This is a genomic window from Micromonospora sp. NPDC049301, from assembly GCF_040678715.1.
Taxonomy (GTDB): domain Bacteria; phylum Actinomycetota; class Actinomycetes; order Mycobacteriales; family Micromonosporaceae; genus Micromonospora.
Genome location: NZ_JBFAQO010000003.1, coordinates 543,551 through 658,893, shown reverse-complemented (window position 1 = coordinate 658,893; position 115,343 = coordinate 543,551). Strand labels below are relative to the sequence as shown.

General features: G+C 70.6%; 89 protein-coding genes and 4 pseudogenes (2 of these 93 running past the window's edge). 38 read left to right on the top strand and 55 right to left on the bottom strand.

The genetic code is table 11. The features are described from left to right. A protein-coding gene (locus AB0K07_RS12890; protein WP_363754149.1) for a serine hydrolase crosses the window boundary here: on the top strand, positions 1-1,084 show its 3' portion. 80 nt of this gene lie to the left of the window's left edge; 1,084 of the gene's 1,164 nt are visible here — the last part of the coding sequence; the start codon falls outside the window, past its left edge; its stop codon occupies positions 1,082-1,084. Positions 1,085-1,094: 10 nt separating this feature from the next. On the opposite strand, the gene AB0K07_RS12885 is transcribed toward AB0K07_RS12890, so the two are convergent. The 14 genes from AB0K07_RS12885 to AB0K07_RS12820 form a co-directional block, all read right to left on the bottom strand. Further along, entirely contained in the window at positions 1,095-1,934 is an 840-nt protein-coding gene (locus tag AB0K07_RS12885) for an amino acid ABC transporter ATP-binding protein (RefSeq protein ID WP_363754147.1), read from the bottom strand. A 5-nt stretch (positions 1,935-1,939) separates the two neighbouring features. After that, positions 1,940-2,734 (bottom strand): amino acid ABC transporter permease, encoded by a 795-nt coding sequence (locus tag AB0K07_RS12880; protein WP_363754145.1) that lies wholly within the window; start codon positions 2,732-2,734, stop codon positions 1,940-1,942. Between the two features lie 76 nt (positions 2,735-2,810). After that, on the bottom strand, positions 2,811-3,629 hold the full coding sequence (locus AB0K07_RS12875; protein WP_363754142.1) for a basic amino acid ABC transporter substrate-binding protein: 819 nt from the start codon (positions 3,627-3,629) through the stop codon (positions 2,811-2,813). Positions 3,630-3,841: 212 nt separating this feature from the next. Further along, the gene (locus tag AB0K07_RS12870; protein WP_363754140.1) at positions 3,842-4,459 is read right to left on the bottom strand and encodes an LUD domain-containing protein; all 618 of its coding nucleotides are present in this window, start codon (positions 4,457-4,459) and stop codon (positions 3,842-3,844) included. Further along, positions 4,441-5,895: a lactate utilization protein B gene (locus AB0K07_RS12865; protein ID WP_363754138.1), complete on the bottom strand. Its 1,455-nt coding sequence runs from the start codon at positions 5,893-5,895 to the stop codon at positions 4,441-4,443. The genes AB0K07_RS12870 and AB0K07_RS12865 overlap by 19 nt, the downstream gene beginning before the upstream one ends. Continuing rightward, positions 5,892-6,668, bottom strand: a complete 777-nt coding sequence (locus tag AB0K07_RS12860; RefSeq protein WP_363754136.1) for a (Fe-S)-binding protein — start codon at positions 6,666-6,668, stop codon at positions 5,892-5,894. The genes AB0K07_RS12865 and AB0K07_RS12860 overlap by 4 nt, the downstream gene beginning before the upstream one ends. 2 nt (positions 6,669-6,670) lie before the next feature. Next, positions 6,671-8,110: an FGGY-family carbohydrate kinase gene (locus tag AB0K07_RS12855; protein WP_363754134.1), complete on the bottom strand. Its 1,440-nt coding sequence runs from the start codon at positions 8,108-8,110 to the stop codon at positions 6,671-6,673. A gap of 30 nt (positions 8,111-8,140) precedes the next feature. Continuing rightward, positions 8,141-10,174 carry a bifunctional aldolase/short-chain dehydrogenase gene (locus AB0K07_RS12850; protein ID WP_363754339.1) on the bottom strand — a complete coding sequence of 678 codons (2,034 nt, stop codon included), beginning with the start codon at positions 10,172-10,174 and terminating at the stop codon, positions 8,141-8,143. A gap of 38 nt (positions 10,175-10,212) precedes the next feature. Then, positions 10,213-11,394, bottom strand: coding sequence for an L-rhamnose isomerase (rhaI, locus tag AB0K07_RS12845; RefSeq protein ID WP_363754132.1), 1,182 nt, complete (start codon positions 11,392-11,394; stop codon positions 10,213-10,215). Further along, positions 11,391-11,768 (bottom strand): L-rhamnose mutarotase, encoded by a 378-nt coding sequence (locus tag AB0K07_RS12840; RefSeq protein WP_363754130.1) that lies wholly within the window; start codon positions 11,766-11,768, stop codon positions 11,391-11,393. The genes rhaI and AB0K07_RS12840 overlap by 4 nt, the downstream gene beginning before the upstream one ends. A 65-nt stretch (positions 11,769-11,833) precedes the next feature. Next, complete coding sequence (gene rhaS, locus AB0K07_RS12835) at positions 11,834-12,919, bottom strand: rhamnose ABC transporter substrate-binding protein (protein WP_363754127.1); 1,086 nt, start codon at positions 12,917-12,919, stop codon at positions 11,834-11,836. Between the two features lie 37 nt (positions 12,920-12,956). Further along, positions 12,957-14,012, bottom strand: a complete 1,056-nt coding sequence (locus tag AB0K07_RS12830) for an ABC transporter permease (RefSeq protein WP_363754125.1) — start codon at positions 14,010-14,012, stop codon at positions 12,957-12,959. Beyond that, positions 14,002-15,063, bottom strand: coding sequence for an ABC transporter permease (locus AB0K07_RS12825; RefSeq protein WP_363754123.1), 1,062 nt, complete (start codon positions 15,061-15,063; stop codon positions 14,002-14,004). Before AB0K07_RS12825 ends, AB0K07_RS12830 begins: the two co-directional genes overlap by 11 nt. Next, positions 15,060-16,583 carry a sugar ABC transporter ATP-binding protein gene (locus AB0K07_RS12820; RefSeq protein WP_363754121.1) on the bottom strand — a complete coding sequence of 508 codons (1,524 nt, stop codon included), beginning with the start codon at positions 16,581-16,583 and terminating at the stop codon, positions 15,060-15,062. Before AB0K07_RS12820 ends, AB0K07_RS12825 begins: the two co-directional genes overlap by 4 nt. 313 nt (positions 16,584-16,896) lie before the next feature. Here AB0K07_RS12820 and AB0K07_RS12815 point away from each other — a divergent pair, with 313 nt between their 5' ends. Further along, positions 16,897-17,928: a LacI family DNA-binding transcriptional regulator gene (locus AB0K07_RS12815; protein WP_363754119.1), complete on the top strand. Its 1,032-nt coding sequence runs from the start codon at positions 16,897-16,899 to the stop codon at positions 17,926-17,928. A gap of 209 nt (positions 17,929-18,137) precedes the next feature. On the opposite strand, the gene AB0K07_RS12810 is transcribed toward AB0K07_RS12815, so the two are convergent. Beyond that, complete coding sequence (locus tag AB0K07_RS12810) at positions 18,138-22,787, bottom strand: family 78 glycoside hydrolase catalytic domain (RefSeq protein WP_363754118.1); 4,650 nt, start codon at positions 22,785-22,787, stop codon at positions 18,138-18,140. Positions 22,788-22,847: 60 nt separating this feature from the next. Beyond that, positions 22,848-25,598 (bottom strand): family 78 glycoside hydrolase catalytic domain, encoded by a 2,751-nt coding sequence (locus tag AB0K07_RS12805; protein WP_363754115.1) that lies wholly within the window; start codon positions 25,596-25,598, stop codon positions 22,848-22,850. A gap of 286 nt (positions 25,599-25,884) precedes the next feature. On the opposite strand from AB0K07_RS12805, the gene AB0K07_RS12800 reads away from it, so the two are divergent. After that, positions 25,885-27,759, top strand: a complete 1,875-nt coding sequence (locus AB0K07_RS12800) for a sigma-70 family RNA polymerase sigma factor (protein WP_363754113.1) — start codon at positions 25,885-25,887, stop codon at positions 27,757-27,759. A 6-nt stretch (positions 27,760-27,765) separates the two neighbouring features. Here the strand turns inward: AB0K07_RS12800 and AB0K07_RS12795 are convergent, their stop codons facing one another. The 3 genes from AB0K07_RS12795 to AB0K07_RS12785 all read right to left on the bottom strand — a co-directional run bounded on the left by AB0K07_RS12795 (position 27,766) and on the right by AB0K07_RS12785 (position 31,240). Then, positions 27,766-28,659, bottom strand: a complete 894-nt coding sequence (locus tag AB0K07_RS12795) for an NAD(P)-dependent oxidoreductase (protein WP_363754111.1) — start codon at positions 28,657-28,659, stop codon at positions 27,766-27,768. A 159-nt stretch (positions 28,660-28,818) separates the two neighbouring features. Further along, entirely contained in the window at positions 28,819-29,169 is a 351-nt protein-coding gene (locus AB0K07_RS12790) for a hypothetical protein (RefSeq protein ID WP_363754109.1), read from the bottom strand. 106 nt (positions 29,170-29,275) lie between these two features. Then, entirely contained in the window at positions 29,276-31,240 is a 1,965-nt protein-coding gene (locus AB0K07_RS12785) for a beta-propeller domain-containing protein (RefSeq protein WP_363754107.1), read from the bottom strand. 185 nt (positions 31,241-31,425) lie between these two features. Between AB0K07_RS12785 and AB0K07_RS12780 the strand changes: the two genes are divergently transcribed. Beyond that, positions 31,426-32,025 carry a TetR/AcrR family transcriptional regulator gene (locus tag AB0K07_RS12780; RefSeq protein ID WP_363754104.1) on the top strand — a complete coding sequence of 200 codons (600 nt, stop codon included), beginning with the start codon at positions 31,426-31,428 and terminating at the stop codon, positions 32,023-32,025. After that, complete coding sequence (locus AB0K07_RS12775; RefSeq protein WP_363754101.1) at positions 32,022-33,650, top strand: isovaleryl-CoA dehydrogenase; 1,629 nt, start codon at positions 32,022-32,024, stop codon at positions 33,648-33,650. The genes AB0K07_RS12780 and AB0K07_RS12775 overlap by 4 nt, the downstream gene beginning before the upstream one ends. Before the next feature lie 41 nt (positions 33,651-33,691). Here the strand turns inward: AB0K07_RS12775 and AB0K07_RS12770 are convergent, their stop codons facing one another. Together AB0K07_RS12770 and AB0K07_RS12765 are read right to left on the bottom strand one after the other, a co-directional pair. After that, positions 33,692-35,182, bottom strand: a complete 1,491-nt coding sequence (locus AB0K07_RS12770) for a CoA-acylating methylmalonate-semialdehyde dehydrogenase (protein ID WP_363754098.1) — start codon at positions 35,180-35,182, stop codon at positions 33,692-33,694. Then, positions 35,179-36,468 (bottom strand): aspartate aminotransferase family protein, encoded by a 1,290-nt coding sequence (locus AB0K07_RS12765; RefSeq protein WP_363754096.1) that lies wholly within the window; start codon positions 36,466-36,468, stop codon positions 35,179-35,181. The genes AB0K07_RS12770 and AB0K07_RS12765 overlap by 4 nt, the downstream gene beginning before the upstream one ends. Before the next feature lie 124 nt (positions 36,469-36,592). Between AB0K07_RS12765 and AB0K07_RS12760 the strand changes: the two genes are divergently transcribed. The 5 genes from AB0K07_RS12760 to AB0K07_RS12740 all read left to right on the top strand — a co-directional run bounded on the left by AB0K07_RS12760 (position 36,593) and on the right by AB0K07_RS12740 (position 43,236). After that, positions 36,593-38,197 carry a PucR family transcriptional regulator gene (locus AB0K07_RS12760; protein ID WP_363754094.1) on the top strand — a complete coding sequence of 535 codons (1,605 nt, stop codon included), beginning with the start codon at positions 36,593-36,595 and terminating at the stop codon, positions 38,195-38,197. A gap of 239 nt (positions 38,198-38,436) precedes the next feature. Further along, positions 38,437-39,993 (top strand): NCS1 family nucleobase:cation symporter-1, encoded by a 1,557-nt coding sequence (locus AB0K07_RS12755; RefSeq protein WP_363754092.1) that lies wholly within the window; start codon positions 38,437-38,439, stop codon positions 39,991-39,993. Beyond that, complete coding sequence (locus AB0K07_RS12750; RefSeq protein ID WP_363754090.1) at positions 39,990-40,832, top strand: nitrilase-related carbon-nitrogen hydrolase; 843 nt, start codon at positions 39,990-39,992, stop codon at positions 40,830-40,832. Before AB0K07_RS12755 ends, AB0K07_RS12750 begins: the two co-directional genes overlap by 4 nt. Beyond that, positions 40,829-42,232, top strand: coding sequence for a dihydropyrimidinase (gene hydA, locus AB0K07_RS12745; protein WP_363754088.1), 1,404 nt, complete (start codon positions 40,829-40,831; stop codon positions 42,230-42,232). Before AB0K07_RS12750 ends, hydA begins: the two co-directional genes overlap by 4 nt. 11 nt (positions 42,233-42,243) lie before the next feature. After that, positions 42,244-43,236: a TIGR03842 family LLM class F420-dependent oxidoreductase gene (locus AB0K07_RS12740; RefSeq protein WP_363754086.1), complete on the top strand. Its 993-nt coding sequence runs from the start codon at positions 42,244-42,246 to the stop codon at positions 43,234-43,236. Between the two features lie 71 nt (positions 43,237-43,307). On the opposite strand, the gene AB0K07_RS12735 is transcribed toward AB0K07_RS12740, so the two are convergent. Genes AB0K07_RS12735 through coxB form a run of 9 tightly spaced genes read right to left on the bottom strand, consistent with a single transcriptional unit; the run spans position 43,308 to position 52,032 of the window. Then, positions 43,308-45,071 (bottom strand): cytochrome bc complex cytochrome b subunit, encoded by a 1,764-nt coding sequence (locus AB0K07_RS12735; protein WP_363754084.1) that lies wholly within the window; start codon positions 45,069-45,071, stop codon positions 43,308-43,310. Further along, a complete protein-coding gene (locus AB0K07_RS12730) occupies positions 45,068-45,931 on the bottom strand; it encodes a Rieske (2Fe-2S) protein (protein ID WP_363754081.1) in 864 nt (287 codons plus the stop codon). Before AB0K07_RS12730 ends, AB0K07_RS12735 begins: the two co-directional genes overlap by 4 nt. Further along, positions 45,928-46,728, bottom strand: a complete 801-nt coding sequence (locus tag AB0K07_RS12725; protein WP_363754079.1) for a c-type cytochrome — start codon at positions 46,726-46,728, stop codon at positions 45,928-45,930. Before AB0K07_RS12725 ends, AB0K07_RS12730 begins: the two co-directional genes overlap by 4 nt. A 3-nt stretch (positions 46,729-46,731) precedes the next feature. Next, complete coding sequence (locus tag AB0K07_RS12720; protein WP_363754077.1) at positions 46,732-47,124, bottom strand: c-type cytochrome; 393 nt, start codon at positions 47,122-47,124, stop codon at positions 46,732-46,734. Further along, entirely contained in the window at positions 47,121-48,035 is a 915-nt protein-coding gene (locus tag AB0K07_RS12715) for a cytochrome c oxidase assembly protein (protein WP_363754074.1), read from the bottom strand. Before AB0K07_RS12715 ends, AB0K07_RS12720 begins: the two co-directional genes overlap by 4 nt. Next, the gene (locus AB0K07_RS12710; RefSeq protein ID WP_354967398.1) at positions 48,023-48,427 is read right to left on the bottom strand and encodes a hypothetical protein; all 405 of its coding nucleotides are present in this window, start codon (positions 48,425-48,427) and stop codon (positions 48,023-48,025) included. The genes AB0K07_RS12715 and AB0K07_RS12710 overlap by 13 nt, the downstream gene beginning before the upstream one ends. Further along, the gene (locus AB0K07_RS12705; RefSeq protein ID WP_363754070.1) at positions 48,424-49,050 is read right to left on the bottom strand and encodes a heme-copper oxidase subunit III; all 627 of its coding nucleotides are present in this window, start codon (positions 49,048-49,050) and stop codon (positions 48,424-48,426) included. Before AB0K07_RS12705 ends, AB0K07_RS12710 begins: the two co-directional genes overlap by 4 nt. Then, on the bottom strand, positions 49,047-50,972 hold the full coding sequence (gene ctaD / locus AB0K07_RS12700) for a cytochrome c oxidase subunit I (protein WP_363754067.1): 1,926 nt from the start codon (positions 50,970-50,972) through the stop codon (positions 49,047-49,049). The genes AB0K07_RS12705 and ctaD overlap by 4 nt, the downstream gene beginning before the upstream one ends. Positions 50,973-50,988: 16 nt before the next feature. Then, positions 50,989-52,032 carry a cytochrome c oxidase subunit II gene (gene coxB / locus AB0K07_RS12695; RefSeq protein WP_363754064.1) on the bottom strand — a complete coding sequence of 348 codons (1,044 nt, stop codon included), beginning with the start codon at positions 52,030-52,032 and terminating at the stop codon, positions 50,989-50,991. 136 nt (positions 52,033-52,168) lie between these two features. Here coxB and ccsA point away from each other — a divergent pair, with 136 nt between their 5' ends. From ccsA to AB0K07_RS12670, 5 genes are read left to right on the top strand one after another with little or no spacing between them, the layout of a single operon-like run. Next, positions 52,169-52,921 (top strand): cytochrome c biogenesis protein CcsA, encoded by a 753-nt coding sequence (gene ccsA, locus AB0K07_RS12690; protein ID WP_363754061.1) that lies wholly within the window; start codon positions 52,169-52,171, stop codon positions 52,919-52,921. After that, positions 52,918-53,328, top strand: coding sequence for a cytochrome c maturation protein CcmE (locus AB0K07_RS12685; RefSeq protein WP_363754058.1), 411 nt, complete (start codon positions 52,918-52,920; stop codon positions 53,326-53,328). The genes ccsA and AB0K07_RS12685 overlap by 4 nt, the downstream gene beginning before the upstream one ends. After that, the gene (locus tag AB0K07_RS12680) at positions 53,318-55,249 is read left to right on the top strand and encodes a cytochrome c-type biogenesis CcmF C-terminal domain-containing protein (protein WP_363754055.1); all 1,932 of its coding nucleotides are present in this window, start codon (positions 53,318-53,320) and stop codon (positions 55,247-55,249) included. Before AB0K07_RS12685 ends, AB0K07_RS12680 begins: the two co-directional genes overlap by 11 nt. Continuing rightward, positions 55,249-55,800 carry a redoxin family protein gene (locus tag AB0K07_RS12675; RefSeq protein WP_074311246.1) on the top strand — a complete coding sequence of 184 codons (552 nt, stop codon included), beginning with the start codon at positions 55,249-55,251 and terminating at the stop codon, positions 55,798-55,800. Before AB0K07_RS12680 ends, AB0K07_RS12675 begins: the two co-directional genes overlap by 1 nt. Continuing rightward, on the top strand, positions 55,797-56,693 hold the full coding sequence (locus AB0K07_RS12670; protein ID WP_363754051.1) for a cytochrome c-type biogenesis protein CcmH: 897 nt from the start codon (positions 55,797-55,799) through the stop codon (positions 56,691-56,693). Before AB0K07_RS12675 ends, AB0K07_RS12670 begins: the two co-directional genes overlap by 4 nt. Before the next feature lie 92 nt (positions 56,694-56,785). On the opposite strand, the gene AB0K07_RS12665 is transcribed toward AB0K07_RS12670, so the two are convergent. Further along, the gene (locus tag AB0K07_RS12665; protein WP_363754048.1) at positions 56,786-57,304 is read right to left on the bottom strand and encodes a nitroreductase/quinone reductase family protein; all 519 of its coding nucleotides are present in this window, start codon (positions 57,302-57,304) and stop codon (positions 56,786-56,788) included. A gap of 197 nt (positions 57,305-57,501) precedes the next feature. On the opposite strand from AB0K07_RS12665, the gene AB0K07_RS12660 reads away from it, so the two are divergent. Continuing rightward, positions 57,502-58,656, top strand: coding sequence for a hypothetical protein (locus tag AB0K07_RS12660; protein ID WP_363754045.1), 1,155 nt, complete (start codon positions 57,502-57,504; stop codon positions 58,654-58,656). Positions 58,657-58,823: 167 nt separating this feature from the next. Here the strand turns inward: AB0K07_RS12660 and AB0K07_RS12655 are convergent. Further along, a pseudogene (locus AB0K07_RS12655) lies at positions 58,824-59,084 on the bottom strand (transposase family protein); the annotation flags it as partial. Positions 59,085-59,197: 113 nt separating this feature from the next. Between AB0K07_RS12655 and AB0K07_RS12650 the strand changes: the two are divergent. Next, a complete protein-coding gene (locus tag AB0K07_RS12650) occupies positions 59,198-60,064 on the top strand; it encodes an aldo/keto reductase (RefSeq protein ID WP_363754043.1) in 867 nt (288 codons plus the stop codon). Between the two features lie 189 nt (positions 60,065-60,253). Then, a pseudogene (locus AB0K07_RS12645) lies at positions 60,254-60,421 on the top strand (IS5/IS1182 family transposase); the annotation flags it as partial. Between the two features lie 450 nt (positions 60,422-60,871). Here AB0K07_RS12645 and AB0K07_RS12640 read toward each other — a convergent pair. After that, entirely contained in the window at positions 60,872-61,321 is a 450-nt protein-coding gene (locus tag AB0K07_RS12640; protein ID WP_363754040.1) for a VOC family protein, read from the bottom strand. Between the two features lie 123 nt (positions 61,322-61,444). Here AB0K07_RS12640 and AB0K07_RS12635 point away from each other — a divergent pair, with 123 nt between their 5' ends. Next, on the top strand, positions 61,445-61,879 hold the full coding sequence (locus AB0K07_RS12635; RefSeq protein WP_363754038.1) for a TIGR03668 family PPOX class F420-dependent oxidoreductase: 435 nt from the start codon (positions 61,445-61,447) through the stop codon (positions 61,877-61,879). 17 nt (positions 61,880-61,896) lie between these two features. Here AB0K07_RS12635 and AB0K07_RS12630 read toward each other — a convergent pair whose 3' ends face one another. Genes AB0K07_RS12630 through AB0K07_RS12620 form a run of 3 tightly spaced genes read right to left on the bottom strand, consistent with a single transcriptional unit; the run spans position 61,897 to position 63,702 of the window. Then, on the bottom strand, positions 61,897-62,808 hold the full coding sequence (locus AB0K07_RS12630; RefSeq protein WP_363754035.1) for a TIGR03619 family F420-dependent LLM class oxidoreductase: 912 nt from the start codon (positions 62,806-62,808) through the stop codon (positions 61,897-61,899). Between the two features lie 40 nt (positions 62,809-62,848). After that, entirely contained in the window at positions 62,849-63,241 is a 393-nt protein-coding gene (locus tag AB0K07_RS12625; RefSeq protein ID WP_363754032.1) for a DUF2267 domain-containing protein, read from the bottom strand. A gap of 44 nt (positions 63,242-63,285) precedes the next feature. After that, a complete protein-coding gene (locus AB0K07_RS12620; protein ID WP_363754029.1) occupies positions 63,286-63,702 on the bottom strand; it encodes a DUF2267 domain-containing protein in 417 nt (138 codons plus the stop codon). 199 nt (positions 63,703-63,901) lie between these two features. Here AB0K07_RS12620 and AB0K07_RS12615 point away from each other — a divergent pair, with 199 nt between their 5' ends. Continuing rightward, positions 63,902-64,081, top strand: coding sequence for a hypothetical protein (locus AB0K07_RS12615; protein ID WP_363754026.1), 180 nt, complete (start codon positions 63,902-63,904; stop codon positions 64,079-64,081). Between the two features lie 6 nt (positions 64,082-64,087). On the opposite strand, the gene AB0K07_RS12610 is transcribed toward AB0K07_RS12615, so the two are convergent. Continuing rightward, positions 64,088-70,090, bottom strand: a complete 6,003-nt coding sequence (locus AB0K07_RS12610; protein ID WP_363754023.1) for a DUF4011 domain-containing protein — start codon at positions 70,088-70,090, stop codon at positions 64,088-64,090. 119 nt (positions 70,091-70,209) lie between these two features. On the opposite strand from AB0K07_RS12610, the gene AB0K07_RS12605 reads away from it, so the two are divergent. Next, positions 70,210-70,698 (top strand): hypothetical protein, encoded by a 489-nt coding sequence (locus AB0K07_RS12605; protein WP_363754020.1) that lies wholly within the window; start codon positions 70,210-70,212, stop codon positions 70,696-70,698. A gap of 110 nt (positions 70,699-70,808) precedes the next feature. Here AB0K07_RS12605 and AB0K07_RS12600 read toward each other — a convergent pair whose 3' ends face one another. From AB0K07_RS12600 to AB0K07_RS12585, 4 genes are all read right to left on the bottom strand, one after another. Next, entirely contained in the window at positions 70,809-71,534 is a 726-nt protein-coding gene (locus AB0K07_RS12600; protein ID WP_363754017.1) for a CBS domain-containing protein, read from the bottom strand. An 81-nt stretch (positions 71,535-71,615) separates the two neighbouring features. Beyond that, positions 71,616-72,518: a phospholipase D-like domain-containing protein gene (locus tag AB0K07_RS12595; RefSeq protein WP_363754336.1), complete on the bottom strand. Its 903-nt coding sequence runs from the start codon at positions 72,516-72,518 to the stop codon at positions 71,616-71,618. Positions 72,519-72,602: 84 nt separating this feature from the next. After that, the gene (locus tag AB0K07_RS12590; RefSeq protein ID WP_282303959.1) at positions 72,603-72,854 is read right to left on the bottom strand and encodes a hypothetical protein; all 252 of its coding nucleotides are present in this window, start codon (positions 72,852-72,854) and stop codon (positions 72,603-72,605) included. Continuing rightward, on the bottom strand, positions 72,851-73,150 hold the full coding sequence (locus AB0K07_RS12585; protein ID WP_363754014.1) for a DivIVA domain-containing protein: 300 nt from the start codon (positions 73,148-73,150) through the stop codon (positions 72,851-72,853). Before AB0K07_RS12585 ends, AB0K07_RS12590 begins: the two co-directional genes overlap by 4 nt. Positions 73,151-73,394: 244 nt before the next feature. Here AB0K07_RS12585 and AB0K07_RS12580 point away from each other — a divergent pair, with 244 nt between their 5' ends. After that, positions 73,395-73,847: a GntR family transcriptional regulator gene (locus AB0K07_RS12580; protein WP_363754011.1), complete on the top strand. Its 453-nt coding sequence runs from the start codon at positions 73,395-73,397 to the stop codon at positions 73,845-73,847. A gap of 74 nt (positions 73,848-73,921) precedes the next feature. Here AB0K07_RS12580 and AB0K07_RS12575 read toward each other — a convergent pair whose 3' ends face one another. The 6 genes from AB0K07_RS12575 to AB0K07_RS12550 all read right to left on the bottom strand — a co-directional run bounded on the left by AB0K07_RS12575 (position 73,922) and on the right by AB0K07_RS12550 (position 83,941). Further along, positions 73,922-74,545: a DUF6308 family protein gene (locus AB0K07_RS12575; RefSeq protein ID WP_363754009.1), complete on the bottom strand. Its 624-nt coding sequence runs from the start codon at positions 74,543-74,545 to the stop codon at positions 73,922-73,924. Positions 74,546-74,664: 119 nt separating this feature from the next. Continuing rightward, the gene (locus AB0K07_RS12570; protein ID WP_363754007.1) at positions 74,665-75,825 is read right to left on the bottom strand and encodes a hypothetical protein; all 1,161 of its coding nucleotides are present in this window, start codon (positions 75,823-75,825) and stop codon (positions 74,665-74,667) included. A gap of 231 nt (positions 75,826-76,056) precedes the next feature. After that, positions 76,057-79,227 (bottom strand): type I restriction endonuclease subunit R, encoded by a 3,171-nt coding sequence (locus AB0K07_RS12565; protein WP_363754005.1) that lies wholly within the window; start codon positions 79,225-79,227, stop codon positions 76,057-76,059. Positions 79,228-79,284: 57 nt separating this feature from the next. Next, the gene (locus AB0K07_RS12560) at positions 79,285-80,394 is read right to left on the bottom strand and encodes a restriction endonuclease subunit S (RefSeq protein WP_363754333.1); all 1,110 of its coding nucleotides are present in this window, start codon (positions 80,392-80,394) and stop codon (positions 79,285-79,287) included. Positions 80,395-80,455: 61 nt separating this feature from the next. Continuing rightward, positions 80,456-82,078, bottom strand: a complete 1,623-nt coding sequence (locus AB0K07_RS12555; protein WP_363754002.1) for a class I SAM-dependent DNA methyltransferase — start codon at positions 82,076-82,078, stop codon at positions 80,456-80,458. A 12-nt stretch (positions 82,079-82,090) separates the two neighbouring features. Continuing rightward, a complete protein-coding gene (locus tag AB0K07_RS12550) occupies positions 82,091-83,941 on the bottom strand; it encodes a hypothetical protein (RefSeq protein WP_363754000.1) in 1,851 nt (616 codons plus the stop codon). Between the two features lie 481 nt (positions 83,942-84,422). Between AB0K07_RS12550 and AB0K07_RS12545 the strand changes: the two genes are divergently transcribed. From AB0K07_RS12545 to AB0K07_RS12515, 7 genes are all read left to right on the top strand, one after another. Further along, positions 84,423-84,953: a DUF4352 domain-containing protein gene (locus tag AB0K07_RS12545; RefSeq protein ID WP_363753997.1), complete on the top strand. Its 531-nt coding sequence runs from the start codon at positions 84,423-84,425 to the stop codon at positions 84,951-84,953. 95 nt (positions 84,954-85,048) lie between these two features. After that, complete coding sequence (locus tag AB0K07_RS12540; RefSeq protein WP_363753994.1) at positions 85,049-86,809, top strand: DUF6119 family protein; 1,761 nt, start codon at positions 85,049-85,051, stop codon at positions 86,807-86,809. Between the two features lie 51 nt (positions 86,810-86,860). Beyond that, complete coding sequence (locus AB0K07_RS12535) at positions 86,861-87,496, top strand: hypothetical protein (protein ID WP_363753991.1); 636 nt, start codon at positions 86,861-86,863, stop codon at positions 87,494-87,496. A 44-nt stretch (positions 87,497-87,540) separates the two neighbouring features. After that, on the top strand, positions 87,541-88,359 hold the full coding sequence (locus AB0K07_RS12530; RefSeq protein WP_363753989.1) for an RNase H family protein: 819 nt from the start codon (positions 87,541-87,543) through the stop codon (positions 88,357-88,359). A 204-nt stretch (positions 88,360-88,563) separates the two neighbouring features. Further along, a complete protein-coding gene (locus tag AB0K07_RS12525; RefSeq protein ID WP_363753987.1) occupies positions 88,564-91,020 on the top strand; it encodes an AAA family ATPase in 2,457 nt (818 codons plus the stop codon). After that, positions 91,017-91,406 carry a hypothetical protein gene (locus AB0K07_RS12520; protein WP_363753984.1) on the top strand — a complete coding sequence of 130 codons (390 nt, stop codon included), beginning with the start codon at positions 91,017-91,019 and terminating at the stop codon, positions 91,404-91,406. The genes AB0K07_RS12525 and AB0K07_RS12520 overlap by 4 nt, the downstream gene beginning before the upstream one ends. A 113-nt stretch (positions 91,407-91,519) precedes the next feature. Continuing rightward, positions 91,520-91,939: a PPOX class F420-dependent oxidoreductase gene (locus tag AB0K07_RS12515; RefSeq protein ID WP_363753982.1), complete on the top strand. Its 420-nt coding sequence runs from the start codon at positions 91,520-91,522 to the stop codon at positions 91,937-91,939. A 50-nt stretch (positions 91,940-91,989) separates the two neighbouring features. Here the strand turns inward: AB0K07_RS12515 and AB0K07_RS12510 are convergent, their stop codons facing one another. Continuing rightward, the gene (locus AB0K07_RS12510) at positions 91,990-92,874 is read right to left on the bottom strand and encodes a bile acid:sodium symporter family protein (protein WP_363753979.1); all 885 of its coding nucleotides are present in this window, start codon (positions 92,872-92,874) and stop codon (positions 91,990-91,992) included. Between the two features lie 144 nt (positions 92,875-93,018). Between AB0K07_RS12510 and AB0K07_RS12505 the strand changes: the two genes are divergently transcribed. Next, positions 93,019-94,362, top strand: a complete 1,344-nt coding sequence (locus AB0K07_RS12505) for a glycoside hydrolase family 18 protein (RefSeq protein WP_363753977.1) — start codon at positions 93,019-93,021, stop codon at positions 94,360-94,362. 101 nt (positions 94,363-94,463) lie between these two features. Here AB0K07_RS12505 and AB0K07_RS12500 read toward each other — a convergent pair whose 3' ends face one another. Further along, positions 94,464-94,859: a hypothetical protein gene (locus tag AB0K07_RS12500; protein WP_363753974.1), complete on the bottom strand. Its 396-nt coding sequence runs from the start codon at positions 94,857-94,859 to the stop codon at positions 94,464-94,466. 193 nt (positions 94,860-95,052) lie between these two features. Between AB0K07_RS12500 and AB0K07_RS12495 the strand changes: the two genes are divergently transcribed. Further along, positions 95,053-97,827 carry a M14 family zinc carboxypeptidase gene (locus AB0K07_RS12495; protein WP_363753971.1) on the top strand — a complete coding sequence of 925 codons (2,775 nt, stop codon included), beginning with the start codon at positions 95,053-95,055 and terminating at the stop codon, positions 97,825-97,827. Positions 97,828-97,911: 84 nt separating this feature from the next. On the opposite strand, the pseudogene AB0K07_RS12490 reads toward AB0K07_RS12495, so the two are convergent. Beyond that, a pseudogene (locus tag AB0K07_RS12490) lies at positions 97,912-98,087 on the bottom strand (DUF397 domain-containing protein); the annotation flags it as partial. A 188-nt stretch (positions 98,088-98,275) separates the two neighbouring features. On the opposite strand from AB0K07_RS12490, the gene AB0K07_RS12485 reads away from it, so the two are divergent. Both AB0K07_RS12485 and AB0K07_RS12480 read left to right on the top strand, forming a co-directional pair. Beyond that, positions 98,276-98,434: a hypothetical protein gene (locus AB0K07_RS12485; RefSeq protein ID WP_363753968.1), complete on the top strand. Its 159-nt coding sequence runs from the start codon at positions 98,276-98,278 to the stop codon at positions 98,432-98,434. Next, positions 98,431-99,264: a DUF559 domain-containing protein gene (locus AB0K07_RS12480; protein WP_363753965.1), complete on the top strand. Its 834-nt coding sequence runs from the start codon at positions 98,431-98,433 to the stop codon at positions 99,262-99,264. Before AB0K07_RS12485 ends, AB0K07_RS12480 begins: the two co-directional genes overlap by 4 nt. Positions 99,265-99,292: 28 nt before the next feature. Here the strand turns inward: AB0K07_RS12480 and AB0K07_RS12475 are convergent, their stop codons facing one another. Together AB0K07_RS12475 and AB0K07_RS12470 are read right to left on the bottom strand one after the other, a co-directional pair. Then, positions 99,293-103,546, bottom strand: a complete 4,254-nt coding sequence (locus AB0K07_RS12475) for an FtsK/SpoIIIE domain-containing protein (RefSeq protein WP_363753962.1) — start codon at positions 103,544-103,546, stop codon at positions 99,293-99,295. Positions 103,547-103,568: 22 nt separating this feature from the next. After that, positions 103,569-106,112: a serine/threonine-protein kinase gene (locus AB0K07_RS12470; RefSeq protein WP_363753959.1), complete on the bottom strand. Its 2,544-nt coding sequence runs from the start codon at positions 106,110-106,112 to the stop codon at positions 103,569-103,571. 474 nt (positions 106,113-106,586) lie between these two features. Here AB0K07_RS12470 and AB0K07_RS12465 point away from each other — a divergent pair, with 474 nt between their 5' ends. The 3 genes from AB0K07_RS12465 to AB0K07_RS12455 are packed head-to-tail and all read left to right on the top strand — an operon-like array spanning position 106,587 to position 108,826. Next, positions 106,587-106,883: a WXG100 family type VII secretion target gene (locus tag AB0K07_RS12465; RefSeq protein ID WP_363753956.1), complete on the top strand. Its 297-nt coding sequence runs from the start codon at positions 106,587-106,589 to the stop codon at positions 106,881-106,883. A gap of 12 nt (positions 106,884-106,895) precedes the next feature. Continuing rightward, complete coding sequence (locus AB0K07_RS12460; RefSeq protein ID WP_363753953.1) at positions 106,896-108,227, top strand: hypothetical protein; 1,332 nt, start codon at positions 106,896-106,898, stop codon at positions 108,225-108,227. A gap of 5 nt (positions 108,228-108,232) precedes the next feature. Next, on the top strand, positions 108,233-108,826 hold the full coding sequence (locus tag AB0K07_RS12455; protein ID WP_363753951.1) for a hypothetical protein: 594 nt from the start codon (positions 108,233-108,235) through the stop codon (positions 108,824-108,826). Positions 108,827-109,043: 217 nt separating this feature from the next. Here AB0K07_RS12455 and AB0K07_RS12450 read toward each other — a convergent pair whose 3' ends face one another. After that, on the bottom strand, positions 109,044-111,140 hold the full coding sequence (locus AB0K07_RS12450) for a cellulose binding domain-containing protein (RefSeq protein ID WP_363753948.1): 2,097 nt from the start codon (positions 111,138-111,140) through the stop codon (positions 109,044-109,046). 262 nt (positions 111,141-111,402) lie between these two features. Between AB0K07_RS12450 and AB0K07_RS12445 the strand changes: the two genes are divergently transcribed. Continuing rightward, positions 111,403-112,785: a serine hydrolase domain-containing protein gene (locus tag AB0K07_RS12445; protein ID WP_363753945.1), complete on the top strand. Its 1,383-nt coding sequence runs from the start codon at positions 111,403-111,405 to the stop codon at positions 112,783-112,785. A 35-nt stretch (positions 112,786-112,820) separates the two neighbouring features. Here the strand turns inward: AB0K07_RS12445 and AB0K07_RS12440 are convergent, their stop codons facing one another. Together AB0K07_RS12440 and AB0K07_RS12435 are read right to left on the bottom strand one after the other, a co-directional pair. Next, positions 112,821-113,843, bottom strand: coding sequence for a LacI family DNA-binding transcriptional regulator (locus tag AB0K07_RS12440; RefSeq protein WP_363753942.1), 1,023 nt, complete (start codon positions 113,841-113,843; stop codon positions 112,821-112,823). 160 nt (positions 113,844-114,003) lie between these two features. Next, a pseudogene (locus AB0K07_RS12435) lies at positions 114,004-114,153 on the bottom strand (carbohydrate ABC transporter permease); the annotation flags it as partial. A gap of 497 nt (positions 114,154-114,650) precedes the next feature. On the opposite strand from AB0K07_RS12435, the gene AB0K07_RS12430 reads away from it, so the two are divergent. Further along, on the top strand, positions 114,651-115,343 hold the start of the coding sequence (locus AB0K07_RS12430) for a glycoside hydrolase family 43 protein (protein WP_363753939.1). 933 nt of this gene lie beyond the right edge of the window; the window shows 693 of its 1,626 coding nt (coding positions 1-693); the start codon lies at positions 114,651-114,653; its stop codon lies off the right edge, out of view.

Here is a 115,343-nt window from a genome sequence, read left to right as displayed (position 1 = left end):
GCCGCCGACTCCACCGCCGGCCATACCGTCCCCGCCACCGGTCGACGCCGCCGACCGGGCGGTCGGGGGGCAGGAGCTGGCGACGGCCGGCCTGGCGATTCCGGTGGGTGCGCCGATGGCGCCGGCAGTGACCGCGACCTCTTGGCTCGTGGCGGACCTCAACAGTGGCGAGGTGCTGGGCGGATGCGGCCCCCACGAGCGCCGGACGCCGGCAAGCGTCCAGAAGCTGCTGCTGGCGGCGTCCCTGATGCCCCGCCTGGATCCGACCCGGATGGTCGAGGTGACCAGTGCGGATCTGCGTGACCTGGACCCGGCCAGCTCGCTGATGGGAGTGGTCGCGGGTGGCCGTTACTCCGTCGAGAGCCTGTGGCTGGGGTTGCTGCTCCGGTCGGGGAACGATGCGGCGAACGTGCTCGCTCGGGTGGGCGGCGGCAGCGCGGGCAGACCGGGCGGGGTCGAGGCGATGAACGACGAGGCACGTCGGCTGGGCGCGAACCAGACCCACGCGGCGACGCCCTCGGGCCTGGACGGTCCGGGCCAGTACACCAGCGCGTACGACCTCGCGCTGATCGCACGGGCCACCTTCGCCAGGGAGGACTTCCGGCGGTACGTGGCCACGACGGTGGCGCAGATACCGGCGGGGCCGGGAAACCCGGCATTCGCCATCACTCACGACAACACGCTGCTCGGCCACTATCCCGGGACGCTCGGGGGGAAGACGGGCTTCACCGACCTGGCTCGGCAGACGTACGTCGGTGTGGCCGAACGCGACGGTCGACGGCTCGCGGTGACCCTGCTCGGGGCGGAGACCGCGCCGCTGGGGAGCCTGGGAGAGGCGGCAGCGCTGCTCAACTGGGGCTTCGCCCTGCCTCGCGACGCGTCCGTCGGCCGCCTCGTGGAACCCGACGAGAAGAAGCACGACAGCCCGGTCGTCCCCGTCAAGGGCGCGCGTCCGGCCCCGGCTGCGGAATCCTCGATCTCGGTGTCCACCGGGCTGGGGCTCAGCGCCGTCGTCGTGCTGGCCGTCCTGCTCATGGCGACGCCGTGGCGGCGCAGAGCCGCACGGGAAGCCGGCCGACAGTAGCCGGTCGCGCTCACACGTTGTGGCGGTCGTCCGTCGGCAGGTGTGGCGGCTCCGGGGGCTCCGGGGCCTGGGCGGGCTGACCGAGCTGCGCGACACGGGTCGGGTCGAGGACCCGGGAGAGGAACGAGCGCGTGCGCTCGTGCTGCGGCGCACCGAGCACCTCCTGCGGAGGCCCCTGCTCGACCACCACGCCGCCGTCCATGAACACGACCCGGTCGGCGACGTCCCGCGCGAACGCCATCTCGTGGGTGACCACCATCATCGTCATGCCGTCCTCGGCCAGCTTGCGCATCACGGTGAGCACGTCGCCGACCAGTTCCGGGTCGAGGGCGGAGGTCGGCTCGTCGAAGAGCATCAGCTTGGGCTCCATCGACAGCGATCGGGCGATCGCCGCCCGCTGCTGCTGCCCGCCGGAGAGCTGCGCCGGGAAGGCCTCGGCCTTGTCGGTCAGGCCGACCCGCTCGAGGTTGTCCCGCGCGATCCGCTCGGCCTCGCCTCGGCCGCGGCGCAGCACCCGACGTTGGGCGATGGTGAGGTTGTCCAGCACGGTCAGGTGCGGGAAGAGGTTGAACGACTGGAAGACCATGCCGATGCCACGGCGTACGGAGTCGATCTCGACGTCCGGGTCGGTCATCTCGACACCGTTCACCCAGATCTTGCCGGCGGTCGGCTCCTCCAGCAGGTTGACGCAGCGCAGCAGCGTCGACTTGCCGGACCCGGACGGCCCGATGACGCAGACCACCTCGCCGTGGCCGACCTCGAAGTCGATGCCCTTGAGCACTTCGAGCGGCCCGAACGACTTGTGCAGGTCACGGATCTCGACGGCGGGCCGGGGTTGGGTGGTCGTCATGTGGGTCACCGGGCCTTGGCGTAGCGGAGTTCGAGGCGTCGTACCACCTGGGACAGCGGCAGGGTGATGACCAGGTAGGCGAGGCCGGCCACCAGCAGCGGCGTGGCGTTGACCCGGTCGTTCAGCGTGTCCCGGCCGAACTTGGTGACCTCGATGGTCTGCGCCGTCACGCCGAGCACGTAGGCCAGCGACGAGTCCTTGGTGAGCAGGATGAGTTCGTTCGTCAGCGGCGGGATCACGATCCGGAACGCCTGCGGGATGACGATGGTGCGCATCGCCGTGAAGTGCGACATGCCGAGGGTGCGTGCCGCCTCCATCTGCCCCTTCGGCACGGCCTGGATGCCGGCCCGGATGGTCTCGGCCATGTACGCCGCGGCGGTCAGGCCGAGACCGATCGCGATCGACCCGAACACGCCCCCGGGGATCTCCCGCTCGGGGAAGGCGATCGGAATGCCGTACCCGACGAGGAAGAGCACCAGCAGCGCGGGCAGACCCCGGAACAGCTCGATGTACGCCGTCGCCACCCAGCGGTACGGAGCCACCCGGGACAGCCGCATCAGCGCGAGGATCGTGCCGAACACGAGCCCGAAGGCGAAGGCCCCCAGCGTGTAGAGGATCGTGTTGCGCAGCGCGACGGTGATGATCGTCGGGAACATCGACTCGATGATGTCGACGCGGAAGAACGCCGCTCGCAGCCGGCCCCAGTCCGCGGCGTAGACCGCCACGGCGATGACGGCGATGAAGGCCAGGTACTGGAGCCAGAGGGACAGCCGCTCTCGCTGGCGGCGCCGCAGCTTCACGTTCGCTCCTCGCGTTCCCAGGGGGTGCCTACGCGGAGGGCGCGCGAGTCGCGCGCCCTCCTGCCATGAGCTTCGATCACGCGCTCGGCCGCTTGCCGATCCACTTCTCGTAGATCGTGTCGTACGTGCCGTCCTGCTTGGCCTTGCTCAGCGCCTCGTTGACCTTCTTGAGCAGTTCCGGGTTGCCGTCCTTCTTCACCGAGAACCCGTACTGCTCGCCGGTGTCGAACTCGGCCGCGACCGCGAAGCCGCCCGGGTTCTCCTTGAGGTACTCGGTCCAGACCGGCAGGTCGTTGATGGCCGCCTCGACCTGCCCGTTGGCGAGAGCCTGCTGAAGGGCGGCGAGGTCCTCGAACTCGACGAGCTGGAGGCCCTTCTCCTTCTCGAACTTGCGGGCGTAGTCACGGCCGGTGGTCGCCGCCTGGACGCCGAGCTTCTTGCCCTTGAGGTCGTCCAGCGACTTGTAGGGCTTGCCGGTCTTGACCAGCATCGCCTGAGTGGCGTCGAAGTAGGGATCGGAGAAGTTCATGACCTTCTGCCGTTCCTCGGTGATCGTCATGCCGGCGGCGGCAGCGTCGCACTTGCCCGTGTTCAGGTCCTGGCCGGACTTGATGCCCTCGAACGGGGTGTCGACGATCGTCTGCTCGACGCCCAGGTCCTTGGCGACCAGGTCCATGAGGTCGACGTCGAACCCGACGACCTTGCCGCTGGCGTCCTTCGACTGGAAGGGCGGGTACGGCAGGTGGGTGCAGACGGTCAGCTTGCCCGCCTGGACCAGCTTGACCCCGCTCGCCTGGGTCTCGCCCTCGTCCTTCTTGGCACATCCCGCGCTGAGCGACAGGGCGGCGATCGCCGCGACGAGGCCGGCCCTGCGGGCTGCGCTGTGAAACCTCACGGCTGTGTCCCTCCAGTTCGGCTCCCGTGCGGGGCGGGCAGCCGGGGTTGGTGCGAAGACGGTGTGAGAGGCGACGCTACCTGATCGGAAAAGCCGCACCTAGGTCACGTCGAGTCGTTGTGATCAGTGCGGCACGCGTCACGGTCGGTACACCCGACAACCGGTCCCTAAACGGGACGGCGGGTACGGAATCTGCCACCGACCGTGGCCGTTCAGCTCGGGACGATGACCACGTGCAGGTGCCGGGGGCCGTGGACGCCCTCGACCCGGTTGAGTTCGATGTCGCTGGTGGCGGACGGGCCGCTGATCCAGGTGAGCGGGCGCTCCGGGCCCAGGCGGGCCAGGGCGTCCGGCACGCCGGCGACGACCTGGTCGGTACGCAGCACGCAGACGTGCACGTCGGGCAGGAGCGTGACGACCCGTCGCCCCTGGGCCGGGCCCGCGTCGAGGACGACCGTCCCGGTCTCGGCCACGGCGACCGCCGCCGCGGTGACCACCCCGTCGGCGGCGGCGATCTGGTCCCTCGGCAGGTCGTCGTCGGTCAGCACCTCGACGGAGTCGGGCAGCCAGTGCCGGGGCAGCCCCGGCGGGACCACGACACGTCGGCCGCCGAGAACGGCGTCGACCACCTGGGCCACCTCGCCGTCGGAGCACCGGTGCACGGTGGCCCGGTAGTCGGTGAGCCGGTCCACCAGGACGTCGAGGTCCACGGCGCCGCCGGCCGGCCGGTAGTGCCGCCCGACCTCGGCGGGGGTGGTCGGGGACGGGCCGAGAGCGGCACGCAGACGGCCGAGGATCAACTCGCGGGAGGTCATCGTTGCGCCCACCATTCGCGGAAGGTCTGCTGCGGCGGCTGCGGCAGGTCGCGGCCGATGGTCCAGCCGGACAGCGGCGGAGGAAGGCCGCCACCTCGCCGGCCGGCGAAGCGGCTCACCCGCGAGGCCCGCTGCGCGGCCTCGTACAACGGCAGATGGTCCATGGTGTACGCGGCGGCGGCCATGGTGACCGCCTCTACGCTCGGGAGGCGATGCTCGCTGCGGTACGCCGCCACGTGCTGGCCGCGCAGGTGCACCAGGATCGACGGGATGTCGATCATCACCGGGCAGGCGTCGAAGCACGCGCCGCAGAGCGAGGAGGCGTAGGGCAGGGACGCGTTGTCCTCCACGCCGGTCAGCTGCGGGGAGAGCACGGCGCCGATCGGCCCGGGGTAGACGGAGCCGTACGCGTGCCCGCCGGTCCGCTCGTAGACGGGGCAGACGTTGAGACAGGCGGAGCAGCGGATGCAGTGCAGCGCCTGACGGCCGACCTCGTCGGCGAGCACCGCGCTGCGGCCGTTGTCCAGCAGCACGAGGTGGAAGGCCTGCGGCCCGTCGCCGGGCGTCACACCGGTCCACATCGAGGTGTACGGGTTCATCCGCTCCCCGGTGGAGGCCCGGGGCAGCAGTTGCAGGAACACCTCCAGGTCGGTCCAGGTGGGGACGACCTTCTCGATGCCCATCACCGTGATCAGGGTGTCCGGCAGGGTGAGGCACATCCGGCCGTTGCCCTCCGACTCGACCACCGCGAGGGTGCCGGTCTCGGCCACCGCGAAGTTCGCCCCGGAGACGGCCACCCGGGTGCTGAGGAACGTGCGGCGCAGGTGGCGGCGGGCCGCCGCCGCCAGGATCGCCGGCTCGTCGGTCAGCGCCGGGTCGACGCCGGGCATCTCGCGCAGGAAGATCTCCCGGATCTCCGCCCGGTTGCGGTGGATCGCGGGTACCAGGATGTGGCTGGGCTTGTCCCGCCCGAGCTGGACGATCAGCTCGGCGAGGTCGGTCTCCACCGGTTCGATGCCGGCCGCCTCCAGCGCCTCGTTGAGGCCGATCTCCTGGGTGGCCATCGACTTGACCTTCATGACCCGGTCACTGCCGGTGGCCCGGACCAGGTCGGTGACGATCCGGTTGGCCTCGACGGCGTCGGCGGCCCAGTGCACGGTGCCGCCGGCGGCGGTGACCGCCGCCTCCAGTTGTCGCAGCAGCTCGGGCAGGCGGGCCATCACGTCGGTCTTGATGGCCCGGCCGGCCTCGCGCAGCTTCTGCCAGTCGGGGACCTCGCCGATCACCGCCGCCGACTTCGCGCGGATGGTGGACGTGGCGTGGCCGAGGTTGCGGCGCAGTTGGGCGTCGGCGAGGCTGCGCCGGGCCGCGACCGGGAAGGGCTCGTCGCCGCGCAGGTGCCCGACACCGCGCGGCGCGGTCGCCGGCATGCCGAGGAACGTCTCCGTCATGCCGTCACCCCGCCCCGCAGCGCCCGCTCCGTCGCGTTGCCTGCGGCCTCGGTGCTGGCCAGGATCTCCGCGAGGTGCACGGTCCGAACGCCGACCCGGAGCCGGGACAGGCCACCGCCGATGTGCATCAGGCAGGAGGCGTCCCCGGCGGTGCAGACATCGGCACGGGTGGACAGCACGTGGCGCATCTTGTCGGCCAGCATCGCCGTCGACGTGTCCGCGTTCTTCACCGCGAACGTGCCGCCGAAGCCGCAGCACTGCTCGGCCTGCGGCAGCTCCACCAGGTCCAGGCCGCGGACCTCGCGCAGCAGCCGCAGCGGCTTGTCCCCCACCCGGATCATCCGCAGCGAGTGGCAGGTCGGGTGGTACGTCACGCGGTGCGGATAGAACGCGCCCACGTCGGTCACGCCGAGCACGTCGACGAGCAGTTCCGACAGCTCGTACGTGCGCCCGGCGACCTCCTCGGCCCGACTGGCCAGCCGCTCGTCGCCAGCGGCCCGCGCCACCGTGGCGTGCTGGTGGCGTACCGAACCGACGCACGAGCCGGACGGGGCCACCACCACGTCGTACGGCGCGAAGGTGCGCACGTGCCGGCGCACCAGCCGCAGCGCGTCGTCCGGATAGCCGGTGTTGATGTGCATCTGCCCGCAGCAGGTCTGGTCCCGCGGAAAGACGACCTCGTGACCGAGCCGTTCCAGCAACCGCACCGTCGCCTTGGCCGCCTCGGGGAACAGGGTGTCGGCCAGACAGGTGACGAACAGGGCTATTCGCATACTCAGTCCTCCCATCCGAGGCGCCGGGCGGCGGCCCGCCAGGCCGTCCCGGTGACGCGTGGCTCGTACCGCACGATCTGTTGCGTCTCGCGCAGCACGGTCCGCAGCGCCGCCAGGTCGCCGCCGACGACGCCGAGGGCGCGGGCCTGTACCAGAACATTACCCAGCGCCGTGGCCTCGACCGGCCCCGCGAGCACGGGCAGGCCGCACGCATCGGCGGTGAGCTGGCACAACAGGTCGTTGCGCGCGCCCCCGCCGACGACGTGCACGGCGTCGATGTGCCGGTCGGCGAGCAGTTGCGCCTGGTGGACGGCGCGCCGGTGCGCCAGCGCGAGGCTGTCGAGGACGCACCGGACCGTGGCCGCCGGGGTGGCCGGCACCGGCTCTCCGCTGCGGCGGCAGGCGTCGGCGATGCGCGTGGGCATGTCGCCGGGTGGCAGGAACGTGGGATCGTCCAGGTCCACGACGGACCGGTAGGCCGGTTCCCCGGCCGCCTCTCCCAGCAGGGCGGGCAGGTCGGCGCGGTTCCAGGCGCGCAGCGACTCCTGCAGCGGCCACAAGCCCATCACGTTGCGCAGGTAGCGGATCGTGCCGTCGACACCGGACTCGTTGGTGAAGTTGGCGCGCCGGCTCGCCTCGCTGAGCACCGGGGCGTCCAGCTCGACCCCGACCAGGGACCAGGTGCCGCAGGAGATGTAGGCGAAGTGCCGTCCCTCCGCCGGCACACCCACCACCGCGGACGCGGTGTCGTGTGACCCCACCGCCACGACGGCGGGTTCGCCGGGCAGGCCCAGCGCGGGCAGGACCGGGCCGATCCGCGTGCCCGGCTCCCGCAGTGGCGGGAACAGCTCGCCGCGGATCCCCGCGTCGACCATCAGGTCGGTCGCCCAGGCGCGGCGACGAAGGTCGTACAGCTGGGTGGTGGAGGCGTTGGTGACCTCCGCGCCGATCTCTCCGGTCAGCCAGTACGCGATGAGGTCCGGAATCAGCAGCAGGCGGTGCGCCATGTCGAGCTGTGGCGTACCGGCGGCGGCGACGAGCTGGTAGAGGGTGTTGAACGGCAGGTGCTGCAACCCGGTCGTGGCGTACAGCCGGTCCTGGCCCAGCCGCTTCGCCACCCGGTCACCGACACCATCGGTGCGCCCGTCCCGGTAGTGCACCGGGTTGCCGAGCAGCGCGCCGGTCGCGTCGAGCAGCCCGTAGTCGACGGCCCAGGTGTCGATTCCGATGCTGGCGACGGGGCCGGCGGCGCGCAGGCCGTCGAGGACGCCCCGGTACAGCGCCAGGACGTCCCAGTGCAACGTGCCGGCCACCGGCACCGGGTCGTTGCGGAACCGGTGCGCCTCCGCCAGCTCCAGCCGCCCCGGCCCGACGCGGGCGACCATCACCCGGCCGCTGGAGGCGCCCAGGTCCACGGCGGCGAGGTGCACCGGCCCGCTCACCACATCGTCCTCATTCCCGTCCGAGGGTGGTCAGCGGAGGAAGGCCGCGGCGACGCCGGCGTCCACCGGGACGTGCAGGCCCGTCGTGTGCGACAGCTCCCCGTCGGTGAGCACGAAGACCGCGTTGGCGACGTGCTCCGGCAACACCTCGCGCTTGAGCAGCGTGCGCTGGGCGTAGAACTCACCGAGCTTCTCCTCCGGCACGCCGTAGACGGCGGCCCGCTGGGCGCCCCAACCGCCGGCGAAGATGCCCGAGCCGCGGACCACCCCGTCCGGGTTGACGCCGTTGACCCGGATGCCGTGGCCGCCCAGTTCGGCGGCGAGCAGCCGGACCTGGTGCGCCTGGTCGGCCTTGGCCGCGCCGTAGGCCACGTTGTTCGGGCCGGCGAACAGCGAGTTCTTGCTGGAGATGTAGACGATGTCCCCGCCCATCCCCTGGGCCAGCAGCACCCGGGCGGCCTCCCGGGAGACGAGGAAGGAGCCCTTGGCCATCACGTCGTGCTGGATGTCCCAGTCGGCCTCGGTCGTGTCCAGCAGCGACTTGGACAGCGACAGCCCGGCGTTGTTCACCACCAGGTCCACCCCGCCGAAGGCGAGCACCGCGTCACGCAGGGCCCCCGCGACGGCTTGCTCGTCACTGACGTCGGCGGCGACGGGGACCGCCACGTCGGTGGTACCGAGTTCCGCGGCGACGGCGGCGGCCGCCTCCGCGTCACGGTCGGCGACCACGACGCAGGCCCCCTCCGCGGCGAGCCGGTGGGCGATCGCCCGACCGATGCCGGAGCCACCACCGGTGACGAACGCGATCCGGGTGGCGAGGGGTTTCGGCTTCGGCATGCGCTGGAGCTTCGCCTCCTCCAGGGCCCAGTACTCGATCCGGAACTTCTCGGCCTCGTCGATCGGCGCGTACCGTGACACGGATTCCGCGCCGCGCATGACGTTGATGGCGTTGACGTAGAACTCGCCCGCCACCCGGGCGGTCTGCTTGTTGGCCCCGAAGCTGAACATGCCCACGCCGGGCACCAGGACCACGGCCGGATCGGCGCCGCGCATGGCCGGGCTGTCCGGGCCGGCGTGCCGCTCGTAGTAGGCGCGGTAGTCGTCGCGGTACGAGGTGTGCAGCTCCTTGAGCCGGGCGATCACGTCCTCGATCGGGGCGGTGGGCGGGAGGTCGAGCACCATCGGGCGGACCTTGGTGCGCAGGAAGTGGTCCGGGCAGGAGGTGCCGAGGGCCGCCAGCGCGGGGTGCTTCTCCCGCGCGACGAAGTCGAGCACCACGTCGCTGTCGGTGAAGTGGCCGACCTGCGGCCGGTCGGTGGACGCGAGGCCCCGCAGCACCGGGAACAGCTCCGCCGCCCGACGCCGTCGCTCGTCGGTTGGCAGCGGCTCGTAGCCGTCGACGACCGGGCCGAGCGGCTCGGCCCGACCCCGCTCGTCGAGGAACGTCTGCGCCGTGCGGATGATCTCCAGGGAGTTGCGTTCGCACTCGTCGCTGGTCGCGCCCCAGGCGGTGATACCGTGCCCGCCGAGGATCACGCCGATCGCCTGCGGGTTGGCCCGCGCAACCGCGGCGATGTCCAGGCCGAGCTGGAAGCCCGGCCGCCGCCACGGGACCCACCGCACCCGGTCGCCGAAGATCTCCTTGGTCAGCTCCGGCCCGTCGGCGGCGGCGGCGATGGCGATGCCGGCGTCGGGGTGCAGGTGGTCGACGTGCGCCGCGTCGACCAGGCCGTGCATCGCGGTGTCGATGGACGGCGCGGCACCGCCACGGCCGTGCAGGCAGTAGTCGAACGCGCCGACCATCTCGTCCTCGCGCTCGATGCCGGGGTAGACGTCGACGAGGGCGCGGAGCCGGTCCAGCCGCAGCGCGGCCAGACCGGTCGCGGTGAGGGTGCCCAGGTCACCACCGGAGCCCTTGACCCACAACAGGTCGACGGGCCCGCCGGTGACCGGATCGGTGTCCTCGCCCTTGGCGGAGGTGTTGCCCCCGGCGTAGTTCGTGGTCGTCGGGTCGGCACCGAGCCGGTTGCTGCGCGCGATCAGCGCCTGAACCTCGGGTTGCATCGTCCTCACGTCCCCAGTCTGCGTTTCCGTGGTGATGGTCAGGCGCCCCAGCCGGCCTGCTGGCCGTCGGCGCGTTCGGCGCGGATCTTGTCGAAGTAGCCGGAGCGGGCGTACGCGGCCATCGGGTCCGGGTCCAGGCCCAGGTCCGCGCGCAGCTCGGCGAGCAGCGGCCGGACGTCGGTGTTGTACGCGTCCATCAGCACGGCGTTCGCGCCCAGCACGTCACCGGCCCGCTGCGCGGCGGCCAGCGCGTCCGGATCGACGAGCAGCGCCTTCGCCGTGGCCTCCTGCACGTTGAGCACCGAACGGATGATGGCCGGGATCTTCGGCTCGATGTTGTGGCACTGGTCGAGCATGAAGGCGATGCCGGCCTCCGGCGCCAACGCGTCGGCCCGGACGATCTCGTGCATGATCCGGAACAGCTGGAACGGGTCCGCGGAGCCGACCATCAGGTCATCGTCGGCGTAGAAGCGGGAGTTGAAGTCGAACGCGCCGAGCTTCCCGACGCGCAGCAGGAACGCCACGATGAACTCGATGTTCGTACCCGGCGCGTGGTGCCCGGTGTCGATGACCACCTGCGCCTTCGGGCCCAACTCCAGGCAGTGCGCGTACGCGGTGCCCCAGTCCGGCACGTCGGTCGCGTAGAAGGCCGGCTCGAACAGCTTGTACTCCAGCAGCAGCCGTTGGCCGTCGCCGAGCCGGTCGTAGGTCTCCCGCAGCGCCGTCGCGAGCCGGTCCTGCCGGGCGCGAAGGTCGTCCTGGCCCGGGTAGTTGATCCCGTCGGAGAACCAGAGCTTCAGATCCCGGGAGCCGGTGCGGTCCATGATGTCCACACACTCGAGCAGGTGGTCGATCGCCTTGCGCCGCACACCCGGATCCGGGTTGGTGACACTGCCCAGCTTGTAGTCGTTGTCCTGGAAGACATTGGCGTTGATCGCCCCCAGGCCGACCCCGTGGTCGGTCGCGTACGCGGCCAGATCGGCGTAGTCGTCGACGCGGTCCCACGGGATGTGCAGGGCCACCGTCGGCGCGACGCCGGTGAGCCGGTGCACGACCGCCGCATCGGCGACCTTCTCGTACGGATTGCGCGGCACGCCCTCCTGCGGGAACACCTTGAACCGGGTTCCGGAATTGGCGTACGCCCAGGACGGGGTCTCGATGCGCTGGGCGCGCAGGGCGTGCGTGACCCGCTCGAGGGTCTGCGCGTCGGGCTGCGTCATGGTGTTTCTCCCGTCTGTGCGGCGAGCCGCGTCTCAGGCTCTGCGGTGAGCTGCGCCTCAAGGTTGAAGACCTCGTCCAGCGGCCGGATGGCCAGATCGGCGGCGCCCTGGTCGAGGCCGACGAAGTAGGGCGCCATCTCCGCCTGCCAGCGGGCGTTGACGTCGCGGGACTGCATGGCGGCCTGGGCCGCCGCGAGGTCGTCGGTGACCAGGTAACCCACGAGCAGGCCGTCCTCGCGCAGGAAGAGCGAGTAGTCGCGCCAGCCGCTCTCGGCCAGGGCGGTGAGCATCTCCGGCCAGACCCGCGTGTGGCGGGCACGGTACTCGTCGAGTCGGTCGGGGTGGACCTGGAGGGTGAAGCAGACGCGGGGCATGGTTCTCCTGTCGGCTCCCCCGCCCGGGGCGGCGCGCCGGTGCGCCGCCCCGGACGGAAGGGCGGTCAGAACTGGAACTGGTCGATGTTGTTCTTGTCGAAGACGGTGGGCGGTCCGAGGACGACCACCCCGTCCTTGCCGACGGTGAACTCGCCGAGCTTGCCGGCCTTGAACTTGTCGCCCTCGGCGCCGGTGATCTGGCCGGAGGCCAGTGCCGCGCCGGCGTACGCCGCGAGGTAGCCCAGGTCGGCCGGGCTCCACAGGGCGAACGCGTCGACGGTGCCGTCCTTGACGTACTGGCGCATCTGGTTCGGGGTGCCCAGACCGGTCAGCTTGACCTTGCCCTTGTACTGCGACCCGCTCAGGTACCGCCCGGCGGCGGCGACGCCGACCGTGGTCGGGGAGATGATGCCCTTGAGGTTCGGGTACGACTGGAGCAGACCCTGGGTCTCCTGGAAGGACTTCTGGTCGTCGTCGTTGCCGTACGCCACGGTGACCAGCTTGATCTTGCTGTACTCGGGCTTCTTCAGCTCGTCCTTCATGAGGGCGATCCAGGCGTTCTGGTTGGTCGCGTTGGCGGTCGCGGAGAGGATCGCGATCTCGCCCTCGCCACCGATCTGCTGGGAGATCAGCTTGACCTGGTTCTCCGCGATGCCCTCGGCGGTCACCTGGTTGACGAAGATCTGGCGGCACTCCGGCTTGGTGTCGGAGTCGAAGGTGACGATCTTCGCGCCGGCCGCCTTCGCCTGGTTCAGCGCCCCGCAGATGGCGTTGGGGTCGTTGGCCGACGTGACGATCACGTCCATGCCCTGCTGGGACAGGGTGTTGATGTAGCTGACCTGGGACGAGGCGCTGGCCTCGGAGGGGCCGACCTCCTTGAACTCACCCTTGATCTCGGTGACCGCGTCCTTGCCGCCGTTGTCCGAGACGGTGAAGTACGGGTTGTTCAGCTGCTTCGGCAGGAAGGCGATCTTGAGTCCTTCCTTGATGGCGGCGTCGGGGTTGGCGCCGCCACTGGCCTGGGTGCCGCCCCCGGCGTCGTTGCCGGAGTTGTCCCGGGTGGTGCCGCCGCACGCGGCGGCGCTGAGCAGCAGTGCGGCGAGCGTGAGGCTGGTGGCCCCGACGCGGAGGCCTCTGCGGTATGCGGACATCGTCATCCTTCCGGGGGTGGTTGGTGAGTGGGGGACGTCACGAAGCGACGGGGCGCCGCTGTCGTCGACGGTGCAGCCGGGCGCGGATGTCCGCGACGGCGTTGGGCAGTACCACGGATGCGATGAGCAGGGTGCCGGTGACGATCGTCAGCGCGTTGGCGTCGACGTCGGCGAGTTGCAGCGCGTTGCGCAGGACACCGAGGAGCAGGACGCCGGCCAGCACACCGAGCAGGGCACCCCGACCGCCGAAGATCGAGACACCACCGAGCAGCACGGCGGTGACGACGGTCAGCTCCAGGCCGGTGGCGTTGTCGCCGCGGGCGCTGGCGTAGCGCAGGGTCCAGAAGATGCCGACCAGTCCGCAGACGGCGCCGGAGACCACGAAGAGCCAGAACTTCGTCCGGGCCACCGAGACGCCGGTGAACGTGGCGGCCTGGTCGTTGTTGCCCATGGCGTAGAGCGCCCGACCGGCCGGGGTGGCGTGCAGCACGACTCCGAAGACCAGTGCGAGCAGCAGGAGCGGGACCACCACGACCGGGATGGACGTGCCGGGGATGTTCCGCACCACGGCGGCGGTCCAGTCGGCCGGGAAGTCCGCGACCGCCTGGTCGCCGAGCACGACGAAGGACAGCCCGCGGTAGAGGGCGAGCGTCCCGATGGTGACGGCCAGCGACGGCAGGCCGAAGCCGGTGACGAACAGGCCGTTCACCGCCCCGAGTACGGCGCCGAGCAGCACCACGAGGACGCAGATCAGCTCCAGGGACAGTCCGCTGGAGAGCCAGAGCTGCCCCATCAGGGTGCTGCACAGGCCGACCATGCTGGCCACCGAGAGGTCGATCTCGCCGGTGATGACGATCAGGGTCATCGGCAGCGCGATGAGCGCCAGCGGCACCAGGTCGAGCAGCAGGAACTGGGCGTTGCGGCCGGTGGCGAAGTTCTCCACGGTCAGCCCGGCGACCAGCACGGCCACCACGAGGGCGCCGACGATCACCGCGTCCCAGGAGCCGAGCAGCCCGCGCAGGGTGGCGAGGCGGCCCGCACCGGGCTCGGCCTCGACGGCGGGCGGTGCGGCGTACAGGCTGTCATGCGCCATGCGCGCTTCTCCCTCGGAGCCGGGCCGCCACCCGCAGGGCCAGGAGCCGGTCCAGCCCGATGGCGGCGAGGATGAGTGCGCCGACCACGGCCTGCTGCCAGAACGGGTCGATGCGCAGGACAGCGAGCGAGCTGCCGATCGTGGTCAGCAGCACCGCGCCGAGCGCCGCGCCGTAGGCGCTGCCGCTGCCGCCGAAGATCGCCACCCCGCCGACCACGGCGGCGGCGACGACCTGGAGTTCCAGGCCGGTGCCGGCGGCCGCGTCGAGAGTGCCGAACCGGGCCGCGTACAGCACGCCGGCGAGACCGGCGAGCGCGCCGTTGGCAACGAACACGGCGAACACCCGCCGGCCCACCGGGATGCCGGAGAGCCGGGCGGCGGCCGGCTCCGAGCCGATCGCGTAGAGCTCCCGGCCGCTGCGGTAGGAGCGCAGGTAGAAGCCGACGACGGCGACGACGACCAGCGCGACGAGGAACAGCACGGGTACGCCGAGCACCGTCTGGTTGCCCAGCCGCAGGAACGAGGAGGGCATGTCGGCGGCGTTGATCTGCCGTCCGGACGCCCAGTAGTAGTCGACGCCGCGGAAGGCGTAGAGGGTGCCGAGGGTGATGACCAGGGCGGGCACCCGGGCCACGGCGATCAGGCCACCGTTGACCACGCCGCAGAGCGCGCCCAGCGCGACACCCAGGACGAGGGCCACGGGCCACGGGGTGCCGGGCGCGGAGAGGAACAGCGAGCCGGTGGCGAACGCGACCAGGCCCAGGATCGAGCCGACGGAGAGGTCGACGTTGCGGGTGACGATGACCAGGGTCTGGCCGACCGCGAGGATCACCAGGATCGCGCAGCCCAGCAGCAGGTCCTTGACGCTCTGGCCGCTCAGGAACCGGTCGTTGCGCACGGTGGTCACCAGGACCAGCAGTCCGAGCGCGATCAGCAGACTCAGTTCGCGTACGGCGAGCAGCCGCTCGGTGAGGCCGTGGCGCCGCCGGTCGGGCTCGGTCGGTGCGTTCCCGGTGGCCCGCTCGGGCGCGCCGGTGTCGGTGCGGCTCATGCGGTCACTCCTTGACCGGTGGCGGCGTACATGATGGAGGTTTCGTCCGCCTCGGCCCGGGGCAGCTCGCGGACCAGTCGCCCCTCGTGCATGACCAGCACCCGGTCGGCCATGCCGAGCACCTCGGGCAGTTCGCTGCTGATCATGAGGATGGCCAGGCCCTCGCCGGCCAGCTCCGAGAGCAGCCGGTGCACCTCGGCCTTGGTGCCGACGTCGATGCCCCGGGTCGGTTCGTCGATGATCAGGATCCGTGGGTCGGTGGCCAGCCACTTGGCGAGCACGACCTTCTGCTGGTTGCCGCCGGAGAGGGTCGCCACCGGGGCGCCGAGCCGGGACGCCTTCACCTGCAACCTGCGCGTCCAGTTGCGGGCCTCGGCGCGCTCGGCGCCGCCGAGCAGGAGACCCAGCCGGCTCAGCGCCCGACGGCGGGCCAGCGTCGCGTTGCGTTCCACCGACAGCTCCATGACCAGGCCCTGCTGCCGCCGGTCCTCGGGGACCAGCGCCATGCCGGCGGCGATCGCCCGACCCGGCTTTCCCGCCGGGACAGCTCGCCCGGCCACCAGCACCTCCCCCGTGTCGTAGCGGTCGACGCCGAAGACGGCGCGGGCGACCTCGCTGCGGCCGGCGCCGACCAGCCCGGCGAGCGCGACGATCTCCCCGCCCCGGACGGAGAACGACACGTCGGTGAAGACGCCGGCCCGGGTGAGCCCACGGACCTCGAGCAGGGTGTCCCGCAGCTCGGCGGTCTGCTTGGGGTAGAGCGAGGAGACGTCCCGGCCGACCATGCGCCGCACCACCTCGTCGACGGTGAGGTCGGCGGCGCGGTCGCTGGAGACCCAGCCGCCGTCGCGCAGTACGGTGACGCGGTGGCACAGGTCGAACACCTCGTTGAACCGGTGCGAGATGAACAGCACGGCGGCTCCGCGTTCGCACAGCGACCGGGCGACCGCGAAGAGCCGTTCGACCTCCACACCGGAGAGTGCGGCGGTGGGCTCGTCCATGACCAGGACGCGGGCGTCGAAGGAGATGGCCTTGGCGATCTCGACGAGCTGCTGGTCGGCGATGGAGAGCCCCCGGGCGGGGCGGGTCGGGTCGATGCGGACCCCGAGCCGTTCGAACAGCCGCTCGGCGTCGCGGTGCATCGCCGCGCTGTCGATGCGGCGCAGGCCGCGAAGCGGTTGCCGGCCCATGAAGATGTTCTCCGCCACGGACAGATCCGGGAAGAGCGTCGGCTCCTGGTAGATGACGGCGATGCCGGCGGCCCGGGCGTCGGCGGGGCCGCGCAGCCGCAGCGGCTGCCCGTCCAGGGCCATCTCGCCGGAGTCCGGCGGGTGCGCGCCGGCCAGGATCTTCACCAGGGTGGACTTGCCCGCCCCGTTCTCACCGACCAGGGCGTGGGCCTCACCGGCGTGCAGCGCCAGGTGCACCCCACGCAGCGCGGCGACGGCCCCGAAGGACTTCGTCACGCCGTCGAGTACCAGCAGCGGAGCGCCGTCCGTGCCTGGTGCGTCGGCGGTCATCCGATCCCCTCCTGAATCGTTTCATGAGTCGTGCATGGACCGTAGGGGGAGGCGTTCGAGAGCGTCAAGAGTTTCACCGCGATTTCTTCCCTGTTGCTGATGCGGGCTCCGCGCCGGCTCCGACCCCCGCCGCCGGTCGACGACCCGACGCGCGAGGCCGCCGGCCGGCTGGATGAAACGTTTTACCCGCTATACACTGCGTGGCGACCCGGTCCCAGCCGTCCGCCGCGAGAGGCTCTCCCCGGGGGATCAGTGACCGCGACGCCCGGGCCGGGCTCGGGGCCGTACCACCGCACGGAGCGTCGAGGGAGTCATGGCAACGGCGAACATCAAGGAGGTCGCCCGGCACGCCGGCGTCTCCCTCGGCACGGTGAGCAACGTGCTCAACCGGCCCGACACGGTCGCCCCCGCCACCCGCCAGCGGGTGCTCGACGCCATCAGCACGCTCGGCTACGTCCGTAACGACTCCGCGCGCCAACTGCGTGCCGGGCACAGCCGCACCGTCGCCATCGTCGTCCTGGACGTGGCGAACCCGTTCTTCACCGACGTCGTCCGCGGCGCCGAGCAGGTGGTCGAGGAAGCCGGCGCCATGCTGGTCGTCTGCAACAGCGGCGAGGACAGCGCGAGAGAGCGCCGCCACCTGGAGCTGCTGGAGGAGCAGCGGGTCCGCGGCGTGCTCATCACACCGGTCGGCCACGGCCCCCAGCCCAACCTGGACAAGCTCATCGACCGGGGCATCCCGGTGGTGCTGGTGGACCGGGGCACGGGCCGGGCGAACCGGTGCTCGGTGGCGGTCGACGACGTCCTCGGCGGCCGGCTGGCCATGGACCACCTGCTGGACCAGGGCCACCACCGCATCGCCTACCTCGGTGGCCCGCTCTCCATCGCCCAGGTCGCCGACCGGCACGCCGGCGCCGCCGCCGCGATCGAGGAGCGCGGCAACGGCGCCGAACTCCGGGTGGCGGTGACCACCAACCTGACCGTCGCCGCCGGCCGGCGCGCCGCCGGGGAGTTGCTCGCGCTGCCGGCCCGGCAGCGCCCCACCGCCGTCTTCTGCGCCAACGACCTCATCGCGCTCGGTGTGCTCCAGGAGTTGACCGCGCGCGGCCTGCGGGTGCCGGCCGACGTGGCGATCGTCGGCTACGACGACATCGAGTTCGCCGACGCGGCGGCGGTGCCGTTGTCGTCGGTGCGCCAGCCCCGCGACCAGCTCGGCCGCACCGCGGCGCAGCTGCTGCTGGAGGAGGCCGAGCCCGGCGACGCGCACCGGCACCGGCACGTGGTCTTCCAGCCGGAGCTCGTCGTGCGCCGCTCCAGCGACCACCCCCGGCGCACCCGGCGCTGACCGCCCGCACCGCACCGGTGAGCTGGCGCGGCTGTCGCCCGGTGGCCAGACCGGCAGGGCTGGCCGTCCTTTGCTCTGCTTCAACGGACGCGACGACGCGGCACCGCCGGTGTTGCGCCGATTGAAGCAGAGCAAAGGACGTTTGATGGCAGCCCGGGCATGCGACGCCGAGGCCATTCGGTCTGGCGCCGGCGGAGCGGCGAACCTGGTCAGGCCGCCGGGACGGGCGTCGCCCAGACATCGGCGATCGACGGGTCGTAGCCGTCACCGGTGTCCCGGAACCGCACCCGCACCAGCCCGTCGCGGGTCGCGTCCGGCAGGTCGACCACGAACTGGTAGCTGACCGTGCCGGCCCCGCCCGCCGTGCGCCGCCACGAGCGGGTGTGCGCCACCACCCCGTCCACGACCACCTCGTAGTCCTTCAGCTGCGGCCCGTCGTACGTCTCGATCGCGCGCAGCACGAACGGCTCGCCGGGCGCGACCGCGAGGTCGAACTCGAACCAGCCCCCGGGGCGGGTCGTGTCGGTGTACCGGCGGGTCAGCCCGGCCTCGCTGCTGGTGGCCGAATAGGTCGAGGCCGCCAGGCGGTGCGCCTGCTCGGACGCCGCGGCACCGAGGTCGACGTGGTCGTACGCGCCCGACGGTGGGTTGTCGAACCGGACCGGGACGGCGAGCGTGCGCCGTTCGGCCGCCGTGTCGCCGGTGGCCACCGTGATCTCCACCGGCCCCTGCGTCACCGAAACCGGCGCGGTGAGGACGCTCGACACCGTGGCCTCCGCACCGGGGTCGAGGCCGTACGCGGTGGTGGCCGGCGCCACCCGCCACCCGTCCGGCGCGGTGACGGTCAGCCGCCCCGTCACCCGTACGCCGGCCCGGTTGCGCAGCACCGTCCCGACGGTCGTCGTGGCGCCCGGGGCGACGTCGGCCGGCGCCGGGACCGCCGACACGATCTGCACCGCCGGCGCGACGGCGACCGTTCCCGCGACGGGCAGTGTCGCGCTGCCACCCCGGTGACGGTAGCTGGCGGAGCCGTCGACGGCCCCGCTCACCGGCGCCTGGCCGGCGGGAATCCGTAGGTCGTAGCGGTGGCTGACGGTACGCCCCGGCGCGACCGTACCGGCCCGCTGCCCGACCGGGGTCACCGTCCAGCCGTCGGGTGCCCGCAGGTCCGAGGTCACGCCGGTCAGTGGGTCCGGCCCACCGTTGGTCACCGTGACGGTGGCGCGTACGACCTCGCCGGGCAGCCGCTCCCCCACCGGCAGGTCGAGTTTCACCACGGCGCCGACCAGGATCGACGAGGCCGCGGAGAGCCGCTGGTCGACCGTGGTGAGCAGCGCGGTGAACCGGTCCGCGTGGGCCTGGTCGAGACGACCGGCGGCCACCTGGGTCCGCAGCCACCGGGTCGTGTCGGCCGCGTCCGCCAGGGCCCGGTGCACGTCACCGGCGGCGGAACGGGAGTTGCCCGCCAGGTACGCCGTCCGCGCGGCCGTCGTCTCCGTGCCCAGTCGGCCGAACCGGCCGCGCAGGTACTCGGCCACCGGCCGGCCCACCGCACCGGCGAGCTCGTCGGTCAGCGTCACCAGCTCGCGTACGGTGTCGCTCGCGTCGCCCAGGTCGCCGAGCACCCGGTCGATGGCGAACGAGTAGGAACCGGACCCGATCTCGTAGACGGCGACCGCGCCGTCCATCCGGACGAACCGCACGCCGTCGGCCTGCTCCGCCGGTCGGCCGCCCTCGGTGACCGCGTTCCGCCCCGGTGCCGGCAGGCGTACGGTCGCCGTGGTGTTCGCCGGCAGGGTGAGCCGCAGCCGCATGTCGCCGCGCGCGTCCAGGGCCCAGTCGCTGCCGATCGACCCGTAGGCCGAACGGTACGACGCCCTGGCCGAGGTGAGGCCGCCACCCGGCTGGGGGGCGAACGTGAGGTGCGCGTACCCCGGGTTGCCGTTGTCGGGTTGGATGCCGGCCACGGTCCGGTACATCCAGTCGCCGACCGCGCCGTAGGCGTAGTGGTTGAAGGAGTTCATCGACACGTCGCCGAAGCTGCCGTCCGGCATGATCGAGTTCCAGCGCTCCCAGATCGTGGTCGCGCCCTTGGCGATCTCGTAACCCCAGGACGGGTAGGTGTCGTTGAGCAGCAGCCGGTAGGCGACGTCCAGGTGCCCGGTGTCACTGAGCGCGGGCAGCAGGTCCGGGGTGCCGAGGAAACCGGTGGAGAGGTGCCAGTCGTGCCGCCGTACGTTGTCGACCAGCCGGTCTGCGGCCTTGGCCCGCAACGCCTCCGGCAGCAGGTCCATGCCGATGGCCAGCACGTACCCGGTCTGGCTGTCGCCCTGCACGGTGCCGTCGGCGGAGACGTACGCGTCGACGAACGCCTGCGCGATGTCCCGGGACAGCGCCCCGTAGCGGGCCGCGTCCGCGTCCCGCCCGATGGCAGCGGCCAGCTCCCCGAGCAGGCGGACGCTGTACCCGTAGTACGCCGTGCCGACGACACCGGCGGGTGTCGGGTCGTCGAGGTTGAGCCAGTCGAGGTACGGGCCGGCGTTGGCACGCAGGTGGCCCGAGCTGGTGCTCTCCAGCCAGGACGCGTACCGCACCATCGACGCGTAGTGCTCCTCGATCACCCGGGTGTCGCCGTAGCGTTGCCAGAGCGCGTACGGCACGGTGATCCCGGCGTCGGCCCATCCGGTCGCGCCGTCCCCGCAGCAGGCGCGCGGCGCGACGTCGGGGTAGGCGCCGTTGGCCGACTGCGCGTCCCGCAGGTCCTGCAACCACTTGGTGAGGAACGTCAGGCTGTCCATGTTGAACGTCGCGGTGTTGGCGAAGACGTTGATGTCGCCGGTCCAGCCAAGCCGCTCGTCCCGGGCCGGGGTGTCGGTCGGGATGGACAGGAAGTTGCCGCGCTGCCCCCAGGTGATGTTGCTGTGCAGTTGGTTGACCATCGCGTTGGAGGTCTCGAACTCGCTGGTCAGGTCCCCGTCGGTGTGCATGACCAGGCCGGTGACCGTGGACAGGTCGGGGGTGCCCGGATAACCGGTCAGCTCAACGTAGCGGAAGCCGTGGAAGGTGAACGTGGGCTGATAGACCTCGGCCCCGCCGCCGCGCAGCGTGTAGTGGTCGGTGGCCCGGGCCGTACGCAGGTTGGCGGTGTAGGCCGTGCCGTCCGGGTTGAGCACCTCGGCGTGCCGGATGCGGACCGTGGTACCGGCCGGCCCGTTGACCTTCAGCCGTAGCTTGCCCACCATGTTCTGGCCGAGGTCGACGATCCAGGTGCCGGGGGTGGGTTGGGTCAGCGCCTTGGCCCGCAGCTCCTGGGTGACCCGCACCGGCGGGTCGACCTGGGCGACGATCCGGTCGGTGGCGTCGACGTCGTCGACGGTGGCCGGCGACCAGCCGGAGTCGTCGAACCCGGGCCGGTCCCAGTCGGCCGGGAGCCGGCGCGCGTCGTAGGTCTCGCCGTGGATCAGGTCGCTCTGCCGGAACGGCCCGGCCGTGGCGCGCCACGAGCCGTCGGTGCCGATCGTCTCGCTGCGCCCATCGGTGTAGTCGATCATCAGCTGGGCGCTGAGGTGCGGCCGGGAGCCGTAGTTGTCGGTGCCGAACCAGGCGATGCTGCCCGCGTACCAGCCGTCGCCGAGCAGGGCGCCGAGGGCGTTGTCGCCCGCGCGGAGCTGGGCGGTCACGTCGTACGCCTGGTACTGCACCCGCTTGTCGTAGTCCGTCCAGCCGGGCGCCAGCTCGTGGTCGCCGACCCGCTGGCCGTTGAGGGACAGCTGGTAGACGCCGAGGGCGGTGGCGTAGATCCGGGCTCGCGCGACCGTACCGTCGACGCGGAAGCCCCGGCGCAGCAGCGGGTTCGCGTCCAGCGCGGTGAGCATGGCCTCGGTGTCGCCGGTGACCCGCAGGCCGCCCGCGGTGGCCGTGCCCGCCCCGAACGGATTCTCACCGTCGGTGAGCGGGGCCGCGAAGAGGGTGTCGCTGCCGCTGGTCACCGAGAAGTCGGAGAAGACACCGGTCTCCACCCCGTTGGTGCGCAGGCCGACCGAGCCGGCCCGGTGCGCGGTGCTGCGGGTGACGTCGACCTGGGTGCCGTCGACCCAGGTCGTGATGGTGTCGCCGGCCGCCGTGATCCGCAGCGTGTGCGGCGTGGTCAGCTTGTCGGCCGGTACGACCCCGCCGAGCGGCACCTCCTTGAGCAGCGTCCAGGCGCCGTCGACGCGGACGTGTGGGCGCAGTTTGGCGCTGCCGCCGGTGATGGAGAACTGCCACATGTACGAGTTCGCCGCGCCACGGGCACGCAGGAAGATCCCGGCCGCGTCGCGTTCCAGCCGTACCGTCGTCTGGACGGTGTAGTCGGTCCAGGTCTCGGTGGGCGACGGCATGCCGATCCAGTCGGCCCCCCAGCCGTCGCCGCCGCGTACGCCGGTCTCCCAGGATGCCGGCGCGCTCCACCCGGAGTCACGGCCGGTGGTGTCCCAGACCCGGACCTGCCAGGCGTACCGGGTGCGGGGGCGCAGTTGCGGGCCGGCGTACGGGACGAGGGTGCTCTGTCGCGACCGGACCCGGCCGCTGTCCCAGACGTCCGCGTCGTGCAGCCGGTCCGCGCTGGTGGCCACGCGCACCTGGTACGACTCCTGGAGCACGCCCCGGGTGGTGGCCTCGATGCGCCAGCCGAGGCGGGGCTTCGCCACGTCCAGCCCGATCGGCTCGGTGGCCCGTTCGGTGGTCAGTCCGGTCACCGTCAGCGCGGGGGCGGCCGGCGCGGCGGCCGCGGCCGGGCCCGGCACCACCGTCGGCGTCAGGCCGAGCAGCAGCACGAGAAGCGCGGAGGGTGCGGCGCGGCGCCGCGTCATGCGCATCATTTCCTGATCCTCATCCTTCCGGTGGTGGTGACGGGCCGATGGACGGCCCCGAGCGGATCGTCAGCGGGGCTGGGCGGCCGCACCGGCGACCGGGTGGAAGCTGGACCGTCCGGAGCCGACCTGGAAGATGGCGCGGCCGTCCTCGATCCCGATGAAGGTGGCCCTGCTCGGGCCGGCGGCCCGGTAGGACTTCCCGGGGATGACCGGCAGGGCGACCCGGGCGGTGACGTTGACCGGCACGTCGAGGTCGACGCGGAGGCCGGCCCCGGTACGGCGCCAGTCGAGGCGGACCGGTCCGCGCTGGGTGGGCACCGTGCCGCTCGCCCGGTCGAGCCCGGCGGCGGGCGGGACGACGTCGACCACGGCGGCCCCCGGGCTGGCGGTGCGGACGCCGAGCAGGGTCTCCTGCACGTCGACCACGGCCTGCGCGCCCCAACCGTGCGACTGGCTGAAGTTGCTGCCGGGGTCGAGGGTCCAGGCCTCCCAGGTGAAGGTGCCGCCCTGGGCGAGGATGTTCGCCCAGCCCAGGTCGTCGGGGTTGGTGAGCAGTCGCAGCACCGCCTCGGGCCGGCCGGCGTCGGCGAGCGCCCGCAGCAGCCAGTGGGCGGTCATCGGCCCCTGCTTCATGCCCATCGACGCGACGTGGTCGGCCAGCGCGGGCAGGTCGGCCCGCGGGGGCAGCCCGTGCGCGATGGCGTACGACGTGGCGTGCTGCCCGGCGTGACCGCTGCGCTCGCCGGTGGCCGACAGCCCGTCGACGTAGCTGCCGTCGGCGGCGCGCAGTGTGGCGTTGACCGCGTCGGTGAGGTCGGCGGCCCGTCCGTCGTACGCGGTGACCTCGGCGGCGGGCCGGCCGAGCGCCTCGGCCATCCGGGCGGTGGTCCGCAGCACGTCGACGCTCTGGGCGTTGATGGTGGTCCGGGCCGCGGTGGTCATGTCGTAGCCGAAGCGGCCGGGCTCGGGCCAGTCGATGATGCCGTAGCGGTAGGCGCCGCTGCCGCCGGTCAGGTCGGTGACCAGGCCGGCGGTGGGGCCGGTGGCCGGGATGTGGCGCAGCACGTACTCGGCGGTGTCCCGGATGGCCGGGTATGCCTCGGCCAGCAGCTCCCGGTCGCCGGTCTCGGTCCAGTAGCGCCACACCCAGTCGACGAACATCAGCGAGTAGTCGGGGATGTCCCGCTTGCCGTCGCCGTTGGGGTAGACGGCGTTGTAGCGGCCACGGTCGCCCTCGGCGGTCCAGTAGCGGGCGGCCGAGCGGAGGAACTCGCGGATGGCCTGCTGGGTGGCGTCGCGCTCGCCGAAGGCGGACATCGTGGCGTACGAGATGTTCGCGGCGTCGCCGAGGAACTGGCCCTTCTCCCGGGTGGGGGTGTCGACGAACGCCTCCTGGACGGAGTAGATCGCGGACCGCTTCATCATCGTCCACACCGCGTCGAGGGTGGCGTTCGAGCTGGTGAAGCTCGCCTCCCGGCCGGACGGGACGTCGGTGTGCACCACGACGGCGTAGATGTCGCGCGCCGAGATCTGCTCGCCGGCGCCGGGGATCTCCAGGTAGCGGAACCCGAGGTGGGTGAAGGCGTGGAACTCCTGCGGCCCGTCCTTCTGCAGGTACGGGAAGCTCATGGTGGTGCCCTGCGACTGGAGGGTGGACGTGTCGACCCGGCCGGTGTCGGTGAGGGTGTAGCCGGCCCGCAGGTCGACCGCGCGCCCGGCGACGCCGGCGTCGAACCGGACGACCGGGCGGGCGGGGATGACCACGCCGAAGTCGGCGACGACCGTGCCGTCGGCGGCGGTGCGCACCGCGACCGGTTCGACGGAGGTCTCGACCAGCCGGGTCTCCTGCCCGATCAGGTGCGGGGACGACGCGGTCGGGTGCGCGCCGAGCACCTCGGCGGCGGTGAATCCGGCCGCGCTGTCGTCGTAGCCGGGACGCGTCCAGCCGGCGACCTCGGCGCGGGCGTCCTGCCGCTCGACCCGGTCGCCCTCGCCGTTGCGGCGCTCGGCGTTCGCGACGAACCGGGTGTCCCGGGCGACGCGCCAGGAACCGTCCGTGCCGTACACCTCCCGGGTGCCGTCGGCGTGCTCGACGACCAGCTTCACCAGCAGGCCACGGGCACCGGCGGGGCGGCCCTGACCGCTGCCGTACCAGTGGTAGCGCACGCCGATGACCAGCGGCGCACCGGCTTTCACCAGCCGGGTGACGTCGGCGGCCTGGTAGTAGTCCTCCCCCGGGTAGCCGAAGGAGGTGCCCCGGTCTGCGCGGGCGCCGTTGAGGTAGAGCTCGTAGGTGTGGTCGGCGGCGGTGTAGGCGCGGGCCCGGACCACGCGGCTGGCGTTGGGGCGTACCTCGGTGCGGGCCAGCGTGTAGTCGTCGGCCTCGGTGGTGGCGCGCCGGATCCAGCTGGCGCCCTCCCACTGGGTGTCGGCGATGCCGGTCTCGAAGGCGCCGGTGGCGGGCGGGGACTGCCGGCCGGTGCCGTCCCAGGTGCGGACCGTCCACTCGTACGCCGTGCCCGCGCGCAGGGCCGGCCCGCCGTACGGCACGTAGGACTGCTGGTCGGAGGCGACCTTGCCGGAGTCCCAGACCTGCTCGCCGCCGGTCGCGGTGACGGTGATCCGGTAGGCGGTCTGCGTCTCGCCGGGGTCGGCGTCGCGGGGCAGCCAGCCGAACCGTGGGACGCCCTCGACGTTGAGTGGGCGACTCCGGTCGCCGACGGTCAGTGCGGCCGGCGCTTCCGGCGCGTGCCCCCGCGCGGCCAGCGCCGGCGGCGCCCCGCTGAGGACCACCGCGACGACGGTCGTCGCTGCCACGAGCACCGCTGCCCGGCGCCGTCGGGCAGCCGGCCGGATTCCGAGAGTACGACCAGTCACGCGGGCCTCCGCTCTATGAATCGTTTCAGGCAGGCTACGCGTTCATTGTGGCCAAGTGAAGACGTTCACCGTGGTGGATCCGACCGCGCGCCTGGTTCCGTCCGACCCGGCCGTGGAAACTGTTATCCCGGTGCGGCCCGCCCGTCTCCTGATGGGAGGCGTTGGTGGTGGGACCCAGCACGGTCTTCCACGGGGTAGCGGTACGACCACACAAGGGAGTGAAACGATGCGCGGAACCGGTCGAGGTGGAGTCGACACCGACCTGGTGGTCGCCGCCCGCAACGGCGATCCGCGGGCGCTCGACGCCCTGGTGGCCGCGTCGCTCCCCCTCGTCTACAACGTGGTCGGCCGGGCGCTGCGGGGGCACGCCGACGTCGACGACGTGGTCCAGGAGACGCTGCTCCGCGTCGTCCGGCACCTGCCCGACCTGCGCGATCCGGCGGCGTACCGGTCCTGGCTGATCGCCATCACCGTGCGGCAGGTACGCGACCGCGAACAGCAGCGCCGGGCCGCGCTGACCCACACCGCCGACCTCGACAGCGCCTACGGGGTGCCCGACCCGGCCGCGGACTTCGCCGGGATCACGATCCTCCGGCTCGGCCTGACCGACCAGCGTCGTGAGGTGGCCGAGGCGACCCGCTGGCTCGACGACGACGACCAGACGTTGCTCTCCCTCTGGTGGCTGGAGGCCACCGGGAACCTCGACCGGGCCGACCTCGCCTCGGCGCTCGGGCTGAGCGAGGGCCACGCGGCGGTACGGATCCAGCGCATGAAGGAACAGCTGGAGGTGTCCCGGAGCGTGGTCCGCGCGCTGCACGCCACCGCCGCCTGCCCCGCCCTGCGCGACGTGACCCGGACGTGGGACGGCCGCCCGAGCCCGCTGTGGCGCAAGCGCCTGGCCCGCCACGTACGCGAATGCGGCGCCTGCGGCTCCTGGGCCCGCGACCTGCTCCCGGTCGACCGCCTGCTCGCCGGGCTTCCGCTGCTGCCGATCCCACCCGGAACGGCCGAGACCCTCGCGGCCGGCAGTACCGCCCTGCCCACACCGGTTGAACCCCTGGCCGGCACGGCACCGCGGGGCACCGACGCGCCGCGCAACCTCCTCTCGTTCGGCTCGAAGGGCGTGCTGGGGCCGGTCTCCGCGGCCGCCGCGGTCGCCGCACTGGTGATCGGGGCGATCGTCGTGGCCCAACCGACCGGATCGACCCCCGCCCCCGCGGCGGCCCCGGCGGTCGCGGCGCTGCCGTCCATCACCCCACCGGCCAGCACGCCCGCCGCGACCACACCAGCGGCCACCAATTCCCCGGCGGTGACCCCGAAGCCGAAGCCGACGACGGCTCGCCCGGCCGCCCCGGCGGCCGCGGTGACCTCGAAGAAGAAGGGCGTCGGTGTCTGGACCTTCGACGGCGTCAGCGAGGCACTGGCCAACTCCACGGCGAGTTGGTACTACACCTGGAACGTGGGCCACCCAGGTGTCACCAGCCCGAAGGGCGGCGAGTTCGTCCCGATGATCTGGGGGACGAAGAGCGTCACCGCCAGCAACCTGCAACAGGCGAAGAAGAACGGCCGCTACCTGCTCGGCTTCAACGAGCCGGACATGGGCGGTCAGGCGAACATGAGCGTGGAGCAGGCGCTGGACCTGTGGCCGCAGCTGGAGTCGACCGGCCTCCCGCTGGGCAGCCCCGCCGTGGCCTGGGGCGGGGACCGACCGGGCGAGTGGCTCGACCGCTTCATGACCGGCGCGAAGGAGCGCGGCTACCGGGTCGACTTCATCGCCCTGCACTGGTACGGCGGCGACTTCACGACCGCCAACGCGGTCAACCAGCTCAAGTCGTACCTCCAGGCGGTCCACGACCGCTACAGGCTGCCGATCTGGCTCACCGAGTTCGCTCTGATCGACTTCTCCGACGGCGTCCGCTTCCCGAGCCAGGCCCAGCAGGCCGCGTTTCTCACCGCGGCGACCCGGATGCTCGGCGGGCTGAGCTGGCTGCACCGGTACGCCTGGTTCGGCCTGCCCGCCTCGGACAAGGACCAGACCGGGCTCTTCCGTACCGGCAGCACGGCGACCGCCGTCGGCCGCGCCTACCAGGCCGCGCGCTGACCTGGACTACAGCAGATCCACGTGGTCCCGCCATGAGTGCTGGGGCTCGTAACCCAGCACCCGTCGCGCCTTGTCGATGCTGAGCAGCGTCTCGTGCTCACCGAGCTCCTTGCGGATCTCGACACCCGGGTAGACCTCGGCCATCAGGCTGGCGCTGGACCTGCTCATGACCGTGTCGGCGTTGGCGATGATGAAGACCTCGGCGCCCGGCTGGTCGTGGGCAAGAGCACGCTCGACCGCCTGGGCGCCGTCGCGGGCGTCGATGTAGCCCCACAGGTTCCACCGGCGCAGCGCCGGGTCCGCGTCGAAGGAGGGGAACGGCGCGTAGTCCTCGACGTCCATCACGTTGGAGAACCGCAGACCCACCATCACCAGCTCCGGGTCCCACCGGCAGAAGTGCCGGGCCATCTCCTCCTCGAGCGCCTTGTTCAGCGAGTACGTCGACTCCGGTCGCGGCGCGTACTCCTCGTCGACCGGCGCGTACGGCGGCGGGGTGTCGAACGGCAACCCCAGCACCGTCTCACTCGACGCCCACACCACCCGCTTGATCCCGGCCGCCCGGGCCGCCGCGAAGACGTTGTACGTCGCCGCCGAGTTGTTCGCGAACGTGGTCGCGTTCGACATCAGCCCGGGGGCCGGGACCGCCGCCAGATGCACGATCGCCTCGACGCCACCGGCGTGCTCGTCGGCGCCACCGGTGACCGCCTCCACCACCTGCCCGTAGTCGGTGAGGTCGACGAGGAGGAACTCGCCGTCGACGTCGCGGGGATCGCGTCCGCCAGCGCGGTCCACGGCCAGGACGTCGACGCCGATGGCACGCAGGTGCGCGACCACGGCGCGACCGAGCTTGCCGGTGGCACCGGTGACGACGACGCGCTTGGGCAGTGCGGGATCGGTCATGCCGACATCTTCTCCGGCGAGCCACGATGCCCCGCACGCGGGTGCGGCCCGATTCCCTCCGGCAGCGACACAACACGGAGACCTCGGCCGTGTGACAGGCCCGTCAGGTGACTGTCGAACTCGCAGGGCAGCAGGCAATGCCCAGTCCGCCCGCCAGGTTCAGCGTGGTCGACTCAGCCACTCCCACGCGCGGCGAAGGCCCACCTGCGCCGGGTCGTCACCCGCGCCCTCGACCTCTCTGGCCGGCGTGTCCTCGCCCGGCTCGTGCATCTCGGCACCGGGCACCGACAGCACGACCCCCCGCTCGTACAGGTCGGCGATCTGCTCCCGGTAGGCGAAGCGGTGGGAACCGTACGGCTTCGGCGGGGCCACGATCACGCCGTGGAAGATGTCGGAGCGTTCGTCGGCGAGCACGTGCTCGACCACGCCGACGGGCGCCGACTCGACGTCGTAGACCCGGGTGCCGACGGCGAGCGCAAGGTACGAGACCTTCGCGCCGAGATCCTCCACGGCGTTCACGGTACCCGCCGCCTGATCACCATGGGCCCGATCACTCGTAGTCGACGCGGACGCCAGGACGGTGCGCGGCCGGTCACCCCGGACACCACCATGCCGGTCACGCCGTACGCAGCCAGCCGAGGGTCTTCATCGTGGAGAGGCTGGTCGCCTTGAGACCAGCGTCGGAAACGGTCCAGAGCACTCCGTCGACCACCAGTGACCGGCGGATCGGTGTCAGACCCTCGGAACGCCCCGTGCCCAGCGTGTGGTCGACCGTGCCGACCTCGGTGAACCCGCCGTCGTCGGCCCGCAGAGCCACAGCCACGTTGCTCGGCCGGCCCGTGCCGTAGACGGCCAGTGGCACCACGACCAGACGTTCGGCGGGCCAGTAGAGGAACGCATGCGGGTCGAACTCCGCCTCGGAGTGCCCCTGCTTGACGTGATACTGGGCGATCCGGGTCGGCTTGGCCGGAGAGGAGACATCGAAGAGCGAGAGTTGGCTGCCCTGGACCCGGCCCTGGTCGGACGCCTCCTGCCCGACACCGAGCAGCCGTCCTTCGCCGGCCGGGTGCAGGTACGCCGAATAGCCGTTGATCTTCAGTTCGCCGCTCACCTTCGGCGCCCCCGGATCACGCAGATCGACGGTGTAGAGCGGGTCGGTCTGCCGGAAGGTGACCACGTACCCGGTGCCGCCGACGAACCGTACCGCGTAGATCCGCTCCCCCTTGCCCAGGCCGGTGACCCTGCCGACCTGGGTCAGCGCCGTGCCGTCGGCGCGCAGGACGTACACGCTGGACGTCGAGTTCGGCCTGTCGCCCCAGGTACGGCCACTGGTGGTGGCCACTCTCAGGTGACCGTCCCACTCGGACATGGCGTACTGGTTGATGAGCCAGCCCGGTACGGACGCGGCGGCGACGTACCGCGGAGCGCCGGCGCCCGAGATGTCGAACTGGTAGATCTCGGTGGTCTCGTCCCTGGGATCGGGTGCGATGTTCCGCGCGGTCAGCATCGGCAGCACCCGCCAGCGCTGATCGTTGGCGACGTACAGCCGGGGTCCGTTGCTGTAGACGGTGTCGCCGTCGGCGATCACGGTGACCGGCTCGCCGGCACCGAGCGTGGCCGCACCGAGGTCGAAGCTGAGCACGGTGACCAGCGACGTGCCGGAGTAGACGGCCGGCCGGCTCACCCGTTCGCAGCCGACCCGTCCGGCGCTGGTTCGCCCACCGGAGGTGACCTCGTACCGGGGCAGCCAGTCGTCGACGGTGGCGTTGTCGATGATCTCGCGGTTGGCGGTGGTGCGCTGCTCGTCGGTGGCCCGTTCCCGATGCGGGAAGTTCAGCCGGGGCGCGGAGCGGACCACGACCCGGACCGTCGTGCCGACCTGGCGGGCGTCCACCAGATCGCCGTCGATCCGGTACTCGCCAATGATCTTCGGCGCGCCGGACAGGTCGACCATGATCAGCCGGGGGCCGACGATGCCGTCCGGCATCGGGGCGTCCGCGACGCGCCCGCCTCCCTCGGGGAAGGCCGGTTTCCCCCTCCCGGCCCACCCGTCGCGGCGCAGCACCAGCGCCCGGTCACCGTGCAGCAGCAGGTCGTCTTCGCCTCCGCCGACCTGATCGGCACCCGGTGCCAGCTCCAGCTCTCCGGTCATCCGGCGGGTGGCCGGGTCGATGACGTACAGCTTGCCGTGCTGCACGGTGACGATCCGCTTGCCGTCGGTCTTGACCAGGTCCGGTTCATCGGCCCCGGCCTCGTGCGTGTTGGTGCCCGAGTAGCCGGGGGCGGCAGCTGTGGACGCCGCGTCCGCCGCCCCCGCTGCGGCGGGAACCCCAGCCCGTTCGGCGCGGCCGAAGGTACGGATGTCCCCGTTCGGCCCGAACCCCCACGGCCCGACGTACGCCCTGGCAGCCGTCTTCAACTGCCGCAGCGCCTCCGGGCAGGAGTCGAACGCGACGAGCCGGAACCCGCCGGCCGGCACGTGCCGGTCACGTGGCGGCACGGGGGCCGGCGCCGCCGTACAGCCCGTGAGCAGCGCCAGGCCGGCGACCAGGGCCAGTGCCAACACGCGGGCTGGAGTCATGACTCGGGGGACGCCGATGGCGGCGGTTGGATGGGGTACGTGGGCGCTGCTACCCGTCATGCCCCCTACGACGTGGCTGCCCCGGGCTGGGTTCCCAGCATGCAGACCCCGCGCCGAGTAGTCGACCGGGGGTGCGGGTGACGACACCTTGTCGCCAAGGACTGAATGATGGTTCAATCCTTGGCATGGCGTACCGAAGCACCGAGCGGGTGAAGGCTCGGCTGAGCGCCTCCCGGGAACGGATCATCGCCGCGGCACTGGGAATCATGGCCGAGCACGGGTACGCCGGCTGCTCGGTCGCCGCCGTGGCCGAGCGGGCCGGCGTGGCGACCGGCAGCTTCTACCGGCACTTCCCGACCAAGGCCGACCTGTTCGCCGAGGTGTTCCGCACGGCCTCCCAGCGCGAGGTGGACGCGGTCGCGCGCGCCGCAGCGCTGGAGACCTCCACCGCCGAGCAGATGGCCGCCGTCGTCGAGACCTTCTCCGGCCGCGCCCTGCAGTCCCCACGGTTGGCGTATGCCCTGCTCGCCGAGCCGGTCGACCCGGCGGTCGACGCCGAGCGGCTCGTCTTCCGCCGTGCGTACGCCGAACTGATCGCCGGGTACGTCGCGGCCGGTGTGGCGAGCGGTGAACTACCCCCGCAAGATCCGGAGCTGACCGCGACCGCGCTGGTCGGCGCCCTGGCCGAGGCCATGGTCGGTCCGCTGGCCGCCGGGGTCGCCGGCCCGGAGACCATCCCCGCCCTGATCACCTTCATCCACCGCGCGCTGGGAGTATCGCCGTGACGACACACGAGGTCTTCAACCAGGTTCCCCCGCTCGCTGGCTACGACGCGGCGGACGACCCGGCACTGCTCGACGGGCTCGAGCGGGAGGGCGCCGGCTGGGCCGCCGCCGAGCTGCACGAGCTCGGCCGCCTGGGCGGCAGCGAGCAGGCCATCGAGTACGGGCGGCTGGCCAACGAGCATCCGCCGGTCCTCCGCACCCACGACCGCTACGGCCATCGGATCGACGAGGTGGAGTTCCACCCCGCCTGGCACGAGCTGATGCGCACCGCGGTCACGCACGGCCTGCACGCCGCACCGTGGGCGGACGCCCGATCGGGCGCACACGTGGCCCGGGCCGCCAAGTTCTACACGTGGCGGCCCGACGCCGGCCACGGCTGCCCGATCTCGATGACCTACGCAGCAGTCCCGGCGCTGCGGCACAACCCGGAGCTGGCCGCGCGGTACGAGCCGCTGCTCACCGCCACGACGTACGACTTCGGGCTGCGTCCGCCGCTGGCCAAGCAGGGGCTGCTGGCGGGCATGTCGATGACGGAGAAGCAGGGAGGCTCGGACGTGCGCGCCAACACCACCACCGCCCGCCCTGAGCCGGACGGAACCTACCGGCTCGTCGGGCACAAGTGGTTCACGTCGGCGCCGATGTGCGACATCTTCCTCACCCTCGCCCAGGCACCGGGCGGAATCACCTGCTTCCTCGTCCCGCGTGTCCTTCCCGACGGCACCCGCAACCCGATGCGGCTGATGCGCCTGAAGGACAAGCTCGGCAACCGGTCCAACGCCTCGGCGGAGGTGGAATACGAGCAGGCGGTCGCCTGGCGCCTCGGAGACGAGGGCCGTGGCGTGCGCACGATCATCGACATGGTCAACCTGACCCGCCTCGACTGCGTCATCGGCGCGGCGGCCGGGATGCGCCAAGGCGTGATCACCGCCGCCCACCACGCCACCCACCGGCAGACCTTTGGCCGGTACCTCATCGACCAGCCACTGATGCGCAACGTGCTCGCCGACCTCGCGGTGGAGTCCGAGGCCGCCACCGTCCTCATGATGCGCCTCGCCGGAGCGACCGACCGATCCGCGCGCGGCGACGCCAGCGAGACCGCGTTCAAACGGCTCGCCCTCGCCGTCGGCAAGTACTGGGTCTGCAAGCGCTGGCCGGCACACGCCGCCGAGGCCCTCGAATGCCTGGGCGGCAACGGCTACGTCGAGGAGTCGGGCATGCCGCGGCTGTTCCGCGAGTCGCCGCTGAACTCGATCTGGGAGGGCTCCGGCAACGTCGCCGCCCTGGACGTCCTGCGTGTTCTCGTCAAGGAACCCCAGGTCATGGAGGCGTTCCAGGCCGAGGTGAGCGCCGCTGCCGGCGCCGATGCACGGCTCGACGCCGCGGTCCGCCAGGTGCGGGCCGACCTGTCCGACCTCGACGACCTCGAACTGCGGGCGCGGCGCGTCGTCGAACGGCTCGCCCTGGTGCTGCAGGGCTCGCTGCTGGTGCGGCACGGCCACCCCGCCGTCGCCGACGCCTTCTGCGCGTCCCGGCTCGGCGGCGATCACGGCCAGGCGTACGGCACCCTACCGACCGGCGTCGACTTCGCCGCAATCATCTCCCGCGCCACCCCGAAGGTGAGCTGACCTGACGGCCTGCTGCGGAGGAAGGCGCCGTCGTCAATTCGTCAGCTGTTCTGTGGGAAGCCGAGGTTCACGCCGCCGTGGGACGGATCGAGCCACCTGCTGGTGACCACCTTGGCCCTGGTGAAAAAGTGCACGCCGTGCGGCCCGTACGCGTGCGAGTCACCGAACAGTGAGTCCTTCCAACCCCCGAACGAGTAGTACGAGACCGGAACCGGGATCGGCACGTTGACGCCGACCATGCCGATCTCGATTTCATTCTGGTACCGCCGCGCGGCGCCGCCGTCGTTGGTGAAGATGGCGGTGCCGTTCCCGTACGGGTTGGCGTTCACCACGTCGACCGCTTCGTCGTAGCTGGGGACCCGGACCACCGAAAGCACCGGACCGAAGATCTCGTCCGTGTAGATGGACATGTCCACGTCGACGTGGTCGAAGAGGGTCGGCCCCAGCCAGAAGCCGGCGTCGTCACCGTCGATCGAATGACCGCGCCCGTCGACCACCAGCTTCGCGCCAGCGGACCGGCCGGCGTCCAGATATGACCGCACCCTGTCGCGGTGCGCCCCGGTGACCAACGGTCCCATCTCGCAGCCCGGGCGGCGACCGTCGCCGACATGCAGTCCGGCGATCCGCTCGCTGATCTTGCCGACCAGCTCATCGCCGACCGGATCCACCGCCACGACGACGGAGATCGCCATGCAGCGCTCACCGGCCGAGCCGAAACCGGCCGAGACGGCGGCGTCCGCGGCGAGGTCGAGGTCGGCGTCAGGCAGCACGACCATGTGGTTCTTCGCGCCGCCGAGCGCCTGCACCCGCTTGCCGTTACGCGTTCCGGTTTCGTAGACGTACCGGGCGATCGGCGTCGACCCGACGAACGAGACCGCCTTGACCTCCGGATGCTCGAGGATCCGGTCGACCGCCTCCTTGTCGCCGTGCACGACGTTGAACACGCCATCCGGCAGCCCGGCCTCGGCGAAGAGCTCCGCCAGGAAGTTCGCCGCGGAGGGGTCCTTCTCGCTCGGCTTCAGCACCACGGTGTTGCCGCAGGCGATGGCGTTGGGCACGAACCACAGCGGCACCATCGCCGGGAAGTTGAACGGGGAGATCACCCCGACCACGCCGAGCGGCTGCTGGATCGAGTACACGTCCACCTTGCTCGAGGCGTTCTCGCTGAACCCGCCCTTGAGTAACTGCGGGATGCCGCAGGCGAACTCCACCGCCTCCAGCGCACGCTGTATCTCGCCCGCCGCGTCGGAGAGCACCTTCCCGTGTTCGGCGGTAATGATCTCGGCGAGGTCGGACTTGCGGGCGTTGAGCAGTTCGCGGAACGCGAACATCACGTTCGCGCGTTGGGCGAGGGAGGCGTTGCGCCACCGGGAGAAGGCTTCGCGGGCGGCGGTGACCGCCTCGTCGACGTCCGAGGCGCTTGCGAAGTCGACGTGCCCGCCGACCTGCCCCGTCGCGGGGTCGTACACGTCACCCGTGCGCTGGGCGATGCCGGTCCATGCCTTGCCGCCGATCCAGTGCGTGATCCTCATGCCGACACCGCCTCGATCGCCTCGGCGAGGATGCCCAGCGCCTCGTCGGCCTCGTCCTCGGTGAGCGTCATCGGCGGCGCCAGCCGGATCACGTTGCCGTGCAGGCCGCCCTTGCCGACCAGCAGTCCGCGACTGCGCGCTTCCTCCAGCAGGGCGGTTGCGGCCGCGGGGTTGGGTTCGCCGGCCGGGCCGACGAGCTCGAGGGCGAGCATCAGACCCTTTCCGCGTACGTCGCCGACCACCGGATGCGTCGCGGCGACCGAGCGAAGGCCATGGATCAGGCGGTTTCCCAGCTTCGCGGCGTTCGCCTGCAGGTCGTGGTCGAGGAGGTAGTTGAGGGTGGCGAGGGCCCCCGCGGTGGAGATCGGGTTGCCGCCGAAGGTGGAGATCGAGTTGGCCTGCAGGCAGTCCATGAGTTCCGCGCGCGCGACGACACCGCCGATCGCCAGACCATTGCCGAGTCCTTTGGCGAAGGTCATCGCGTCCGGCACGACGTCGTGCGCCTGGATGCCCCAGAAGTGCTCGCCGGTACGGCCCCAACCGGTCTGGACCTCGTCGGAGACGAGCAGGATGCCGTACTCGTCGAGCACCTTCTTGAACTCGCGGAACAGACCGTCGGGCGGGGAGGCGAAACCGCCCACGCCCTGGATCGGCTCGACGATCATGCACGCCACGTCGCCGGCGGTCGCGGTCTCGATCACCTCGCGCAGGTCGGCGACGCACGCCTTGACGTAATCGGCGTCCGACAGGTCCTTGAAGGGGCTGCGGTACCGGTAGCCACCGTGCACCCAGCTCACCCTGATCGGGCTGAGCTCACTGGCCGACCAGCCGCGGATGCCGGTGATCGCGACGGTGGCGAACGCGCGCCCGTGGTACGAGTTGCGCAGGGCGAGCACCTGCCCGCTGCGCCGGTACTGCGTGGCGAGCATCAACGCGGTCTCGTTGGCCTCCGTACCCGAGTTCGTGAAGAACACCTTCGCGTCCGGGATCCCGGACAGGTGCGCGATCTTCTCGGCGAGCGCGACCTGCGACTCGATCAGGTACAGCGTCGAGGAGTGCAGCACGCCGGTGTCGAGCTGCGAGCGGACCGCGTCGCTGATCTCGGCCACGTCGTAGCCGACCGAGTTGGTGAGAATGCCGCCGAAGAAGTCGAGGTACGTGCGGCCCTCACGATCGGTCACCCGGCGACCGTGCGCGCTGGCGATCTCGATCGGCTCCTCGTAGTAGAGGGCCAGCCACTTCGGCAGCACGGACCGGTGTCGATGCAGCAACTCCCGATGCGCCATCGCGTCCTCCGTATCTCGTACCTCAGCCGAGTGTCCCGAGACTTCGGTGGTCGCCGCCACCGACAACCTGTACGGGTCGGCATCGATGGCGCTACGTTGTGTGCAACCGCGCAGGGGAGGCGGCATGTACCCGACGGTCGCAGAAGCGGTGGCACTGCCTGTGATCCGGCGCGGTCGGCCACGCGTCGTCGCGGGGTCCGCCGGCATGCAGCGGCCCGTCCGCTGGGTTCATGCGGCGGAGGTCGCCGACATCGCTCATCTGCTGCGCGGCGGCGAGCTCGTGCTGACCACCGGCATCGCGCTGCCGGACGAGGCAACGGCACTGACGGCGTACGTGGACGACCTGGCCGCGGTCGGCGCGGCGGGGCTCGTGGTGGAGTTGGTCCGGCGCTGGAGCGACCACGTGCCCGACGCGCTGGTGGCGGCTGCGGAACGACACAGGCTTCCATTGATCACGCTGGCGCGGGAGACCCAGTTCGTGTCCGTCACGGAGGCGGTCGTGGCGTTGATCGTGGACGCGCAGCTCGCCGAGCTGCGGGCGGCTGAGCAGGTGCACGAGACGTTCACCGCGCTCACGGTCGCCGGGGCGGAGCCGGCCGAGGTGTTGCGCGAGGTCGCGAGGATCTCCGGGCTGCCGGTCGTCCTGGAGACGCTGGGGCACGACGTGCTCGCGTACGACGCGGCCGGGCAGGACCCGATCGAGCTGCTGACCGACTGGGGGCAGCGATCCCGGGCCGTGGCGGCGTCCCAACGGACCGCCTACGACGAGGAGGCCGGCTGGCTGATCACCGCAGTCGGCGCGCAGGGCGCCGACTGGGGACGGCTCGTTCTGCTCTCGCCAGCCCCTCCCCCGCACCGTCACGTGGTGGTCGCGGAGCGGGCCGCGTCGGCCCTGGCGGTGCACCGGCTCGTGGCGCGGGATCGGGAGAGCCTGGAGCGGCAGACGCACCGGATGTTGCTCGCGCAACTGCTCGGCCAGGCCCTGCCTCCTCCTGATCTGACCACCCGGGCGGCCGCGTTGGGCGTTGCGCTGGACCGCCGGAAACTGGTCGGGGTGGCGATCCGACCGGGAAGCATCACCCCGCGCGCCCCCGCACTGGCCACGCAGGAGGTGTTGCGGGACCTCGCGGAGGCCACCGCGTTGGCCGCGCGACGGGTGAGTGTGCCGGCGTTGGTGGGCGTCGTGGACGACACCAGCGTGCGCGCGTTGTTGTCGTTGCCAGCGCAGGCGGAGGTCGATGCGATCCTGCGGCGGTTGGCCAGAGAAGTTCACCGCTCGGCGGCCGGTGCCGTGGTGGTGGCCGTCGGCACGACGGTGTCGCAGGTGTCCGACGTGCGGCGCAGTCTCGGCGAGGCCGCACACGTCGCCGGTGCCGCGCTACGCTCCCCCGGCGCCCAGGTCTACCACCGGCTGGACGACGTGCGACTGCGGGGCCTGCTGCACCTGCTGCGCGAGGACGAGCGTGTCCGGGCCTTCGCTCACCGGGAGCTCGGGCCCCTGTTGGCGCGCGATGACAGCCAGGGCAGCCGGCTCATGGAGCTGCTGCGCTGCTTCTGCGAGCAGGGCGGGAACAAGTCGGCGGCGGCCGGCGCCGCGCACCTGTCACGTACGGCCTACTACCAGCAGCTGTCGCGGATCGCCCAGGTGCTCGGGGTGTCGCTGGAGGACCCGGAGTCGATGTTGTCGTTGTACGTGGCGCTGCTGGTGCACGAACTCGACGACGCGTGACGGGTCACCGGTCCGGCGGACGGCCCGAATCCATCCACCGTGGCGGTTGACAGCTCCGTACGGGCACGCCTGTGGACAGAGTGTGCCCCGATCATGGCAAGCGTGGACACTTTGCCGCTGCCCGTGGCGGGTCCGGGACACCCACCATTCCGAGATAAAGATCGTGCTGATCCGCCCCCACCCGCAGCAAGCGCCGGTTGGACGGCCGCTGTTGCGGCAGCGTGACAGGGAGGTGACCGATGGCCGTTGAACCCCTGCCCCCCGCCGAGACCACCGCGGTCGAGCCGGGCACACAGATCACCCATCCGGATGGCCGAGTCGAGCTGCGTGATTTCTCCACGATCGCCGACAGCCCGTACTTCAACGAAGAACTCGCCCCGGTGCCCATCGAGAAGCGCACCTGGACGACGTACAACTTCGCGGCGCTGTGGATCGGCATGGCGCACAACATCCCCACCTACCTGCTCGCCGCCGGGCTCATCCAGCTCGGCATGAACTGGGTGCAGGCGTTCCTCACGATCACACTGGGCAATCTGCTCGTCCTGATCCCGATGCTGTTGAACAGCCACGCGGGCACGAAGTACGGGATCCCGTTCCCGGTCTTCGCCCGCGCGTTCTACGGAGTCCGCGGCGCGAACCTCCCGGCCCTGCTCCGCGCCTTCATCGCCTGCGGCTGGTTCGGCATCCAGACCTGGATCGGCGGCGAGGCGATCTACGCGATCGCCGGCAAGCTGCTCGGCTCCTGGTGGGTCGACGCGGCGACGGTCATGGACTACCCGTGGACGCTGTGGGCCTCGTTCTTCCTGTTCTGGGCGATCGAGATGGCGATCATCTGGCGGGGCATGGACACCCTGCGGCGCTTCGAGAACTGGGCCGCACCGTTCGTCATCGTGGTCGCCGTCGCCCTGCTGATCTGGGTGCTGGTCGAGGCCGGCGGGCTCGGCCCGATCCTGTCCGAGCCGTCGAAGCTGGGCTGGGGCGCCGACTTCTGGAAGCTGTTCGCGCCGTCACTGATGGGGATGATCGCCTTCTGGGCGACGCTGTCGCTGAACATCCCCGACTTCACCCGGTTCGGCGGCAGTCAGCGGCAGCAGGCGTACGGCCAGATCCTCGGCCTGCCGACCACGATGTCGTTCTTCGCCATCCTGTCGATCATGATCACCTCGGGCACGGCCGTGATCTACGGTGAGGCGATCTGGGACCCCATCCAGCTCGCGGCCAAGTTCGAGAACCCGCTTGTCGTCGCGCTCGGCCTGTTCACCGTCGTGGTCGCCACGCTGTCGGTGAACGTCGCGGCGAACACGGTCAGCCCGGCGTACGACTTCTCCAACGCCGCGCCCCGACTGGTGAGCTTCCGGACCGGGGGCCTGATCACCGGCGTGCTCGGCATCCTGATCCAGCCGTGGCGCCTGGTGCAGGACCCCAACATCTACATCTTCGTCTGGCTCGGGTTCTACGGCGGCCTGCTCGGCGCGGTCGCCGGCGTCCTCATCGCCGGGTACTGGATCCGCCACCGCACCAGCCTTCAACTGCCGGCCCTGTACCGCCCCGAGGGCAGGTACTGGTTCTCCGGCGGGTGGAACTGGGCCGCCATCGTCGCCACCGTCGTCGGTGCGGTCCTCGCGGTGGGTGGCGCCTACTCCGCACCCGGCAAGGGGCCGTTCCCGTCCGACGGGCTCATCCCGTTCCTCAAGCCGCTCTACGACTACAGCTGGGTGGTCGGTCTGATCGCCGGGTTCCTCGTCTACCTGGCGCTTTCGATGCCGCGCACCGCGTACGCGAAGGGGGAAAAATGAGCACCATCATCCGAGCCGGGCTGGTGCAGCAGAAGTGGACCGGCGACAAGGAGTCGATGATCGCCAACGCGGTCGAGGCCATCCGCAGCGCCGCCTCGCAGGGCGCACAGGTGGTCTGCCTGCAGGAGTTGTTCTACGGCCCGTACTTCTGCCAGATCCAGGACGCGGACTACTACTCGTACACCGAGGCCATCCCGGACGGGCCGACGACCGCGCTGATGCGCGAGGTCGCCGAGCAGCACGGCGTGGTGCTGATCGTGCCGATGTACGAGCAGGAGCAGCCCGGTGTCTACTACAACACCGCCGCGGTGATCGACGCCGACGGCACCTACCTCGGCAAGCACCGCAAGAACCACATTCCGCAGGTGAAGGGGTTCTGGGAGAAGTTCTACTTCCGGCCGGGAAACCTCGGCTATCCGGTGTTCGACACCGCCGTGGGGCGCATCGGCGTCTACATCTGCTACGAGCGGCACTTCCCCGAGGGCTGGCGGGCACTCGGCCTGGCCGGTGCGAAGATCGTTTTCAACCCGTCGGCGACCAGCCGTGGGCTGTCGGAGTACCTGTGGCGGCTGGAGCAGCCCGCGGCCGCGGTCGCCAACGAGTACTACGTCGGCGCGATCAACCGGGTCGGCGTGGAACCGTTGGGTGACAACGACTTCTACGGCCAGTCGTACTTCGTGGACCCGCGCGGGCAACTGGTCGGCGACGCGGCGTCGGACAGCGAGGCGGAGGTCGTCGTCCGCGACCTGGACATGGACAAGCTGGCCGAGGTCCGTGACCTGTGGGCCTTCTACCGCGACCGCCGTCCCGACACGTATGAATCGCTGGTGAAGCCGTGAGCATCGTCATCCGCAACGGAACAGTCGTCAACGCCACCGGGGCGTACCCGGCGGACGTGCTGGTCGAGGGCGAGCGGATAGCGGCGCTCGCCGCGCCCGACTCGGGTCTGGCCGAGCAGTGGGCGTCCGGTGCCGAGCGCGTGATCGACGCCGCCGGGAAGTACGTGGTGCCGGGCGGGATCGACGGTCACACCCACATGGAGATGCCGTTCGGCGGCACGTTCTCGGCGGACAATTTCGAGACCGGGACGATCGCGGCAGCCTGGGGCGGCACGACGACCATCGTCGACTTCGCCGTGCAGGGCAAGGGCACGTCCGTGCTGTCCGCGCTGGACAAGTGGCACAGCAAGGCCGACGGCAACTGCGCGATCGACTACGGGTTCCACATGATCATCTCCGACGTCAACGACACGTCTCTGAAGGAGATGGAGGCCTGCATCGACGCGGGCGTCAACACGTTCAAGATGTTCATGGCCTATCCGGGGGTCTTCTACGCCACGGACGGGGAGATCCTGCGGGCGATGCAGAAGGCTCGGGACACCGGGTCGATGGTCATGATGCACGCGGAGAACGGCATCGCCATCGACCAGCTCGTCGCGCAGGCGCTGGCCAACGGTCAGACGGACCCGGTGCAGCACGGCCTGACCCGGCCGCCCGAGCTGGAGGGCGAGGCGACCTCACGGGCGATCGCGCTGGCCAAGGTCACCGGCTCGCCGCTGTACATCGTGCACCTCTCCGCCGCGCACGCCCTGGACGCGGTCACCCAGGCGCGTGACACCGGGCAGAACGTGTTCGCCGAGACCTGCCCGCAGTACCTGTTCCTGTCGCTGGAGGATCTGGCCAGGCCCGACTTCGAGGGCGCGAAGTACGTCGCCTCTCCCCCGCTGCGCCCCAAGGAGCACCAGGCGGAACTGTGGCGGGGCCTGCGCACCAACGACCTGTCGCTGGTGTCCACCGACCACTGCCCCTTCTGCTTCAAGGACCAGAAGGAGCTGGGCCGGGGAGACTTCTCCAAGATCCCGAACGGGATGCCCGGCGTCGAGCACCGGATGGACCTGCTCTATCAGGGCGTCGTGAAAGGCGAGATCACCCTGCCGCGCTGGGTGGAGATCAGCTCGACCACGCCCGCCAGGATGTTCGGGCTCTACCCGCGTAAGGGCGTCATCGCGCCGGGCGCCGACGCGGACATCACGGTGTACGACCCGACGGCCCAGCAGACCATCTCGGCCAGCACACACCACATGAACGTGGACTATTCCGCGTACGAGGGCATGGAGCTGACCGGAAAGGTCTCCACCGTGCTGTCCCGTGGTCGAGTCGTGGTCGACGACAACGCCTTTCACGGCGCGGCCGGGCACGGCAGGTTCCTGAAGCGCGATCTCAGTCAGTACCTGGTCTAGAAGGAGGAGCCGTGGACTTCGGTGTCGTACTCCAGACCGACCCGCCAGCTCGCGACGTCGTGGCCGGCCTCACCGCCGCCGAGGACAACGGGTTCCGCTACGGGTGGACGTTCGACTCCTGCGTGCTGTGGCAGGAGCCGTTCGTCATCTACTCGCAGGTCCTCGCCGCAACCAAGCACCTGATCGTCGGGCCGATGGTGACCAACCCGAGCACCCGCGACTGGTCGGTCACCGCGTCGCTCTTCGCCACGCTCAACGACATGTTCGGCAACCGCACGGTGTGCGGGATCGGTCGCGGCGACTCGGCCCGGCGGGTCATCGGGCAGCCGCCGGCGAGCCTGGCCACGCTGAAAGAAGCGATGCACGTGATCAAAGAGCTGGCCGAAGGCAACGAGGTCGAACACCACGGTACGCCGGTGCGCATCCCGTGGGTGCGTGACGGCAGGCTGGAGATCTGGATGGCCGCCTACGGCCCGAAGGCGCTGCGGCTGGTCGGCGAGCAGGCCGACGGCTTCATCCTGCAGACGGCCGATCCCGACATCGCCCGCTGGACGATCGGCTCGGTACGCGATGCGGCCACCGCAGCAGGTCGAGACCCCGACTCGATCACCATGTGCGTGGCCGCGCCGGCTTACGTGGGCACCAACCTCGCGCACCAACGGGATCAGCTGCGCTGGTTCGGCGGCATGGTCGGCAACCACGTCGCCGACCTGGTCGCCCGCTACGGCGACTCCGGGGTCGTGCCGAAGGCGCTCACCGACTACATCAGGGGGCGCGCAGGCTACGACTACGCACACCACGGCCGCGCCGGCAATCCGTCCACCGACTTCGTGCCCGATGAGATCGTCGACCGGTTCTGCCTCGTCGGCCCCGAGTCAGCCCATGTCGACCGGCTGCAGGAGCTCAAGGAGATCGGGGTGCACAACTTCGCCCTCTACCTCATGCACGACGACAAGGAGAAGACCCTCTCCTCGTACGGCAAGAACGTCATCACGCAGGTCTGATCCGGCTGGGGCGGTCCACGTGGCCGCCGGAGCGGTCTGGGGACTTCCCTCCACGCGCCCCACCAGGTGTGTCATGTCCGCCCATCCCCGGTCGGCGCCTCTTCCGCCGGCTCCGGCGGCGTCGGGCCGTCCACCCGTTCCCGCTCCCGGCGGTCCCGCCGTTTCTCGACGAGGGCTGCGAGCAGCAGCGACCCGACGGCCGCCGCCCGGCCCCAACGGCGCAGGGCGGCGCGGATCGGCCCGGGCGGTGGCGCCGGCGGCGGTCCGGGCACCACCACCCGGTCGACCCCCGGGTACGCGAGCCGGGAGGCCGAGATCGCCTCCTCCTCCGAGCGCAGGGCCCGGTTCCCGCCGATGACGAGGTGCCGGGCCTCGTCGCGGTAACGCCAACGCCACAGGTCGCCCTCCGGCCACAGCTCGATCCGCTCCCCCGGCCTGTCCAGGGCGGGTGTTTCCGGTTCACCCTCGCCCTCGGGCGGGTGAGGCGAGCGGTGGGCGGCCCGCCGCAGGTCCGCGCGGGTGAGTTCGCCGACGCCGGCTGCGCCGCCGCGGTGCAGCGCCCGCGCGGTCAGGAAGGCGAGCGCCCCGGCCAGGATCGGCAGGACGAGCACCAGCACCTGGAACACCGACAGCAGGTCGTAGATCGGCACCCGCAGCAGGCGGGCGATGATGTCGTCGCCGGCCGCCACCGTGAGTACCGCGTAGAAGGTCAGCGCGGCCACACCGATGCCCATCCGGACGGGATGGTCGCGGGGCCGGTCGAGCAGGTGGTGCTGCCGGCGATCGCCGGTCAGCAGCCGTTCGACGAACGGCCACGCGTAGAGGACGAGGAAGGTCAACCCGCCGAGCACCACGCCGGGGAAGAACGGCGCGGGCACCAGATGCCCGGCGACGCGGAACTCCAGCGGCGGGAACAGCCGCAGGGCCCCATCACCCCAGGCGACGTACCAGTCGGGCTGGGCCGGCGCGGTGGACTGGGCCGGTTCGAAGGGGCCGTAGAGCCAGACCGGGTTGATCTGGATCAGGCCGCCGAGGGCGAACAGTACCGCCAGCACCCAGGCGAACAGGGCGAGCGTGCGCAGGGTGTAGCTCGGCCACAGCCGGGAGCCGACGACGTTGTGCTCGGTCCGCCCCGGACCGGGGAACTGGCTGTGCTTCTGCCGCACCAGGATGCCCATGTGCAGCGACACGAGGGCGACGAGGACGGCCGGCACCAGCAGCACGTGGGCGACGAACATCCGAGGGATCATCTCGTCGGAGGGGAACTCCCCGCCCAGGGCCAGGGAAACCAGCCACGCCCCGACCAGGGGGATCGACTCCACCACCGAGGTGATGATCCGCAGGCCCATCCCGGAGAGCAGGTCGTCGGGCAGGGAGTAGCCGGTGAAGCCGTTGGCCAGGGCGAGGGTCAGCATGGTCACGCCGATCAGCCAGTTGAGCTCGCGGGGTTTGCGGAACGCCCCGGTGAAGAAGATCCGCGCCAGGTGCAGCACGATGGCCGCGACGAAGACCAGCGCGGCCCAGTGGTGGGTCTGCCGGATCAGCAGGCCGGCCCGCACGTCCCAGCTGAGCCGCACCGTCGAGGCGTACGCCGCGGAGGTGGTGGCGCCGTCCAACGGGGCGTACGCACCGCGGTAGACCCGGTCGGTGGAGCTGGCGTCGAAGAAGAAGGTCAGGTAGACGCCGGTGAGGATCAGCGCGATGAACGAGTAGAGCGCGATCTCGCCGAGCATGAACGACCAGTGGTCGGGAAAGACCTTCACCAGCGCCCGGCGGGTGATCGGCGAGAGCCGTAGCCGGTCGTCCAGCGCCCGGGCCAGCCGGTCGGTGATCATGGTGAGCTCCAGAAGCCCGCACCGGGCGGCACGGTGAAGTCACCGGTCGCGCGGAGGAAGCCGTCCGGTCCGACCTCGATCGGCAGCCCTGGAAGCGCCCGGGCCGCCGGACCGGCCACCGGCCGGGCATCTGCCAGCAGGTCGAAGGAGGACTGATGGCAGGGACAGAGCACCTGCCCGGTGCCCTTGAGGTAGATCCGGACCGGGCACCCTGCGTGCGTGCAGAGCAGCGAGTAGACGACCAGCCCGTTCAGGTGACCGGCGGAGGGCGGGCGGGAGAAGCGTTCCGGATCAAGGCGGACCGCGAAAGCGGGGCCGTCCCCGGTGTCGAGGTGGCCCTCGGGAAAGATCCCGACCGCGGTGCCGGCGGGCACGTCCTGCAGCCGCAGTGGCCGTCCGTCCGCGGTGACCAGCCGCACGCCGGGTTCCCATGGGGTGTCTCTGCGTGCCTGCAGCGGGTGGGCCCGACCGGAGGGCAGCAGGGAGCGCAGCGGGAACAGCGCGGCGGCGCCGAGCGCGCTCAGCGCGAGCCCGAGCGCGGCGAGCAGGCCCCGCCGCCGCACCGGGCTGTCCGGCGCGGCGAGCACCGCGGCGGTCATCGCCTGCTCGGTCGGAGGCGGCGCGAAGCCCTCGTGCTCCTCGACGTACCCGTCGACCGGCACGAGCCGCCGGCCCCAGATGGCGAGGCCCACGGCCAGCCCGGCGAAGGCCACCGCGAGACAGACCCCCTCCCAGCGGGTGTCGCCGCCCACCGCGTACGTCACCGCGAAGCCCACCGCCCCGGCGGCGCTGACCAGAAACGCGACGACGGTCCGGCGACTGGCCGCCCGCTCGCTCGCCGAGGGACGCCGCGCGCTCACTCCCCCGCCCTCCTGCCCAGCCACCGCGCGGCTGCCACCAGCAGACCCAGGACGGCCACCCAGGCGACCACTCCCTCGGCCAGCGGGCCGAGCCGACCGAGGGGGTTGCCGCCCCGGTCCAGCCGCTCACCGCGGAGCCGCTGCACGTACGCGGTGAGGTCGTTGACCTGCTGGTCGTCGAGCACCTGGCTGGGAAAGACCGGCATCAGCCCGGGGCCGACCCGGACCGCCTCGGCGACCTGCGTCGCTGTGGCGTCGTACAGCGGCGGGGCGGTCCAACCGTCGGTCAGCGCGGTGCCCGCGCCGGTGGCCCCATGACAGGGTGCGCAGTTGGCGGCGAAGATCTCCTGACCGGAGGCCAGGTTGCCCGGGGCGACCCGGGGTATCTGCGGACCACCCCCGCCGAAGCTGCCGACGTGGCTCACCAGTGCGCGGATGTCGTCGGCCGAGAACACCGGTTCCGCGCGCCGGGCCTGCTGCTCCTCCCGCGACAGCGGCATCCGTCCGGTGGAGACCTGGAAGTCGACCGAGGCGGGGCCGACGCCGATCAGCGACGGACCCCGCTGCGTGCCCCGCCCCTGCTCACCGTGGCAACTCGCGCACTGCTGCAGGTAGAGCTCGGTGCCCCGGTCCGCCGGGTTCGACGACGGCGCGGACGCGGCCGGGGTCGCCGCCCCGGGGGTCGGCTCGGGGGCGAGCGCCACCGGACCGGCGGCGAGCACCAGCACGGCTCCGACCGCGAGCATCCGGCGGGGATGCAGGGTGAGCCGCCGGACCGCGGCTCGTGAGTGCCGCATCGGTCAGTCCAGCGTGTAGAGGTAGGCGGCGATGTCCTGGGCGTCAATGGCACTGATACCGAGGTTCGGCATGGCGGTCCCGGGCTCCACGGCCTGGGGATCGGCGATCCAGCGCCGGAGGTTGTCGGCGTTGTTGGGCAGTTGACCGGCGATGTAGGAGCGGGCGCCGAACCGAGTCAGGGGCGGGCCGACCAGGCCGTCGGCGCGGTTGATGCCGGGAATGGTGTGGCACGACCCGCAGCCGTGCTGGGCGATCAGCTCCGCGCCGCGGTCGGGCCGTCCGTTGCGCGACCCCGGTGGTGGCGGTGGGGCCGTCGAGGCGCAGGCGGTAACCGCGACCATCGGCAGGATCATGAGGGCCGCACCGAGTGCCCAGAGCCGGCGGGGCAGCATCATGGCACCATCCCTTCCGCTTCAGCTGTGGTCGCCATCGGGCGGGCCCCTCCGGGTGGCGGCCCCCCGCGCAGGCCGTCGGGCCGGTCGCGGTCCATCCGCAGCAGCCAGCCCAGGAACACGGTCAGCGCCACGACCAGCACGGCCAGGTCCATCGGCGCCCACATCAACAGGCCGGCGAGTTGCTGGTCGGCCAGCGGGTCGGCGCCGAACACCCGCCGCGGATAGATCGGTTGCGGGGCGAAGGTGAGCACGGCGCCGAGGGCCGAGGCGGGCAGCATGGTGCCGGCCAGCAGCAGCACCGTCACCGGGGCGGGGGCGCGGTGCCGTGGCGAGCCGAGCACCGGCGCCCAGAACAGCCAGGCCGTGGCCAGGAAGCACAGATGCTCGGTGGCGTGCACAGCGGGACGGTCGACCGCGGCCGCGTACGGCCCGGGCAGGTGCCAGAACCAGAGCACGACGGTCTGCCCGCCACCGGCCAGCAGGGCGTACGTGCCCGGGTGGCGCAGCCGGCGTATCGGCGGCGCCACCCGGCAGCGGGCGAGCAGCCGGCGCAGCGGGAGCGGCACGGCCATGCTCAGCGGCAGCCCCGCCGCGCCGGCCGCGAGCAACGGCCCGGCCACCAGCAGGAGCAGCATGTGCTGAGCCATGTGCCCGGCCAAGGAGGACTCCGCCATCTCGTGCGCCGGCCCGTGCTCAGTGCCGAGCACCACCAGCAGTCCGGCGCCGAACGCGGCCACCCGCCGGCGGGGGATCACGTGCCCCGCGCCGCGGCGCGACCACAGCTCCTGGACGCCCCGCCCGTAGCCGGCTGCCAGTAGGCAGACCGTGACGACGACGAGCATCGCCAGCAGGCTCTCGGCCGGCGGGCTCTGGCCGGGCCCGTGTGCCTGGTGGACGCTCAGAGCTGACATGGCGGCAGCACCAGCACGGCGACCCCGCCGAGCACGATGATCGTCAGGAACAGCAGGTTGACCCAGACGCCCACCACGGCGAGCATCCGGGACCGGCCGTACGCCCGGTCCTGGGTGCCCGTGGCCTGCGCGCGGGCGGTGCGTCGCCACGCCAGGGCGGCGACCGCCAGCGAGCCCGCGGTGACCAGGGCCGGGACGATCACCGCGAGCCCGACGACCCGCCCGAGCGGCATGGCGAGGACGCGGTCGGAGCCGGCGGCGCAGGCGAGTTCGTCGAGGCCCCAGGCGGCGAGCACGTGTACGGCCCAAGCGACGCCGCCGCCGAGGACGCCGTACCAGAGCAGCACCCCGCCGGTCAGACGGGCCCGTGGCCCGGGTGGTGTGGTGGTCATAGTCGTGGGGAGAGGTAGATGGTGAACAGGATGGCGACCCACACCGCGTCGACGAAGTGCCAGTAGATGGCGGTGTTGCGGACCCGCTCGCGCCGGTGGGCGTCGATGGTGGCGCCGCTCAGGGCGGCGGCGAGCAGCCAGCCGATCATGGTCAGGCCGACCAGGACGTGCAGCCCGTGGAAACCGGTGATCAGGTAGAACAGCGACCCGTACACGTCGGTGGTCAGGGTGAAGTGCCGGAGCTTCTCGGCGTACTCGGTGGCCTGCAGGGTCAGGAAGGTCAGCCCGAGCACCATGGTGGCGCCCAGGCCGCACCGCAGCTGCCACCGCCGGCCGTGCCGGCTGCCGTGTTCGGCCCACACCATGGGCAGGCTGCTGGGCAGCAGCACGGCGGTCATGATCAACGGCTTGAGCAGTTCCGGGGCCCCGATGGCGCCCGGCGGCCACTGGGGGCCGTACTGGAAGCGGAGGTAGAAGTAGCTGCCGAGCAGGCAGGCGAAGAGGGTGGCCTCGGTGGCCACGAACATCACCATGCCCCACCAGCCGGTCGATCGGCCGGCTGGCAGCTCGGTGCTCAGCGCCTCGGCGCCGGTGGCCGCCATGATCCCGCCCCGATCCGTCATGGTGTCGCCACTCCGCTCGTCCGGCTCGGTCCAGCTGGCCAGAGCCAGACCGCGATCGTCGCGGCCACCACCACCGCGGCGACGGCCGCCACCGGGTACCAGGCGACGAGCAGAGCGGCGAAGAGGACCAGCAACGCGGCGGCGAGCATGAGGGGCTTGAGCGTTGACTCCGGCATCGGCACCGGGCGTTCGACGCGGGCGTCCAGTTCGCTGGTGAGCAGTGTGTTGCGTCCCTCGCTGAGGATGCGGTCCACGGTCGCCCCCTCGCCGGTCGACTCGGCGGTCCGTTCGTCCCACACCGGGTGCAGGCTGTGCACCCGAGGCAGGACGGGGAAGTTGTACGGCTCGGGCGGTGACGTGGTGGCCCATTCCAGGGTGTCGGCGCGCCAGGGGTCCGGCGGGGCGGGCCGACCCCGGCGGACGGCGTGCACCACGCCGACGAGCACGAGCAGCAGTCCGAGAGCGAGCACGTAGGAGCCGATGGTGCTGACCAGGTTCCATCCGCCCCAGCCCGGCTCGCTGGCGTAGGTGTAGACCCGGCGGGGCATCCCAAACAGACCGTAGAGGTGCATGGGGAAGAAGGTGATGTGCATGCCCGCGAAGACCAGCCAGAACGCCCAGCGCCCCAGCCCTTCGTGGTACATCCGCCCGGTGATCTTGGGCAGCCAGTAGTAGATGCCGGCGAGCATCGGGAAGACCGCGCCGCCGATCAGCACGTAGTGGAAGTGCGCCACCACGAAGTAGGTGTCGGTGACCTGCTGGTCGAACGCGGTCAGGGCGAACATCGTGCCGGTGACGCCGCCGAGCACGAAGGTCACGATGAAGCCGACGACGAACAGGAGCGGCACCCGGATGACCAGCCGGCCGAGCAGCATGGTGGCCAGCCAGGCGAAGATCTGCAGCCCGGACGGAATGGTGATGATCGTGCTGGCCGCGCTGAAGAAGCTGTACGACAGTTGCGGCAGCCCGGTGGCGAACATGTGGTGCACCCAGACCCCGAACGAGATGATCGCGATCGCGACGATGGACAGCACGATCAGCGGATAGCCGACCACGCCCCGCCGGGTGAAGGCGGGTAGCACCGCCGAAACGATGCCCAGCCCCGGCATGACGATGATGTACACGTCGGGATGTCCGAAGATCCAGAACAGGTGCTGCCAGAGCAGGACGTTTCCGCCGGCCGACGGGTCGAAGAAGTGGGTGTCGAACCGGCGGTCGAGGAACAGCATCGCGTTGTCGAGGTTCAGCGCCGGCAGCGCGAAGATCACCATGAACGCGGTAGCGACGATCGCCCAGACGAACAGCGGTACCCGGTTGAGCGACATTCCCGGTGCGCGCAGCTTGAGCGCGGTGACGATGAAGTTGATCGAGGCGGCCGTCGTGGATATGCCGAGGAAGAGCAGACCGAGGGCGTAGACGTCCATGTGCAGGCCGGGGTTGTGCTGCTCGGAGCTCAGCGGCGCGTACGCGAACCAGCCGTTGTTGGGGGCGGCGCCGAAGGGCAGGCTCGCCCACATGAACAGGCCGGCGAACAGGAAGACCCAGTAGCCGAAGGCGTTCAGTCTCGGGAACGCCATGTCCCGGGCGCCGATCATCAGGGGTACGAGGTAGTTCCCGAAGCCGAAGAGCATCGGTGTGGCGAACAGGAAGATCATCGCCGTGCCGTGCATGGTGAAGAGCTGGTTGTACTCCTCGGGCGACAGCAGTCCCGCCTCGGGTCGGGCGAGCTGGGTGCGCATGGCCAGGGCGCTGAGTCCGGCGAGGACGAAGAAGACCCCGGCGGTGACCAGGTAGCGCCGGCCGATCCTCTTGTGGTCGACCGTGCTGAACCAGCCGCGTAGCGAGCGCGACTCCGCCCAGTGTTCCGTCAGCCGGGCCAGGTCCACCCGGCTGACGCCGGGCGGCGTGCTGGTCGTGACCATAGTTCCCCTCCCCGACCTAATCCAGCGACCGCAGGTACGTGATCAGGTCGGGCAGCGCGGCCGCGCCGACCGGCTGTGGGGGCATCGCGTTGCCGGGCTTGACCGTCTGGGAGTTGACGATCCAGCCGCCGAGGTGTCCGGCATCATTCGGTACCGCCCCGGCGCCGAGGCTCCATCGGGAGCCCACGTTCGACAGGTCGGGCCCCACCTGGCCCTGGGCGCCGGTGCCCCGTACCGCGTGGCAGGCGGCGCAGGTGCCCTGCACGAACGCCTGCTGGCCGCGGCGCTCGGCCTCCGTGCGCGGCTGACGGGCCGGGGCGTTCAGGCGGGTCAGCCACGCGTCGAAGTCGGTGCGGGGTTCCGCCACGACCAGGAAGGCCATGTGGGCGTGCTGGGTGCCGCAGTACTCAGCGCACTGGCCGCGGTAGCGGCCGGCCCGCTCCGCCCGCAACCAGGTCTCGCGGGTCTCACCGGCGATCAGGTCCGTCTTCGGCATGAGCTGCGGCACCCAGAAGCTGTGCAGCACGTCGTCCGTGCGCAGCCGGACCTTCACCCGCTCCCCCACCGGAATGTGGATCTCGTTCGCGGTCGCCCCGGACGCCCCCGGATAGCGCACCTCCCACCACCACTTGTGGCCGGTCACCTCCACCGTCGGGGCGTCGGGGTCGGGATCGACGGCGAGCGCGGCGAGGTCCCGCAGCCCCACCCCGTAGACGGCGACGAGAATGACGAACGGCAGCCCGGCTCCGGCGATCGCGACGAAGCGCAGCGGCTGCCCGTGGCGCACCCGGACGTTGCCCCGCCGGAACACCAGCGCCCAGATCAGCAGCGCCATGACCTCGGCGACCACCGCCAGCGAGATCCAGAAGAGCAGCCACCACAGGTTGGCGACCCGGGCGGCGCCCGTGCCGGCGGGGTTGAGGACGGACGGCGGGTCACCACCGCATCCGGCGAGCAGGGCCAGGCCGCACAGGGCCGCCAGCACCGGGAGCGGGCGCGGTTGCCGGCGCCGCCCGGCGGGTCGGGCGGCGCTCATGGTCATCCCTGCTGTCGTGTCCACCGAGAGCGACACTAGGCCCTTCCGAACCCCGTTCATCCCTGTTTGCGGCTGATAACCCGACGAGTGCGACTGGACCGATTTATGGTGATACCGCAACTCGATCCGCAAGCGCCCCGGGGGCGCGGACAGGGAGATCATGCGAGCCTCCACCGTGGACCTTGTCGCGGACACCGGCAGAGCGGCCGCCGGCCGCCGGACCATGGCCTGGCTCGCCGGCGGGCTCACCGCGGCGGCGACGGTGGCCGGCGGATGGCTGGCACCCCCCGACGAGGTGCAGGGCCAGGCGCAGCGACTGATGTACCTCCACGTCCCCGCGGCCTGGGTTGCCTACGCCGCGTTCGCCGTCGTGCTGACCGCCAGCGGCGCGTACCTGATCGGGGGCGACCTTCGCTGGGACCGGTTCGCGCGGGCGGGCGCCGAGATCGGCGCGGCCCTGACCGCCTTCGCGATCGCCACCGGGTCACTGTGGGGGAAGCTGGTCTGGGGTGCCTGGTGGGCGTGGGACCCCCGGCTGGTCAGCACCGTCCTGCTGCTGCTCGCGTACGCCGGCTACCTGGCCCTGCGCCGCTCGCTGGCAGAGCGGACCGGCGCGCGAGACGGAGGCGACCACCGGGTGGCGCGGCCCGCCGCGGTCGTCGGGATGGCCAGCTTCCTGCTCGTCCCGGTGGTGCACTTCTCCGTCGTCTGGTGGCGGTCGCTGCACCAGCAGGCGACCGTGCTCGCCCCGCAGCGCCCGCCCATCGACCCCAGGATGGGCGCCGCCCTGCTGCTCGCCGTCGCCGCCGCGACGCTCGCCGCGCTCTGCGTCCTGCTGTACCGGGTGGTCCGGCTGGAACGCCGGCTGACCCCCGACACGGCCCCCGACCGCGTCCCGGTCCGTGTCGGATGATCCGTCGCCGCGGGGGCCGGACCGCCGTCGTCGCCGTGCTCCTCGCCGCCGGCGCGCTGCTGGTCACCAGCGCGCTCCGGGAGACCCTGACCTATTACCGCACTCCGGGCGAGGTGCTCGGCGATCCGGACGCGACCTCGGAACGGGTACGCCTCGGCGGCGACGTGGTGCCCGGGTCGCTGCGGCGCACCGGCGACCTCGTGGTGTTCCGCCTCGCCGAGGACGGTCACGAGATAACCGTCGAGCAGCGCGGCGTCCCACCGGAGACGTTCCGGGAGGGCGAGGGGGCGATCGTGGAGGGCACCCTGTCGCCGGACAGGGTATTCCGCTCCGACCACGTCGTGGTCCGGCACGGCAACGAATACCGCCCGTCCACCGCCCCGCCAGGGTCGGTCGATGCTCGCTGACCTCGGCACCGCCAGCCTCACGATCGGTCTGCTCTGCGCCACCCTGACCGCCCTGCTCTGGCTGCGGGCGGCCCTGTTCGCCACGCCCACCCGAGCGGCCCGCCTGGGGACCGCCGCGACCCTGGCAACCGCCGCCGTCGCCTGCGCGCTGCTGGAGGCGGCCCTGCTCCGGCACGACTTCAGCGTCCGCTTCGTGGCCGAGAACGGCGGACGCCAGGTGCCGTTGTACTACACGCTGACGAGCCTCTGGTCCGCCCTGGACGGGTCGCTGCTGCTCTGGCTGCTGATCCTCGCCGGGTACGCCGCACTGCTGGCCCACCGCCGGCACCCGCCCCGGCTGCACGCCTACGCGATGGTGGTCGTCAGCACGGTGACCATGTTCTTCTTCGCGCTGTCCACCTTCGCCGCGAACCCGTTCCGCGAGGTGAACCCGGTACCCGCCGACGGCCCGGGGCCGAACCCGCTGCTGCAGCAGCACCCGGCGATGGGCGTGCACCCTCCCCTGCTCTACGCCGGCTACATCGGCCTGGTCGTGCCGTTCGCCTTCGCGATCGCCGCACCACTGGCCGGCCAGCAGGGGCGGAGCTGGGTACGGGCCGCCCGACCCTGGGCCCTGGCGGCGTGGGCGGCGCTGACCGCCGGCATCGGGCTCGGGGCCTGGTGGTCGTACGCGGTGCTGGGCTGGGGCGGCTACTGGGCGTGGGACCCGGTGGAGAACGCGTCGCTGCTGCCCTGGCTGACCGCCACCGCCTTCCTGCACGCCACCCTGGGCCGCGCCGCCGGCCGGGCCGGCTGGAACCTGGCCCTGGCATCCGCGAGCTTCGTGCTGGTGCTGCTCGGCACGTTCCTTACCCGGTCCGGCGCGGTGGCCAGCGTGCACGCCTTCACCGACTCACCGTTGGGGCCGATGCTACTCGGCTTCGTGCTGCTGACGGTCGTCGTGTCGACGGTCCTGACCGGATGGCGCGATCCCGAACCCGCCCACGGCAGGAGCACACCGCTGCTGTCCCGCACGACGGCCGTGCTGGTCAACGGCGTGCTTCTGGTGACGATCGCGGCGGTGGTGCTGATCGGCACGATCTTCCCGCTGCTCTCCGAACCGCTCGGCGGGGTGCGCACCTCGGTCGGACCCGGCTACTACCAGCGGACGGCGGTGCCGCTGGCGATCGCGGTGCTGCTGATGTTGGGCGTGACGCCGGCCCTGCGGGTCCGCGACCGGACGCAGGCGCTGCGGCGACTCGCCCTACCCGGCGCTGTGGCGCTCGCCACCGTCGCCGTGGTGGGGCTGCTCAGCCGGCCCGGTCTGCCCGCGCTCACCGCGTTCGGAGCGGCGGCGTTCGTGCTCACCGGCGTGGCCGCAGAGCTGGCCGACCGGCGCCCGCGCTCGGGCCGGAACCAGAGACCGGGCAGGGCTGCCGGACTGGTCGCGCACGCCGGGATCGCCCTGGTTGCGGTGGGTGTCGCGGGATCCTCCGCGTACGGCCGCGACACGGAGCGAACCATCCACACTGGGGAGGCGCTGCGGGTGGGCGACGTGTCCGTGCGCCTGGTCGGCGTGGACCGCAGCGGCGCCAGCGGGGGTATGACCGTACGGGCGCGGCTCCGGCTCACCGAGGCGGGCGGCGGGGAACGAACGGTCCGGCCCGCCCTACGCTACAACCCCGCCCGGGACACCGCTGTCACGGTGCCGGCGATCCAGACCGGACTGCTGCGAGACACGTACGTCACCCTGATCGCGGTCGCCCCGGACAGCGGCAGCGCGACCGTACGGCTCGCGGTGAACCCGCTCGTCGGGCTGCTCTGGGCCGGCGGCACGCTGACGGCCGCGGGGGGACTCCTGGCGGCGATCCGCACCGCCCGTCCGCGACGCCCGGACGTCGTCGCGGCGTCGCCTGACCCGGTCGCCGCCGGGGCCCGGTGATGACCGCCCGCCGCCTGCTGCGACCTGGTCCGGCGCTGGTGCTGGTGCTCATCGTCGCCGTTGGCACCGTGGTCGCCCTCGGCCTGCGGTCACCGTCGACGCCGCTCGACGCCGGCGCCGCCAACGGCGTCACCCCCGCGCCGGCCCCGGCGCTCACGGGCGCCACCCTGGATGGTGGCCGGTTCGACCTGACCGAAGCCCGTGGCCACGTGCTGCTGGTCAACGTGTTCGCCTCCTGGTGCGGCCCGTGCCGGGACGAGCTGCCGCTACTGCTCGAGACGGAACGGCAGTGGTCGCCCCGTGGGCTGCGGCTGGTGGGGCTGAACGTCCGGGACGGCGCCGAGGCGGTCCGGGCGCTACTTGACGAGACCGGCACACGGGAGTTGACCGTGCTGCCAGATCCGGAGGGCACCCGGGCGGTCGACTGGGGCGTCCGGGCAGTGCCGGAGACGTTCGTGGTGGACCGCGACGGCCGGATCGTCGACCGGCAGCAGGGTGTGGTCACCCGGCAGTGGCTTGAGCAGCGGGTGGCGCCGTTGCTGGCCCGATGAGGTGGCGCGCGGCCGTTGGGGCACTGGTCCTCACGGCGCTGATCGCCGCAGCGGGCGCGGGGCTGGTCCGGTCGACCGGCGGCACCGGTCGGGAGGACCCCGTACGCGCCGTGGCAGTGGGTCTACGCTGCCCGGCCTGCCAGGGTGAGTCGGTGGCGGACTCCCGGTCGCCGATCGCGGCGGCCATGCGGCAGGTGGTGGCGGACCAGCTGGTCCAGGGGCGGGACCGCGACGAGATCCGCCGCTGGTTCGTCCAGCGCTACGGCCCGGAGGTGCTGACCGACCCGCCGACCCGCCGGGCGGAGCTGCTGCTCTGGGCCGTACCCGCGCTGACCTTGCTGGCCGGCGGCTACGCGGCCCTGCGCACGTTGCGTCCCCGCCCGACCCCGTCCGCGCGGGCCACGGCGGTGCGGGCGGCGCCCACCGGTCGGGCCGCGCGCCGGGCGTGGCGCGCGGTGTCGGTGGGAATGGTGAGCCTCGTCGCGTCGGTCACGGTGGCCGCCAGCCGCCTGGACCGGCCGGGCCACGATCCGGAACCGGCCGATCCCGTGACGGTCGCCGTGCAGCTGGCCCGCGACCTCGAGGGGCAGGCCCGCTACGACGCCGCAGCGCGGATGTACCGGGAGGCCCTGCGGGACCGCCCCGACGATGCGATCCAGCTGCGGCTCGCCTTCGCGCTGCTGCGGGCCGGCGACGACGCCGGCGCGGAGCAGTCGGCGCGGGAGGTGCTGACCCGCTCCCCAGACTCCCCGGACGGCCTGCTCGTGCTCGGGCTGGCGCAGCGCGACAGCCGGTCCGCCGAGGCGGCGCGCACCCTGCGACGCTTCCTGACCATCGCTCCGGAGCATCCGGCCGCCGGAGAGATCAGCCGGCTGTTGGCCGCCGGCCCGTGACACCCAACCCGAACCCCATGGATCGACGTTGAGCCGGGTCGCGCACGCATGGGTGCTGGCCCGCACCAGTAGGAAGCCCGGCGGAGATCTGCCTAGTGGACGTGGTCTGCATCGGGCACGGTGTCGAGATAGAGGAAGTCGGTCACGCCGATCACCCCGACGACCTGGCGGACGACCGGCGGCATGTCCCGGCGGGTGGGGTCGTGCACGAGGCGGGGACCGGTGAGGGGCACTCGCCGGCCGCGGATCTCCAGCTCACAGCCGCCGGCCGCCAGTACGTTTCTCGCCCAGTCGGTGACCCCGTAGGTCAACGCGGCGACGTAACCGCCGGACGTCCGGAAGATATTGATCGGCGTTCGGTACACCCGACCGGAGCGGCGGCCCCGGTGGATGATGACGCCGAAGCCGGGCAGCCGCCCGGCCAGCGGACCGGTCACGCGGTTGGTGACGACCCGGTTGAACCGCGCCAAGCGTCTGGGTAACACCATGGCCACCATGTTCGCCCAGGTGCGGTCGACGCGTCGGCCGGACACTTCGATCGCTGCACTGGTTTTGCTACCCGCCGACCGGGCGGCATGGTGCTGCCAGGATTTTAGAACGCCCACATTCACCCGCCCTTGGCCCGGCGCAACCGGCCACGGGTCTGGCTCAACGACCTCGCGGGCGTCTGCCGACCGGCTCGTCGAGTGCGGCGGCGGCAATAGCCCGATTAATGCTATTTGGCGGCACATGTGGCGTTGCAAACATAGCAGCACCCGTATGGCCAGTCAGAGAGATGTGAAGCAGCATGTAGACAAGGTTTAGTGGGGTGGTTCAGGTGGCCAGTACCTGTAAAACAATTCGCAATTTTCGCCAGTTTCCCGTGGAAGCCCAGCGATCGGCGGACAGGGCAGCGCAGGAGCGTGAGCGGCGCCTCCAGGCGGTCACCAAAAAGCGCAGTAGCAAAGCCGCGAAGCTGTCGGCTCAGGCAGGCCAGCGGCTGCAGCGTCTGCTGGGAGACGACAACTGGGCAGACTTGAGGAAGCTGATGCAGCAGGAACGGTTGACTTTCCGTGACCTGCTTCAGCCGCCCGGAGGGTTGGAGTCGCCCTACGCGAAACTCAACAAAACCAGGAAACATAAGGCCGACGCATTCCTGCGAAGTCGAGACGTGAGGCGCGAGGCCATTGCCGCAATAGCGACGGACTACCACGATTCAATAACCGACGTCTTCACGGTCGACGACAACATCAGCACCGGATTCCACCTCTCGAGCAACCTCGACAAGTGGTTGAGCCTGTCTCCGTTCCACGATCACGCGCTCCCCTGGGGAGTCTTCGAACCCGACGACAGCCAGGACCCGCACCGGTGGGAAGTGTTCCGGCCGCCGTTCTTCGGGTTCAACTTCGGCTTCACCCCGGTGCACAACGACAACTTCGTCGTTGATCGCATCCACACGCTCAACCCGTCGGTCGGCGACGTCGGCATCTCGATCACAATGGACAACAGCGACGCAGGCGACTTCGACTACGCGTCCGGCGACGCGTTCAGCTCGATAGCGTTCGGCTTCGTGCCGCCCACCACCGGCCTGGTCGAGGTCCTCATCGACGCGCAGTGCGTCGAGGCGACGCACCGCCTGGAAACAGAGGACGAATGGGGCTGGTCGAACTCCAGCACCGGCCAGCGGAACTTCCTGATGCTCGACGTCCTGCATCCCAACGTGGCCGAGCCCTCGTATGCCGAGATGTCGGTCTTCCACGAGGAGACCGACGATGACGAGAGCTTCCTGCAGGAGAAGTTGACCCGCGGTGCCCACTACTTCGCGCAACTGTTCAGCGCAGGGCCGGTGCCGGCAGGTCAGTCCGTCGTCGTGTGCGCTGGGACGCGTTCGTTCGACATCAGCGGCACAAACGACGTGTCCATTGACAGCACGTCCGACTTTCGATGGTTCATCAGCTCGGTAGAGGTACGAATCTCGCCGTAGGACACATGGGACGCAGATCGACCACCGATCTGGCTTGCAGCGTCGATCCGTAGGACGCGCCTGCTCAGAATCAAGGCGGCGCTGGCGCGCGCGTGGCGTCGGCCGTATCCCGGATGAGCCTGCCAGTGAGCCATTCCGAGCAAGGTATTGATCACTGATTGTGACCATGTGGTGCGGGCGTGGTCGACGTGGAGGAGCACCGGGGCTGCGGCGATGATTCGGCCGATGCGCCACGGGTCGTGGCTGACGTTGGGTAGGGCCTTGAACGTCATCTCCAGCAGGGCGTTTCCGCGTTCGCCGATGGCGCGCATGCCGTTGTGGGCTTTGTTGAACTGCTGCTGTATGGCGGTCAGGGTGGCGCCCTGGGGTTTCTTGAAGGCCACGGTGATGGTGTCGGCGTCGCCTTCGTGGCCCAGGTTGCCGAGGCTGCATCGGCTGAGCGGATGTCCGGCGGGTAAACGCACCCCGCCGAAGAGGCACGCGTGGAAAGGTTGCGGTAGAGCGTGGTGATCGCGCCCGGCTGACGAGGAATGGGGGCACCATGTCGAGCATCATCACCATCGGTGGCGACCTCGTCGTCGGCCGGATTGGCTTCGGCGCGATGCAGTTGACGGGCAAGCAGGTGTGGGGCGAGTACCCTGACCGTGACGGCGCGATCGCCCTGCTGCGCGCCGTCGTCGACGCCGGGGTCAACTTCATCGACACCGCGGACGTCTACGGTCCGCACACCAACGAGTTGCTCATCCGCGAGGCGCTGTACCCCTACCCGGACGGCTTGGTGATCGCCACCAAAGGGGGGTTCGTCCGTGGCGGGTACGATTACTCCACGCTTGGCGCGGTGGGCAACCCGAACTACCTGCGGCAGAGCGCCCACCTCAGTGCCCGGCGGCTCGGGGTCGACCGGCTGGACCTTTACTACCTGCACAGCGGCCGGGCCACGGACGTGCCCTTCGAGGAGCAGGTCGCCACGCTCGCCGCGCTGCGTCAGGAGGGACTCATCCGGCACATCGGACTGTCCAATGTGACGCTCGACCAGTTGCGCACCGCCCAGTCCATTGTGGACGTCGCAGCCGTCACGGCGCACTACAACGTCGCGGTTCGCACCGGCGCCGACCTGCTGAGGGCCGCCGAAGAGGCCGGCATGGCCTTCTCGCCCTGGCACCCGGTGACGCTAACCGAGGGGCCGGACACGGCCGGGGTCATGGCGGTGGCCGAACCGATCGCATCGCGCCATGGGGTTACGCCGCGGCAGGTAGCGCTGGCCTGGCACCTGCACCGCTCGCCGGTGAGTTTACCCATTCCGGGTACCACGAGCGTCGGGCACCTCAAGGACAACCTCGCCGCGGGGGAGATCGAGCTGTCCAGCGATGACACGGCCGCCATCACGGCGTTGGTCGCGGAGGCGTAACCGGAGGCTGGAGAGATCACCGCGTGGCAGGTACTAAGCCATTGCGCGTAACGGTGCGTGACGTTGGATGCTCTGCCGAGGTGGGGCGTGGTGACACGCCGGATCTTTGTGGTGCAACAAAAAGACGCAAAACCCCGGTATGAAGGTGGTCCTCTCACAGATCAACTTCATAAGGGTTCTGCGTCGACGATGAGTGTCACATACACAGCGGTGCTGCCGGTACGCGAGGAGAGCGTGGAGTTCCTGGCTGGGTTGCTGGCTGGGGAACAGGCTCGTCGGGGCACTCCCGGCGATACCCGCTCGCTGTCCTGTCGTGACCCGGCGATACTGGTCTTGCGGTGGTTTCTGGAAGGTACCCCGGCCTGGATCCGTGGCGGATCGGGAGGATCGTCGCCGCAGCGCTCGTCATGCTCAACTTCGACCGCGCCCGCACCACATCACAGCGTTCGGTAGTCAAACGCTTGCGCGGAATGGCTCAGTGGCTCTACCAGGTCAGGTCGGTGGAGCAGGTCGTCAAGGCGAACTCGCCAGATGCCGGCCTCAACCGCCATCGACTCGAAGCCCTGGCCGGCGACCAGCCGGTTGCGGCACTCGAGCACCAGCTACCGTCCGGCTCGCTAGCGGGGGTACCTGCCCGGCGGGTTCAGCGGGGCCAATTGAGCCGCTGCCAGGCGCGGCGCAGGTCCGCCTGCACCGGATTGTGAGCCGCTTCCGCGACCACTCCGGCCGGCGGGTCCTCGCCTGGCTCGTGCGTCTCGGCACCGGGTATGCCCTGACCAGGGGTGCCGGCGGCGCCTGTCGTCAGGCTCAGGCAGTGGCTGCCCGACCCATCTCGGCGAGGATCCCGGTGCCCTGGCCGAGCTCGATCAGGTAGCCGTCCGGATCACGCAGGTAGCACCGGATCTCGACGCCATGGTCCTTCGGCTCGGTCAGGAACTCCCCACCCCGTGATCGCCACTGCTCGTAGACCGCCCGGACGTCAGTGACCCGGACGTTCATCGCGCTGCTGAGCGTCCGCGAATCCGGCGGCGCCTGCGCCTGCACATCCGGCTTGTCGTCGGTCGGACCACCCTCGTCGTTGATCACGATGTAGCTGTTGTGAAACCGCAGGATCGCCGGCTGGCGTTCCCGCACCACCGTCGCCCCCAGCACCCGCTGGTAGAACTCCCGTGAACGGTCCACATCCCGCACGATCAGCAGGTGCGTCAACACCAGCCCAGCCTCGGGCTGGAAGTAGTCGGGCGCCTCGCTCGCCATCACGCCTCCCCCGGTTCCGATCGGCAGGGCGTACCCACGTGCGCCGCCGGCACACCCACCGGCTCGACGACGCCGCGGCACAACGAGTCACCATGGCCGCTGTCGGCTGTTACCGTCGGGCCTGTGCCCGTCGACGAGATCCGGCATCGGGTCCGGTCGGCCAGGGTGGCCCGGCTGACGACCGTCCGAGCGGATGGGCGTCCGCACCTGGTGCCCGTGTGCTTCGTCCTTCTCGACGATGTCGTCTACCACGCGGTGGACGAGAAGCCCAAGCGCCACCGGCGGCTACGCCGGCTGGAGAACATCCGCGCGACGGGGCATGCGTGCCTGCTGGTCGACGAGTACGACGAGGACTGGTCGCGGCTGTGGTGGGTCCGTCTGGACGGGCACGGTCGGCTGGTGGAGGACCGCGCGGAGGAGGCCGCGGCCCGCGCGGCCCTGGCCGACAAGTACCCGCAGTACGCCCAGCGGCCGCCAGCCGGGCCGGTCATCGCGGTAGCGGTGACCGGCTGGTCGGCGTGGTCCGCGGCGGACGCGGCAGCCGACCCGGCCGGGTGAGAGCCGGTCCGGGGGTGTCAGCGGGTCGGAGCGAGGGCGTCGAGCACCTCGTCGGCCCGGCGCAGCGACGCCTGCGCGTCGGCGCGGGGTGAGCCGATCTCCGGATCGAAGTTGAGGTCGACGAACACTTCCGTGATGCCGGCTTCGGCGAGTCTGCCGAGATCCGATCGGATCTGCTCGAGCGTGCCGGTCAGCGGCTCGCGCTCGGGCGGGCCCGTCGGGCGTACGCGGACCGCGCCGCGGCAGACGAATCGCAGTGCGCCAGGATCGCGGCCGGCCTCCGTAGCGGCGGCCTTGACGGTCGCGACCGCCTCGCCGATGCCCGTCAGGTCCGCCTGGCTGCCACTGACCCAGCCGTCGGCGAGCCGGCCGGCCCGGCGCAGCGCGGCGGGCGCCTGGCCGCCGAGCAGAATCGGCGGGTGTGGCCGCTGCACCGGTTTCGGCTCCAGGCGCGTCGGCGGGACCTGGTAGAACTCGCCACGATGCTCGGCGACGTCGTCCTGCCAGAGCGCGCGGAGAACGGCGAGGAACTCCTCGGCGCGCTGGCCCCGCCGATGCTTGCTCACCCCCGTCGCCTGATACTCCTCATCCGCCCAGCCGAGGCCCAGTCCCACGTCGAGCCGTCCGCCGGCGAGGATGTCGAGGGTCGCGGTCTGCTTGGCCAGCAACACCGGAGAGATGAACGGCATGTTGAGCACCGCGACGCCGAGCCGGACCCGCGTGGTGTGGGCCGCCAGGAACGCCAGCGTGGTCAGCGGATCCTGGACGCTGTGGTAGGTCTCGCTCCAGCCGAGGTCGGCTGGGACCAGGAGCCGCTGGAACGTCCAGAGCGAGTGGTACCCGAGCTGCTCGGCGCGGCGGGCGACATGGATCATGTTTTCCGGTGTGGCCCACGAGCCGGAGACGGGCGGGGCGAATCCAACCTCCACCCGCGCACCGTACCCGGATCAGGTCAGGAAGTGGCTCGGTTCAAGGCCCGACGCCGCGGGCCACCGGATGAAGCAGCTGCCGGATGTCCTTCGGCAGCTCGGATTCCAGACTCTCCAGGTCTTCGGGGCTCACCGCCTCGCGCAGGGTCGTCAACACGGCACGGACGCCCTCAACGGGCCGTTCGTCATCCGTTCCCGCGCGGACCCCTACCTCATTGAGGAACTCCACGAGGTCGAGTCGTTCGGCGAAGTCCACGTCCTTGTGCAGGTACCCCCGCAACTCCTCGGGGACCTGGGTGGCCAGGTGTCGCGCCTCGCCGCCACTGACTCCTTCCGACAAGGTCGTCAGCGTGGCTCCGACGAACTTCGCCGCCTCCGCCGCCGGCATTCCCGCCCGCTTCCCCACCGCTTCGAGAAACTCGGCGTAGTTCACCAGTTCTCCTTCCGGACCAGTCGGAGTGCGTCGCGGCGTGCGTGCTACCCGCGGCGCTGCCCGCCACCGGCACCCACCGGTTCGATCACCTGCTGGAACTCCTTCGGAAGCTGGGCCACCGCGTCCTCGAACTCGTCACGGGAAACAGCCTCACGGAGCGTGGTGAGCACCGCGCCGACCCCGGCAGCGGCGAGCGCACGGTCGACGGTCGGGCGGTCCGCCACCCGCCGCACGAACTCATCGAGCCCGAACGACTGGGCCTGTTCCTGCCTTCTGTGCGGTGGCTGTTTGCGCAGGTGATCGTCCAGCCCATCGGGAAGCTGGTAGGCAAGGTCCTCTGCCTGGCCGGCGCTGATCCGATCCGCCAATGTCTGCAACGTGGCGCTGGTGAGTGTCGCCGCCTGATCGGTCGACACCTTCGCCCGCGTGGCCACTGCGTTGATGAAATCCTCGTATTCCACCTGATTCTCCTCTCCGGCCCGATCGCCGTCGAACCGCCAGTTACGAGCCCTGACCTCAATGCGCCGTTATCGCACACCTCACCTCTCGGGTGCCGAGCGAACTGGTACCTCGACAGCCTCCTGGGACGGGGGGTGACCCTGCCTCATCCCCATCGGGCGAATAACCAAGGCGCGCTACGGCGACATCCTCGACATTCCGATGGACGGCACGAACGGGCGTGGCAGCGCCGGCCCCGCCTATCGGACTTCGGCGGGCGAGCAGCAGCCGGTCATCAGCGGCCTCGCCCAGGGCGCGGACGCGCTGGCCACGATCACCGAGGGAGCGGCGGGTCTGGTGGCCGCCGTCAGGCTGCTGGTCCGCGTCGCCATCGCCTGGTGATGCTCGTCAGCCGAGGGTCAGGCGTCCCTCCTGGTCGAAGCGAAGGCGACCGCTGGTCACGGCGACGTGCAGCCCGTACCGGAGCAGCTTGTCGATCTTGTCGGTGCGCCGACGGTAGCCGAGCCGCTCCAGGCCGGCGCGCAGCAGCCGCTCCTCGTCCATACTCGTTACTTCCTGCAGCACGTGCACGAAGGCGTTGGCCACCTCCTCGGGCGGCACCTCCTCGAACGCCCGATCGTTGCTCGCCTGGGTGACCCGGTACGCGCGGTACATCTGCGGGTCAGCCCCATCGGGCCAGGCGTACCGGCCCAGGGTCGGGTGCGTGTACAGGCGGCGGGAGTCGACCAGCGCGAGCACGGCGGTACGCCGGTCCTCCCTGGTCCGGAGGAAACCGAACCGCGCGAGGGCGAGGCGGGCGAGCCGGTGCTGCTCGACGGGCCCCTCCGCCTCGATGATCTCGCGGAGCGCGGTCCGCATCAGATTGCGCACCCGCTGGTCGGTGGCGAGCAGGTCGAGGTCGGCCTGGTCGCCGAGCAAGGTCGGCAGGTATGGAACGAACGGCCTGACCGCGACGGTGCCCCTCTCTGTCGCTGGCGTGGCCGTCACCTCCGGCGGGGCGGACGCAGCGACGAGCCCGGTGACGAGTGCTGGCGACGCGCCGAGGAGGGGCTCATCGTCCGCGGCGAGGCGCGATGGAGGCAGCTCGGCGGCCAGCATCGGCCGCGTCGGCGACAGTTCGTCGTCTGTCGCGGAGCGCGGCTGCGGCAGGTCGGCGTCCCCGTGCGGCGCTGCGGCCTGAGCCTGCCCGGGCTCCGGTTCGGCGGCTGCGGGGGCTTCGGCTCGGGTGACCGCTTCGTCGACCTCGTCGAGCAGCGCCGACCGGTCGTGGATCCACGCCGGCAGCCAGAACCGCACGACCTCCGGCCAGCCCATGATCGACCCGAGGAGCGTTGGCGCCGAGTCCCGGTCGGCCACCGTCGGGCGAGCACTCCAGTCCGGGCCGTCCAGCATGACGGCCACCTGCCACCGAGGCGAGCCCAGCTTGCGTACGGCGATGTCCACGGTGAAGTCGGAGAGGCCGTGTGAGGTCCGGATTTCGTGGCCGCGTTCGCGCAGCGCAGCGGCCACCTCGTCGCGGATCCGGCTGCGTCGCTCGGCTCGGTCGGTGGCCAGGTCGCCCAGGCGGTCCGCGCCGGCGGCGGCCATTTCGCAGTACGCCCGCAGGTGCTGCGTGCCCAGTGCGGAGGTGCGGGACAGGTCGATGTCCGACGGGTCGAAGGAGGAGTACAGGACGACCTGGCGGCGGGCGCGAGTGATGGCCACGTTGAGCCGCCGCTCGCCGCCGGCCTGGCTGAGCGGGCCGAAGTTCAGCGGAAGCTGGCCGGTCTCCGGGTTGGTGGAGAAGGCCAGGGAGAACAGGACGACGTCCCGCTCGTCGCCCTGCACGTTCTCCAGGTTCTTGACGAAGATCGGCTCCGGGACCGCTCCGGAGAGGTGCTCGCGGATGATCGGATCGCTGCTCTCCTCCAGAAGGTTGAGGATGAGGTCCCGCTGCTGGATGTTGAAGGTGACCACGCCGATGGACTGGGTGGCGTTCGCCGGGTCGTGCAGCCTGCGGGTGATATCCGCGAGGATCGCGCGCGCCTCGACCTCGTTGGTGCGGGAGCCGCCCCGGTCGTACTGGCCGTCGACTCGCCGCCAGCTGACGCCGGCAGAGCTGGTGGCACCGGGCGACGGGAGGCTGGAGAGCTTGTTGTCGTAGTAGTAGCGGTTGGAGAAAGCGATGAGTGACTCGTCGTGGCTGCGGTAGTGCCAGGAAAGCCATCGTTGCGGCAGTCCCGACTCGACGGCCTCGCTGAGAATGCTCTCCAGGTCCTCCGGCACCGGGCCGTTGCCCTCGTCGGCCTCGTCGGCCGTGTGGCTGGCCTGCATGATGCTGCTCGGCGGCATCTGCCGGGAGTCGCCGACCACCACGACGGCGCTGCCGCGACCCATCGCGCCGATCGCCTCGGCCACGCGGATCTGCGACGCCTCGTCGAAGATCACCAGGTCGAAGCGCTGGCTCCCCGGTGCCAGGAAGTTCGCCGCCGACGCGGGACTGACCAGCACGCACGGGGTCAGCGCCAGCACGGCGTCTGGGTACTGCCCGAACAACTCCCGGAAGGACCTGCCGCCCCGCTTGCGGCGAAGCTCAGCGGCGAAGTCCGCGAAGCGGCCGCGCCGGTCGGTCGGGCTGAAGGGGCGACGACGGACAAGCACCGACGGCAGCTGCGTCGGTAGCGCGGACCGCAGCTCGCCGGCGGCCGCCTCGAACTGCCTGATCTCGTCATCGTGCAGCTCCGGGTCGAAGTACTGCAGGCCGCCCGCGCGTACCCGCTCGGCGAGGGACGCCGCCGCGACTCCCCGCCGGTAGACCTCCTCGGCGAGCTGCGCGGGCACCTCGGCGCGGAGCAGTTGGTCCCGGTACTCGGTGAGGCCGGCCGAGGCAAGCACGTCGGCGTGGGTCAGGACGGTCGCCCACCGGCGCAGCGGGAACAGCTCCTCGGCCTGCAGCTCGATCAGCCACGCCGCGCCGTCCCGCTGCCAGGCGTCGACCCAGTGTGCACCGGCGGCCCACAGTGTCAGCTCCGGCCCGGACGAGCGCAGCACCCCGCGCCAGGCCCGCCACCGCGAGGCGACCCGGTCGAGAAGAGCCGCACCGACGTCGGTGAACCCGCTGTGGAACAGCTCCCAGGCCTGCGGGTGCCGGGCCAGGAGGGTCCGGCCGACCCGGGTCGCCTCGATCGCTTCGGTCAGCCGCTCGTGCGCGTTGGGATCCGTGGGCTGCCACTGCGACAGCCGCAGCCCGCCCACTGCGACCACATGCTGGTAGAGGGACGCCGCCTGCGCCTGGGCGGCCACCAGCCGACCGGTGGCCACCTCCACCCGCTCCACGTCGAGCGTCGCACCGGCAACCAGGTGCACCGCCAGCCGATCCACGATGGCCTGGCGACGCTTACGTTTGCCGAGCAGCTTCTTCGCCGCCTCCTGGGCCTCGCCGTGCCAGGCGGTCAGCTCCGGGCGGGCGAACACGTCCGGCCGGAAGGTGGCCAGCTCACCGGCGAAGCCCTGCCGGAAGGCCGCCAGGTCCGCCTGGAGCCGGGCCACCGCCTCGTCCCACCGTCGGTCGCTGGCGTGCAGGGTGGTCTGCCGGTCCGGCAGCAGTCCGCGTACGGCGAGCCAGGCGCCCGCCTGCAGCTCGCTCACGGTCTCCGGGGCGGGCAGCGTCCGCAGCAGCCCGACCAGGTGCGGGTGAGCGGCGAGGTCGGCGCGGAGGCGTTCGAGCTCGGCGGCGATCTCGGTTACGGCGGCGCCGTGCAGCCCGTCGAGGGTGCGGCAGCCGCTGAGCGCCCAGGGGTGCGCGGCCCGGATCCGCGCCGAGCGCGCGGCAGCCGGGAACTCCCGCAGGGTCGTCTCGACCTGCGCGCGTGCCTCGGCGGGCGCGTGCAGGTAGCTCACCGGAATGGGGGCGACGGGGCCTTCCCCGTACGCCAGGACCTGCTCGTAGGCCGACCAGAGCGACATCCCGACAGGGTTGGCGGTGTGGACCTGGGCCGGGTACTCCGTCAGCGGGGCGAGCCGCGTCCGGTAGGCCGTCTCGACTGCCGTCCAGGTGCCGTCGCCGCCCTGGTCGTACTGGTCGAGCGCGTCACGCAGCTGCTGGCGGATCGCGTTGAGGGACTGCTTGCGCCCGTGCAGGTCCAGGGCGAACGGGCCGAGGCCGATCTGCTTGAGGCGGCGCTTCACCACCTCCAGCGCGGCCTGCTTCTCGGCGACAAACAGCACCGACCGGCCCGCGCTGACCGCCCGGGCGATCATGTTGGTGATCGTCTGGGACTTACCGGTGCCCGGCGGGCCCTCCAGGACGAACGAGTGGCCCCGCTCGGCCCGCACGATGGCCTGCATCTGCGACCCGTCGGCAGGGATGGGCAGGTGCAGGTCCGCCTCGTCGACCATGACCTCGGCGTCGTCGGGACGAGCCGGATCGTCGAACGTGGCGCCGGAGGACTCGACCAGGTGCCGGACGACCGGGTTCTCCATGAACCGGGGCCAGTGGTCGGTGAGGTCCCGCCACATCTGGAAGGTGGAGAACTGCAGCAGTCGAAGGCTGGCGGTCTCGTCGATGCGGTAGTTGAGCCGATTGTCGAGCAACCCCGTGTTGATCGCGGCCAGGGTCTTGGCGATGTCGATGCCGTGCTCGTCGAGGACCGGCTGTTCCAGCTCCGGAATCCGGACGCTGTGCTTGACGCGCAGCCACTCGATCAGGCAGTAGTTCGGGCTGGCGACCTCGGTGCCGTCGATGACCATCGCGTACGGGCGGCGGCCGGTGCCACCCTCGACGCGCACCGGGAGGAGGAACAGCGGCGCGTACGCCTCTCCCCCGGTCGCCTTCGTGTGCACGAGGGTGCCGATGGTCAGGTAGAGGTAGTTGCTGCCGGTCTCCTGCTCCATCGTGCGCGCCTCGCGCTGCAGCGCCCGCATCGCCGTCTTGTAGCGGGCGTCGGTGACCGCCCCGTAGACCCGCCGGTCGGTGCGCAGCTCCCGGGTCAGGATCTCGGCGTCGAGGTCCTGCGCCCGACGCGCCCCGGCCAGCTCGTGGACGTGGCTGATGTCGTCCTGTGGGATGACCTGCACCTGACGGCCGTCGTGGATGAGGTCGTCGAGCAGGGCCAGCGCACCCGCCGGTACGTGCAGGTCCAGGCCGCGGCCACGCTTGGGCAGGTTGAGCAGCGGGTTGCGCAGGCTCAGGTCGAGCAGCGACTTCTTCCACTGCTGGACGCGCGCCGGCGACCCGTCGGACTGCTGCGGCACCTCGTCACCCTCGTCGACGAGCTGGCGCAGCTTCGCCGCGGCGACGCCGGGCGGAAGGTCGAGGGACGCTCCTGCGTCGGCGGTCGCTTCCGTGACCAGCGGCCTGGTGACCAGTTCGTCGGCCGACGGCAGCGGGCGGATCCCCGAGCGATGGGCCAGGTGGACGTCGACGACGCCCTGCACGCGCTCGCCGTCGCCGCGGAAGTGGCCGAGCCCGACCCGTACCGCCTCGGTGAAGGTCGCCGACTGTGCGCCCGGCCCGATGCGGGTCAGCTCGACCGGCACCGCCCGGCCGGAGTCCACCATCGAGATCAGCAGGTTGGTCTCGGTCACCGCGGCCGAACCCAGCCGCTCCTCCTCCAGCAGGAAGCCACCGAAGGCGTGCCCTTCGCTGATGAAGATGAGCGGGTGCAGCCCCGCCGCCTCCAGACACGCGGCGTACGTGACGGACAGGTCGAGGCAGTTGCCGAGCCGCCCGTCTAGAACCGCCGCGGTCGTGCGAACCTTCTGGCCGGTGTTCTCGAAGGACGCCGGCAGGGTCTGGTAGGTGATCTCGAGTTGGCGCAGCGCCTCGTACACGGCACCGGCGATCAGCGCCGCTCGCTCGGAACCCTCCTGGTAGCCCTGCAGGGAGCCGGAGCCGGTCCGCGCGAGCAGGAGCTGGGCGGCAGCCCGCAGGACCGCCTCCACCGCCCGGGTGTTCGGCTGCACGAAGGCCGCCAGGCTGTCGTAGAGGGCGGGGCTGTTGAACCACTCGTTGTGCGCCAGCACCCTTGACGGGGCGACCAGCCGCAGTGCGTCCTCCTGCGCTTGCACCCGGAGGGTGTAGTCGACCGGGAACGCCTCGTCGGTGCGGTACAGCAGCACGCGATCGGGCGTGAAGTCCCGGAAGTCGTCCCAGCTTGTGCTGGCCCCGGGCCGCAACGGCGCAGCGAGGGTACGCGTCCACGGCTCGGTCAGCGCGCCGTCCGGGCCTCGCAGTTCCAGCGTCAGCGTCACGTCGGTCAGCGGCACCGCCCCACGGTTGACGAGCGTGAGGTGACGCACCAACGGCACCCGGTTGTGCACCAGGGCGGCGTTGATCGCCGGCTGCACGAGCAGCCCGACTGCGAGCTGGTCGTCGTCGGCGGTGAACTGCGCGAAGACGCTGTCGGACATGGGCGTTTCTCCAGGTGGGGAGACCAGGGAGGGCTAGCCTAGCGGTCACCCGACCGGTGGAGAGGGTCCCGGCCGTAAGACGATCTTGGTTGTCGTATGCCTGAGGCAGGATGTGCGCCATGACATCGCACCACCAGCACCTGGTCTACGGCCACGCCGCCAATCACGACTGCCTCGCCTTCATCGACGCCCCTACCGCCGCTGGGGAGGCCGCGGAAATCAGGGCACTCGCCACCGCGCGGACCTGGGGCGAGGCGCGACAGGTCCAGATGACCCACCTGTCGCACCCCGCCGGTCCCGACTGCTACGAGCCGGAGGACGGGTACGGCGACGACGAGCCCTTCGACATCACTGAGGTGGGCGCGGTCGTGGAAGGGTACTGGCCCCCGATGGTCACGACGCGCGCGCTCGAGGTCCTGCCGCAGGACCTGCGGGACCGGTACGCCAAACTCGTACTCACGGTTCACAACGGTGAGTACCTCGATATTCCTGTCGACTGTGAGGCCGAGCTGGTTGCGGAGCTTCGTGAACGCGGCTACGAGGTGGCCCGCGACGACGAGCTGATCAACCTGCTCGACGGCGTCAACCTGGGCTCGCTGGCCAGCTGACCGACTCCTCGACCCAGCGGCGGCGTCGCCGGCTCGGGATTCACCTCCGAGTCCGAGACGCCGCCGTTTGGTCCGGCGCAGGCTGCCGCCGCCATCCCTCCTGGTGCAGCTCAGCTGAAGGCGAGCGCCTTACTCAGGACCGGTAGGTCGAACGGAACCACCAGCCGCAACGGCTTGTCGGTCCGCATCCCGTTCTGAGTGATGATGAGCGCCGTGTTCTGTTGCCCGGCAAGCCGGCTTTGGCTGAGCCGGTCGATCGCCTCCACCACGGTGATCGCCCTGGATACCAGAGCGGCGCCCTCTCCTGGCTCGGCAAACCCCAGCACCTGCCGGACAGGCTCTTCCTCGGCAATTCCCGTGTTCCTGACCAGCTGATCGGCGAGCCACCGTGCGATGGCGTTGGTGGTCAGCACGCCCACGTAGCCGTCGTCGTACACCGGCAACTGTGAGTACCCGAAGGCACGGATGTGGTCCAGCGCGGTGCTGATCGGGTCGTCCGGACGCACCGCGCAGACATTGCCGGATTTGAGGACGGTCAGCGCCAACGGCGGTTCGATGATCTGCTGTCGGAGATGCTCGATCTCCTGCACGACGGTCTCGACCGGGTCGGCGATCGGCCGGCCGCCGTAGTAGGTGCCGTGGCTGATCGCGTTCCGCAGCGAGGCAAACGCAACGAGGGCATTCTTCTGCTGGTGCGACAGAGGCCTCCGCTGCCCATAGTCCCGGATCAGTTGGGCGAACCCGACCGCCACGTCGGCCCGCAGAGTAGAGCGAAAGTGCTTTTCAATGTCATTGAAGGCGGCGAGAAATCGCGCGCCTGCCGTCGTGATCGTCACCGGCGGAGCCTGCCACACCGCAGGCCAACACCGGGACGGCCGGCGGGAGCTGTTCACCGGCTCACATGCCGACGGCGCTCATCATGACCGGGCCGGGAGCTTCGGCAGCTTGAACAACTCACGAAGTGCTTCACGTTGCGATGAATCCATCCGCGCCCAGTCCCCCTCGCGCAGCTTCGCTGGGCTGCTGTCGAGGGCGGCCGCCACCTCGCCCAGTGTTCGACGGACGCAATCCCGGTCGGTGCGGTAGAAGCCCATGGCCGCTCCCCCGCGCCGACGGCGATCGAGAAACCTGACCAGCTGGACGCTGCGCGGGCGGATGAGCAACACCATGTCAGGCTGCACAAGCGAACTCGCGTCCGTCGCGGACTCGCTGATGGCGATCGTGCCGTACCTGCCCCTGCCCCCAGCCACCTTGTGCATCCGGTAGCCCGCCTGCGCCAGCGCGATCTCCTCGTCAGTCCAGTCGGCGCTTACCTCGGGGCCAGTCCAGACGTCGTACGGCTCGTTTGGTTCGAACGGCGGATCTGGGTTCCACAGCACCGGACCACCAGCGGTACGGACGGGTACCGTCGCCGCCCAATCGAGCCAAGCTTCGTCGATCTCGATTGCATTGGCAGCCATCTCGTCGATGAACTCTCGAGCACTGACGACGACTGCAGCATCGGTGCTCTGGATCGCGGCCTCGACCGTACGGTCGGTGTGGGCACGCAGCGACAGGTTGGCCGAACCCACGAAGGCCGTCCGACCGATGACGAAGACCTTCGCGTGCAGGGTCTCATGGGCATAGAGCAGGACGCCCTGTTCATACCAGCTCCGCAGCAGCCGAGCGGAGGTAGCGCCGCTGGCGATTGCGTTCCTGCTGCCGTTGACGACGATCAGGTCGCCTGCTTTCACCGGCAGCAGGTCGGTTGCCCCGTCACCCGCGTAGGCGACGGCAGCCCTGACCTTCCTGCCCTCGGCCTTCTCACAGATCGTGTGCATCACCTGGCTCGCTATGAATCGCACACCGCATCTTGGCCCGTCAATTCGGCCGTGTCCACGGTGGTTCGCCGCCGCATCGCTCCCTCATCGGCGCAAGCGACGGGAGCAGTCGCCGTCGTGGCCATCGCGAAGCAGACACCGTCGGCCGCCAGGCAGCCGTAGATCGCAGAAGACCCGATGCCGGAGGAACTGCTGGTCCTCCTCGGAGACGGTGGTCTCCCCCGGGTCCACCATCGGCAGCACCAGCATCCACCGGCCGATGACCCGGGCCAGGCGTTGCGCGGCAGGCAGATCGGTGGCAACGACGGGCAGGTGGATGACGTACCGCTGACTCATCGGGTGTTGTCCCGCTCGTTGCGGGCGCGGGCCTGGTCGGTCTGCCAGCGGCGCAGCGCGTTTTTGATCCGGACAGTCTCGAGGCGGCTCTCGGCGAGAGTGGCGTAGACGGCTGCCATGTCGATGGCAACCCGGTCGAGGAAGGCGTACACGTCGTCGGGATTCAGGCCGCGGCGTCCGAGCCCCGTAGGCGGGAACCGACGCTCGCCCACCTGCCAGGGCAGCAGACCGGTGTAGGTCGAGGAGCGATACGTCGCCCCGCTCTCCCGTGCCGGTCGTTGGTTGCGGACGCTCATCTGCTCAACCTGCCTCTCTCGTAGTGGAAGGGGTGGGCCCCCGCTCACACCGCTCGCGCGGGCCCACCCCGCCCCACCGCCGCAGCTTCGATCAGGGGCACGGCGCCAGGGCTGCTCTACGGCGTCACTCGACCGGGCTATAGATCCAGCTCCCACCCTGCTACGTCGCCGCCCACGTAAATATACGGACAGGGGCACAGGGGCACAACCAGTGCGGCCCACGGGGGGACAAGGCTTACCAGGTATGACCGTCGATCCGCGCTCGCATACACCCGTCTATGTGCAGGTCGCCGACATATTGCGGCGGCGGATCGAATCCGGTGAGCTGGCGCCCGGGGTATCGCTGCCGAGCGAAGCCCGGCTGACCCAGGAGTACGGCATCGGCCGTGAGGCCGTCCGGATGGCGATGTCGATCCTGCGGTCCGAGGGGCTGGTCAGCACCGTTCGCGGTCACGGAACGAGCGTGCGAAGCTCGCCCGAGCGGCAACGGGTAGAACTGCCGGCCGGCGCGTCAGTCGTCGCTCGAATGCCGACCGGCCGAGAACGGAACGAGCTGCACCTGGACGAGGGCGTCCCGGTGCTGGAGATCCGCCACGGCAAGGGCGAGGTAGAGGTCAAGCCCGGCGACCAGGTCGAGCTGATGCGCCCAACCGAGCAGGTCAGTCAGGTCGAACAGGTCGACGAGCGCCGAAAATAGCCGACCCGGGCCCGAGGTGGTCTCGGCTGCTGCGCGGTGGAACGTTGTCCATCGGGCTCGGAGTCTCCTGCCCGCTATTCATCCAGGCCACGGCACCGATATCCGGTGTGGTCGTCGCGGTGCCGCATCCAAAACACCACGTCGAGCACTCGCAACGGGGTGATCTCCGGCGGTAACTCCGCCTCCGCCCGCAGCCGAGTGAGGCGGTCCACGAGAACACCTCCGTCCTCGCGGAGGCGCTCATGCAGACAACTCCAGAACCCGCCGCCGGTGCGATAGGCGCAGCGCACGACCTCGTCATACACGGGCACGAGGCAGGGTCGCTTTCGTGCAAGCAGTTTCCCTGCAGTTACCCAGCCAACGCCGCCGTTGTTCTTCAGCAAATGCCAGGCTTGGTCGGCGGGACCACCATCCGTGATGTACTGCAGGGCCTCATCGTCGGCAAGGGAGACGTCCGTCGGGATGCGCCGCAATTCCGTCGCGATCTCTCGCCCGAGAGCACCTTCGAGCAGGTCAAGGGCGACGCGCGCAGGCACGTGCACGCTGAGCAGCTCGACCGCGATCAAGTCCTCGGGGGTGATCGTGTCTCTAACAGCGGGGTGGTCACCGCCGCCTCCAAGCTGCTCAAACCGGCCTCCGGTGAAGGCTGGCAAGCCATTCGGCAGGCCAACGCCAAAGTATCGCCGTAGGTCTGCCACGGACCGCGGATATGCCAGAACGCGGAGCAGTAGTGCAAGATTCAGGCCTCGGCAGCTCATCATCAGCCTCTCGCTGGTCTATGGCGTCTACGCAGGTGCCGTCCGGGGCGCAGCAGGTGTCAAGCGGACAGATCCGCCAGGGTCCGGCGGCGGATTTCCTTGAGGGACACCACTTCCCCGGTGCGTGCGTCCTCGGTGTGCCAGAAGTCCAGGCCATCGGTCGCCTTCGTGGTGGCCGAGACACTCGGACCATGCACGATGATCTTCACCGCCTCCCCTGCCCCTGACGGCGAGTTGTAGACCTGTCCGCGATACCGGATGGTGCCGTCGGCCAAGAGTTCGGCCTGGTGCTGCTTCCCGAAGTAGCTGGCAACAAGCGTGCAGCCCGGCCGCAGCCGGCCTACGTCGATCATGTCGGGAAGATGAAGCTTGCGCTCTTCTGGGCTGACCCGCGGCTTACCGGGTCGGCGCTTGCCAGCGCTGGAACTCAACCTTGATTGGACCTCCGAGGCCGGGGTGACGCGCGGAGTTACGATGCTGCTCTCTTGCCTCTGAGCTATCAGCGGCGCGAGGGCCGCTGGAGCTGGTCGGGAGGCCAGCGGCGTGGCCGCCGCGGGGAAGTCGAAGGTCGCGCGCGCTCGTATGAGACTGGAGCGAATGTCCTCCCGGGTGAGCTTGGACAGCCGACGGTCGAGCAGCGCCACAAGGTCGACGGCAGGCTCCCCGCCGGCGAACAGCTCGACGAGCTCGGCGTGTACCTGTCGGTCGACGAAGAAGCCCTTCCACAGCTCCTCGATCCGGTTGTCCCGCATGTTGTCCTTACTGAGCAGGCTCAACAGCTCGACTACCGCCTCTACGTCGTCCTCAAGTCGGACTGCGCGGAAGAGCTTCTGTTCAACCGGCACGGGCGCGTGGGCGTTGTAGACCCGCCACTCCGAGCCGTCCGTGAGCGCCACCCACTCGACGCCAGCGACGGCGGCATAGGCGATCGTCTGGTTTGCCCACCGCGGATCGTCAAGGTTCTCGCCAAGCCCTTTCGCCTCGATGAACAGTCGTGGCGTGCGTAGGAGTAGGAGGGCGTAGTCGACCGGGTTGTCGGTGCCACGACGTCGGTACTCACGGTGCACCTCATCGGGGTCGAACAAGTCCCATCCCAAGGCGCCGATGACGGGCTCGATCAAGCCTGCCTTGGTGTTCTGCTCACCGATCCGCTGCGCACGCCGCCGGTGGCGCTCCAACAGGTCAGCGCACTGCTTGACCGCGTCATGTAGTTCAATCACCCGTTCAACCTGCTCACCAACGCCTCACTTCAGCTGACCGTCAGCCAGGTCGTCGTGCCGGCGAGGGCGGGACCGCGCCAGCCCGCCGGGCAGGAACCTCTCCGCCACTGGCACAAGACGAGAAGACCACAACGCGTGGTCCAATTTGAAGATCCGTTCAAGCACCGTTTGTGGACAATAAGCTGAGGCCCCTCAGCCGTGCGCCGCCGGATGCGTTCAGACCTCGCGGCGCTACGCTTGGTCTTCCACGTAGGTGCGGGTCTGCTTGAGCACCAGATCGACAGCCTCCATACGGGCGTCGGGCGGGTAGCCGTACCGGGCCAGCAGTCGCTTGACCTTGCTGCGGACCAGAGCCTGGGCCTGCTCCCGGATCCACCAGTCGACCGGCAGGTCCTGAAGCTCCTTGACGAGGTCCCTGGCGATCTGCCCCAGCACCCCATCGCCAAGCATCTCCTTCGCCGACTCGTTCTGCGCGACCGCCGTGTAGAAGGCGTACTCGTCCTCCGTCAGGCCCATCTCGGCAGCCTTGCCGCGGTCGGCCGAGACCTCCTTGGCCAGCGCGACCAACTCCGCGATGATCTCGGCAGCTGTCAGCCCGCCCGAGGTGTAGCGCTGCATCGTCTTGAGCAGTTTCGCGGTGAACCCTTCCTGGGCGACAACATTGTGGGGGTGAGCCGACCGCACCTCACGCTCGATCGCTCGCCGCAGCGCTTCGATGGCCAGGTTGGGGCGCTGGCTCTCGCGCAGTCGACGCATGAAGTCTTCGTCCAGGTGCGACAAGTCGGGGCGCTGGATGCCAGCCGCCTCATAAATGTCGACTACCTCATCCACCGCTATCGCGCTCGCCGTAAGCTGCCGAATCGCCAACTCCACGTCCGCCGCCGTCGCGAGCCCCCGCTCCGCCCGCTCCTCAGCCCTCAACTTGGCCAGATACAGACGTACGGCCTCGAAGAACTCCAGGTCCGTCCGCAGTAGCCGAAGCTTGTCCTCACGCGGGCAATTGCTGTAGACGCGAGCGATCTTGCGGGCGGTGTCGGCGAAGCGCTCGGCAAGGGTGGGCTTGCCCTCCTCCAAATCTGGTTCAGGGCTGCGAAGGTAATCCACAACGTCGAGCGCGGCATGGTAGAAGGCACGCGGTCTGCCCGAGTCGCGCTTGGCCTTCCAGTTGATGCCGTGAAGCTGGCTACCGATCACGCCGTGCAGCTCAACCACCATGTCGACCGCCGCGCTGATGTCCTTCCCGATCGGCTTCTCGTCGATGTCGGTCCGGGTGTACTCGGCGAGCGCCTTGGTGAGGTCGTCGGCGATGCCAAGGAAGTCCACCACCAGACCGCTGGGCTTTTCACCCCACCGGCGGTTCACACGGGCGAGGGCCTGCATCAACGCCGCCCCGCGCATCGGCTTGTCGAGGTACATCGTGTGCAGCGGCGGCGCGTCGAACCCGGTCAGCCAGAGCGACTGGACGATCACCAGCTCCAGCGGGTCGTCAGGATCCGTGGCCCGACGCTGGATCTTCTTGATCGCGCCGGTCGACCGGACGTGGGTGGCAATCGGCTCCTGGTCCTTGGCGCTGCCGGTGAAAACCGCCTTGATCAGGCCTTCGTCGTCGTCTTCGTGGTGCCACTCCGAGCGGCTCGCGGTGATCTCCTTGTAAAGGTCAGCTGCGACCTTTCGGGAGTAACAGACGATCATGCCCTTGCCGGGCTTGCCGGTCAGCTTGACCATCTCGGTCCGACGCCGTTCCCAGTGCTCCACGATGTCCACAGCGAGCTTCCGTACCCGCTCGGCGTGGCCCACGACGTCCTCATACTGCGCGAACGCCCGCCGGACGCGCTTGATCTCCTCCTCGTCGAGGTCGACGGTCAGGTCCTCGGCCTCCTCGTCCAACTCCACCGGGTTCACGCCCTCGGGGAGGTGCACCGGAATGTGTCGGTTCTCGTAGTAGACCCTGACCGTGGCGCCGTCACGGACCGCACGGGTCAGGTCGTACACGTCGATGTAGTCGCCGAAGACAGCGCGGGTGTTCGCCTCGGCTCTGGAGATCGGCGTGCCGGTGAAGGCGATGAACGCCGCGTTGGGAAGCGCGTCGTGCAGATTCTTGGCGTAGCCGTCGAGAAAGTCGTAGTGGCTGCGGTGCGCCTCGTCCACGACCACGAGCACGTTGCGCCGCTTGGACAGCAGGGGGAAGTCGATGTTCGCTTCCTTGTCCGCCTTGGAGCGGTTGAACTTCTGGAGCGTAGTAAAGATAATCCCGCCGGATGGCCGATCCAGCAGGCGCATCAACTGCTCCTTCGTGTCCACCTGCACGGGTGTCTCAGGCAGCAGGTCACTGGCGGCGAAGGTGAGGAAGAGTTGGCTGTCCAGGTCGATCCGGTCAGTGAGCACCACGATCGTCGGGTTACGCAGAGCCGGCTCTTTCATCACCTTCGCGGTGTAGTACGCCATCTCCATGCTCTTGCCCGAGCCCTGCGTGTGCCACACGACGCCGATCTTGCCGTCGCCGCCCACCGCGGTGATCGTCTTGTCGACCGCCGTGTTGACCGCGAACATCTGGTGGGCCTTCGCCAAGCGCACGGTGTCGATCGCGCCACCCCGCTCTCGCGAGAAGGCGGTGAAGTTGACCAGCAGGTCCAAGAAGAGCTTGGGGTCGAACGCCCCGCCGATCAGTGTCTCCAGTGCACGGCCGTCGCTGACGTCAACGGGCTCACCGCGCTCGTCGATGTCCCATGGCGCCATGTGCTCCCAAGAGGTGAACAGCGTCCCGATGCGTGCGGTGATGCCGTCGCTGGCGACGGCGAAGACCGGCACCGCGAGGGCGGTCGCACCGAACTCACGTCGATAGGTCATGAGTTGGTCGTACGCCTCGCGGGTCCCGTCGGTCGCGCCGGCCTTCTTGAGCTCGAACACCGCCAGCGGCAGACCGTTTGCGTAGGCCACTACATCCAGCCGGCGTTTATGGCGGGCATCCTTGATTGTCACCTGGTTGGCCGCGATCAGATCATTGCCGTACGGGTCGAGAAAGTCGATCACCCAGGCCGTGTCGGTACGGTTCTCCCCCGACGCCGGATCGACGTAGCCAACCTTAACCCCGCGCGTGAGCAACGTGTGCAGGCGGTGCCGCTCTGTGAACGCGTCGGCCGACGTCCGCTTCTCGAACTCGGCCACCACCTCGTCCACGGCGTCCGGCGGCAACTGCGGATTGATCCGCGCGACTGCCTCGCAAAGACGGCCGTGGAGGATCAGGTCGCCCCAAGACTTCCGCGCGCCATCACCCTTGCGGGACGGCGCCAGTTCGGCGCCGGTCATGGGCTGCCACCACTCGCCAAGCTGATCCTTGACATGTTGCTCCCACTCGGCCTCGGACTCGTCGTGCGGGAAGGCCGGACCGTCCGACAGGCTCATAGCTTCTCCCTATTGGGCGAGGATCGTGGAGTAGTTGCGGAACGTGCAAAGGCACTGTCACACCGCGTCGGAAACCAACCGCTCCGCGTCCTTGATCCTGAGCTCTCCAGAGATCAACTTCGGCAGCAGCGCACCTCGAAGCTGGGCGAGAGTGTTGCCCTCTTCACGAGCCTGCTCGGCCCGCTCTACCAGCGAAGCAACCTGCTGCCTCGTCACTATATCAATCGCCCGAATATCGACTACATTGGACCCGAGGACCTCGTCCGGACGCACACGTTGATGGCTCTTCGACGTTCCCGTTACACGCGCAGCGAGACGGGAGAGGAATTCACCCTGGCGAGCAACGGCCCAGAGCTCCGCAGTAGTGATGGTCGGATTTGGCGCAAGCACAAGAAACTCGGTTGACGCGAATGCCGGCACACCGACCTTTGGCTCAACTCGCCAAACTCTCGGAATATCGGGGTTGAGCTTCGACAGCAGGACACTTGGTTCGTCCACCAGGAATTTCGTACTCAAGATCTTTTCCGGAGAACAGACGTCCGGCACTTGGCCGCTGTCGAAGGCCGGAAGGCTGTGATGTGCCACCGAAGGGACGTTGAGGGTGGACGGCATCAGTTGGACTTTGCTCAGCCTGCACAACGACGAGAGGCTGGTTCGAGACGACCACCGCTCTTCAGAGAAGAGAGAAAGCGCCAACGCGCAACTCGTATCGGCGATCCGCTCGTTGACCGCAATCTTGTCATCCAAGGCAGAAAGAGCGTCGGCTATCGCATGTTGCTCTTGCTTAGCGGGAAGAGTTATGACGAGGTTGCGTGCAGACCCAATATTAAAGTGCTGCTGAACAGCACCCACGGTGTGAGCCACGACAAACGATGCGGCAGTTGCGTTGATCGAATAGCAGAGAAATCTTGCGTCAATCTCAGCGCCCGGGCGGACAATGATCAGATCTGAGCAGTTGACTGGCCCCAGTCCATCAGGGATAAGTGCGGCCGCGCCTGGAATCCCTGTGCGCACAATCACGATATCTCCAGGATTCAGTTGCGATTTCCGGAGACGTTCATGAAATTCTGCGGGAATCCATCTGCAATTAGCGAGGTCAAGCCGTCCCGGCCGGACGTTCTGAGAACGAAGGAATAGAACTCCTTGACTCACATACTCAGATGCCATGGAGCCGACATGCCCCACTGTTATCTGATTACAGACCTCGTGAAGCCTTGCACTCCGCCACTCAGACATGGATCCTCCCCAGCTGTTCACGGACGACAGCCTCGAGACGAGCCGATTCGTCGAATTGCGCGTACAGCTCCTTCTTCAGCCGCTCGATCTGTTCGGCGATCGGTTCGTCGTTGGAGGTATCGACCTCGGCCGCCCCGACGTAGCGGCCCGGCGTGAGGATGAAGTCGTGTTCACGTATTTCGTCCAGCGTGGCTGACCTGCAGACGCCGGGCAGGTCTTTGTACTCGATCGTCTTGTCGGTGCCGCGCCAGGCGTGGTAGATGCTAGCGATGCGGCGAATGTCGTCGTCGGTGAGTTCGCGCTCGGTGCGATTCACCATCATGCCCATGTTGCGGGCGTCGATGAAGAGCAGCTGGTTGGTGCGGTTGGTGAGCCGCTTCGATCCGTGTGGGCTCTTGTCTCGGGATAGGAACCACAGACAGGCCGGAATCTGGGTGGAGCGGAAGAGCTGACCGGGCAGCGCGACCATGCACGCGACGAGGTCGCCTTCCACCATGGCGCGGCGGATGTCGCCCTCGCCGGACTGCTTGCTAGACATGGAGCCGTTGGCGAGGACGATGCCGGCGCGCCCCTTCGGGGAGAGCTTGTGGGCCATGTGCTGGAGCCACGCGTAGTTGGCGTTGCCGACCGGCGGGATGCCGTACTCCCAGCGGGGGTCCATGACGAGCCGGTCGCCGCCCCAGTCGGAGATGTTGAACGGTGGGTTGGCCATGACGACGTCAGCGCGCAAATCGGGATGCTGGTCTTCGTGGAAGCTGTCGGCCCACCTCGTGCTGAGGTTGGCCTCGATGCCGTGGATGGCGAGGTTCATCTTCGCCAGCCGCCAGGTGTTCTGATTCAGCTCCTGGCCGAAGACCGAGATGTCGAACGCTCTGCCGCCGTGGGTCTCGATGAACTTCTCGGCCTGGACGAACATGCCGCCGGAGCCGCACGCCGGGTCGTAGACCCGTTCGCCCGGTTGCGGTTCGAGGATCTCGACAATGAGCTTGACGATGCTCTTCGGGGTGAAGTATTCGCCGCCGCGTCGGCCCTCGGCCAGCGCGAACTTCTCCAGACAGTATTCGTAGACCTCGCCGAGGACATCGCGAGCGCTGCGGCGCTTGCCGTCGGCGTCGAACTGGTCGCGAAAGCGGAGTTTGTGGATGAGGTCGACGAGCTCGCCGAGACGGCGCTCGTCGACGCCGCGCCCGTTGTAGAGGCCCTGCGGTAGCGCGCCCTTGAGGTCGGGGTTGGCGTCGCCGACGGCCTTCATCGCGCCGTCGAGGAGTTGGCCGATGCTGGTCTGGCCAGCGGCGGCCTTGGCGCGGTGCGCGAGGGACTCCCAGCGGGCGGCCTGCGGCACCCAGAAGACGCCGCGGCCGGCGTACTCGTCCTGGTCTTCCAGCAGTGCGGGTCGATTTGCCTCGGGGATGCCCTCTGCCTCCAGTTCATCTTCGATCTGCGCCCGCCGCTCATCGAACGAGTCCGAGATGTACTTGAGGAAGATGAGGCCCAGCACGAAGTGCTTGTACTCGGCGGCGTCCATGCTGCCGCGCAGCTTGTCGGCCGACTTCCAGAGAGTGTCTTTCAGGTCGGCCGATTGCGGCTCTACCGGCTTGCGCGCGCGTGGGGGCACTATCTCGTCTCCTCAGATATTCGTGTTCGACGTGTTGGGCTTGAAGCGCAGGTTCAGCGCCCCGTCTGCGACGCCGGCGGCGATCCGCTGTCGGACCAGATCCAACGAGGCAGCCTGGTTGCGGGCGCGCTCTGCCAGGGCGTTGAGCATCATGGACACCTGTTCGAGGTGCTCGTATTCGACGGCGGCCAGCACGGGGATCTCCAGCTGGTGCAGGGTGACGCTGCGCACGCGTGGACCGGTGCGTGCCGCGTTGCGCGCCGCGCCGAGCAGGGCCGCTAGCGCGTACGGCCCGATCCATGCCTGCTGGGGCTCGTCGCGGTACAGCGACGAGTGTTTGACGTAGCCGGGGATACGCAAGCCCTGTACGGGGGTGAGCAGGACACTGCCGCCGATAGCGTCGACCATGACGCGAAGCTGGTCGCCGGCCATGACGACCACATCGCCCGGTTCGGTGATCGCGGCTGCGGCGTACTGCCCAAGTGTCAGAACGTCGATGCGACGCTCGCCGACGGGCACCTCTCCGAGCAGCTCTTCGCGACCCAGAGCTCGTTGTCCGCTGCGACCCAGATCAGCATCGGGTATGCGATGGCCCGGCAGACGGATGAGCTGCCGGCCGCGTAGCAGCTCGCCGACCGTGCGGTAGGCGATGCCCTGCGCGCGGGTGGTCACCCCGATCCGTCCCAGCGTGGTGATCGCGTCATCCGCGCCCATTTTGAAGGTTGCCGCCGCGGACTCACGTGCCCGCACCGCCTCCACCACGTGGTCCTCAGGTGCCGCCTTGGGTGCCAACAGATGTGACGGCAGGAGCGACCGCCTGCCCATTAGCTCGGACACGGGAATCGTCGTGCATGGCTCAGCGTCGCGCGACTCCCGCGACCCGCACACGAGCCGCGTTGTCTGTTCGATCCATGACGCGCCGTACCGGGACCGGACCTGGTCGGCGTCGCAGACAACGACGTCCCGCGTCGCGTCGCCGTCGTCGGGCGCCAGCACCAGCAGCACAAGGTCCGTGCCGCCGATGAAGCGGTGAATGTGGCGGGGTAGTTGGATGATCGCGCGGACGCAACCCCGACGCACGAGTTGCTCGCGTACCCACGTCACCGGAAGCCGGCGCGACGTCCCCGTGCGCGTCAGCGTCCATTCCGGCACAACGGCGAACCCAATGCCCTCGTCGCTGAGGCACTCCACCACTCGGGAGGCCCAGGACAGCGGGTGTTCCTCATGGTGTTCCTGCTCGCCGGGCTGGAATGGCGGGTCAACAAAGACAAGGTCCGAGCCCGAGAGACGGCCCGTGTCCTGTCCGTCGGTGAGGACCGTGACCATCTGCTGGCCGTGGCAGAAGGACCTCAGACGCAGCCACCTTGCCGCTACCGGGTCTGCCTCGGCGCACCGGATCTCGCGTGGGCGGCCAGCGGCCATCATGGCGGTGAGCATCTTCCCTGGGCCGGCCGCGAGATCAGCTACGGCAAGCTCGGTGAGATCTCCCAGCATCTCGTCCGCCAAGCGCAGGATCAGGTCGCAGATCTCGGCGGGCGTCTCAACCGGGCCACCGGACCAGCCACGACGACCAGCTGCGGCGAGCACCTCCTCGGCCGCGGCCGCCGCACCAAGCTCTGACACCAGACGCTCGACATCATCAAGCATCGACAACGCACTTTGGCCTCGAGCGCCGACATGGGTGAGCAGGCCGACGAGATCGGGGTGCTCCGCCTCGACGCTGACGCACAGCTCCGAGAGAGTGACGAGGTCGGCGGGCAGTGGGCGTTGATGGGCTACTCGCAGCGCGATCAACTCAAGCGCGACGTCGGCAAAGGTGTCGGGATCGAGCTGCGTCTCATCGAGACTGCCACCACGATCCATGCTTGCCCGGAATCTATCTCCGTAGGTGATGGCCGCTGAGGCACCCTCACGCGGAGCCGGCACCGGCCGATGGTCCAACCACCGGGCTACTTCATCCGAATCAAAGAGTGGCTGGCCGGGCAAACCGCCTACCGGGTCAGGAAAGTCAGGATGCCGGCGCCTCCAGTTGCTGACGCTGGGACGGCGCACCTGGGCAAACCTGGCGATCTGCCCCAGCGTGACCGTCGACGACATTTGTCCCCACCTCCTCCCACCCGTCCGGTTGTCCGCGCCGCGACACTACCGACGGAGGACGAACTAGAGCAAGCTGTGCCCGGTGATAAGGGGGGTTATCTGGCTCTGCTTATGCCGCCGTGATAGGTGGGGTTCTCACGACGCGTTGTCGCCCGTCTGCTGGCCTGCCGCTCTTATGAGATGCGGCACGGGGCGGCCACCACCGCCAGCCCCGGCCGACGCCATCAGACCCGTCAAGGAGAAAAGCATGCGCAAGACCACCACCCTCGCCCTGATCGCCACCGGCCTCGTCGCGTTGGGCTGCGGCTCCGGCACCACCGACAACGCCGGCAGCTCCGGCGGCGGTGAAGGCGCCAAGGGCGACGACAAGCCCGCCAAGACCGCGAAGGTCGGTCAGCCCGCCCGGGACGGGAAGTTCGAGTTCACGGTCAAGTCGTCCAAGTGCGGCGTGGCCAAGGTCGGTAGCGACCTGCTCGGCGAGAAGGCCCAGGGCCAGTTCTGCCTGGTCACGCTCAACGTGAAGAACATCGGCAAGGAGGCGCAGATGTTCGACGGCAGCAGCCAGAAGGCCTACGCGGCCGACGGCACCGAGTACTCCGCCGACTCCGGCGCCGCGATCTACGCGAACAAGAACGCCGAGACGTTCCTCAACGACATCAACCCCGGCAACCAGGTCAACGGCGTCGTGGTCTTCGACATCCCGAAGAACGTCAAGCTCACCAAGCTCGAGCTGCACGACTCGATGTTCTCCGGCGGCGTCACCGTCGCCCTGAGCTGACCGCTCGCGCCGAGGGCGGGACCCGCGAAGCCCTTCCTCGGCGCACCCCTCCCCCGCACCACCGCCACCCCGATTCTCAACGCGAGGAGATCGACGTGCGCCGTGCGAGCCAGCCGACCACGACCAGATCGACCAACCGTCGTGTCGTCCGCAAGGACGTCACCCGTCCGCCCTACGAAGCGCCTACCCTCTTCGACCTCGACCTGCCCGAGCGGCCGGAGGGCACCTATCTGACGTCGGTCTACCAGCTGGAACGGGTGACGCCGACCGTCGAGGGTCTGCATGAGGCGGTGAACCACCGGTACGTGCGACAGCACGACTTCATGGTCGAGGAGCGCCTGGTGGCCGGTGCGCCAGCGCTGCTGGTGCACGGGACGGTGCCGCGCCAGCGGGCCGACTGGTGCGATGTGCTGGCCTCGCTGACCGGGGAGACGACCGACCTGGGGTTCAGCAGTGGCGGTGCCGCGCTGCTCGTCGCGGTCGACAACCACGTCTACGCCCTCGCCTACGGCACCGTCGGCCGTCACATGGTCGATCTGGACCTGGCCAACTCGGGCTTCGGGATCGGCTTCGCGGTGCGTTCGCTCGCCCCCGACGAGATCAAGCAGGTACGCCGGCGGGTGTTCGGCACCACTGGCCGGGTCGACCGCAACATGGTCCCGGGCGGTCAGCACATCCGGATGTACGGCATCGACAAGTGGGGCGAGATCGTCGGCCAGGTCTGCGGGCGAACGTTCAACCCGAACCTCACCGTCTGCCGGTCCACGGGTAAGGCCACCCCGGTCGAGGGCAGCGACACCCTGCGCGTCCATCTCGGTGTCGAACCCGCGAGTCTGCTCGCCGACCTGCGGGAGATCGACCGGGTCTGCAAGCAGGAGGCACCCTTCGCTGATCTGGAGTTCATCACCCAGATCCGTCCCGTGCCGGCCCGGGACCCCCGCCTAGCGAAGGTGGAGGAGCAGCTGGACCGGCTGCTCAGGTTACCGGATCCTGTGGAGGTCGGGCTGGCCGTACCGGGCCGGGTCTTCAGCGAAATCGAGCGGGTCAAGTCGTACAAGCTTCGGGTGCCGAAGTCCGGCCTCCGCCCGGTGCGCCTGCCGGAGCTCACGCTGGCGGACGTGCTCGCGCAGACCGAGGGCGTGCCGGATGGCGAGCGGTGGGCGGCGCTCTGCAACGGACGCGTCACCCTCTACGCGGATGCGGCCGGCGCGGAGGAGATCGACTCCACGGCAGTGTCGCGGTGGATCACCGCGCAACTCGCGCACGGTGAGAGTCAGCTCCTGCTGCACGAGGGCGGCTGGTACGAGATCGGTGACCAGCACCGCAAGTTCCTCCGCGACGAGATCGAGCAGATCCTGGCCGGACCGGCCAGCTTCGCACTCCCGGCCTGGACCGCCGACCTGACGGACGAGGCGAAGTACAACGTCCACGCCGCGGAGGTCTGCGGTCTGACCCTGCTTGACCGGCAGCTGCTGCGGACGAACCAGCACCCCCACCGTATCGAGGCCTGCGACCTGCTCGGACCCGACAACGAGCTGATCCACGTCAAGCGGGCCAAGGGCAGCTCGGCATTGAGCCACCTCTTCGCGCAGGGCGCGGTGTCGGTCGACGCACTGCGGTACGAGGCTGACGCCCGCAACGCGCTCGTCGAGATGGTCGAGCGGCAGCCGTCGGGGCGAGTCGTCGACCTGAACTTCCAGCCCCGCAAGGTCATCTACGCGATCGCCCTCGGCTCCGGCAAGCCGCTCACCGTCGACTCGCTCTTCACCTTCGCCCAGGTCGCGCTCTACCGGGCGATGAAGTCCCTGCGCAACGAGGGCGTCGAGGTCGAAGTCCTCGGCATCCCGTCCACCTGATCCGTTCACGACATCAGCTCCACAGCTTCCCGCTCAACAGAGGAGAGAACCATGACCGAGCCTCACCACCAGCCGGACCCGCCGGCCGAGACCCCGGCTCAGCCCGAGACCCCGGCTCAGCCCGAGACCGTGGGCGCAACGGGCCCGCAGCCCGTCATCCGCAAAAGGTCCCAGGTCCGGTGGGTCATCGCCGGCGCTGCCGTTCTGGTGCTGCTGCTCTGCTTCGGCGGCTGCGGCGTGCTGCTGGCCACAACGAACGGTGAGGAGTCGCCCGATCAAGGGAAGCCTGCCCCCACTGCTGCTTCCCAGTCGCGGGCCGGCACGTCCGCCCCGACCAGTGCGGCCGCACCGGCTACCGCGCCCGCGACGACGGCGCCGCCCGCACCCGTCTATGACACCCCGACGAAGGGCGACTTCAAGCTCAAGGTCAAGACGCTGCGGAAGCAGTGCTTCGGCAGCGCTGGCTGCAACATCACCTACCGGATCGACGTCACCTACATCGGCGATGGCCTCGACCCGTCCAGCACCTACGAGGTGACGTACGAGGTCAAGGGCGCGGAGGACCCGATCATCAACACCTTCGAGGTGACCGGCGACTCCGCCTCCGTCCAGCAGGAGGAGACGGCCAGCACGAAGCGCTCCGGCGACAAGCTGACCGCCGTCGTGACCGACGTGTCGGAGCTGTGAGAACGCAATGAGCGTGTCCGCATCACAAGACGTCAGGAGGCGTCGTGCGTCCCGATGAGTTCCTCCGCACCCTGGCTCTGCTCCCCCCTCCCCTGCACGACCGCGCTCTCACCCTGCGCGCCTTCACCCGCCCCACCCGCTGCGACGACTGCCAGCGCATCGGCGACGCCGTTTGCCTGGCGCTCACCGCCGCGCACTACGACGAGCTGACCTCCGCCGGCGATCTGCTCGACACCGCCGAGCGGCTGGCCGCCGACCACGGGATCCACCGCCGGTCCGGTGACGACCAGCAGCGCGGCCGCGGCCGGGTGGTCCGCTGGGCGGCGACGTCCGCGCCGCTGGTCGCCGCGACCGACGCCAGCTGGAAGGGCCGCGTCGGCGGCATCGGGTACGTCGTCAGCGACGGCCACTACGGCCTGCTCGGTCGGGGCACCGGCCGGCTCGACCCGACCGGCGCCTCCCGGGTGCTGATCAACGAGCTGCGCGCGGTCGACTACCTGCTGACCGGGTACGACGAGGCGCCGGTGGGCATGACGGTGCTGCTGGACTGCCTCGCCGCCCTGCGCTATCTGCACCGCTGGCAGGCCGGCGAGACCGGCGCGATGCCGGCCGGCTACAGCCTGCGGGAGCGCCGCTGGTCGGACCAGCCCACCCTGGTCCGGCTCGCCGAGCAGGTGGCCCGCCGCCCCGACCTGACGTTCGCGCACGTCAAGGGGCACAACGGCCACGCCCTCAACGAGGCCGCCGACGGCCTGTCGCACATGGCCCGCCGCCGGGAGGAGGAATCCTTCGACCTGCGTCCTCGGGCGCACGCCCTGGTCGACGCGTTCCTGCGCGACTGGCACGCGAACGCCACGCTCTGACCGCTCCCGGGGTGCCCGGAGCGGCCGACGTTGAACCACTGATTCGTTTGCGACATCAGCTCTACAGCGTCCGACGACCACCACCGCCTCCCGACTCCCCTGCTCGCCCCAGCCGGGCCGACAACGGCCTCCCCACTTCCACCGCTCGCCCCGGGCGGGCCGACGACCCGTCGGTCCGCGGACACCACGCGCCTGGAGACGACCATGACCGATCCCGCGCAGCCCACCACCGCACCCCTGATCGAGCTGATCTTCGAACGGCTCGCCGCCGCTGACGACGTACCGGCTGAGACCGCCGAGCTGGTCCTCGCCGCGCTGAGCAGCGAGGACGACCTGACCGCCGCCCTCGCCGACACCCCCACCCGGCTCGACCCGCGCTCCCCCACTGGCGACGGTCCAGCCGACCGGATCTGGCTGAAGTCGGTGACCGTCGCCGGGTTCCGCGGCGTCGGCCCGGAACGGACGCTCCAGGTCGACCCCGGTCCGGGCCTCACCCTGGTCGTCGGCCGCAACGGCTCCGGCAAGTCCAGCTTCGCCGAGGCCGTCGAACTCGCCCTCACCGGTGACAGCGCCCGGTGGGCCGACAAGACGAGCGTCTGGCGTACGGGGTGGCGCAACATCCACAACCCGGATCCGTGCTGGGTCGACGTGGAGCTGCGGGTCGACGGGGTGGCCACGCCGACCCGGGTGAACCGCTCCTGGCCAGTCGGGGCCGAGTTGTCCGACGCCGAGGTGACCGTGACCAGCGCCCGGGGGCGGCACGCCGGCCTCTCCGATCTGGGTCTGGCTCGCCCGCTGGAGCTGTACCGGCCGTTCCTCACCGCCGCCGAGCTGGGCAAGCTCGCCGCCGGCACGCAGAGCCAGCTCTTCGACGCGCTCTTCGCGATCCTCGGCCTGGACGCGCTCACCGACGCCGACCAGCGTCTGCTGCGCGCCGCCCGGCCGCACGACACGACCATCAAGGAGGTACGCGCACAGCGCACCGCCCTGGCCGACGCGCTGTCCGGGATCACCGACGACCGGGCCCGGCGGACCGCCGCGCTCCTGCGCGGCCGGGGCGCGGTCGACCTCGCCACGGTGACGGCGATCCTCGACGAGCCCGACGAGGCGACCACCGACGGGGCGGTGCTGCTCTGCCGGGAACTCGCCGCCCTCGCCCCGCCGCCGGTTGACGAGGTGATCCGGCTGGCCGGTCAGCTGCGGGAGGCGGCGGTCGAGGCCATGCGGTACGACGGTGGTCGGTCCCGGGCAGCGCTGCGCAGCGCCGAACTGCTCCGCCTCGCCCTCGAACATCATGAGGACCAGGGCGACGGGTCGTGCCCGGTCTGCGCCACCGGCACCCTCGACGGTGGGTGGCGTACCGCCGCCGCGCAGTCGCTGACCGACCTCCGGCAGCGCAGTGTCGCCGCACAGACGGCGGCGAACCGGCTCACGACTCTGCTGCGGCAGGCGCAGCACCTGATCGACGATCTCGAGGTGCCCGAGGGTCCCGGGTCGGAGCCGCCGGTCGGGGCGCTGCGCGACGCCGTGGCCGCGCTGCGGCGCGTACCCGGGAAGCCGGCCGACCTGGCCGACCACCTGGCCGCGCGGTACCCGGCGGTGGTGGCGGCGGCGGACGCGGCCCGCGCGTACGCGGAAGGGTTTCTGCGGCAGCGCGACACCGGTTGGCGGGCGGCGGCGGCCGAGGTGCGCGAGTGGGTGGCCGCGGCCGGCGGGTTGCCGGCGCGGGAGGTCACCCTGGCCCGGTTGAAGGCCGCGCGCGGCTGGTTGAAGGGCGCCGGTACGCAGATTCGCAACGAGCGGGTCGCGCCGTTCGCCGGGCACTCGCAGCGGATCTGGGCTCAGCTGCGGCAGGAGAGCAACGTCGAGTTGGGGGCGATGACGCTCGAAGGCGCGAACACCCGGCGGCGGGTGGTCTTCCCGGTCAGCGTGGACGGCGCCGACAACGGCACCGCGCTGGGCGTGATGAGCCAGGGTGAGATGCAGGCGCTCGGGCTGGCCACCTTCCTGCCACGCAGCTGCGCCCCGGAAAGCCCGTTCCGGTTCATCGTGGTCGACGACCCGGTGCAGAGCATGGACCCGTCGAAGGTGGACGGTCTCGCGCGGGTGCTCGCCGAGCTGGCCGAGCAGCGACAGGTGGTGGTCTTCACCCACGACACGCGCCTGCCCGAAGCGGTCACCCGGCTCGGCCTCGGTGATGCCCGCATCGTCGAAGTGCACCGGGCAGAGAAGTCGGTGGTGACGCTGCGGCCCGGCTCCGATCCGGTGACCCGCTACCTGGACGACGCGAACGCGCTGTCGCGCAACGAGGAGATCCCCGCCGAGGTGCGCGGGCCGGTGGTGGCGGAGCTGTGCCGCTCGGCCGTGGAGGCTGCCTGCCACCGGGTGGTCTGGCGGGTACGGGTCGCACGAGGTGTCCCGCACGACGACATCGAGAAGGCCATCAAGGCCGCGTCGCGCCGGCTGGCCACCATCGTCGCGTTGGCGCTGTTCGACGACCCCGATCGGGGCGGTGACGTGCTCGGCCAGTTGCTCCGTCGGTACGGACGACGGTCGGTGAACGCGTACCAGGCGTGCCGGGAGGGCGTGCACGGTGCGTACCTGGCGGACCTGCCGGGCCTGGTCGCGGACGTCCGCTTCCTCGCGGAGGCGCTGCGGTGACCGGGCCGACGCCGCAGCGCTGCCTGGCGGCGGCCGACCAACTTCTGCGCGGCTCCGGCCTGCTGGGGGCCGTCGCCGTTCCCGGCGGCTGGTGGCCTCGGGCCTGCGCCTGCCTGATCCGGCTCGCCCTGGAAGGCGGCATCGACGCCTACTGGCGGCGGGTCAAGCCGACCGTCGCGGCCTGCCGGCAGGGCCGAGCCAAGCAGCTGATGCTGCGCGGGCGGCTCGGGCCGGGCACGGAGACCGCCCGGCGAGTGGCGTACGCGTGGGCCACGCTCTCGACCGCCGCGCACCACCACTGCTACGAGCTGGCGCCGACAGCCGCGGAGCTGCGCCGGCTGCACACCGAGGTGAACGCGCTGCTCGCCCGACTCGACCAGCGATGACCGGACGGCGGGTTCGTCAACGACCGCTGTCCCGCCACGATCCTGATCCCCCGGCGATCGGGCTGGCACGTGCGTAACGTGCAGGGGTAACCCTGACGCGAAGAGGAGACTTCATGTCCAAGCCACCGCTTCCCGAGGCCGCGGTCGCCATGCTGCAGAAGCCGAACCCGGCCGTCATGACCACGCTGCGCAGCGGTGGTCAGCCGGTGTCGGCGGCCACCTGGTACCTGTGGGACGACGGACGGATCCTGGTGAACATGGACGAGAGCCGCCGTCGGCTGGACCACGTCCGGAACGACCCCCGGGTATCGCTCACCGTCCTGGACGAGGCGGGCTGGTACACCCACGTCAGCATCATCGGGCACGTCGCCGAGCTGCGTGCGGACGAGGACCTCGCGGACATCGACCGGTTGTCCCGGCACTACACGGGGAATGCGTACCCACGGCGGGAGCGCGCTCGGGTCAGCGCCCTGATCGAGATCGACCGCTGGCACGGCTGGGGTGCGCTCAAGGACAACAGCCAGATCGGTTGACCAGCACGGCCCGGTCGGCGGCGCCGCCGACCGGGCCGGGCGACTCCCGGTCAGGGCTCTACGGTGGCGGCGGACGGGGCGCCGACGCGGGTCACCAGGTAGCCGAAGGCCGCCGCGGTGAAGAACATGACGATGCCGTAGACCGCCCCGGGGATCGCCATCTGGGTGCTGTTGAGCAGCGCCGGGCTGAGCGCGATCGTGATGGCCAGGGTGCTGTTGTGGATGCCGATCTCGAACCCGGCGGCGGTGGCGGCGCTGCGGTCCACTCCGGCCAGCCGGGGCACGCCGTACCCGATCGCGAGGCTCAGCAGGTTGAAGGCGAGCACGGCGAGGCCGACGGAGACGAAGTAGTCGGCGATGTTCTCGCGTTCGCCGAGCACGGCGCCGGTGATCACCGCGACGAGCACGACGACGGACAGGATGCGGACCGGGCGGTTCAGGCGGTCGGCGACGGCGGGCACCCGGGCCCGGATCAGCATGCCGATGGCGACCGGGACGAGCACGATGGCGAAGACCTGCAGCACCTTGTCGAACTGCAGGCCGATGCTCCTGCCGTCGGGCAGGAAGTACGCCGCTGACAGGTTGACCAGGATCGGCAGGGTGAACACGGCGAGCACCGAGTTGATGGCGGTCAGGGTGATGTTCAGGGCCACGTGCCCGCCGAAGAGGTGGCTGTAGAGGTTGGCGGTGGTGCCGCCGGGGGAAGCGGCCAGCAGCATCATCCCGACCGCCAGCTCGGGCGCGAGGTCGAAGGCGAGGACCAGGGCGAAGCAGAGCGCCGGCAGCACCAGCACCTGGCAGACCAGGGCGATGACGGCGGCCCTCGGATGCTGGGCCACCCGGCGGAAGTCCTCGGTGGTCAGCCCGAGACCCAGGCCGAGCATGATGATGCCGAGGGCAATGGGCAGACCGATCAGGGTCAGGGCTGAGTCCATGGCACAACATCGTTACCGCCCGGTAAGGGCGCCACCATCCCCCATGTGGCTGGGCGGCTCTTGACCGCGGACCGTGGTCGCTTTAACTTCATCAATCAGATAAGTGTCTTTACTAATTCCGCTCCATTCCTAACGGGAGTGCCGATGCGACCATTCCGCCACCGCCGCCTCACCGCCGTCCTCGCCCTGGCGACCATGCTGGTCACCGCCGCCCCGCCGACCGCCGCGAGCGCGGGCGACAAGCCCGACCGCCGGGCCGGCTACCACCGGGTCGGCTACTTCACCCAGTGGGGCATCTACGGCCGGGCCTTCCCGGTCAAGAAGCTCGACACCTCCGGGGCGGCGAGCCGCCTCACCCACGTCAACTACGCCTTCGGCAACGTCAGCGAGGACGGTCGCTGCTATGTCGACGGCGGGCCGGGCGAGGGCGACGCCTGGGCCGACTACCAGCGTCCGGTGCCGGCGGAGGAGAGCGTCGACGGCGTCGCCGACGCCCCGGGTCAGGCGCTCAACGGCAACTTCGGCCAGCTGGCCAAGCTGAAGGCCAAGCACCCCGACCTGAAGGTGCTGATCTCCCTGGGCGGGTGGAGCTGGTCGACGTACTTCTCGAACGCCGCCCTGACCGACGCCTCCCGCAAGGCGTTCGTCGCCTCCTGCATCGATCTCTACCTCAAGGGCAACCTGCCCGGCGGTGACGGCGCCGCGGGCGGGCCGGGTGCGGCGGCCGGCGTCTTCGACGGCATCGACCTCGACTGGGAGTGGCCGAACTGGACCGGTGAGCCGGGCAACGTCATCCGCCCCCAGGACCGGGAGAACTTCACCAAGCTGCTCGCGGAGTTCCGCCGGCAGCTCGACGCGTACGGGCGCACGACCCGCGAGCACTACGCGCTGACCGCGTTCCTGCCGGCCAACCCGGCGACCATGGACGCCGGGTACGAGGGCCGCAAGATCTTCAAGTACCTGGACTTCGCCACCGTGCAGGGGTATGACTTCCACGGCGGCTGGGAGGCGGTGGCCAACCAGCAGTCGGCGCTGCGCGTGCCGGCGGGTTCGCCGGACAACCCGGACTTCTCCGTCGAGGTCGCGATCGACGGCTGGATCGCCCGTGGTGCGCCCCGCGACAAGCTGGTGCTGGGCATCCCGTACTACGGCCGGGGCTGGACCGGCATCACCGGCGGCGGCAACGGCCTGTTCCAGCCGGCCACCGCGCCCGCGCCGGCCACCTTTGAGGCCGGGTACGAGGACTACAAGAAGCTCAAGACCCTCGCCGGCAACGGCTTCACCGTGCACCGCGACCTGCGCGCCGGGCACGCCTGGCTGTTCGACGGTACGACGTTCTGGACGTACGACGATCCGGCGGTCGTGCTGCAGAAGACGCTCTACATCCGGCGGGCCGGCCTGGCCGGGGCGATGATCTGGTCGCTGGACGGCGACGACGACAACGCGACCTTGACCAAGACGATCGGCCTCGGGCTGACGACCTGGTAGCCGCACCCCGCTTGCGACGGTCCCCGGCCCGTCGTCGACCGATTCCTCGGTTGGCGGCGGGCCGGTGGTCCGTGCGGCGGCCCGCGATCGGTCTGCTCGGCCTACCCCTGCTCGGATGCCACCGCGCGGACGGCGGCGTCGATGAGGGCCGTCACCTCGTCCATGTCACGGGCCCGGGACACGTCCAACTCCCCCGACCATCCGTCCGGACGGGTGAGCTTCACCGTCACGTCCTCGCGGCGGTGGGTCAGCCAGCCGGCGATCGCCTGGACCAGCACCATGACGGCCCCGCTGCTGTCGACCGCCACCAGCAGCATGTTCGTGACCTCCGCCGACGTGTCACCGGACGGCGTCGTCGGACCGGCGGCGGGCGCCGCCGTCACCTTCTCGCGTAGCCGGCCCTCGGACCGCAGCCAGGACGCCAGGGAACGCCGAGCATCGGCAGAGGGAAGATCCGGGAAGACCGACAGCGTGATCGTCTCCTGAGAGGCCAGCACCGTCTCCTCCTTCCAGGCGAGACATTCGCACACCGCCATCCTGCCAGCCAGCACCGCCACCGGCACGCCACGCAGTCATCAAAGTCGATCAGAGCTTGACCGGCGTATCGACGGTTCATAGGCTCCGGCCACTGCGAGGCTTTTCCCGAGAAGGGAAACACGAGACATGGCCCCATCGAAGCGTCCGTCCTGGATGGTCCCCACGAGGCGGCTCGCGAGTGCCGCCACGATCGCGCTCCTGCTCGGCATGACTCCCCTGCTCAGCGGCACATCCGCCGCGAGCCCCGCCCGTCCCTCCCCGTGCAGCAACGACCCGACGGCACGTCTGACCACCGTGCCCACCCCGGAGGCCGTGCTCGGCTTCCCGCTCGGGGTGGGTCAGGAGCGGGTCGTCACCAACGACGAGGTCCGGACGTACCTCGGGGCCGTGGACGGCGCCTCCGACCGGGTCGTCACCGGTGTGATGGCCACCAGCGTGCTCGGTCAGCCGCTGCCGTACGCGGTGGTGTCCACCGAACGCAACGTGCGGCCGTCCGCGCTGCGAAAGATCGCCGACGACGTACGGGACCTGCGTGATCCGCGCCGCACCAGCGCGCGGACGGCCGCCCGTACGGCGAAGGACAGCCCGGCCATCGTCTGGGTGACCGCGAACGTGCACGGCGGCGAGAAGAGCGGCACCGACGCCGCGCTCAAGACGCTGTACGAGCTGGCGGCCGGCCTGTCCTGCGCGGTGGCCCAGCGCAACGACAACCTGGTCACCGTCATCGTGCCGACCCAGAACCCGGACGGCCGTGACGCGACCCGCCGGCAGAACGAGTTCGGCTTCGACATGAACCGGGACTGGTTCGCCCGCACCCAGCAGGAGACCGACGGCAAGTTGGAACTCCTGCGGCGCTACCCGCCGCAGGTCTTCGTCGACGCCCACGAGATGACTGGCCGTCAGTACTTCTTCCCGCCCAACGCCGACCCGATCCACCACGAGATCGCCGGCGAGGCGGTGGACTGGATCAACCGGATCGGTGAGGCCAACAAGGCGGGCTTCGGCTTCAACGGCGCCTGCGACGACACCGTCACCACCGAGTGCTACTTCAACTACGACACGTACGACATGTTCTTCATGGGCTACGGGGACACCGTGCCGACCACCGGCTTCGGCGCCGCCGGCATGACGTACGAGAAGGGCAGCGCGTCGGCGGTGGCCGACCGGGTCCAGCAGCAGTTCAACACCCAGTGGGCGACGCTCGGGTGGGCCGCCGCGAACAAGCACGAGGTGCTGAGCGACTACTTCGACATCTGGACCGACGCGCTCGCCCAGGGCCGGGCGGGCACGCTGGAGCCGAACGAGGTGGTTCAGCCCACCAACGAGGTCCAGTTCCCGGTGCCGGACATCAAAATCCGCTCGTACTTCCTGCTGCCCGACCGGCAGCTCGCCGACGTCCGCCAGCTCGTCGAGCGGCTGCGCCGGATGGACGTCGAGGTGTACGAGGTGCAGAAGCCCACCCGGGTGCCGACCGCCCGGGTCTTCGGCGGCCGGACGGCCACCAACGTGACGGTGCCCAAGGGCGCGTACTGGATCCCGATGGACCAGCCACAGAAGCACTGGATTCAGGCGATCATGGGCGAGGACCCGTACGTCCCCTTCCCCTACTTCTACGACGTGTCGTCCTGGAGCAACCCGCTGCTGATGGGCGTGTCCACCATCTACACCGGCGACAACGTCCGGCCGAAAGCGCAGCTGGTCCGCACGATCTCCGGCGGTCGCACCGGGCCGGCGTTGCCCTGGGGCTCGTACACGTACCCACTGGACTCCGCGTCGGCGGCCGAGCTCACCTTCACCCTGCTCGGCCGTGGCGTGCCGCTCGTGCGCAACCTGGAGACCAGCACCGTCGCCCTGCCGGCGAGCAGGCTGAGCCGTACGGTCGACGAGCTGGCCGAATCGTTCGGGGTGACCCTGACCCCGGCCGGACGGGCCAGCGGGACCCGGCTCGTCCTGCCGGACGTGGGGCTCTTCCAGGGCACCGGCATCTCCACCACGTCGGGCTCGCACGGTGAGGCGCGGTACGTGCTCGGCAAGCGGTGGGGGCTGGACCTGACCCCGGTCACCACGGCCGACATCAACGACAACACCGCCGCGTTCACCGGACGTACCGTGCTGCTGGTGCCGGACGGCAGCAGCCCGACCGGCGGCCTGACCGCCGCCGGGCAGGCCAACCTGCGCGACTGGATCGCGCAGGGCCACACCTACATCGGGCTGCGCAACGAGGGCACGCGGGTGGCCCGCGCCGCCGGGCTGACCTCCACCACGGAGAAGCCCAAGCCGGCGGACTACCTGGTGATCGGCTCGCACCTGCGGGTCGACGTCGACACCGACAACCCGGTCGCCCTGGGCCGCCCCGCGGAGGACTTCGAGTTCAACAACAGCGACCCGATCCTCAACCCGAGCACCACCGGGACGAACGTGCTCCGCTACCCAACGGGCGACACGTTCTGGGCCAACGGCTACACGGTCGGCGCGGACACGCTGAAGGGCACGGCGGCCGTCGTCGACGAGCCGACCGGCGCCGGTCGGGCGGTGCTCTTCGCGTTCAACCCGCTCTTCCGGGCGTACAACGAGAACGGTCTGCACCTGGTGGCCAACGCGCTGCTCTACCCGCCGGACGCGCCCGGCGCCCGACGCACGCCGGGGATTGACGCGGCGCGCGCCAGCGCCGCCGCCGCGCCGGTGGCGGCGGACCTGGGCGGCGGGTGGCGGCCGATCACCATCGAGGTGGCGGCGGGCGACCTTCCGCGCACCCGGGCCATCGTCGACCGCTTCACCTCCGGCGCCCAGACGTCCGCGAAGGGCGGCTCGGCGTACGTGGTGATCCCGAACCCGCAGGGACTCCAGGTGGACGAACACCCGTTCGCGAGTGATCTCGTGCGCGCCCTGCGCGACGCCAGGGTGCCGCTGCGGTCGGTGGTGGCCTGACGAATCCCGCACCGCGAAGCGCCCGTCCCCTCGTTTCGGGGGCGGGCGCTTGCGCTTGAACGCCGGTGACGACCGCCGGGCGACCTCGGCGGCGAACGCCCGCCACGACGCCGGCCCGAAAACCAGGGCCCGCCCATCGGGGTCCTTGGAGTCCCGCACACCGACGATGCCGGGCAGATTGTCCGCAACCTCGACGCAGGCCCCCCGTTGGTGGACGAGCGCGAGGGTTTCCGCCACTGAGCACCCGTCATGATGTCCATGTCTTTGCCGCTTCCTTGAGTAAGCCGAGGGTTTGCCCGAGTGGAAGAGCGCTGCGGCACGTGCGGCATCGCGTGGCCCTGCTCTCCCGCCACGTTCGCGCAGATCTTGGACAGTTACCGTCCTCTGCGGACGGTAACTGTCCAAGATCTGGTGGCGGGGGGACCAACCAACCGCAACGCTCGACGACATGCTGCCCGCCGATGACGCTGACGCTCTCGAATGGCTCGCCTTCGAGCAGGCGGGCGTGCTGACGACCGCGCAAGCCGCGCGACTGCTCGGCGAGGGGATGGTGCGGAGCCGGATCCGCACCGGCCGCTGGCGGTCGATGTCCGAGGGGTCCTGTTGACCGGCAACGGCCGGCTGAGCCGCGACCAGCAACTGTGGGTGGCCGTGCTGGCCGCCGGCCCGGGAGCGGTCCTGGCCGGGGCGACCGCCGCCGCCGAGGCCGGGGTACGGGGACTGCGGCGTGAACCCCTGCACGTACTGGTGCCGGCCGACCGTCGCGCCGCGCGGACCAGCCTGCGGCGGCTTCCGATCGACATGCCGGCGGTGCTGGTGCACCGCACGGCGGTACTGCCCGACGCTCATCTCCAGCCCGCCCGCCCGCCGCGCACGACGACGGCCCGCGCCCTCGTGGACGCGGCCGGATGGGCGGCCGGTGTGGACGAGGCACAGGGGTTGCTGGCCGCCGGTTGCCAACAGCGCCGCGTGCTGCCCGAGGAGCTGGATGCCGTGCTCGACGTCCTGCCTCGCGCCCCCCGTCGGCGGCTGATCCGGCAGACCGTCGGCGACATCAGCAGCGGCGCGCAGGCGCTCTCCGAGATCAACTTTGTGCGGCTGTGCCGACAGCATCGGCTGCCCGCACCGGACCTGCAAGAACACCGGGTCGACGCGGCGGGCCGCAACCGCTGGCTGGACGCGTACTGGAAGGAATGGCGGGTGCAGGTGGAGATCGACGGCGCGCACCACATGGACGCCCGCCAATGGGCGGCCGACATGCGGCGGCAGAACGACGTCTGGACCAGCGGCGACCGGATACTGCGCTTCCCCGCCTGGCTGGTCCGCGCCCACCCCGACGAGGTCGCCGAAACCGTCCGCCGTGCCCTCGTCGCGGCCGGCTGGACCCCAACCCCAGCCCCAACCCACACTTCAGTACGTCCGCCGCGACGTACCTGACAATCCCAGGTGCCGGGCTGACGTGACTCTACGGTGCTGCCACCTGCACCAGCAGCGGGGTGCGGCCGGCGGAGAGGTAGCCGCGCCCCGGTGGGCCGGTGAGGTACTGGTCGGGTTCCAGAGTGATGTTGTGGGCCACGGCCGTCGTCCGGTTGCTCGGGGCCAGCACAAGGCGTGTCCCGGCCATCATGACGGTGTTGACCAGGCGGGTCAGCGGGCTGGGAAAGCCGGTCAGCAGGGGTGTGGCGTCGGCCGTGACGACCAGGGCCCGCCGGCCACGAGCGGCAGGGTGGACGATGTCGTCCAGGAGCGTGGGACTGCTCGCGAAGCCCTGTTCGGTGGGCAGCACGTTGATCCGGTCGACGTCGTCGACGACCACCGCGTACGGCCTGTCGCCGAACATCGCGACGGCCTCGCGAAGGTCGGTGTCCCTGATCGCGACGCCGGTGAGCACCCGAAGCCCGGGGTCGTCGAGGAGCAGCCCCGGCAGCGGGGACTGCGGCGGCGCGACGGCGAGTACGCCGATGCCGCGTCGGCGCAGCGCGTGGACCACCGTGGCGGCGGCCGTCGTACGGCCGGTCCCGCCGGCCCCGGAGATCAGCATCAGGTCCGGCCCGGCCTCGAACAGGTCGACGCCGATGGTGGTGGTGTCGGGCCCACCGATGCCCAGCGGTATCCACGTCAACCGACCCTCGCCCGCCGCAGTGCTGTCGAGCGCGGCGAGGTCGATCCGGGACGGTAGGGCGGGGAACCGCCGGGGCCGCCGGTTCGCAGGCGTATCGTGCGGCTCGGCGGCGATGTCACCGGCCGACCGGGTCGGTAGGCACACCTGCACGTGCCGGCCGCTGCCGGCGTCGATGGCCCTCCCGGGGAGGATCGGTGGGCTGGCCATGCCGGTCTGCAGATGCATCCGCCGTGTCTCCTCCTTGGGAAATGGCAGGAGCAGCCGCCGGTTGTACAGGGTCGGCAGTCGGTGGTTGAGCATGTCCTGGCCGCCGATCGGCACGACGTGCACCCCGAGCGGAGTACCCGCGCTGATGACGCCGCGCAGGGTGGCGACCAGGGACGTCTCGACGAAGGCCGGGTCACCGTGATCCTCGAAGTGCTCCCAGCCGTCGATAACGACCACAATGTGCAGCCGTGCTCCGTCCGGCGGGGGCGCGGTGCCGGTGCGGCGTTGGATCTCCTCGTCGAGCCAGGTGACCAGGCGACGGATCCGGTCGGGCTCCGCAGGCGAGAAGACCCCACCGCAGTGCGGCAACGCCTCGTACTCGGCCAGGCCTGCCGGGTGCCGTTCCACGACGTACAGGTGTGCCTGGTCGGGGCGGAACCGGCCGGCCAGGCCGGTGATCAGAGTCCGGGCGAAGGTCGTCCGGCCGGACTGCGGGCCACCGGCGAGGAGGAGCCGGTCGACGCCCGCGAGGTCGAGGAAGTCCGCCGGCTGCGCCTGACGTGCCGGGTCGTCGGCCAGGCCGAACGGTACGGCGGTCGCCGGCGCGGCGGCGGTCCACCGGGACGGCAGCTCGTCCACCGTCAGGGTGGCGGGCAGCGGGGGCAGCATCGGTCGGAAGGGTGGCGGGAGTCCGGAACGGCCGGCGGCGTCCTCGATCGCCGCGATGGCGAGATCCTGGTCGGTCGGCCCCCCGCCGACCCTCGGCGCGACAGTGGGTCGCGGGGCCCCGAGGTCCGTCGGGCTCAGGACCCGGACGGCGGCCGGCGCCGCCCCGCCCACCGGCGGCGGGTCACCGAGATAGCCGGACTGGAACGGTTGCGGGACCCGGGACTCGGCGGTGGTGCACAGGATCATGCCGCGCCCGCGCAGCGCGCCGGGGATCCTGGCGGCGTCCGCCACTCCGAGCACCTCGGTGCTGTCCGCGGGTTCGTTCTGGCGAAGGCTGATCCGCAGGGACACGTTGTTCTTCAACTCCGGCGACAGCTTGCCCTGCAACGACTGCGTGGCCAGCACCAGGTGCATGCCCAGCGAGCGGCCCTTCGCGGCGACGTTCACCAACTCCTTGACGAAGTCCGGAGAGGCGTCCAACACGCGGCCGAACTCGTCGAAGATCAGCACCAGTCGGGGCAGCGGCGGCAGGGCCACCCCGCCCAGGCGCTTCTGCCAGTACCGGTCGATCTCTCCGTCGTAGCGTGCCAGCAGGGACTCGCGCCGGCTCACCTCCGCGCGGATCGAGGCGAGGACCCGGGCCGCCGCCGCGTCGTCGAACACGTCGGCGGGGGTCTCACCGGTGGAACGGATGAGGGCGACGACGTGCGGGCAGCGTTCGAAGGGCAGGAAGGCGCTGCCACCCTTGAAGTCGACGAGCACCAGGTTGAGTTCGTCCGGCCGATTGGCCAGCAGCAACGATGTGACCAGGGTTTGCAGCAGGATGCTCTTGCCGGCGCCCGTCGCGCCGCCCAGCATGGTGTGCGGGCCCTGGTCGGCGAGATCGACGTACACCGGCCCGGTCGCGTCCGCGCCGAGCACCACACGGGTACGCGGGCCGCGGCCCCGCTCCCACAGCGCGAGCACGTCGGCGGCGGTCGGCGCACCGAGGCCGAGGAGGTCGAGCAGTCGCACCGCGGCGGGGATGGCGTTCTGGGCCGCCCCGAGTGTCGCCCGGTCCCGCATCGGGGCCAATGCCCGCGCCAGCCGCTCCGCCGTCGCCGCGTCGAGCCGGTCGGGGCGAACCGTCACCGCCGGCTCGTCCGGGCTGCGGGTCAGCCGCACCGAATCCCCCGACACCTCGATCAGGCCCCGGCACTCGTTCATGCTGTGCCGGTCGGCGCAGATCAGGTACACCCCGACGGACGGCCCGTCCCGCAGCACCTCGTCCATGCCGGGCAGGTCCCGCAGCGCCAACGCGCCGTCCAGGACGACCACCACGTTCTCGAACTGCCGCGGGTCTCGCTCGGTGCGCCGCGACGCGACGAGGGTACGCAGCTCCCGTACGCGATCGGCGCGGGTGGCGGCGGTGTTGCCGATCCGGCACGAGTAGGGCGCGGAGTCACCCGCGTCGACGTGCGGCAGCCAGCGTGCCCAGGCCAGGTCGCCCGCCTCAGCGGTGCTGAGCAGTACCAGCCGCAAATCGTCCGGGCCCCGCAGGGTGGCCAGTTGAAGCAGCAGCCAGCGCAGGACATCGTGGACCGCCTCGTCGGGCCCGGTCACGCCGAGCACGCCGACGGTGCCGAGGTCCACCGTGATCGGGACGGCCGACAGCGTCGGAGGGCGAAAGTCCGGCCAGGGCTCACCGCGTACCGTCACCGAGGCCGGCTGGTCGGCGACCCCGACCCGTAGCGCCAGCGCGTGCGGTGAGCCCGCCCGGCGGGTCCACAGACCTGATCGCGCGCCGCCGGCGATGTCGGCGACTTCGGCAGGGCCCGGCGCGAGCGTCTGTCGTACCCGCTGCTCGGCCTTCACCTGGGCGGCGATCGCCGATTCGACGGCCTTCCTCGCCTTGGTGAACTCGGCCTGGCGCTCGGCGTCCTGCTTCTCCTGCGCGGACTGGTTGACCAGAAAGCCTACGAACGAGATCGCCGTGCCGACCAGCAGGATCGCCTGGTGAGCGAGCAGGGCGGCCCCCACGAATCCCCCGGCGGCCGCGAGGGCCCCCGCAGCCGCAGGCCCCCGAGCGATGGTCGATCGCACCGGCAGGGTCACCTCCACGGTGGGGATCACCGGGGCGCGGGCGAAGGCGCGATCGAAGTCGATCCGCCCATCCGGGGCCCGCACGAGCCGTCGCACCCCGGCGGGAAGGGACGTCCACTGCAACTCGTCGCCGCCGATCTGGACGACGCTGGTCGGCGAGACGGGGACCGTGTGGGTGACCGCGGCGCCGTCGACGAATGTGCCGTTGCTCGAACCGCCATCCGTGAGGGTGGCCGTGCCGTCCGGCGACACCTCCAGCAGGGCGTGTGTACGGCGGGAGACGTCCGCGTCGCGCAGCGGCAGCGCCGCCGAGGAGCTGCGAGCTATCGCGTGGGTTCCGGGCCGCAGCGCGACGGCCAGGCCCGTGTCCGGGCCAGCAACCACCTCCAGCACGCCCACCGCGCCGTCGGTGACGAGGCGACCGGTCGGTCCGGGGCCGCCCACGCTGAGCACCGAGCCGGGCAGCAGAGGGGTGTCGGCCAGGCGCGCGGCCGGGTCCAGCGGAACGGCCCCGGCGAAGCAGCGGCGGCCCGTGGCGGGTACGGGCAGAGCCGCCAGCAGGGACCGCACGCTGGTGCCCGGTGTGCCGATCACCTCGACGTCGTGGGTCAGCCCCGTGTCGACGTCCCGCACGGTCATTCGGAGGATCATGGCTGGGCCGTCACCTGGCCGAACCGTACGTCCACAGCCACAGCCCCTCGTCCCCGCCGAGGGCGACGGCTTCGCCGCGAGAATCCATCGCCACCACGTCGGATGGCAAGGTGTCAGAGGTCAGGAACCCCTGCTTGTAGACGTGTGCCGTCCGGGCTGTCCTGGTGTGCCAGACCCGAACTTCTCCCCGGTCAGCGGTGACGAAGAGGTCTCCCGGGCCGAAGGCAGTCGTGCGGGGAGCACTCGACCCGGCCTCCAGGGTGGCCAGAACAGCACTCGAGCCGGCTGGCCGGATCACCGTCTGCCCGTCGGTCCTGGTGTCCACCCATGGCGCGACAGGCCCGTCGATCCGGGTAGCATCGCGCCCGCTGGCGGTCTCCCAGGCGCGCAGGGCGCCCTTCTCGTCGAGGGCAACGACGACACGTCCGTCCTGGGTGAAGCGAATCGTCTGGACGTCGATGTCCTCGGCCGAGAGCTGGACGGTCTTTCCCAGCGATGCCATCGGCCACACCTTGACGTCGCCGGAACCGACGGCCGCGACACTGTCTCCGCCGGGAGAGAACAGCACCTGGGTAACCGTGTCGTACTCGCCGACGGTGAGCGTCGCCCGGACCTGCTGGTTGGCGACATTCCAGAGCTTGACGACGCCGTCCCTGCCACCACTGGCGAGGGTCTTACCGTCGGGACTGAATGCGAGCGCCATGACTTCCTCGCGGTGTCCTGCGACGGCGGGCAACCTCGTCCGGCTCGCAACGTTCCAGAACGTGATCGTGAATGCCCCGGTGGCCGCGCTGGCGAGCGTAGCGCCGTCGGGACTGAAGGCCACCGCGCTGACGGAGTCGTCGTCGAGAGCCACCATCGCGGAGTTCCGCTGGTGCAGGACCAGATGGCCGCACAGGATGAGACCGGCCAACAGCACGAAACGCAGCAGTACCCCCGGTCGCCGGGGACCGAGCGGCTGGAAGGCCCGCGAGGCCCAGCCCGGCATTTCCCGAGACTGGTCGATCCGGACGTGGCCGGGAACGATCGCGCCTAATCTTTCTGCCAAGCCCCGAGGGCTGACGCCGATGTCACCGAGGATCCACGTTGGTCCGCGCCCGTCCGGCTCCCTGCGAGCCTCCCAGACCCTTCCCGGCGCCGGCGCAGGCGTCGGCACACGCGCTGACAGCTCAATCCCCAGTCTGGAGGTGACGGTTGGTGACCCGGTGCCTGGCCAGACCACGATGCTGGCAATGTGCTCCCACAGCAGGTCAGACGGTGATCCGCGAGAGCCCTCGAAATGCACGGAGCGCGAGCCGAACTGAACCGTGCCGTGCCACGGGTCGACGAGGGCTTCCGCCACAATCCCCCCTGCCGTCAGCAACAGCAAAATGGCAGTGGGTTTGGGCATCCACTCCGGCAGGGCCTGCGCTGTCACCAGCTCAACGAACAGAACAACCGCCCACAGCACGAGAGCGACCAGGACCAGCCGAGCCAGGGTCTGGGTGCCTCGGGTCCTCTCCGGCACCTCGACCAGGAACCTGCGTCCCGGTGTCGCGGTCGACGCCGACCGTAACCCAGCGGCCCCCCGCTGATGAGGCGGCGTGGATCCGCCTGGCTGCACGGTAGTGGCCCGCCGCTCCCAGGATTCCCCCGCCGGAGCGGCGTCCGTGTCATCCGGGGCGGGGCCATCGGGGTCGGCGGCCGTGGCGGAGGCGGTGCTGTCCCGCCGGCCCGTGGCACCGGTCCCGACCGGCACGTCGAGCAGGTCGCGCGCTGGCTGGACGGTGAGCCGTTGCGCCACGTCTCGGGTGAGCAGCCCGCTGATCACCGTGGCCAGCGGCTCCCCGCACTCGATGGCAGGGATGTCGTCGTACAGAACGGCGTGCAGGGTGGCCGCGGTGGAGGCCCGCTCGAACGGCAGCTCACCGGTGACGGCCTGGGCGAGGGTCACACCCGCCGACCAGAGATCGGCCGCGGGCGTGGGGTCGCTGCCGTGGAACAGCTCCGGCGCGAGGTACCCGGTCGAGCCCATCATCCCGTGCCGGGTCAGGCGGGCGTCCCCCGCCGCCTGCGCGATGCCGAAGTCGAGCAGCTTCACCTCGTCACCGGGCAGCACCATGATGTTGCCGGGCTTGACGTCGCGGTGCACCACCCCGACCGCGTGCGCGGCCGTCAGCGCGTCCAGCATGCGTACGGCGATCGCCGTCACCCGGGCCGGCGGCAACGCCCCCTCCCGGTCCAGGAGGTCGGCCAGTGTGGGGGCCTCCACCAACTCGGTCACGATGTAGACAGCTTCGTCGTCACCCGTCGCCGGCACGAGGTCGTGAATCGCCACGACGGCCGGATGGTTGATCCGGCCGGCGGTGCGCGCCTCCCGCAGCGCCCGCTCGCCGAACAGGCGCCGCTCCTCGCCGGTGAGGCCAACCGGGGCACGGACCTCCTTGACCGCGACGACGCGCCCGATCAGCTTGTCGGTCGCCCGCCAGACCACCCCCATGCCACCCCGGCCGATGACACTCTCCAACCGGTAGCGACCCGCAACGAGCCGCTGCCCCGGCTGGGAATCTGGCACCCTCGCGCTCCTCGCCATCGACCATTACAGTCGGTGCGTACGATACTCCGCCCGGTCGATGGCCGACGTCCGTCCACAACAGATGGAGCACGCTCCTCGAGCCCGTCGTCAGTGGGTCACGGTGCCGACCTCGATCGACGAAAGCGCGGTTTCACGGGGGTCATGGGGCGATGGCGACGGGTTTCGGCTTCGACAGGGATGCGGTCCTCAGCGCCGCGCGGCAGCTGACGGACGTCCGGTCCGATCTGGAGTCCGTCGGGCAGCAGTCCCCTCGCCCCACCCCGACCGGATCAAGCGACGTCGACCAGGCTCTCCAGGAATTCACCACATCCGCGATCCAGCACCAGAAAGTCCTGACAGCCGCTGTGGCGGCCGTCGCGGATCGCCTGAACCGCGTGGTCGCGGGTCACGCCCAAGTCGACAACTCGCTCGGCAGGCAGCTACCGACACACCAACCCTCGAAGGGGAAGAGCCATGAGTGACGTCAGCGTCGGCTACGAAGGCCTCCAGACGGCCGCCCGGACCTTGACCACCGGGCAGGAGGAGATGACCCAGAAGCTGACCGCCCTGAAGGCGATGATCGACCAACTGGTCAACAGCGAGTTCCGCACCCAACTGGCGTCGGGTCGTTTCCAGGACTCCTACCAGCAGTGGACGACCGGCGCCCAGAACATGATCGGTGGGCTGGAGGGCATGTCGTCGTTCCTGGTCGGGGTCGTCCGCGAGCACCAGGAGTTGGACGCCAGGCTGGCCGGGGGCATCAACGGGTGATCACCAGTCACCATGGAAGACTGGCAAGTCCTCAGCATCTACGACGGCGATCCGACCCCCGGCGATCCGGCCTCGATCCACGCGTTGGCGGCTGACTTCCAACGCCGCGCCGGACAGGCCAACGGGCACAGCACGCGACTGCGATCCATCGCGGCGAACAGCGGCGCGCTGGCCCTACGGGGTGACTACGCCGCGACCATCCACCGGGAGCTCGCACGGCTGCCCGGCGACGCGACGGTCCTGGCCGACGCCTATCTCGCCTGCGCCCAGGCCCTGTCCGCGTTCGCCAACGACCTGGCGCGGGTGCAGGCGCAGTCCCGGGCCGCGCTACAGCTCGGGTCGGCGGCGGACAGTCAGTACCGGAACCTGCTCAATCAGTTCTGCGGTCTGACCGGTATACCCGCCTACGGGCCGGGTGTCTGGCGCGGGCTTAACGAGTCGTACGCGGCGGGGCAACATGAGCCGGTCTACACGATGGTCGACCGCATCGGTCAGGCCGCGCGGTTGTGCGAGGCGGAACGCGAGCAGGCTCGGGCCTCGGCGCTTCAGGCGAAGGGCCTCTATCAGGCGGCGGCGGCTAGCTGCGCCACCGCGATCCGCGCCGCCGTAGCGCCTCTCGGCCGTCCGCAGCCCGGACGGCCGCCGATCTCCAGTGGCGAGCCGACGACTGCGCGGATATCGCAGCAGAGGCATCGGGCCGGGTCGAGCGGCTCGGGCGCCACCAACTCCGCGCCGACGCAGCGCAACGGGCCGCCCACGCCGCCCACGCCGCCGCAGCCCACCCTGCCACCCGCGCCGACGCGGCCGCCGAACCCGGGCGACATCCGGTACACCGATGCGTCCAAGAAGCACATCATCGAGGGTGAGGGCGGCCGGCAGGGCGGCCACCTCGCGGGCACCGGCTTGAGCGACAAGACGGAGTTCCCGAAGACCTGGGTCGAGCCGAAGATTCGCGACGCCGCGATCCAGGTGACGCAGCAGGGCCCGCCGGTAAAAGGGCCGTACCCGAGCCGGGATGCGGGCGGTAATCCGCGGTGGGCCTACGACTACGAAGGCGTGGTCGATCGCGTCAAGGTCAAGACGACCGTGTTCGCCGACGGCGAGATACGCACGTCCTACCCACCGGACACGAGCGACCCGGGCGTCATCAAGAACCCGAATGCGCCGACCCCCGCTCCTCCGGGTATCCCGTCCTCCGTCGCGCCCCGCTACAGTAATCCCGCTGTTGGTGGCGACGGCAGTTGGACCTGGGAGGGCCCGAAGGGCAATAAGATCATCAGGGTGGTCCAGGACGCCCAGGGGAACGTCACGACGACCGTGCTCGGCGACTACAAGAAGAAGTGAACGTCATGGATGCGAAGACCCACGCGGCGGTCGCCGAGGTGTGCCGGCGTCTCGCGGGCCGACTCGTCGACGACGTACTCGGCACCGTGCGGGAGCACTATTCCGCCGGTGAGTTGGACCTGGCCGACGACACGCTGCTGCTCAGCCTCGCGTACTACGGGGTCGGCATCACCGTCGAGGAACAGACCCTGCTGCGCTCCTTCCTCGGTGACCCCGACAGCCCCGACCTGGCCGAGGTGCCGATCATCGCCGACGTGCCGGCGCCGCCGTACCGGTTCAGCCCCACCAGCCCGGCAGACGGCCCCGACCCGACACCGGCCGACGACCTCCTGTCCGCCGATGCCCCGCGTCGGGGTGGCCGCAGCCTGCACCGCGTCTGGCGGGCCCCACTCGACGGCGCACCGGACAACGCAGCCTGGCTGTACGTGCTGCAGGTGGCCGAGGGCACCGACGAGCTCGAGACGTACTCGGGCGTGGCGGCGCAGTTGTGGACGAAGCTGCGGCAGAAGTGGCCGGTCGAGGTCATCGCCGAGGGCTCAGCGCAAACGCCGTACCAGGAGGCCGCCCTGGCCAGCGCGGACACGATCTGGCGCGCCTGAGGGCGACGCCCGGCCGGTCGGATCGCAGTCCCACCTCGGAATCTCCGACTGCGTCACGACCGATCGGTGAGGGCAACGTCGACGGGTTCGTCCTGCGGTCCACCGGCCGCTACGTCCTGGACGTCGACGGGTACTCGACCGACACCGGCTGGGCGGACGTGCGGCTGCGCGACGCAGGTCCGGCTGGCCAGGCGAGCGGGCCAGCCGGACCGCGGTGTCAGCCGGTCGCGCAGACGGTGCCGTTGAGGCGGAACGCGGTGGGCAGCACGTTCGGGCCGCTGTACGCACCGACGAAGCCGGCGCTCACGCTGCCGCCGGCGGCGATCTGCCGGTTGTCGTCGGTCGGGATGACCCGCACGGCCGCGCCGACCTGCTCCCAGGTGGCGCTCCAGCCGCTGCTCACCTGCTGCCAGCCGGTGGGCCAGGTCCAGGTGAGCGTCCAGCCGTTGATCGGGCGCGTCCCGTTGTTGGTGATCTCGACGCCGCCGATGTAGCCGTTGCCCCAGTCGTTGTTGGCGGTGAACCGGACGGTGCACGCGCTGGTCGCCGGGCTGCCGGTCGCGAACGTCAGCGGCGGCGAGGCCCCGGACACCCGGCCGGCCGTGTCGCGGGCCAGCACGTTGACGGTGTACCTGCTGCCCGGCACCAGGTTGCCGACCGTGAGCGAGGTGGCGCTCGTCTCGCCGAGCTGCTCGCTGATCGCCCCGTTCTGCCGGTACACCTCGTACTTCGCGATCGGACTGCCGCCCGGGGTCGCCGCCGGCCAGGTGATCGTCGCGGTCCGGTCGGTGACGCCGCTGGCGGTCGGTTGACCCGGGGCCGAGGGCCGCCCGGCGCTCGTGCCGGCTGGGCGCAGCACGAGCGTGGTCAACGAGTACGGCGGCAGCGTCCGGCTGGTCGCCGAGCCGGACTGGCCGGTGGTAATGCCAGTCGCGCCGTTGGTGAGGGTGGACACGGTCGGCGCGGCTGCCGACGGCGTGAACCCGGCGTAGTCGATGGTGACCGGGCGCGCGTTGTCCGGGTCCTTGTTGAGCAGCAGCACGGCCAGGTCGCCGTTGGCCCGGCGGACGGCGTGCGCGGTGACCAGCGGCTGGTCGGTGCCGGCGCGGATGAACTGGTCGCCGGCCTTGGCGAAGACGTTCATCATGGACAGCCCGTGGTAGGGCGCGAACGGTGTGTTCAGCGGTGGCTCGCACACCGAGCCGTCGGAGGTGCAGGCGCCGCTGGAGAGCATCCCGAAGTCGCCGTAGTCGGTCTGGCCGGCGACCTCCGAGACCGTGCCGATGCCGTTGTGCACGTTCCACCACTGGGCGGTGAAGACGCCGTTCTCCAGCAGACCGCTGTACGCGTCGGCCAGGAACAGCGCCGCCGGCTGCGTGGTCCGTCCGGCGTCGACGTTCAGCTCGGTGAAGCTGATGCCGATCCGGTCGGCGTTCGGGCCCGCGTACCGGTTGAGCTGCTGCCGCAGCAGGTACATCGCGTCGGGGATCTGGTTGGTGCGGGTCAGCGACTCCGCGGCGGTGCCACCCGGGTACCAGTGAACGTCGACGAAGTCGATCTTCGGACCGGCGATGGAGAGCACGGTCTGGTTCCACGGGCCGGGGTCGGCGCCGGCGGTGATGCCGTCCGGCCAGTTGCCCGGCATCGTCAGCACCGCGCCGACCTTGATGGTGGGGTCGACCGCCTTCATGGCGTCGGCGTACTCGACGACCAGCCTCGCGTACTGGCTGGCGCTCTTGTCCGGATGGTCGTCCGCCTCCCAGGCCGATCCGTAGTGGCCGTTGCCGTAGTTCTCGTTGCCGACGGTCCAGTACCGCGCTCCGTAGCTCTTGGTCACGTTGGCGTACCGGACCCAGTCGGCGGCCTCGGCTGGGGTGCCGGTGCCGTAGTTCGCGATGATCATCGGCTCGGCGCCGACGCGCTGGACCGCCGCCATGAAGGTGTCGAAGTCGGTGCCCGGTGCGACGTATCCGCCGGGCGCCGTGTGGTCCTTCCAGTGGTAGATGTCGGCGTACGAGCCGCCGGGGTAGCGCATCATCCGTACGCCGGCATCGCGCAGCAGGTCCGACGTCGCCGTGCTGCCCAGGTGCTGGTCCCAGATGGCGTGGTTGACGCCGAGCGCGGTGTCGGGCACGGTCGCCAATCCCGCCCGTGCGTTCACGGTGACGGCGACGGGGTCGGCTGCGGCGCTGGCAGTCGGGGGGTTGATAGCGGCGAGCGCGCCCACGGCGAGCGACAGGCTCGTCAGCAGAGCCGCGCGTCGGGAGCGGAGAGGGCGTGCGCGCCAGGCCGGGAGGGTGTTCGGGGTCTGCATGGCTGTTCCTTCATCGGGCGGACTCGTGAACCGATGGCTCCCGGTGTGCCATCGGTCGTGTCACCGTCCCCCGGGAAAATCCCCCGGCTGCCCATGGACGGGCGTCAGCCCCGCGCGCGACGAATCATCGACGGCCAAGGATGTCATGGACGATCGCCGGACCTCAAGTGCGGAGTCGGTCGCTTCGGGCTGGCCTCTCGGCCGGAGGAGACCGCCACGGGCGGGGTGGCGCGCGCCTGGGCCGGCTGCCACCATCTCTGGCATGCCCGTTGCTCGTCGTACCCTGCTCGGCGCCGGCCTGGCCGCCGCGACGTCCGCGCTCACCGGCTGCCGTGACACCGGCGGACCGGCCCCGGGCTGGACCGGCGCCGGCGACGCGGTGACCGCGACCGAGGCCGCCGGCGACAGGGCGGGACTCGGCCCGGCCGAGAAGCCGTCGGCGGCGTCCGGCACGGCGAACGACGCGGCGGCCCCCGCCAACGGCGGCATCCCGCCGAAGCAGGCCCGCTACGCCGCGGACGTGACCGCTCTGCTCCGGCGGCACCTGCCCGCCACGCCGCAGACCGTTCAGCACCGCGGCTTCCCCGGTGCCGTCGCCCTCGTCCAGGTCAACGGCAGGACGACGGTGCACACCGCCCTCGGAGAGGCACTGCGGTACGCGGCCGGCCCGAAACTCCTCTCCGCTGACAAGCGCGTCCCGATGCGCCCCGACTCCATCTTCGACCTCGCCTCGATCACCAAGGTCTACACCGCCATCCTGCTGCTGCAACAGGTCGACAAGGGGCGCGTCGACCTCGCCGCCCCCGTCCTCAACTACCTGCCCGGCTTCACCGGCAGCGGCAAGGACCGGGTCACCGTCGAGATGCTGCTCACCCACACCAGCGGCCTCCCGGTCGGCGCCAAGGTCGCCGGTCTGCCGGACGACACGGCACGCTGGAACGCCGTGCTCGCCACCCCGCTGGTCTCCGGCGCCGTGCCCGGGGACACGTTCCGCTACTCCAGTGTGGGGCTCATGGTCGCCGGCAAGATCGTGGAGAAGGTCACCGGCCAGCGCCTCGACCAGGCCCTCAAGACCAACCTCACCGGGCCTCTCGGCCTGCCGGACACCGGCTTCAACCCCAACACCTGGCTGTCCAGCGAGGCCAGGGCCACGCGCCTGGTCGCCACCGACGCCCGCTCCTCCCGCGGCCTGCTTCGCGGCACCGTCCACGACGACGTCGCCAACCACCTGGGCGGCGTCGCCGGTCACGCCGGCATCTTCGCCACCGCCACCGACCTGGCCGCCATCGGCGAACTCCTCCTCAACGGCGGCACGTACCAGGGCAAGCGCATCCTCGCCGCCGCGACCGTTCAGCGGATGCTCACCAACCACAACGCCGGGAAACCCGCCATCGACCCCGAACGCCCCAACCGCACCTCCGCCCACGGCCTCGGTGTCGTCCTGAACCAACCCTGGTTCATGGGCAGGCTCGCCTCCCCCGGGACCTTCGGCCACACCGGCTTCACCGGCCCCTCGCTCCTGGTCGACCCGAACCGCAAACTCGTCCTCGCCCTGCTCACCAACCGGGCCCACCCCAACTGGAGCTGGGCGGACCCGGACCCGGTGCGCGCCGCCGTCGGGGACGTCCTCGCCAAGGTCCTCTGAGAGGCGCCCGCAGCACCACCGGGCCGGCGTCGGCGTCAGCGGCGCCGGGGTGTTGCCGCGCTGTCGCGCTCGATGAGGTCGGTGGCGAGTTCGACACGGGGGCTCTCGATCGTCTCGCCCGCGGCGAGACGCAGCACGGTCCGTGCGGCCAGCATGCCCATCTTTGCCAGGGGTTGACGGACCGTGGTCAGCGGCGGCGAGCACCACCGGACCTCCGGCAGATCGTCGAAGCCGACCACGCTGATGTCGTCGGGCACCCGCAGGCCACGTCTGCGGACCGCCTCGTAGACGCCGAGCGCCATCTGGTCGCTCGCGGCGAAGATGGCTGTGGGCGGGTCGGGCAGGGACAGCAGTTGCGTACCGGCGGTGTAGCCGGCCTCGTGGTAGAAGTTGCCGGGGCGGATCAGGGTGTCGTCGAGAGCGATGCCGGCGGCGGCGAGGGCGGCGCGATAGCCGTCCAACCGGGCCCGGCTGCACATGAGGTGCGGTGGACCGGCGATGAAGCCGATGCGGCGGTGGCCGAGCCCGAGCAGGTACTGGTTGGCGCTCAGGCTGCCCGCCCAGTTGGTGGCACCGATGGTGGGTGCCGCCTGCGGATCGACGCCGGCGGGGTCGACGATGACCACCGGGAGGTTGAGCCGGCTCAGCTCGGCCTGCAGCGGCGGATTCACCATCGAGGTCACGAAGATGACGCCGTCGGTGGAGCGGCTGCGCATGTTGTCGAGCCACTGTTTCGCCGAGGAGATGCGCCAGTGGATGGCCGAGACGACGGTGCCGACGCCGCAGCTCAGGGCCACGTCCTCCACCCCACGGATGATCTCCACCGCCCACGGGCTGTCCAGGTCGTTGAAGACCAGGTCGATCAGGGCGGCACCGGTCCCCGTGGCGGACGAACGACGGCGGTAGCCGTGCCGGGTGAGCAGTTCCTCGACCCGTTCCCGGGTCTGCGGGGCGACGTCGGAGCGGCCGTTGATGACCCGGGAGACCGTGGGTACGGAGACACCCGCCAGCCGCGCGATCATCGCGATGGTGACGTTTCGGCGGTTGTCGGAGCCCACGGTCGGCCCTTCGTCTGGCTGGAGTCGTCAGGTCGGTACGGCGTTCGGTGTCACCCCTTGAACTGCCGGTGAGGCCCCCGATGAGGTGGCGTTCCGCCACCGCGTACAGGCCCAGGGCGGGCAGCATGGACAGGACGACGTAGGCGAGCACCCGGGCGGTGTCGTCGGCGTACTGGCCCTGGAACGCCTGGACTCCGACGGGCAGGGTCCACCAGCTCTGGTCGGTGAAGACGACCAGCGGAAGCATGAAGTTGTTCCAGCTGGTCACGACGGCGAGCACGGAGACGGTGGCCAGGGCGGGACGGGCCATCGGCAGCAGGACCCACCAGAAGAACCCGAAGGGCCCGCATCCGTCGAGGATTGCTGTGTGCGGTCTTGTACTCGTTGGCCATCGCCGCCCAGACCGGAAGCATCGGTTCGGTGTTCTGGATGTGCCACCAGTTGATGGTCTGCGGGGCGTCCGGGTCGCCGGACTCGTCGCCGCTGCAGGCGCTGAGCAGGTACGCGCCGGCGCCGGCGCCGACGAGGCCGAACAGGGTTCTGCGGGAGAGGTGCGCTGTCATGATCCATCCCTTCAGGGACTCACGGTGCGCGGACACCGGTCGAGCCGGCGGTTCGAATGTGGATCTCCGGAAGTTTCGCTGCTTCACCGGTATTACCAATCGATGGCCGGGACGCTACGAGTTGTTTCCACACTGGTCAAGGTCTCTGTCTAATTGCGAAAAGAGCGGCTAGCGTAGTCAGGGCTTCCACCGTCACCGGGAGCAGACTCCGGAAGTTTTCCGAAAGCCGCCCAGAGGAGCCCTCGTGTCGACCGACACCGCTGACGTGGCGACCGCTGCCCGGTCGATCCGCAACCCCGTCCTCGCCGGGTTCCACCCGGACCCGTCGATCCTGCGCGTCGGCGACGACTACTACCTGGCCACCTCGACGTTCGAGTGGTATCCGGGGGTGCGCGTACACCACTCGCGCGACCTCGTGCACTGGCGGGCCCTGGGCGGGATCATCACCGACCGTCGCCTGCTCGACCTGCGCGGCTGCGGCGATTCCAACGGGGTGTGGGCACCCGACCTGACCTACCACGACGGCGAGTTCCACCTCGTCTACAGCGACGTGGCCAGCTTCGCCAGCGGCTACTGGGATCCGCAGAACTACCTGGTCACCGCGCCTGACATCGCCGGCCCCTGGTCAGACCCGGTGCAGCTGCACGGGCGCGGCTTCGACGCCGCGCTGTTCCACGACGACGACGGCACCACCTGGCTGTTGAGCATGAGCGCGGACTGGCGACCCGGCCGGGACCGCTTCGGCGGCATCGAGATCCAGCAGTACGACCGGGCCGCGCGCTCCCTCGCCGGCCGACCCCGCCTCCTGTTCGCCGGAACCCCGGTCGGGATGACCGAGGGCCCGCACCTCTACCGCCACGACGGCTGGTACTGGCTGATCACCGCCGAGGGTGGCACCAGCTGGGAGCATCAGGTCACCGTGGCGCGGTCACGGGAG

Bases quoted from the DNA above. Each gene is read 5' to 3' on its own strand.
- AB0K07_RS12885 (WP_363754147.1), bottom strand. From the start codon at position 1,934: ATGACGACCACCCAACCCCGGCCCGCCGTCGAGATCCGTGACCTGCAC.
- AB0K07_RS12870 (WP_363754140.1), bottom strand. From the start codon at position 4,459: ATGGTGGGCGCAACGATGACCTCCCGCGAGTTGATCCTCGGCCGTCTG.
- AB0K07_RS12865 (WP_363754138.1), bottom strand. From the start codon at position 5,895: ATGACGGAGACGTTCCTCGGCATGCCGGCGACCGCGCCGCGCGGTGTC.
- AB0K07_RS12860 (WP_363754136.1), bottom strand. From the start codon at position 6,668: ATGCGAATAGCCCTGTTCGTCACCTGTCTGGCCGACACCCTGTTCCCC.
- AB0K07_RS12850 (WP_363754339.1), bottom strand. From the start codon at position 10,174: ATGCAACCCGAGGTTCAGGCGCTGATCGCGCGCAGCAACCGGCTCGGT.
- rhaI (WP_363754132.1), bottom strand. From the start codon at position 11,394: ATGACGCAGCCCGACGCGCAGACCCTCGAGCGGGTCACGCACGCCCTG.
- AB0K07_RS12840 (WP_363754130.1), bottom strand. From the start codon at position 11,768: ATGCCCCGCGTCTGCTTCACCCTCCAGGTCCACCCCGACCGACTCGAC.
- rhaS (WP_363754127.1), bottom strand. From the start codon at position 12,919: ATGTCCGCATACCGCAGAGGCCTCCGCGTCGGGGCCACCAGCCTCACG.
- AB0K07_RS12830 (WP_363754125.1), bottom strand. From the start codon at position 14,012: ATGGCGCATGACAGCCTGTACGCCGCACCGCCCGCCGTCGAGGCCGAG.
- AB0K07_RS12825 (WP_363754123.1), bottom strand. From the start codon at position 15,063: ATGAGCCGCACCGACACCGGCGCGCCCGAGCGGGCCACCGGGAACGCA.
- AB0K07_RS12820 (WP_363754121.1), bottom strand. From the start codon at position 16,583: ATGACCGCCGACGCACCAGGCACGGACGGCGCTCCGCTGCTGGTACTC.
- AB0K07_RS12815 (WP_363754119.1), top strand. From the start codon at position 16,897: ATGGCAACGGCGAACATCAAGGAGGTCGCCCGGCACGCCGGCGTCTCC.
- AB0K07_RS12810 (WP_363754118.1), bottom strand. From the start codon at position 22,787: ATGATGCGCATGACGCGGCGCCGCGCCGCACCCTCCGCGCTTCTCGTG.
- AB0K07_RS12800 (WP_363754113.1), top strand. From the start codon at position 25,885: ATGCGCGGAACCGGTCGAGGTGGAGTCGACACCGACCTGGTGGTCGCC.
- AB0K07_RS12795 (WP_363754111.1), bottom strand. From the start codon at position 28,659: ATGACCGATCCCGCACTGCCCAAGCGCGTCGTCGTCACCGGTGCCACC.
- AB0K07_RS12785 (WP_363754107.1), bottom strand. From the start codon at position 31,240: ATGACTCCAGCCCGCGTGTTGGCACTGGCCCTGGTCGCCGGCCTGGCG.
- AB0K07_RS12780 (WP_363754104.1), top strand. From the start codon at position 31,426: ATGGCGTACCGAAGCACCGAGCGGGTGAAGGCTCGGCTGAGCGCCTCC.
- AB0K07_RS12770 (WP_363754098.1), bottom strand. From the start codon at position 35,182: ATGAGGATCACGCACTGGATCGGCGGCAAGGCATGGACCGGCATCGCC.
- AB0K07_RS12765 (WP_363754096.1), bottom strand. From the start codon at position 36,468: ATGGCGCATCGGGAGTTGCTGCATCGACACCGGTCCGTGCTGCCGAAG.
- AB0K07_RS12760 (WP_363754094.1), top strand. From the start codon at position 36,593: ATGTACCCGACGGTCGCAGAAGCGGTGGCACTGCCTGTGATCCGGCGC.
- AB0K07_RS12755 (WP_363754092.1), top strand. From the start codon at position 38,437: ATGGCCGTTGAACCCCTGCCCCCCGCCGAGACCACCGCGGTCGAGCCG.
- AB0K07_RS12750 (WP_363754090.1), top strand. From the start codon at position 39,990: ATGAGCACCATCATCCGAGCCGGGCTGGTGCAGCAGAAGTGGACCGGC.
- AB0K07_RS12735 (WP_363754084.1), bottom strand. From the start codon at position 45,071: ATGATCACCGACCGGCTGGCCCGGGCGCTGGACGACCGGCTACGGCTC.
- AB0K07_RS12725 (WP_363754079.1), bottom strand. From the start codon at position 46,728: ATGCGGCACTCACGAGCCGCGGTCCGGCGGCTCACCCTGCATCCCCGC.
- AB0K07_RS12720 (WP_363754077.1), bottom strand. From the start codon at position 47,124: ATGATGCTGCCCCGCCGGCTCTGGGCACTCGGTGCGGCCCTCATGATC.
- AB0K07_RS12715 (WP_363754074.1), bottom strand. From the start codon at position 48,035: ATGTCAGCTCTGAGCGTCCACCAGGCACACGGGCCCGGCCAGAGCCCG.
- AB0K07_RS12710 (WP_354967398.1), bottom strand. From the start codon at position 48,427: ATGACCACCACACCACCCGGGCCACGGGCCCGTCTGACCGGCGGGGTG.
- AB0K07_RS12705 (WP_363754070.1), bottom strand. From the start codon at position 49,050: ATGACGGATCGGGGCGGGATCATGGCGGCCACCGGCGCCGAGGCGCTG.
- ctaD (WP_363754067.1), bottom strand. From the start codon at position 50,972: ATGGTCACGACCAGCACGCCGCCCGGCGTCAGCCGGGTGGACCTGGCC.
- ccsA (WP_363754061.1), top strand. From the start codon at position 52,169: ATGCGAGCCTCCACCGTGGACCTTGTCGCGGACACCGGCAGAGCGGCC.
- AB0K07_RS12685 (WP_363754058.1), top strand. From the start codon at position 52,918: ATGATCCGTCGCCGCGGGGGCCGGACCGCCGTCGTCGCCGTGCTCCTC.
- AB0K07_RS12680 (WP_363754055.1), top strand. From the start codon at position 53,318: ATGCTCGCTGACCTCGGCACCGCCAGCCTCACGATCGGTCTGCTCTGC.
- AB0K07_RS12675 (WP_074311246.1), top strand. From the start codon at position 55,249: ATGACCGCCCGCCGCCTGCTGCGACCTGGTCCGGCGCTGGTGCTGGTG.
- AB0K07_RS12670 (WP_363754051.1), top strand. From the start codon at position 55,797: ATGAGGTGGCGCGCGGCCGTTGGGGCACTGGTCCTCACGGCGCTGATC.
- AB0K07_RS12650 (WP_363754043.1), top strand. From the start codon at position 59,198: ATGTCGAGCATCATCACCATCGGTGGCGACCTCGTCGTCGGCCGGATT.
- AB0K07_RS12640 (WP_363754040.1), bottom strand. From the start codon at position 61,321: ATGGCGAGCGAGGCGCCCGACTACTTCCAGCCCGAGGCTGGGCTGGTG.
- AB0K07_RS12615 (WP_363754026.1), top strand. From the start codon at position 63,902: ATGGACGGCACGAACGGGCGTGGCAGCGCCGGCCCCGCCTATCGGACT.
- AB0K07_RS12610 (WP_363754023.1), bottom strand. From the start codon at position 70,090: ATGTCCGACAGCGTCTTCGCGCAGTTCACCGCCGACGACGACCAGCTC.
- AB0K07_RS12605 (WP_363754020.1), top strand. From the start codon at position 70,210: ATGACATCGCACCACCAGCACCTGGTCTACGGCCACGCCGCCAATCAC.
- AB0K07_RS12595 (WP_363754336.1), bottom strand. From the start codon at position 72,518: ATGCACACGATCTGTGAGAAGGCCGAGGGCAGGAAGGTCAGGGCTGCC.
- AB0K07_RS12590 (WP_282303959.1), bottom strand. From the start codon at position 72,854: ATGAGTCAGCGGTACGTCATCCACCTGCCCGTCGTTGCCACCGATCTG.
- AB0K07_RS12585 (WP_363754014.1), bottom strand. From the start codon at position 73,150: ATGAGCGTCCGCAACCAACGACCGGCACGGGAGAGCGGGGCGACGTAT.
- AB0K07_RS12580 (WP_363754011.1), top strand. From the start codon at position 73,395: ATGACCGTCGATCCGCGCTCGCATACACCCGTCTATGTGCAGGTCGCC.
- AB0K07_RS12565 (WP_363754005.1), bottom strand. From the start codon at position 79,227: ATGAGCCTGTCGGACGGTCCGGCCTTCCCGCACGACGAGTCCGAGGCC.
- AB0K07_RS12560 (WP_363754333.1), bottom strand. From the start codon at position 80,394: ATGGCATCTGAGTATGTGAGTCAAGGAGTTCTATTCCTTCGTTCTCAG.
- AB0K07_RS12550 (WP_363754000.1), bottom strand. From the start codon at position 83,941: ATGGATCGTGGTGGCAGTCTCGATGAGACGCAGCTCGATCCCGACACC.
- AB0K07_RS12545 (WP_363753997.1), top strand. From the start codon at position 84,423: ATGCGCAAGACCACCACCCTCGCCCTGATCGCCACCGGCCTCGTCGCG.
- AB0K07_RS12535 (WP_363753991.1), top strand. From the start codon at position 86,861: ATGACCGAGCCTCACCACCAGCCGGACCCGCCGGCCGAGACCCCGGCT.
- AB0K07_RS12525 (WP_363753987.1), top strand. From the start codon at position 88,564: ATGACCGATCCCGCGCAGCCCACCACCGCACCCCTGATCGAGCTGATC.
- AB0K07_RS12515 (WP_363753982.1), top strand. From the start codon at position 91,520: ATGTCCAAGCCACCGCTTCCCGAGGCCGCGGTCGCCATGCTGCAGAAG.
- AB0K07_RS12510 (WP_363753979.1), bottom strand. From the start codon at position 92,874: ATGGACTCAGCCCTGACCCTGATCGGTCTGCCCATTGCCCTCGGCATC.
- AB0K07_RS12505 (WP_363753977.1), top strand. From the start codon at position 93,019: ATGCGACCATTCCGCCACCGCCGCCTCACCGCCGTCCTCGCCCTGGCG.
- AB0K07_RS12495 (WP_363753971.1), top strand. From the start codon at position 95,053: ATGGTCCCCACGAGGCGGCTCGCGAGTGCCGCCACGATCGCGCTCCTG.
- AB0K07_RS12485 (WP_363753968.1), top strand. From the start codon at position 98,276: ATGCTGCCCGCCGATGACGCTGACGCTCTCGAATGGCTCGCCTTCGAG.
- AB0K07_RS12475 (WP_363753962.1), bottom strand. From the start codon at position 103,546: ATGACCGTGCGGGACGTCGACACGGGGCTGACCCACGACGTCGAGGTG.
- AB0K07_RS12465 (WP_363753956.1), top strand. From the start codon at position 106,587: ATGAGTGACGTCAGCGTCGGCTACGAAGGCCTCCAGACGGCCGCCCGG.
- AB0K07_RS12460 (WP_363753953.1), top strand. From the start codon at position 106,896: ATGGAAGACTGGCAAGTCCTCAGCATCTACGACGGCGATCCGACCCCC.
- AB0K07_RS12455 (WP_363753951.1), top strand. From the start codon at position 108,233: ATGGATGCGAAGACCCACGCGGCGGTCGCCGAGGTGTGCCGGCGTCTC.
- AB0K07_RS12450 (WP_363753948.1), bottom strand. From the start codon at position 111,140: ATGCAGACCCCGAACACCCTCCCGGCCTGGCGCGCACGCCCTCTCCGC.
- AB0K07_RS12445 (WP_363753945.1), top strand. From the start codon at position 111,403: ATGCCCGTTGCTCGTCGTACCCTGCTCGGCGCCGGCCTGGCCGCCGCG.